Annotated in this window: 107 protein-coding genes, 1 pseudogene and 1 riboswitch (1 of these 109 cut by a window edge); of the genes and pseudogenes, 54 read left to right on the top strand and 54 right to left on the bottom strand. The window is 65.1% G+C overall.

What is annotated here, in order from left to right; genetic code table 11:
• Positions 1–37: 37 nt before the first annotated feature.
• The 3 genes from ACVWW6_RS18275 to ACVWW6_RS18265 all read right to left on the bottom strand — a co-directional run bounded on the left by ACVWW6_RS18275 (position 38) and on the right by ACVWW6_RS18265 (position 5389).
• Positions 38–1837: an ABC transporter ATP-binding protein gene (locus tag ACVWW6_RS18275; protein WP_456681183.1), complete on the bottom strand. Its 1800-nt coding sequence runs from the start codon at positions 1835–1837 to the stop codon at positions 38–40.
• A gap of 447 nt (positions 1838–2284) precedes the next feature.
• Entirely contained in the window at positions 2285–3868 is a 1584-nt protein-coding gene (locus ACVWW6_RS18270) for a DHA2 family efflux MFS transporter permease subunit (protein WP_456681182.1), read from the bottom strand.
• 204 nt (positions 3869–4072) lie between these two features.
• The gene (locus ACVWW6_RS18265) at positions 4073–5389 is read right to left on the bottom strand and encodes an HlyD family efflux transporter periplasmic adaptor subunit (RefSeq protein ID WP_456681181.1); all 1317 of its coding nucleotides are present in this window, start codon (positions 5387–5389) and stop codon (positions 4073–4075) included.
• A gap of 195 nt (positions 5390–5584) precedes the next feature.
• Between ACVWW6_RS18265 and ACVWW6_RS18260 the strand changes: the two genes are divergently transcribed.
• Positions 5585–6220, top strand: a complete 636-nt coding sequence (locus tag ACVWW6_RS18260) for a TetR/AcrR family transcriptional regulator (RefSeq protein WP_304567410.1) — start codon at positions 5585–5587, stop codon at positions 6218–6220.
• Positions 6221–6275: 55 nt separating this feature from the next.
• Positions 6276–6617, top strand: coding sequence for a DUF6665 family protein (locus tag ACVWW6_RS18255; protein ID WP_028176263.1), 342 nt, complete (start codon positions 6276–6278; stop codon positions 6615–6617).
• Positions 6618–6651: 34 nt separating this feature from the next.
• Here ACVWW6_RS18255 and ACVWW6_RS18250 read toward each other — a convergent pair whose 3' ends face one another.
• Complete coding sequence (locus ACVWW6_RS18250) at positions 6652–7866, bottom strand: extensin-like domain-containing protein (RefSeq protein ID WP_060908616.1); 1215 nt, start codon at positions 7864–7866, stop codon at positions 6652–6654.
• Positions 7867–8260: 394 nt separating this feature from the next.
• Positions 8261–9148: a DUF2147 domain-containing protein gene (locus ACVWW6_RS18245; RefSeq protein WP_456681180.1), complete on the bottom strand. Its 888-nt coding sequence runs from the start codon at positions 9146–9148 to the stop codon at positions 8261–8263.
• A gap of 199 nt (positions 9149–9347) precedes the next feature.
• On the opposite strand from ACVWW6_RS18245, the gene ACVWW6_RS18240 reads away from it, so the two are divergent.
• Together ACVWW6_RS18240 and ACVWW6_RS18235 are read left to right on the top strand one after the other, a co-directional pair.
• On the top strand, positions 9348–10142 hold the full coding sequence (locus ACVWW6_RS18240; protein ID WP_456681179.1) for a DUF2147 domain-containing protein: 795 nt from the start codon (positions 9348–9350) through the stop codon (positions 10140–10142).
• Between the two features lie 282 nt (positions 10143–10424).
• On the top strand, positions 10425–11873 hold the full coding sequence (locus ACVWW6_RS18235) for a FecR domain-containing protein (RefSeq protein WP_456683166.1): 1449 nt from the start codon (positions 10425–10427) through the stop codon (positions 11871–11873).
• 266 nt (positions 11874–12139) lie between these two features.
• Here the strand turns inward: ACVWW6_RS18235 and ACVWW6_RS18230 are convergent, their stop codons facing one another.
• Both ACVWW6_RS18230 and asd read right to left on the bottom strand, forming a co-directional pair.
• A complete protein-coding gene (locus ACVWW6_RS18230) occupies positions 12140–12703 on the bottom strand; it encodes an NUDIX hydrolase (protein ID WP_060908619.1) in 564 nt (187 codons plus the stop codon).
• A 67-nt stretch (positions 12704–12770) separates the two neighbouring features.
• Positions 12771–13634 carry an archaetidylserine decarboxylase gene (gene asd, locus ACVWW6_RS18225; RefSeq protein ID WP_110117116.1) on the bottom strand — a complete coding sequence of 288 codons (864 nt, stop codon included), beginning with the start codon at positions 13632–13634 and terminating at the stop codon, positions 12771–12773.
• A gap of 35 nt (positions 13635–13669) precedes the next feature.
• Here asd and ACVWW6_RS18220 point away from each other — a divergent pair, with 35 nt between their 5' ends.
• Positions 13670–15334, top strand: a complete 1665-nt coding sequence (locus tag ACVWW6_RS18220; protein WP_456681178.1) for an aminotransferase class III-fold pyridoxal phosphate-dependent enzyme — start codon at positions 13670–13672, stop codon at positions 15332–15334.
• A 281-nt stretch (positions 15335–15615) separates the two neighbouring features.
• Here ACVWW6_RS18220 and ACVWW6_RS18215 read toward each other — a convergent pair whose 3' ends face one another.
• The 3 genes from ACVWW6_RS18215 to ACVWW6_RS18205 form a co-directional block, all read right to left on the bottom strand.
• Entirely contained in the window at positions 15616–16275 is a 660-nt protein-coding gene (locus ACVWW6_RS18215) for a hypothetical protein (RefSeq protein ID WP_060908622.1), read from the bottom strand.
• A gap of 262 nt (positions 16276–16537) precedes the next feature.
• Positions 16538–17227: a class I SAM-dependent methyltransferase gene (locus ACVWW6_RS18210; RefSeq protein ID WP_011089374.1), complete on the bottom strand. Its 690-nt coding sequence runs from the start codon at positions 17225–17227 to the stop codon at positions 16538–16540.
• Positions 17228–17260: 33 nt separating this feature from the next.
• Entirely contained in the window at positions 17261–18313 is a 1053-nt protein-coding gene (locus ACVWW6_RS18205; RefSeq protein ID WP_456681177.1) for a glycosyltransferase family 4 protein, read from the bottom strand.
• 275 nt (positions 18314–18588) lie between these two features.
• Between ACVWW6_RS18205 and ACVWW6_RS18200 the strand changes: the two genes are divergently transcribed.
• Complete coding sequence (locus ACVWW6_RS18200; protein WP_456681176.1) at positions 18589–19314, top strand: L,D-transpeptidase; 726 nt, start codon at positions 18589–18591, stop codon at positions 19312–19314.
• Positions 19315–19426: 112 nt separating this feature from the next.
• The gene (locus ACVWW6_RS18195) at positions 19427–19849 is read left to right on the top strand and encodes a c-type cytochrome (protein ID WP_246740539.1); all 423 of its coding nucleotides are present in this window, start codon (positions 19427–19429) and stop codon (positions 19847–19849) included.
• Positions 19850–20092: 243 nt separating this feature from the next.
• On the opposite strand, the gene ACVWW6_RS18190 is transcribed toward ACVWW6_RS18195, so the two are convergent.
• Positions 20093–20371 carry a hypothetical protein gene (locus ACVWW6_RS18190; protein ID WP_456681175.1) on the bottom strand — a complete coding sequence of 93 codons (279 nt, stop codon included), beginning with the start codon at positions 20369–20371 and terminating at the stop codon, positions 20093–20095.
• The gene (locus ACVWW6_RS18185) at positions 20364–21158 is read right to left on the bottom strand and encodes a DUF899 domain-containing protein (RefSeq protein WP_456681174.1); all 795 of its coding nucleotides are present in this window, start codon (positions 21156–21158) and stop codon (positions 20364–20366) included. Before ACVWW6_RS18185 ends, ACVWW6_RS18190 begins: the two co-directional genes overlap by 8 nt.
• Positions 21159–21308: 150 nt before the next feature.
• Here ACVWW6_RS18185 and ACVWW6_RS18180 point away from each other — a divergent pair, with 150 nt between their 5' ends.
• From ACVWW6_RS18180 to ACVWW6_RS18145, 8 genes are all read left to right on the top strand, one after another.
• Complete coding sequence (locus ACVWW6_RS18180; protein ID WP_456681173.1) at positions 21309–22529, top strand: helix-turn-helix domain-containing protein; 1221 nt, start codon at positions 21309–21311, stop codon at positions 22527–22529.
• A gap of 28 nt (positions 22530–22557) precedes the next feature.
• Positions 22558–23196: a Vgb family protein gene (locus tag ACVWW6_RS18175; RefSeq protein ID WP_038966417.1), complete on the top strand. Its 639-nt coding sequence runs from the start codon at positions 22558–22560 to the stop codon at positions 23194–23196.
• 140 nt (positions 23197–23336) lie between these two features.
• Positions 23337–24905, top strand: coding sequence for a DUF4403 family protein (locus ACVWW6_RS18170; protein WP_028176281.1), 1569 nt, complete (start codon positions 23337–23339; stop codon positions 24903–24905).
• Between the two features lie 136 nt (positions 24906–25041).
• Complete coding sequence (locus ACVWW6_RS18165) at positions 25042–26151, top strand: ABC transporter ATP-binding protein (protein WP_011089384.1); 1110 nt, start codon at positions 25042–25044, stop codon at positions 26149–26151.
• Between the two features lie 56 nt (positions 26152–26207).
• Positions 26208–27266 (top strand): ABC transporter substrate-binding protein, encoded by a 1059-nt coding sequence (locus ACVWW6_RS18160; RefSeq protein ID WP_456681172.1) that lies wholly within the window; start codon positions 26208–26210, stop codon positions 27264–27266.
• 22 nt (positions 27267–27288) lie between these two features.
• The gene (locus ACVWW6_RS18155; RefSeq protein ID WP_110117125.1) at positions 27289–28551 is read left to right on the top strand and encodes an ABC transporter permease; all 1263 of its coding nucleotides are present in this window, start codon (positions 27289–27291) and stop codon (positions 28549–28551) included.
• Positions 28548–29378, top strand: coding sequence for an ABC transporter permease (locus ACVWW6_RS18150; RefSeq protein ID WP_162603762.1), 831 nt, complete (start codon positions 28548–28550; stop codon positions 29376–29378). The genes ACVWW6_RS18155 and ACVWW6_RS18150 overlap by 4 nt, the downstream gene beginning before the upstream one ends.
• Before the next feature lie 242 nt (positions 29379–29620).
• Positions 29621–30832, top strand: coding sequence for an ABC transporter substrate-binding protein (locus ACVWW6_RS18145; RefSeq protein WP_011089388.1), 1212 nt, complete (start codon positions 29621–29623; stop codon positions 30830–30832).
• A gap of 220 nt (positions 30833–31052) precedes the next feature.
• Here the strand turns inward: ACVWW6_RS18145 and ACVWW6_RS18140 are convergent, their stop codons facing one another.
• Together ACVWW6_RS18140 and ACVWW6_RS18135 are read right to left on the bottom strand one after the other, a co-directional pair.
• Complete coding sequence (locus ACVWW6_RS18140) at positions 31053–31580, bottom strand: PRC-barrel domain-containing protein (protein ID WP_028176286.1); 528 nt, start codon at positions 31578–31580, stop codon at positions 31053–31055.
• A gap of 222 nt (positions 31581–31802) precedes the next feature.
• Positions 31803–32360 (bottom strand): hypothetical protein, encoded by a 558-nt coding sequence (locus ACVWW6_RS18135; protein ID WP_456681171.1) that lies wholly within the window; start codon positions 32358–32360, stop codon positions 31803–31805.
• Between the two features lie 180 nt (positions 32361–32540).
• Between ACVWW6_RS18135 and ACVWW6_RS18130 the strand changes: the two genes are divergently transcribed.
• A complete protein-coding gene (locus tag ACVWW6_RS18130; protein WP_456681170.1) occupies positions 32541–33311 on the top strand; it encodes a response regulator in 771 nt (256 codons plus the stop codon).
• Between the two features lie 13 nt (positions 33312–33324).
• Positions 33325–34650, top strand: coding sequence for an ATP-binding protein (locus tag ACVWW6_RS18125; RefSeq protein WP_456681169.1), 1326 nt, complete (start codon positions 33325–33327; stop codon positions 34648–34650).
• An 8-nt stretch (positions 34651–34658) separates the two neighbouring features.
• Here ACVWW6_RS18125 and ACVWW6_RS18120 read toward each other — a convergent pair whose 3' ends face one another.
• A complete protein-coding gene (locus ACVWW6_RS18120) occupies positions 34659–34919 on the bottom strand; it encodes a pentapeptide repeat-containing protein (protein ID WP_430640715.1) in 261 nt (86 codons plus the stop codon).
• A 296-nt stretch (positions 34920–35215) separates the two neighbouring features.
• On the opposite strand from ACVWW6_RS18120, the gene ACVWW6_RS18115 reads away from it, so the two are divergent.
• From ACVWW6_RS18115 to thiC, 6 genes are all read left to right on the top strand, one after another.
• Positions 35216–35758 carry a transglycosylase SLT domain-containing protein gene (locus tag ACVWW6_RS18115; RefSeq protein WP_390895122.1) on the top strand — a complete coding sequence of 181 codons (543 nt, stop codon included), beginning with the start codon at positions 35216–35218 and terminating at the stop codon, positions 35756–35758.
• A 134-nt stretch (positions 35759–35892) separates the two neighbouring features.
• Positions 35893–36020, top strand: a riboswitch (TPP riboswitch).
• Positions 36009–37019: an FAD-dependent oxidoreductase gene (locus tag ACVWW6_RS18110; RefSeq protein WP_456681168.1), complete on the top strand. Its 1011-nt coding sequence runs from the start codon at positions 36009–36011 to the stop codon at positions 37017–37019. Its footprint overlaps the riboswitch before it by 12 nt.
• A 7-nt stretch (positions 37020–37026) precedes the next feature.
• Positions 37027–37224: a sulfur carrier protein ThiS gene (gene thiS / locus ACVWW6_RS18105; protein WP_011089396.1), complete on the top strand. Its 198-nt coding sequence runs from the start codon at positions 37027–37029 to the stop codon at positions 37222–37224.
• A gap of 172 nt (positions 37225–37396) precedes the next feature.
• Positions 37397–38179, top strand: a complete 783-nt coding sequence (locus ACVWW6_RS18100; RefSeq protein WP_456681167.1) for a thiazole synthase — start codon at positions 37397–37399, stop codon at positions 38177–38179.
• Positions 38166–38792, top strand: coding sequence for a thiamine phosphate synthase (locus ACVWW6_RS18095; RefSeq protein WP_456681166.1), 627 nt, complete (start codon positions 38166–38168; stop codon positions 38790–38792). The genes ACVWW6_RS18100 and ACVWW6_RS18095 overlap by 14 nt, the downstream gene beginning before the upstream one ends.
• A 202-nt stretch (positions 38793–38994) precedes the next feature.
• Positions 38995–40893, top strand: coding sequence for a phosphomethylpyrimidine synthase ThiC (gene thiC / locus ACVWW6_RS18090; protein ID WP_456681165.1), 1899 nt, complete (start codon positions 38995–38997; stop codon positions 40891–40893).
• Positions 40894–41064: 171 nt separating this feature from the next.
• Here the strand turns inward: thiC and ACVWW6_RS18085 are convergent, their stop codons facing one another.
• The gene (locus ACVWW6_RS18085) at positions 41065–41469 is read right to left on the bottom strand and encodes a hypothetical protein (RefSeq protein WP_456681164.1); all 405 of its coding nucleotides are present in this window, start codon (positions 41467–41469) and stop codon (positions 41065–41067) included.
• Positions 41470–41580: 111 nt separating this feature from the next.
• Between ACVWW6_RS18085 and ACVWW6_RS18080 the strand changes: the two genes are divergently transcribed.
• Positions 41581–42132 carry a mismatch-specific DNA-glycosylase gene (locus ACVWW6_RS18080; protein WP_456681163.1) on the top strand — a complete coding sequence of 184 codons (552 nt, stop codon included), beginning with the start codon at positions 41581–41583 and terminating at the stop codon, positions 42130–42132.
• 160 nt (positions 42133–42292) lie between these two features.
• On the opposite strand, the gene ACVWW6_RS18075 is transcribed toward ACVWW6_RS18080, so the two are convergent.
• The gene (locus tag ACVWW6_RS18075; protein WP_028176297.1) at positions 42293–43021 is read right to left on the bottom strand and encodes an SDR family oxidoreductase; all 729 of its coding nucleotides are present in this window, start codon (positions 43019–43021) and stop codon (positions 42293–42295) included.
• 205 nt (positions 43022–43226) lie between these two features.
• Here ACVWW6_RS18075 and ACVWW6_RS18070 point away from each other — a divergent pair, with 205 nt between their 5' ends.
• Positions 43227–43874, top strand: a complete 648-nt coding sequence (locus ACVWW6_RS18070; RefSeq protein ID WP_271551364.1) for a glutathione S-transferase family protein — start codon at positions 43227–43229, stop codon at positions 43872–43874.
• 106 nt (positions 43875–43980) lie between these two features.
• Entirely contained in the window at positions 43981–44676 is a 696-nt protein-coding gene (locus ACVWW6_RS18065; RefSeq protein WP_456681162.1) for a glutathione S-transferase family protein, read from the top strand.
• A gap of 104 nt (positions 44677–44780) precedes the next feature.
• Here the strand turns inward: ACVWW6_RS18065 and ACVWW6_RS18060 are convergent, their stop codons facing one another.
• Positions 44781–45215, bottom strand: a complete 435-nt coding sequence (locus ACVWW6_RS18060) for a hypothetical protein (RefSeq protein WP_060908642.1) — start codon at positions 45213–45215, stop codon at positions 44781–44783.
• Between the two features lie 470 nt (positions 45216–45685).
• Between ACVWW6_RS18060 and ACVWW6_RS18055 the strand changes: the two genes are divergently transcribed.
• The 4 genes from ACVWW6_RS18055 to ACVWW6_RS18040 all read left to right on the top strand — a co-directional run bounded on the left by ACVWW6_RS18055 (position 45686) and on the right by ACVWW6_RS18040 (position 47703).
• The gene (locus ACVWW6_RS18055; protein WP_028176301.1) at positions 45686–46069 is read left to right on the top strand and encodes a RidA family protein; all 384 of its coding nucleotides are present in this window, start codon (positions 45686–45688) and stop codon (positions 46067–46069) included.
• Positions 46070–46212: 143 nt separating this feature from the next.
• Positions 46213–46473: a hypothetical protein gene (locus ACVWW6_RS18050; protein WP_028176302.1), complete on the top strand. Its 261-nt coding sequence runs from the start codon at positions 46213–46215 to the stop codon at positions 46471–46473.
• Between the two features lie 240 nt (positions 46474–46713).
• Entirely contained in the window at positions 46714–46965 is a 252-nt protein-coding gene (locus tag ACVWW6_RS18045; RefSeq protein WP_028176303.1) for a hypothetical protein, read from the top strand.
• Between the two features lie 93 nt (positions 46966–47058).
• Positions 47059–47703 (top strand): hypothetical protein, encoded by a 645-nt coding sequence (locus ACVWW6_RS18040; RefSeq protein ID WP_456681161.1) that lies wholly within the window; start codon positions 47059–47061, stop codon positions 47701–47703.
• Between the two features lie 123 nt (positions 47704–47826).
• On the opposite strand, the gene ACVWW6_RS18035 is transcribed toward ACVWW6_RS18040, so the two are convergent.
• On the bottom strand, positions 47827–48312 hold the full coding sequence (locus ACVWW6_RS18035; protein WP_060908646.1) for a molecular chaperone DnaJ: 486 nt from the start codon (positions 48310–48312) through the stop codon (positions 47827–47829).
• Positions 48313–48423: 111 nt separating this feature from the next.
• On the opposite strand from ACVWW6_RS18035, the gene ACVWW6_RS18030 reads away from it, so the two are divergent.
• Positions 48424–49191: an SDR family NAD(P)-dependent oxidoreductase gene (locus tag ACVWW6_RS18030; RefSeq protein ID WP_161533647.1), complete on the top strand. Its 768-nt coding sequence runs from the start codon at positions 48424–48426 to the stop codon at positions 49189–49191.
• A gap of 361 nt (positions 49192–49552) precedes the next feature.
• Positions 49553–49798, top strand: a complete 246-nt coding sequence (locus ACVWW6_RS18025) for a helix-turn-helix domain-containing protein (RefSeq protein ID WP_011089412.1) — start codon at positions 49553–49555, stop codon at positions 49796–49798.
• Between the two features lie 26 nt (positions 49799–49824).
• Here the strand turns inward: ACVWW6_RS18025 and ACVWW6_RS18020 are convergent, their stop codons facing one another.
• Positions 49825–50091 carry a hypothetical protein gene (locus ACVWW6_RS18020; protein ID WP_375762782.1) on the bottom strand — a complete coding sequence of 89 codons (267 nt, stop codon included), beginning with the start codon at positions 50089–50091 and terminating at the stop codon, positions 49825–49827.
• Between the two features lie 176 nt (positions 50092–50267).
• Between ACVWW6_RS18020 and ACVWW6_RS18015 the strand changes: the two genes are divergently transcribed.
• Complete coding sequence (locus ACVWW6_RS18015) at positions 50268–50786, top strand: collagen-like protein (protein ID WP_456681160.1); 519 nt, start codon at positions 50268–50270, stop codon at positions 50784–50786.
• Between the two features lie 95 nt (positions 50787–50881).
• Here the strand turns inward: ACVWW6_RS18015 and ACVWW6_RS18010 are convergent, their stop codons facing one another.
• Together ACVWW6_RS18010 and ACVWW6_RS18005 are read right to left on the bottom strand one after the other, a co-directional pair.
• Positions 50882–51103 carry a hypothetical protein gene (locus ACVWW6_RS18010; protein ID WP_028176308.1) on the bottom strand — a complete coding sequence of 74 codons (222 nt, stop codon included), beginning with the start codon at positions 51101–51103 and terminating at the stop codon, positions 50882–50884.
• 96 nt (positions 51104–51199) lie between these two features.
• Positions 51200–51466, bottom strand: coding sequence for a DUF2277 domain-containing protein (locus tag ACVWW6_RS18005; protein WP_028176309.1), 267 nt, complete (start codon positions 51464–51466; stop codon positions 51200–51202).
• Between the two features lie 125 nt (positions 51467–51591).
• On the opposite strand from ACVWW6_RS18005, the gene ACVWW6_RS18000 reads away from it, so the two are divergent.
• From ACVWW6_RS18000 to ACVWW6_RS17990, 3 genes are all read left to right on the top strand, one after another.
• A complete protein-coding gene (locus ACVWW6_RS18000; protein WP_375762348.1) occupies positions 51592–52653 on the top strand; it encodes an alpha/beta fold hydrolase in 1062 nt (353 codons plus the stop codon).
• A 174-nt stretch (positions 52654–52827) separates the two neighbouring features.
• Entirely contained in the window at positions 52828–53181 is a 354-nt protein-coding gene (locus ACVWW6_RS17995; RefSeq protein WP_271551368.1) for a hypothetical protein, read from the top strand.
• 76 nt (positions 53182–53257) lie between these two features.
• On the top strand, positions 53258–53860 hold the full coding sequence (locus ACVWW6_RS17990; protein WP_038966396.1) for a pyridoxamine 5'-phosphate oxidase family protein: 603 nt from the start codon (positions 53258–53260) through the stop codon (positions 53858–53860).
• 230 nt (positions 53861–54090) lie between these two features.
• On the opposite strand, the gene bfr is transcribed toward ACVWW6_RS17990, so the two are convergent.
• The 3 genes from bfr to ACVWW6_RS17975 form a co-directional block, all read right to left on the bottom strand.
• Positions 54091–54579 carry a bacterioferritin gene (gene bfr / locus ACVWW6_RS17985; RefSeq protein ID WP_011089420.1) on the bottom strand — a complete coding sequence of 163 codons (489 nt, stop codon included), beginning with the start codon at positions 54577–54579 and terminating at the stop codon, positions 54091–54093.
• Between the two features lie 133 nt (positions 54580–54712).
• Positions 54713–54985, bottom strand: coding sequence for a (2Fe-2S)-binding protein (locus ACVWW6_RS17980; RefSeq protein ID WP_011089421.1), 273 nt, complete (start codon positions 54983–54985; stop codon positions 54713–54715).
• 162 nt (positions 54986–55147) lie between these two features.
• On the bottom strand, positions 55148–55450 hold the full coding sequence (locus ACVWW6_RS17975) for a hypothetical protein (RefSeq protein WP_456683165.1): 303 nt from the start codon (positions 55448–55450) through the stop codon (positions 55148–55150).
• A 134-nt stretch (positions 55451–55584) separates the two neighbouring features.
• On the opposite strand from ACVWW6_RS17975, the gene ACVWW6_RS17970 reads away from it, so the two are divergent.
• Together ACVWW6_RS17970 and ACVWW6_RS17965 are read left to right on the top strand one after the other, a co-directional pair.
• Complete coding sequence (locus ACVWW6_RS17970; protein WP_038966395.1) at positions 55585–55920, top strand: hypothetical protein; 336 nt, start codon at positions 55585–55587, stop codon at positions 55918–55920.
• Positions 55921–56131: 211 nt separating this feature from the next.
• Positions 56132–56413 carry a hypothetical protein gene (locus tag ACVWW6_RS17965; protein WP_011089423.1) on the top strand — a complete coding sequence of 94 codons (282 nt, stop codon included), beginning with the start codon at positions 56132–56134 and terminating at the stop codon, positions 56411–56413.
• An 81-nt stretch (positions 56414–56494) separates the two neighbouring features.
• Here the strand turns inward: ACVWW6_RS17965 and ACVWW6_RS17960 are convergent, their stop codons facing one another.
• Positions 56495–57721, bottom strand: a complete 1227-nt coding sequence (locus tag ACVWW6_RS17960; protein WP_110117147.1) for a lytic murein transglycosylase — start codon at positions 57719–57721, stop codon at positions 56495–56497.
• A 7-nt stretch (positions 57722–57728) separates the two neighbouring features.
• Positions 57729–59378 (bottom strand): energy-dependent translational throttle protein EttA, encoded by a 1650-nt coding sequence (gene ettA, locus ACVWW6_RS17955; protein WP_011089425.1) that lies wholly within the window; start codon positions 59376–59378, stop codon positions 57729–57731.
• Positions 59379–59614: 236 nt separating this feature from the next.
• Between ettA and ACVWW6_RS17950 the strand changes: the two genes are divergently transcribed.
• A complete protein-coding gene (locus tag ACVWW6_RS17950) occupies positions 59615–59830 on the top strand; it encodes a hypothetical protein (protein ID WP_456681159.1) in 216 nt (71 codons plus the stop codon).
• A 131-nt stretch (positions 59831–59961) separates the two neighbouring features.
• The gene (locus ACVWW6_RS17945) at positions 59962–60924 is read left to right on the top strand and encodes a D-2-hydroxyacid dehydrogenase family protein (protein ID WP_110117148.1); all 963 of its coding nucleotides are present in this window, start codon (positions 59962–59964) and stop codon (positions 60922–60924) included.
• Between the two features lie 57 nt (positions 60925–60981).
• Here ACVWW6_RS17945 and ACVWW6_RS17940 read toward each other — a convergent pair whose 3' ends face one another.
• The gene (locus ACVWW6_RS17940) at positions 60982–62184 is read right to left on the bottom strand and encodes a L,D-transpeptidase (protein WP_039185840.1); all 1203 of its coding nucleotides are present in this window, start codon (positions 62182–62184) and stop codon (positions 60982–60984) included.
• A gap of 368 nt (positions 62185–62552) precedes the next feature.
• Between ACVWW6_RS17940 and ACVWW6_RS17935 the strand changes: the two genes are divergently transcribed.
• Entirely contained in the window at positions 62553–63317 is a 765-nt protein-coding gene (locus ACVWW6_RS17935; protein ID WP_456681158.1) for a hypothetical protein, read from the top strand.
• 174 nt (positions 63318–63491) lie between these two features.
• Here the strand turns inward: ACVWW6_RS17935 and sseA are convergent, their stop codons facing one another.
• The 3 genes from sseA to ACVWW6_RS17920 all read right to left on the bottom strand — a co-directional run bounded on the left by sseA (position 63492) and on the right by ACVWW6_RS17920 (position 66189).
• Entirely contained in the window at positions 63492–64343 is an 852-nt protein-coding gene (gene sseA / locus ACVWW6_RS17930) for a 3-mercaptopyruvate sulfurtransferase (protein ID WP_028174595.1), read from the bottom strand.
• Positions 64344–64468: 125 nt separating this feature from the next.
• Entirely contained in the window at positions 64469–64882 is a 414-nt protein-coding gene (locus ACVWW6_RS17925; RefSeq protein ID WP_110117150.1) for a rhodanese-like domain-containing protein, read from the bottom strand.
• A 131-nt stretch (positions 64883–65013) separates the two neighbouring features.
• Positions 65014–66189 (bottom strand): vWA domain-containing protein, encoded by a 1176-nt coding sequence (locus ACVWW6_RS17920; RefSeq protein ID WP_011089432.1) that lies wholly within the window; start codon positions 66187–66189, stop codon positions 65014–65016.
• Positions 66190–66312: 123 nt separating this feature from the next.
• On the opposite strand from ACVWW6_RS17920, the gene ACVWW6_RS17915 reads away from it, so the two are divergent.
• Complete coding sequence (locus ACVWW6_RS17915) at positions 66313–66558, top strand: GlsB/YeaQ/YmgE family stress response membrane protein (RefSeq protein WP_028174594.1); 246 nt, start codon at positions 66313–66315, stop codon at positions 66556–66558.
• A 107-nt stretch (positions 66559–66665) separates the two neighbouring features.
• The gene (locus ACVWW6_RS17910; RefSeq protein WP_028152332.1) at positions 66666–67508 is read left to right on the top strand and encodes an AAA family ATPase; all 843 of its coding nucleotides are present in this window, start codon (positions 66666–66668) and stop codon (positions 67506–67508) included.
• A 941-nt stretch (positions 67509–68449) separates the two neighbouring features.
• Here ACVWW6_RS17910 and ACVWW6_RS17905 read toward each other — a convergent pair.
• From ACVWW6_RS17905 to ACVWW6_RS17880, 6 genes are all read right to left on the bottom strand, one after another.
• Positions 68450–69211 (bottom strand): DUF5958 family protein, encoded by a 762-nt coding sequence (locus tag ACVWW6_RS17905; RefSeq protein ID WP_456681157.1) that lies wholly within the window; start codon positions 69209–69211, stop codon positions 68450–68452.
• A 171-nt stretch (positions 69212–69382) separates the two neighbouring features.
• Positions 69383–69760 carry a hypothetical protein gene (locus ACVWW6_RS17900; protein ID WP_161533639.1) on the bottom strand — a complete coding sequence of 126 codons (378 nt, stop codon included), beginning with the start codon at positions 69758–69760 and terminating at the stop codon, positions 69383–69385.
• Between the two features lie 187 nt (positions 69761–69947).
• Positions 69948–71594, bottom strand: a complete 1647-nt coding sequence (locus tag ACVWW6_RS17895; protein WP_456681156.1) for a GMC family oxidoreductase — start codon at positions 71592–71594, stop codon at positions 69948–69950.
• Between the two features lie 14 nt (positions 71595–71608).
• Positions 71609–72202 (bottom strand): GNAT family N-acetyltransferase, encoded by a 594-nt coding sequence (locus tag ACVWW6_RS17890; RefSeq protein ID WP_028174592.1) that lies wholly within the window; start codon positions 72200–72202, stop codon positions 71609–71611.
• 139 nt (positions 72203–72341) lie between these two features.
• On the bottom strand, positions 72342–73268 hold the full coding sequence (locus ACVWW6_RS17885; protein ID WP_456681155.1) for an SMP-30/gluconolactonase/LRE family protein: 927 nt from the start codon (positions 73266–73268) through the stop codon (positions 72342–72344).
• 167 nt (positions 73269–73435) lie between these two features.
• Positions 73436–74269, bottom strand: a complete 834-nt coding sequence (locus ACVWW6_RS17880) for an AraC family transcriptional regulator (protein ID WP_038967668.1) — start codon at positions 74267–74269, stop codon at positions 73436–73438.
• A gap of 183 nt (positions 74270–74452) precedes the next feature.
• Between ACVWW6_RS17880 and ACVWW6_RS17875 the strand changes: the two genes are divergently transcribed.
• Positions 74453–75556, top strand: coding sequence for a mandelate racemase/muconate lactonizing enzyme family protein (locus tag ACVWW6_RS17875; protein ID WP_060908659.1), 1104 nt, complete (start codon positions 74453–74455; stop codon positions 75554–75556).
• 9 nt (positions 75557–75565) lie between these two features.
• Here ACVWW6_RS17875 and ACVWW6_RS17870 read toward each other — a convergent pair whose 3' ends face one another.
• Entirely contained in the window at positions 75566–75922 is a 357-nt protein-coding gene (locus ACVWW6_RS17870) for a hypothetical protein (protein ID WP_028174588.1), read from the bottom strand.
• 184 nt (positions 75923–76106) lie between these two features.
• Between ACVWW6_RS17870 and ACVWW6_RS17865 the strand changes: the two genes are divergently transcribed.
• Entirely contained in the window at positions 76107–76331 is a 225-nt protein-coding gene (locus ACVWW6_RS17865; RefSeq protein ID WP_011089440.1) for a hypothetical protein, read from the top strand.
• A gap of 280 nt (positions 76332–76611) precedes the next feature.
• Here ACVWW6_RS17865 and ACVWW6_RS17860 read toward each other — a convergent pair whose 3' ends face one another.
• Positions 76612–77268: a glutathione S-transferase family protein gene (locus ACVWW6_RS17860; RefSeq protein WP_456681154.1), complete on the bottom strand. Its 657-nt coding sequence runs from the start codon at positions 77266–77268 to the stop codon at positions 76612–76614.
• Between the two features lie 181 nt (positions 77269–77449).
• Between ACVWW6_RS17860 and ACVWW6_RS17855 the strand changes: the two genes are divergently transcribed.
• Positions 77450–78673, top strand: a complete 1224-nt coding sequence (locus ACVWW6_RS17855) for a polyhydroxyalkanoate depolymerase (RefSeq protein WP_011089442.1) — start codon at positions 77450–77452, stop codon at positions 78671–78673.
• A 31-nt stretch (positions 78674–78704) separates the two neighbouring features.
• Here ACVWW6_RS17855 and ACVWW6_RS17850 read toward each other — a convergent pair whose 3' ends face one another.
• The 11 genes and pseudogenes from ACVWW6_RS17850 to ACVWW6_RS17800 form a co-directional block, all read right to left on the bottom strand.
• Positions 78705–80528 carry a diguanylate cyclase domain-containing protein gene (locus tag ACVWW6_RS17850; protein ID WP_456683164.1) on the bottom strand — a complete coding sequence of 608 codons (1824 nt, stop codon included), beginning with the start codon at positions 80526–80528 and terminating at the stop codon, positions 78705–78707.
• A 252-nt stretch (positions 80529–80780) separates the two neighbouring features.
• Entirely contained in the window at positions 80781–82973 is a 2193-nt protein-coding gene (locus ACVWW6_RS17845; protein WP_456681153.1) for a glycosyltransferase, read from the bottom strand.
• Between the two features lie 12 nt (positions 82974–82985).
• The gene (locus ACVWW6_RS17840) at positions 82986–84266 is read right to left on the bottom strand and encodes an HlyD family efflux transporter periplasmic adaptor subunit (RefSeq protein WP_231166566.1); all 1281 of its coding nucleotides are present in this window, start codon (positions 84264–84266) and stop codon (positions 82986–82988) included.
• Between the two features lie 318 nt (positions 84267–84584).
• Positions 84585–87914, bottom strand: a complete 3330-nt coding sequence (locus ACVWW6_RS17835) for an adenylate/guanylate cyclase domain-containing protein (protein ID WP_456681152.1) — start codon at positions 87912–87914, stop codon at positions 84585–84587.
• Between the two features lie 316 nt (positions 87915–88230).
• Complete coding sequence (locus ACVWW6_RS17830) at positions 88231–88746, bottom strand: hypothetical protein (RefSeq protein WP_011089447.1); 516 nt, start codon at positions 88744–88746, stop codon at positions 88231–88233.
• Positions 88747–89195: 449 nt separating this feature from the next.
• Positions 89196–91065: pseudogene (locus ACVWW6_RS17825) on the bottom strand (ABC transporter ATP-binding protein).
• Between the two features lie 9 nt (positions 91066–91074).
• Entirely contained in the window at positions 91075–92001 is a 927-nt protein-coding gene (locus ACVWW6_RS17820; protein WP_456681151.1) for a 2-hydroxyacid dehydrogenase, read from the bottom strand.
• A 13-nt stretch (positions 92002–92014) separates the two neighbouring features.
• Positions 92015–93343: an NAD(P)/FAD-dependent oxidoreductase gene (locus ACVWW6_RS17815; protein ID WP_456681150.1), complete on the bottom strand. Its 1329-nt coding sequence runs from the start codon at positions 93341–93343 to the stop codon at positions 92015–92017.
• A 42-nt stretch (positions 93344–93385) separates the two neighbouring features.
• Positions 93386–94261 (bottom strand): ABC transporter permease, encoded by an 876-nt coding sequence (locus ACVWW6_RS17810; protein WP_011089451.1) that lies wholly within the window; start codon positions 94259–94261, stop codon positions 93386–93388.
• Positions 94262–94263: 2 nt separating this feature from the next.
• The gene (locus ACVWW6_RS17805; protein WP_011089452.1) at positions 94264–95214 is read right to left on the bottom strand and encodes an ABC transporter permease; all 951 of its coding nucleotides are present in this window, start codon (positions 95212–95214) and stop codon (positions 94264–94266) included.
• Positions 95215–95241: 27 nt separating this feature from the next.
• The gene (locus ACVWW6_RS17800; protein WP_028174576.1) at positions 95242–96933 is read right to left on the bottom strand and encodes a peptide ABC transporter substrate-binding protein; all 1692 of its coding nucleotides are present in this window, start codon (positions 96931–96933) and stop codon (positions 95242–95244) included.
• A gap of 218 nt (positions 96934–97151) precedes the next feature.
• Here ACVWW6_RS17800 and ACVWW6_RS17795 point away from each other — a divergent pair, with 218 nt between their 5' ends.
• Positions 97152–97784: a cupin domain-containing protein gene (locus tag ACVWW6_RS17795; RefSeq protein ID WP_456681149.1), complete on the top strand. Its 633-nt coding sequence runs from the start codon at positions 97152–97154 to the stop codon at positions 97782–97784.
• Positions 97785–97948: 164 nt separating this feature from the next.
• Positions 97949–99826 (top strand): ATP-binding protein, encoded by a 1878-nt coding sequence (locus tag ACVWW6_RS17790; RefSeq protein WP_456681148.1) that lies wholly within the window; start codon positions 97949–97951, stop codon positions 99824–99826.
• A gap of 8 nt (positions 99827–99834) precedes the next feature.
• On the opposite strand, the gene ACVWW6_RS17785 is transcribed toward ACVWW6_RS17790, so the two are convergent.
• Complete coding sequence (locus ACVWW6_RS17785; RefSeq protein ID WP_161533628.1) at positions 99835–100860, bottom strand: AraC family transcriptional regulator; 1026 nt, start codon at positions 100858–100860, stop codon at positions 99835–99837.
• Positions 100861–101047: 187 nt separating this feature from the next.
• Here ACVWW6_RS17785 and ACVWW6_RS17780 point away from each other — a divergent pair, with 187 nt between their 5' ends.
• From ACVWW6_RS17780 to ACVWW6_RS17760, 5 genes are all read left to right on the top strand, one after another.
• A complete protein-coding gene (locus ACVWW6_RS17780; RefSeq protein WP_011089457.1) occupies positions 101048–101497 on the top strand; it encodes a cupin domain-containing protein in 450 nt (149 codons plus the stop codon).
• 102 nt (positions 101498–101599) lie between these two features.
• A complete protein-coding gene (locus ACVWW6_RS17775) occupies positions 101600–103093 on the top strand; it encodes a flavin-containing monooxygenase (RefSeq protein ID WP_456681147.1) in 1494 nt (497 codons plus the stop codon).
• Between the two features lie 102 nt (positions 103094–103195).
• Positions 103196–104269, top strand: coding sequence for a hypothetical protein (locus ACVWW6_RS17770; RefSeq protein WP_456681146.1), 1074 nt, complete (start codon positions 103196–103198; stop codon positions 104267–104269).
• A 66-nt stretch (positions 104270–104335) separates the two neighbouring features.
• A complete protein-coding gene (locus tag ACVWW6_RS17765) occupies positions 104336–105319 on the top strand; it encodes an NAD-dependent epimerase/dehydratase family protein (protein WP_456681145.1) in 984 nt (327 codons plus the stop codon).
• 371 nt (positions 105320–105690) lie between these two features.
• On the top strand, positions 105691–106473 hold the full coding sequence (locus ACVWW6_RS17760; protein WP_039185849.1) for a hypothetical protein: 783 nt from the start codon (positions 105691–105693) through the stop codon (positions 106471–106473).
• A 146-nt stretch (positions 106474–106619) separates the two neighbouring features.
• Here the strand turns inward: ACVWW6_RS17760 and ACVWW6_RS17755 are convergent, their stop codons facing one another.
• The 3 genes from ACVWW6_RS17755 to ACVWW6_RS17745 form a co-directional block, all read right to left on the bottom strand.
• Positions 106620–107963: a cytochrome-c peroxidase gene (locus ACVWW6_RS17755; RefSeq protein ID WP_456681144.1), complete on the bottom strand. Its 1344-nt coding sequence runs from the start codon at positions 107961–107963 to the stop codon at positions 106620–106622.
• 13 nt (positions 107964–107976) lie between these two features.
• Positions 107977–109689: a phospholipase C gene (locus ACVWW6_RS17750; protein WP_456681143.1), complete on the bottom strand. Its 1713-nt coding sequence runs from the start codon at positions 109687–109689 to the stop codon at positions 107977–107979.
• Positions 109690–109874: 185 nt separating this feature from the next.
• The gene (locus tag ACVWW6_RS17745) at positions 109875–110666 is read right to left on the bottom strand and encodes an ABC transporter substrate-binding protein (protein WP_456681142.1); all 792 of its coding nucleotides are present in this window, start codon (positions 110664–110666) and stop codon (positions 109875–109877) included.
• Between the two features lie 243 nt (positions 110667–110909).
• On the opposite strand from ACVWW6_RS17745, the gene ACVWW6_RS17740 reads away from it, so the two are divergent.
• Positions 110910–111964: the 5' portion of an efflux RND transporter periplasmic adaptor subunit gene (locus tag ACVWW6_RS17740; RefSeq protein ID WP_456681141.1), read on the top strand. The gene runs 139 nt beyond the window's last position; only the first 1055 of its 1194 coding nucleotides appear in the window; it begins with the start codon at positions 110910–110912; the stop codon falls past the right edge of the window.

Here is a 111964-nt window from a genome sequence, read left to right as displayed (position 1 = left end):
GTGACGGCGGGACTTTCGTCCCGCCGCCGCGCGCCTCTCATTCCGCTGCTGCGAGATGCCCGAGGTCCACCACCTGGCGCTCGAACAGGCCGCGATAGATGCCGCCGGGCTTGCCTGCGAGCACGGCGTGGGTGCCCTGCTCGACGATCTCGCCGCGGTCGAACACCAGAATCCGATCGAGGCTGCGCACCGTCGACAGCCGGTGCGCGATCACGATCGAGGTGCGCCCCTTCATCAGCCGCTCCATCGCCTGCTGGATCAGCGCTTCGGATTCCGAATCGAGGCTCGACGTCGCCTCGTCCAGGATCAGCACCGGCGCGTCCGCCAGGAAGGCGCGCGCCAGCGCCACGCGCTGCCGCTCGCCGCCCGACAGCTTCACGCCGCGCTCGCCGACGAGCGTGCCGTAGCCCTTGGGCAGACGCAGGATGAAGTCGTGCGCATTGGCCAGCCGCGCCGCCTGCTCGATCGCCTCCAGGCTGGCGCCGGGCCGGCCATAGGCGATGTTCTCGGCGAGCGAGCGGTGAAACAGGATCGGGTCCTGCTGCACGATCGCGATCTGGCTGCGCAGCGATTGCTGCGTAGCGAGCGCGATGTCCTGCCCGTCGATCAGCACACGGCCATCGCTGACGTCGTAGAGCCGCTGCACCAGCTTGACGAAGGTGGTCTTGCCGGAGCCGGAGCGGCCGACCAGGCCGACCCGTTCGCCGGCGCGGATCGTGACCGACAGGCCGTCGTACAGTGGCGCGCGGTGGCCGCCATAGTGGAACGTGACGTGGTCGAACGCGATCTCGCCGCCCTCGATCGCGATCGGCCGCGCGTCCGGCACATCGACAATCCCGATCGGCTCGTCATGGATCGCCACCAGCTCATCCATGTCGTTGACCGAGCGCTGGAGGTTGTTGATGTGCATGCCGACGTCGCGCAGATATGCGTGGATGACGTAGTAGCTCGTCAGCACATAGGTGACGTCGCCGGGCGAGGCATGCCCGCTCATCCACAGCAGCACCGAGCCGCCGATCACGGACGCACGCAAGGCCAGCAGCAGCGAGAGCTGCGCCATGGCCGTGTAGTTGTAGCGAAACCAGGTCCGCCGCACCCGAACGCGCCAGCGGTTGATGACGCGGGCGAGCCGCGTATCCTCGCGCAGCTCGGCGCCGAAGGATTTCACCACGGCGTTGCAGGTCAGCGCGTCCGCCAGCGTGCCGCCGACCTTGGTGTCCCAGGCGTTGGAGATTCGCGCGGCCGGCGCGATGTAGCGCGTCGAGAACAGCACGGTGATGGCGACGTAGAAGAGCGCTCCCACCGCGATCACCGCGCCGAGCGAGGCCCAGTGCAGGCCGATCAGGACCATGGAGCCGATCAACACCAGCAGAGACGGCGCCAACGCCATCAGGATGGTGTCGTTGAGCAGGTCGAGCGCCCACATGCCGCGGGTGATCTTGCGCACCGTGGAGCCGGCAAAGGAGTTGGCGTGCCAGTCGGTCGAGAAGCGCTGCACGCGCGTGAAGGCGCCCTGGGCGACATCCGACATGATCTTGAGCGTGAACGGGACGATCGCCTGGAGACCGATCAACCTCAGCACCACGGAGGCCGCACCGAGCGCCACGATGGCGCCGAACGCTACCAGCGCCCCGTGGCGCGCGTCAGGATCGGACGAACCGCGTGTCAGCGCATCGACCAGATGTCCGGAGAAGACCGGCATGAACAGGTCGGCGACGGTCGCGCCCAGCAGGCCACCGGCCACGATCAGGCCGCGACCGGGCTGGTTCAGCCAGTGCCGGAACACGAAGGGCAACACCACGCGTATCGCCGCGGGCCTTTTTGAGAGAGAGGTCATGACATCATCCAGCCGCTTTTGGCGCGGGCCGGCTCCATCAACGGACGCAAGTCGGCCACGAAGGGCAGACGGCGTCACTCACAGGTGATTTTGACTTGGGGAAGTGGGGCGATCGGGACTCGTGACCCGATCGAATCTGGCGGAAGAGGCCTCTAACAGGCCGCCGACATACCGAACCAGAACAACGAACGCGGGCGAACGATCTGCGAATGCGACGAAATCATGCAAATCCCTCCCGGTTCGATTGAATGAGGTGCGCTTTATAGATGTGCCGTTCGCGGTTTGCAACGGGGCCCGCGCGAGATCACGAACGAGTGTTGCAATTTGGTTCGCAGCTGCCGTCGATCTCATCTTCCACTGTCATGCCCCGCGAAGGCGGGGCATCCAGTACGCCGCAGCCTCTCGGCTCAACCACTACCGTCCCGGGCGACGACAGCGTGCGTGGCGTCAGTGCGCGTCGCCGCCGCCGGTCATCGAGGCCGGCTTGTTCAGCAGCGTGACCAACAGGCTGAGGCCGAGATAGAACAGCGTCAGCATGAAGAAGGCATCGCCGAAGCTCATCACCACGGCCTGGCGGTGCACCAGCTGCGAGAGCTGCCTCATCGCCATCAGCGCGGAATCGCCGAGCCCCTGGAACTTCTGCATGAACATGGTCAGGGTTTCGGTCGCGGTCGCATTGCCCCAGGTCACGCGCTCCTGGAGGCGCGTGATGTGCAGGTCGGTGCGGTCGTTGAGCACGGTGTTGATGACGGCGAGCCCGACCGCGCCGCCGAGATTGCGCATCAGGTTGAACAGGCCGCTTGCGTTCTTCACCCGGTCAGGGGCCAACGTGCCGAGCGCGATGTTGTTGGTCGGCACCATCGCGAACATCATGCCGACGCCGCGCAGGATCTGCGGCACCAGCAACTCGTAGAAATCGTAGTCGCGGGTGATCCAGGTCATCTGGTAGGAGCCGATCGCGAACACGACGAGGCCGAAGGCGATCATGTATCGCATGTCGACCTTCACCATGAGACGACCGACCAGCGGCGCGACCAGGAACATGGTGATGCCCGACACGAACATGGTCTCGCCGATCATCAGCGCGCTGTAGCCGCGCACCTCGGCGAGATAGCGCGGGTAGATGTAGGTCAGGCCGTAGAGGCCGATGCCGATGCAGAATTGGAGCACGCAGCCGACCGCAAAGTTGCGGTTGGAGAAGGTGCGCAGATTGACGATCGGCTCGGCCGCCGTGAAGACGCGCCAAAAGAACGCGATCGCCGAGATGGCGCAGATCCAGGCGCAGATCGCCACTGTCGTGTCCTGCAGCCATTCATATTGCGGGCCTTCCTCCAGCACGTATTCCAGCGTGCCGAGGAAGCCGGCCATGAACAGCAGGCCCCACCAGTCGAAGCGGTCGAGCAATTCGAAATGCGGCTCGTCGAAATCGACCAGCGCCAGCACGCCCAGGGTAATGGCAATGCCGGGCACGACGTTGATGAAGAACAGCCAGTTCCACGACATCAGGTCGGTGATGTAGCCGCCGACGGTCGGCCCGATCGTGGGAGCCAGGGTCGCGACCAGCCCGATGATGGGACCGACGATGTGGAATTTCGAGCGCGGGAACACGGTGTAGGCCGAGGCGAACACGGTCGGGATCATGCCGGCGCCGAGGAAGCCCTGGAGCGCGCGCCAGAGGATCATCTCCTCGATGGTGGTGGCGAAGCCGCAGAGCAGGCTCGAGGCGGTGAAGCCCGCGGCCGAGATCGCGAACAAGAGCCGCGTGCCGAAGGCGCGCGACAGGAAACCCGACAGCGGGATCGCGATGACTTCGGCGATCAGATAGGCGGTCTGGACCCAGGAGACTTCGCTCGAGCTCGCCGACAGGCCGGCCTGGATTTCACTGAGGGACGCCGAGACGATCTGGATGTCCAGGATCGACATGAACATCCCGAATACCATGATGATGAAGGCGAACAGCCGCTTCGGCGCAATGCGCTCCGAAGCGGGGGCCGCCATCATGGCAGGTGAAGCAGTCGTGGCGTTGGCCATGGTTTCAACTCTGACTGGAGCAGGCTGCGAGTTGGGTTACACCTCTCCCGCTTGCGGGAGAGGTCGGCGCGAAGCGCCGGGTGAGGGTTCTCTCCGCTTGGGGATTGTCCCGTTGCGGAGACACCCTCTCCCCAACCCTCTCCCGCAAGCGGGAGAGGGAGCGCACCTGCGTTCGAGGCGGCGGCGCGGCTCACGTCACCGCACCTACTGCGGATGGATCATTGTGGGATCGTCGAGATCGACCTCGCTGTCGGCGTCGGCCGCGCCCTTGTTGGTGTCGACGGTCGCGTAGACCGACATGCCGGCGCGGAGCAGGTTCTGCTTCGCCACCGACTTCGGCACGCGGATGCGGACCGGCACGCGCTGCACGATCTTGGTGAAATTGCCGGTGGCGTTGTCGGGCGGCAGCAGCGTGAACACCGAGCCCGCGCCCGCCGCGATGCTGTCGACGACGCCGGAGAACTTGCGCATGCCATAGGCATCGACCTTGATCGTCACCGGCTGGCCGGGGCGGATGCGCTTGAGCTGCGTTTCCTTGAAGTTGGCCTCGATATAGACGTCGTCGAGCGGCACGACGTTGCCGAGCCGCTGGCCGACCGCGACGAAGTCGCCGGCGCTGACGAGGCGATTCGAGAACGTGCCGTTGACCGGCGCGCGCACCGCGGTGAAGGCGAGATCGCGCTCGGCCTTGGCGAGCGAGGTCTTGAGCTCGGCAAGCTGGGCCTGGGCTTCGGCCTGCTGCGCCTTGGTGACGTCGACGTTGCTGACGGCGACGTCATAGGCGGCCTGCGCGGCCTTGACCGCGGCGGCGCCCTGGTCGCGTCCGGCTTCCGAGCTCTCGAAAGTGGCGCGCGAGGCAAAGCCCTTGCTGCTCAGCGCCTGCTGGCGCTCATAATCGAGGTCGGCGCGCTTGAGGCCCGCTTCAGCCGAGACGAGCTGCGCCTTGGCCTGGGCAACCTGGCTCTCGAGCGCCGCGATCTGGCGATCGATGCGATCGATGGTGGCCTGCTGGGTCGCGATCCTGGTCGCGGCGGCATCGACCGCGATCTTGTAGTCGCCGTCGTCGATGCGGAAGATGACGTCGCCGGCGCGCACCGTCGTGTTGTCGCCAGCAAGGATCGAGGAAATGTGGCCGGCAACGCGCGCGCCGAGCATGGTGTTGTTGGCGCGGACATAGGCGTCGTCGGTGGCGATGTAGAAGCGGCCGACCAGCGTGTAATAGCCGGCATAGCCGGCTGCCGCGAGCGCCAGCACGAGACCGACGCCCATCAGGACGAATTTGCGCTTGCCGGATTTCGGCGTGCCGCTGGCAGCGGGCGCGTCTGACCCGGGTGTGGCCGGCTTGTCGGTCACGGGCTTCCCCGGCGCCTCGCTGCGGCGCTTCGCTTCCTCGGCCACATGGGAGCGCAACTGCTCGGCGAGAACGGCGGACGTCTCGGTCACAGGTTCACCGTTCGCCGAATTCGTCTCCACCGTTTCCTGGCGAAGGACGCGCGCAGCCTGGTCTCTCGATACGGCCATAAAGGCCTCCTCAAAAAAAAGCGCGATGAAGGACGGCCGCCTGCGGCGTGTTCCCCTCGCTTATCCCAAATACCATTGACCGAACCGTTCGGTCAATATACATAATATCCAGCGTCGGACCTTGCTGGCCCGAATCCTTTACTTGCGTTTCATAGTTCGGCACCTCGTCTAGAAACCTTCCGAGACCCTGAACCAATGGTTGTAGCTGCCAGCGAACATCTGCACGTCATCCAGGAGGAGGACAGCTCCAAGCGCCGCCAGATCCTGGACGGGGCCCGCAAGGTGTTCATGGATCTCGGCTTCGACGGCGCCAGCATGGGCGAGATCGCGCGCGCGGCGCAGGTCTCCAAGGGCACGCTCTATGTCTACTTCGCCGACAAATGCGCGCTGTTCGAAGCCATCCTCGAGCAGGAGGCGCTACAGCACGGCCAGGTCGTGTTCAATTTCGATCCCGCCCGCGATGCCGAGACCACGCTGAATGAGTTCGGCCGGGCCTACATCCATCTGCTCTGCCGGCCGGGCGGCGGATCGGCGATCCGCACCGTGATGGCGATCGCCGAGCGCATGCCCGATGTCGGCCGCCGCTACTACGCGCGGGTGCTGGACAAGACCATCAACCGCCTCTCCGATTATCTCAAAGCCCACGCCGCCGCCGGCGATCTCACGATCGACGATTGCGACCTTGCCGCCTCGCAGTTCATGGAACTGTGCAAGGCCTCGCTCTTCCTGCCCTTCGTCTTCCAGGCCGCGCCCGCACCGTCGGAAGAGCGCATGACCGAAGTGGTCAACAGCGCGACGCGGATGTTCCTGGCGGCGTACCGGGCGAAGTAACGGCGAGCACGCCACGCGTTGCGCATGCCGGTCTCGCGGCATTATATTTGCGGCCATGTCCCGTGATCTTCGCCCGCCTGTCGATATCCTCCATTATGAGATCGTCCAGGAACAGGCCTCGGCGCTTGGACGGATGGGCCGCACACTCGAGCAGAGCCTTGCGCGCTTGCGCGAGTTCGACGCCGCCCACGCAGCCTCGGGGACGCCGGCCTCGATGCAGGCGGCGAGGCGCAAGCTGGTGATGGAAGCCGGCCAGGCGCTCTGGATGTTCGTGGTGCAACGTGAGGCGTCCGGCTTGCGCGACAGCCGCCATATCATGCGCACCTACAACGTCCCCGGCGAGGTGCAGCTGTGCATGGGGGTGGTCCCCGCACCGTCGAAGCCGGCCTCGAAATGACATTCTGACTGCGTAGGGCTACTGGCAAACACGCCTAATCGTCGGCGTACTCTTCCTCCTCCTGCTTGCGCGTCGTTGCCTTGCGCGCTCCGAGCGAGCCGGTGACATAGGGATCGCGCCTGCCGGCGTAAGGGTTGCGCTGCTGCGCGCGCCCGGCGACCTCTTCGCCGGAGACGGCGGCCGGCTGGCAGATCAGCCGGCGGCTGGCCCGGCGCATCAGATCGACGTGGATGTGATCGTAGTGATAGACGTTCGAGCCCGGCGCGAGCACCGTGGTGAAATGCGCGCACGCCCCTGACTGCACGTCGCGCAGAAAGCCCTGCTCTTCCGGCATGCCGCGCCAACCGTCCTTCACCGTGACGCGGCGGCCGTCGGCGAGCACGAAGGCGGCGATGTCGAGCGCGTTGCCGAAGGCATGCTCGGAAATGTGGGCGTGCGGATTGCCGTTCATGCCGCGGCAGGAATAGGCCGAGATCTGCTTGAGCTCGACGACGCGGGCGCCGAACCAGCGCATCGCCGACGGCTGCACGGTGTCGGCGAGCCAGCGGTCGAGCTCGGACACGATCGGACAGGCCAGCGTCGCGGTCGGCTTCACCGCGACGGGGCCGACGGCGGTGACGGGATTGCCCTGCGCGGGACCGAGCCGCGGCAGCGGCTGCTGCGCTGGCGCCTGCGAATAAGGTGCGGGACCGGGCTGCCGCGCCGGATAGCTCGGCGCATTCATGTAGCGCGCCGCGCCCGCGGCATCGGTGCCCTCGGGCGGCAGGTCGATCTCGTCTTCCTGCGGCGCCACGCCGGGCGCGTTCAGCGACATCGGCCCGGCCGAGGCGCCATAGCCGGACGGCTGGCGCACCGCGCTCTCGGGATAGTTCGACCGCTGCGGATAGGAGGATGCCGGACTATTCTGGCTCTGCGGATAATTCGATCGCGGCTGCGCCACCGGCCAGCGCGGCTGGCTGCCGACATTGCCCGGCGGGCGCAGCTCCTCGTCGGCAAAGCCGTAGCTGCTCGAGGCTTCGCCGATGGCGGCGACCTTGAGCGGAAACTCCGCGCCACAGCTGCCGGGCCCGGAGATCGGGTCGATGCGGACGATGTCCGCACTCTCTTTCACCGCGCCGGATTTCAGGCATGCGGCTTCCGCCTCGGCCCGCCACGGTTCACGTTCGGCCTGGAAGAAGCCGCGTCCGCAACCCGCTAGCGAAACAAGGACGATGGAGCCGACGAGATACAAACGAACTCCGCGCGTCATGCACGCACGTTCGGTGAATTTACTTAAAGACTCTTCAACGTGTTGATTTCAGCCTTCCTTAACCATGCCGGCCCGGGCCGTGCGCCAGCTCCTGGGGATGAGCGACAGCAAGGCTGACTTTTTCACAACGTGATTTTCTGTTAATCATGTTGGTTGGGCGCGCGAGCGGCGGGAGCCTGCTCCAGCGGAGCATCCTCCAGCGCAGGATTCTTGGGAGCCAGGATTCTTGGGAGCAACGGCATGACGTTCGCCGGGAGACTGAGCGTGATCACCGCGTACCTCGCCATGGCCTTCGTCGGCGCCATCGTGCTCGGCATGATCTAGCGGCCATCGATCAACCACACCGGAGACCGCTTACCTTCCCCGGGAGGGCGAGCGTAAGCCGAGTGCATTGCTACGACCGCGCACCCCACTGCCGCGATGTCGTGGCCAACTGCTCCTGCGGCTCCTCAATGCGCGTCCAGTCGTTGCCGGAGCACCAGAAGCGGCCGAGCGCGCAGGCCTCGACGTAGAGCTTGCCGGCGCTCTTCAGCGTCATTCTCGCATAATAGGTGTTGCCGGTGGAGCGGCTGTAGATGCTGCCGGTCCAGACGTCGTGTGATTTCTGCTTCATGTTGACGAGCACGCTCTCGCCCCTGCTCGACGCCTCGGTCAATGCATAGCCGCATAGCGCAGAGCCGCAGCGTTCGATGCGGACCGTGCCCTTGGCGCCGTCGCTTTCCCACTGCCCAAGCGGCATGCCGGGCGACTCGTCGTCACTGCGCTGTGCGATCGTGGCCGGCTTGACCTCGGGCTTCGGCGCGACGACCGGCGGCTCCATGCGCGGCGGATCGAGCGCGATCGGCTTCGGCGGACCTGTGCGCGAGAGCTCGACCCGTGGCGGATTGGAGCTGAGGGCCTCGATCCTTGGTGCCTCGGATCTTGGCCCCGGCGGCAGCACAACGGGCTGCGACGTCGTCGCGGCGAGCACGGGCGGCGGCGCAGGTAGCGGCGCGACCGCAATCGCCTGCGGCGGCCGGGCCGGGGTTGCCGGATAGACCGGCTGCGGCGCCTGGACGACCCGCGGTGGGACAGGCGGAGCGGGCGTCGTGGCGACGTCCTCCGCCGGCCGAAAGCTGCGATTGGAGGAAATCGAGACGCAGGAAGCGGATCGGCAATTCCTGGGCGCCTCGACATGGAACCGGTGGCCGCCGATCGAGAAGGAGTAGGAACCGGCCTGGGCTGAAGGCGCAACCGCCAGCAGCGCGATCAATATGCCAAGCGAAATCGCAAGCCGCGTCATCGGCGCCTCCCCCTCTCTCTGTCGCGACGAGGTTACGCGGGATGAAATGCGGCTGAATGTGCGCTGGCTCACCCAGGCGCCACGGATCCTTGTGACGTCCATCACGGAAGGCGGGACGGGCCGGGCGTAGGGTCGAACCACGCTTCATCCACCAGCGACTTCAGTCCAGATCGGGACCACGCATTTTCCGGAGGTTGTCATGAACAAGCTCACCATCGCCGCCACCGCACTCTTCCTCGCGTCGACCGCGGCCGCGCATGCCGGCAATTCGATCTCGTTCCAGATCGAGGGCCAGCACATCCGCATCGAGACGCCGCGCAACTGCGCCTCGCTCAACTGCGTGACCATCGTCGCACCGGGCCTGTCGGACAAGCCGATCAAGCTGAACAACATCAACCTCAAGGGCCTTGGCTCCAAGGACGATGACGTCGACACCACGCCGGCTCCGGCCACCACCACCGCGCAGCCCGCACCGGCTCCGGTGCAGCCGCAGCCCGTGCAGCAGGCACCGGTCCAGGCGACCGCGCCGGCCGCGCCTGCGATTGCCGCCCCCGCAGCTCCCGCCACGACGGTTGCCGCCGCTCCGTCCGTCGGCTTCCACAACACGGTGCAGCCCGCACCCGCCGCGGCTCCCATTGCTGCGCCCGCGCCGGTCGCCGTTGCTCCCGCGCCCGCTCAGGCTCCGGTGGTCGCTGCGCCGGCCCCGGTTGCCAACACGCCGATCGGCGTCTGGGCGACCGAAGAGAACAAGGGCAATGTCCGCGTCGAGCAGTGCGGCGCCAATCTGTGCGGCTACGCCGAGAAGACCAATGAGCGCATCCTGATCAACATGAAGCCCGAAGGCGCGAAGTGGAGCGGCCGCATCCACGACCCCGACTCCGGCCGCAACTACGACTCGACCATCGCGATGAAGGGCCCGAACGCGATGCGCGTGCAGGGCTGTGCCTTCGGCGGCATGTTCTGCGGCGGCCAGACCTGGAAGCGCGTGAGCTGACGCGCGGAGCGCGTCATCCCGGGGCGATGCGAAGCATCGAACTATGGTGCGCAATTGCGCACCTGAGGATCTCGCACCACAATTTCGAGATTCCGGGTTCGCGACGTTGTCGCGCCCCGGAATGACGAGCAAGAATAGAGCGCCACGTCCCTAACACGGGGACGTGGCGTTTGAACGTTCACCCCGTCCATGCAATGGACGTTCATCCGCCGTTCAGCCTGCCCCGGCTGAAATCGGCGAATCTCGCCTCGCGTTTCTCACCGGGACTTTTTCGTGGCTTTGATGGTGGCTTGGCGCCGCTTCGTGTTTGCGATTCCGCTGCTGGCCTTGTCGCTGGCCGGCGCGAGCGGAGCTTTTGCATCCGATGCAATCGAGCTCGCGCAGGCGCAGCCGCAGGCACAGCCGGTGCCCGCCCCCTCCCCGACGCCCGCAGCTTCGCCGACACCGGCCGCGGACGCTCAATCCGCCGTCGTCGAGCCGATCGGCAACGTTGCGACCGTCACGGGGATCGCGACCGTGATCCGCGACAAGAATTCCTATCCGCTGCGCGTGCGCGACGACATCTATCTCAACGACGTCGTGCAGACCTCGTCGAACTCCTCGCTCGGCATCACCTTCAACGATGCGACCACGTTCAACCTCTCCGCCAGCGCCAGGATCACCGTCGACAATTACGTCTATGAGGACGGCGGCAAGCAGAATTCGGCGATCTTCGACATCGGCAAGGGCACGGTTGCCTTCGTTGCGGCGGCGGTGGCAAAGACCGGCGACATGAAGATCGCGACGCCGACCGCGACGCTCGGCATCCGCGGCACCACCGGCGTCGTCGACGTGCCCGAGGGTGCGGCCGCGAGCAGCGCCAGCAACGTCAACATCAAGCTCTATCCCGACGCCGACGGCCGGGTCGGACACATCGAGGTCAACGACCGCACCAGCGGCACGCGGCTCGGCGCGCTGACGCAAGCCGCAAGCGGCTTTGCGATCCGGCCGGGCGCCGGCGGCACAAGTGGCATGCGCTTTGCGGCCGTGCCGATCACCATTGCCCCGCAGCAGATCGCGCGCGACCGCAGCTTCGTCAGCCAGGTGCACCTGGCGCAGACCACGGGCCGCCAGATCGTCACCGAGCAGCGCGACTTCCGCCGCGCCAATCCGACCGCTATCAGCCGCATTCCGCGACCGGCGCAGCCGCCGCAGCAGCAACAATTGCGGCCGACGACGGCGCCGGGCCAACAGCCGCAGCGGCCGAACGGTCAGCCTGGCCAGAACAACCGTCCGGGTCAGCAGCAGCCGGGCACGCCAAACCGGCAAGGCGCTCAGCCGCCGCAGCGGCAGGGCCAAGGACAACAAGGACAAGGCGGCGCGGTGCAGCCGGGTACGCCGCGCGCGGGCCAAGGCCAGCAGCAACAGGGTCAGCGGCAAGGTGCGGGCCGGCCCGCCGGCGCACCGCGCACCGGACCGGGCGTCCAACCCGGCGGCACGCCGCAAACCCAGCCGGCGCGCGCCGGCCAGACTCCCGCACAGCCGGGAGGAGCGGTGCCGCCGCAGCCGGGTACGACACCGCAGCCGCAAGCGCCGCGCACCGGATTGCCGCCGGGCCAGCCGCCCGCAGTCCAGCAGCCCGGCGGCATCCAGCGCCAGGGCGGATTCCAGCAGCGCCCGCCCGCCGCACAACGCCCCGCAGCGCCGCGCAAGCCGGCGCCTGCTCCGAAGGAGAGGAAAGAGCGGCGGTAGGCATCGAGTGCGCCACATCGCCGGTGCGCTCCCTCGCCCCGTTCTTACGGGGGCGCGACGAGCTTCGCTCGCGCTGAGAGGGTTGGGGTGAGGGGCTGCTTCCGCGAGCTCGATTTCAATTGTCGGCGGAGCACCCAGCTCGATAATTGTCGTGCGTGTCGGATGGACTTCCATTTTTGCAACGGTGTGCCCTGCCCCTCACCCGGATCGCTTGCGCGATCCGACCTCTCCCCGCTGAAGGGCGGGGAGAGGTAAGAAACGACAACTCACGCCTCGCCGCGCAGCCAGGCCTTCACCTTTTGCAACAGACCGTGGCGCAGCTCGTCGACCGACGCGGCCTCGGCGGGCGTCAGCGTCTGCAAGGCTGCGTCGACGTCGTCGCTCGCCGGCCGCGGCTCGGGTGCGGCCGAAGATGCAAGGCCGGCGGCGGCGATCGCGATCGGGCCGATCTGGATCAGGAAGGCGCGCTCGTATTCGCGCGACAGGCGCACGATCGCATCGTCCAGCGTCAGCCAGTCGACCGCCTTGATGTCGTTCATCAGCTTGCGGACCGGACCGCCCTCGGCCTCCATGCGCCAGAAATGCACGACCTTGGAGCGGCCGCCCGACTGATAGACGAGCGTGCCCAGGAATTCGTGGATGGCGACCTCGTGACCGGTCTCTTCCAGCACCTCGCGGTGCGCGGCCTGTTTCGGCGTCTCGCCGTCGTCGAGCTTGCCCTTCGGCAAGACCCACTCGTTGCGCTTGCGCTGGCGCACGACCGCGATCAGCGGCGGCGCGCCACGCCGCAGCACAATACCCCCCGCCGCCATCACCGGCGCCCGCGCCATCACCCAATCCGTATCGATCTATTCGTCCCCGCCGACCATATAGGCGGCGGGGACGGCGGATTGAAGGCTACTTTCTCCCGAGCAGCGCTTGACCGGCGCGAATGCGAGTGCCCTCGGCGATGCCGTCGCAAAACGCAAAATCGCCGGGCGCGAGGATGATGATGGTCGAGCCGTGCTCGAACCAGCCGAGCTCCTCGCCCTTGCTCACGTTGACGTCGCAGGGGAAGTTGACCGGGCCCTTCGTCTGCGCGTTCAGCACCATGTCGAGGAAGTGCAGGCGGATGCTCGCGACCAGGATCGCTGCGACCGGCACCAGCGTCACCGCCTCGCCGGTGGACAGATGCGTGCGGATCACCGCGCGCTCGTTCTTGCAGAACAGACGCTCGACCCGCTTCAGCGCGATCGGGTTGACGTTCCAGACGTCGCCATGGATCAGCGTGACCCGCTCGATATGCGCGTCATAGGGCGCATGGAAGCGGTGATACATGCTCGAGGTCAGCCGCAGCGTGACGAATGATCCGTTGCGGTGCTGGTCGACCAGCGCGGAATCGCCCAGCAGATCGAGCAGCGAATAGGGCGCGCCCTTGACCTGGAACAGCTCGGTATCCGCGATCCGGCCATGCGCGCCGACGATGCCGTCGGAGGGGCTGGCGACAATGGATGGGTCGGGATCAAACGGACGCAGGCCCGGCTTCAGCTCCCGGGTGAAGCAGTCGTGCAGGCTCTTGAAATGCGTTTTCCGCGCCTCGGACAGGTCGAGATCGGAGAACAGCTTCCACAGCGCGATCGAGAAATCCCGCACCAACGGATTCTCGATCTTGGAGAACCAGCCCATGAAGCGGGTCAACGCGGCGCGGGGGATGCGGTTGGTCAACAGGAAGTTGAGGTCTTCCTGCTGGGTGAAAGAGGCGATGAGGGCTTTGACTGTCATGAATCTGTCAGCTCGCAGTATTAGCGCTTGTTGTCATGGAAACGACACTCCCGATTCTCTCGATGTCCGTGGCCGCCGCAGCGTCCGCTGCCGCCGCCTTCCCGAAGCTCAAGGCGCGGATCGAACTCTCCCGCGCCAAGCACCGCTCGCTCGCCGGGCACTCCAAGATGTCGCGCCGGGTGGCGCGGCTGCTCCCGTTCTACGAGTTCGGAGAGAACGACTATTTCTCCTGCGACGGCGCACCGGCGAACATCGCGGCCCAGCGCAAGGACGGCTTCTTCCGCCTCGCAAGCCTCTACGCCGAGCGCTATCCGAAGGGGCGCGCGATGACGAAGGAAGCCGCGGAAAAGATCTCCGACCTGAACTTCACCGAAAGCTACCGCGTGCCGTTCCAGTTCTCGCGCCTCGTCCGCGAGCACCTGGGCACCTCGACCTTCATGGAGTCTTCGCGCGGCGTCACCGTCACCGATGTCGACGGCAATACCTCCTACGACCTCACGGGGTCCTACGGCGTCAACATCTTCGGCAACGACTTCTACAAGGAGTGCATCGAGGGCTCCGAGAAGCGGGCGCACGCGCTGGGTCCCGTGCTCGGCCCCTACCACCCCGTCATCCTCGAGAACGTGGCGCGGCTGTGCCAGATCTCCGGCCTCGACGAGGTCTCCTTCCATATGTCCGGCACCGAAGCCGTGATGCAGGCGGTGCGGCTGGCGCGCTACCACACCAGGCGCACGCATCTCGTCCGCTTCGCCGGCGCTTATCACGGCTGGTGGGGCGATGTGCAGCCCGGCGTCGGCAATCCGCTTCCCGCGCACGAGACCTATACCCTCGCCGAGATGTCGGAGAAGACGCTGCATGTCCTGCGCACGCGCAAGGACATCGCCTGCGTGCTGGTCAATCCGCTCCAGGGCCTGCATCCGAACGCCAACGCGCCCGGCGATTCCTCGCTGGTCGACAGCTCCCGCGGCGGCAATTTCGATCGCGCGGCCTACACGGAATGGCTGAAGAAGTTGCGCGAAGTCTGCACCGAGCGCGGCATCGTGCTGATCTTCGACGAGGTCTTCGTCGGCTTCCGCCTCGCCGCCGGCGGCGCCCAGGAATACTTTGGCGTGCGCGCCGACATGGTGACCTACGGCAAAAGCCTCGCCGGCGGCCTGCCGGTCGGCGTGGTCTGCGGCAAACGCGAGCTGATGCGCCGCTTCCGCGACGATCGTCCCGCCGACATCTGCTTCGCCCGCGGCACCTTCAACTCGCATCCCTACGTCATGACGGCGATGGACGAGTTTTTGAGCCGGCTCGCCAGCCCGAACTTCCGCGCCATCTACGACGGGCTGGACGCGACCTGGAACGGCCGCGCGGAAAAGCTCAACCAGATGATGGAGAGCGCCGGCCTGCCGGTGCGGTTCGCAAACTTCTCGTCGATCTGGACGGTGAAATACACCACGCCGTCCCGCTACAACTGGATGCTGCAATACTATTTGCGCGCCGAGGGCCTGGCGCTGAGCTGGGTCGGCACCGGACGGCTGATCTTCAGCCTCAACTACACCGACGCCGACTTCACCGAAGTGGCCGAACGCTTCGTCCGTGCGGCCGAGAAGATGAAGGCCGACGGCTTCTGGTGGCACGACGGCGTGCTCACCAACAAGAACATCAAGCGGCAGATTTTGAAAGAGACGCTGGCCAAGCGTTTTGGGCGCTGAGGCTTTTCGCTGCGCCCCGAACACCGCCCTATCCTCCCCCTCTCCCCGCTTGCGGGGAGAGGGTTGGGGTGAGGGGGACTCACCGCGAGCGCGGTGAGAGTTGGCGAGCGATCGGCTAGCCACGCCCCCGCGGAGAGCCCCCCTCACCCGCCGCGCTACGCGCGTCGGCCTCTCCCCGCGCGCGGGGAGAGGCGAAAAGGCCCCCAAGACGTGGATGCCCGGGACGAGCCCGGGCATGACGCAACCATCAGACATCGGAGTGTTGTGTTTACGCAGCGCGCTCAGGCGTGCTGCTCTTCGAGCGTGGGCTCGGAGATCAGGCCCAGCGTGTGCTCGGGGTTGAGGTGCAGGCCGGGGTCCATCAGCTCGCCGCGCATCAGGGCGAGCGGCGCGCTGCGATAGAGCATCAGATCGTGGAAGGGATCGGTCAGGATCTTGGTCATCCAGACGAGGCCGGTCTCGACGTCGCGGATGAAGAACAGGTGCACGGTACGGAACAGAAGACCACCGCCGCCGACCACGAGCCAGATCTTGGCGACCTGCCGCATGAAGTCGGTCGCGCTCGCCCAGGGCGTGAACAGGCCGAACAGCGTCGGATCGGCAAGCAACACCAGCGGCGAGGCCGCCCAGATCGCCATCAGCACCACCTTGCGCTGAAGGTTGTAGCCGACCTTGATCTCTTCCTTGTACTCGTGCGTCGCCTGGTTGATGTGGTCGTAGGTGTGCGGCTCGAAGAAGAAGTGACCGGCCTGGCGCGAGGTCATCGAGACCAGCCAACCGACCAGCGCCGAGATCACGGGATCGACGAACAGCCAGACATAGGCGAAGAGGAAGCTCAGTGCGCTGATGAAGTGCAGGCTCTGATTGATGCGGCTATGGTGATAGTAGCGATGGTCGTCCCAGCGCTGGATCCGCAGCTGCTCGAGATAATTCTTGATCATGCTCTCCCCCAAAATGCTTTCGGGTACGGGATTACAGGGATTCGATGTACGCCGTGTGACATCATCATTTTGTCATGTGACGATGTGCAGCGGCGCGATGACGCACGTGTTACTCTCCCCCCTCATCCTGAGGAGCGCGGAACGCGCGTCTCGAAGGATGAAGGCCGAGGTGCAGCAGCACGGGCCTTCATGGTTCTCCGAGCGATGCGAAGCATCGTCCGGGAGACGGCGCCACGCGCCTCCTCACCATGAGGAGCAGCAGTCACGCGGCCTTGGCGACGTCGACCTTGCGGAAGCGCACCAGCGAGAAATGGCCGAGCGGCGGAATCAGGCGGCGCTCGGCGAGCTCGATGCCGGGGGCGCCGGCCAGCCACTTGGCATAGCGCGACCAGGCGAACTCGGCGGTGCGGAAGCCGAGCGGACGCACCACCGGCTGCAGCTTCTGCTCGATGAAACGGCGCATGCCGGCATCGGCGCTGACGCGGGTCAGGATGATCAGTTCGCCGCCCGGACGCAGCACGCGGGCGAATTCGTCCAGCGCCTTCTCCGGGTTCGGCACGGCGGTGACGACATATTGCGCCATTACGACGTCGAAGGAATTGTCGGGAAATTCGAGCTTCTCGGCATCCATCACCGCGAGGCCTTCGACGTTCTTCAGCTTGCCTTCGGCGACGCGCTGGCGCGCCTTGTCGAGCATCGCTTCCGAAATGTCGGTGCCGAAGATGCGCAGGTTCGGGGCGTAGAGCGGCAGCGAGATGCCGGTGCCGACGCCGACCTCGAGCACACGGCCGCCGATCTTGTTGGTGGCTGCGATCGCGGCCTGCCGGCCCTTGGCGAACACGCCGCCGAACACGAGATCGTAGACGGGCGCCCAGCGATCGTAGGCCTGCTCGACCGTGCCGCGGGTGAGGTCGAGCTGCTGGGTGCCGTCAAGGTTCATGATCTTAGCCATCGGTGAGGTTCTCGCTCGGGTTCAAAGGATGGATCAACCGCGCACCGGCCGCCGCGCCATCACCGGCGAGGCGCGCAAGGCGCGGCTGGGCTGAAGTGAGGTGAGGTTTCCGACGAACTGGCGCGCGCTGTTCTCCCAGGAGCGCTCCAGCGCAAAGTTGCGGCAGGTCTCGCGCGACATGGTGAGTGCGCAGAGGCACGCGGTGCGCAGATCGTGGTCGATCGCACCGATCGGATGATCGGCGATGACGTCCTTGGGCCCCGTCACCGGGAACGCCGCAACCGGCGTGCCGCAGGCCAGCGCCTCGAGCTGCACCACGCCAAAGGTGTCGGTGAGGCTCGGAAACACGAACACGTCAGCTGCGGCAAGATGCGCCGTGAGATCCGCGCCCTTCTTCTCACCGAGGAAGACCGCGTCCGGATATTTCTTTTCGAGCGCCGCCTTCTGCGGGCCGTCGCCGACGACGACCTTGGTGCCGGGCAGATCGAGCGCGAGGAACGCTTCGAGATTCTTCTCCACCGCCACCCGGCCCATGGTCATGAAGATCGGGCGCGGCAGATCGAGCTTGGCCGGAGCGTCCGGGTGGAACAGCTCGGTGTTGACGCCGCGCGTCCAGAAGCCGAGCCGCTTGAAGCCGCGCTCGGAGAGCTCCTGCCGCAGCGACGGCGTCGCCACCATGGTCATGGCGGCGGCATCGTGGAAGTGGCGCAGCACGGCATAGCCGACGCTCGCGGGGATGCCGGTCCGCACCGAGACGTATTCCGGAAAGCGCGTGGTGTAGGAGGTGGTGAAGGCGAGCCGGTTGCGGCGGCAATAGGCCCGCGCGGCCCAGCCGATCGGCCCTTCGGTCGCGATGTGCAACGCTTCCGGTGCGGCCTTCTCGATCCGCCGCGCGATCTCCTTAGCGCTCGGCAGCGCAATACGCAGGCCCGGATAGGTCGGCAGCGGCCACGACGGAAAGCCTTCCGGCGTGAGGAAGTCGATCTCGACGTCGAGCGCCTTGGCGGCGCCCGCCAGCGAGGTGAGCGTCCGGACCACCCCGTTAACCTGCGGATGCCAGGCGTCAGTCGCGATTAATACCCGCATGGGGAAATCCCGAGAGTTTGATGATTCTCGGCTTTGGACCATCAACCACGGATATTTCAGGCGTGTGACGTCACAGAAGTGTCGGCCCGGTGTTTTGTTCGTTAACGGACCCACGCGGCCACGAAACTGTCATGAAACAATCCTTGCCGCGATGAAACCGTTTTCGGTTTTCCGCGCAAACGTCCCGAAACTTCTTTCCGTTAGTGATCCAGGCAACAGAGCACCGCAACGGTGCCGGGGTGACCACGAACACCCGCGCAAACAGGGGCGACCACATGTTCAATCTGGACACGTTCAAGACGTACTCGCGCGCCGTTGCTTTCAGTGCAGTGGCGATCTCCGCAATCGCATTCGCAGGTCCGGCCAAGGCCGCGCCGGTGCAGCTCTTCCCCTTCTTCCAGCCGCTGCCGCCGATGGCCGCGCCGCAGCCCTATCAGCCCTATCAGCCCTACCAGCCCTACCAGGCGCCGACCTATCAGAGCGCGCCCTCCGAGGACCAGGACGCGGTCGAGATGCCGGCCCGCTTCCGCCGCCAGACCGTCTCCTACGCGACGCGCGAAGCGCCGGGCACCATCATCATCGATACGCCCAACACCTATCTCTACTACGTGCTGGGCAACGGCCAGGCCGTTCGTTACGGCATCGGCGTCGGCCGCGACGGCTTCACCTGGTCCGGCGTCCAGTCGGTGACCAAGAAGGCCGAGTGGCCAGATTGGACCCCGCCGCCGGAGATGATCGCCCGCCAGCCCTATCTGCCGCGCCACATGGCCGGCGGCCCCGGCAACCCGTTAGGGGCCCGCGCCATGTATCTCGGCGGCACCATCTACCGCATCCACGGCACCAACGCGCCGGACACGATCGGCAAGCACGTCTCCTCAGGCTGCATCCGCCTGACCAACGACGACGTCACCGACCTCTACTCCCGCGTCAGCGTCGGCACCAAGGTGATCGTGCTGCCGATGACCGAGCGCCGCGCGGAGCTCGGCGCCGCGACCCGCTAAAGCGACAGGACATTGTGACGCAAACGGCCCCGGAACCCACCGGGGCCGTTTTCGTTGGCCCTCGACATCCCGATGCGCGCCTGTTGCGGCGCGATCCCCGATGGAGGCGCAGATGCAATCCCGCCTGCAAACGTCGCCAAGCAGATGGCTGCGCCCGATCGCCCGCGCCGGGGCATTGACGCTTCTCCTGTCCGCGCCGTCTTCGCGCGCCCAGCAGCCGGCGAACGACGAGGCCGCTCAGCAGGCGTTCAACAATTCCTGCCGCACCTGCCACTCGGTGAAGGAGGGCGACAATCGTCTGGGCCCCAATCTCAGCAAGATTGTGGGACGGAAGGCAGGCTCGCTGCCCGACTACAACTACTCTCCGTCGATGAAGGAAGCCGGCTTCGTCTGGGACCAGGACAAGCTCACCCGCTTCATGGTCAAGCCGGATGAAGTTGTCTCCGGTAACAAGATGCAGCCCTATGGCGGCGTCTCCGCGGACGAAGCGGCCAAGGTGGTTGCGTATCTGCAGGCGGCGTCGGGCGCACAATAGCGGCGCCGGTGCCACGTGTTGAGGCCCGCATCGGAAATCGCAGCGCATCCTTCGAGACGCCCACCTTCGGCGGGCCCTCGGGATGTGGACTGAGTGTGTGGCTTCAAATCATTCCCGAGGCGTCCGTTAGCTCGAACAACCACGACTCATCTCTTGCACCAAGCCGCAGATGCCAGTTAGCCTCATCCTGAGGAGACCGCGAAGCGGTCGTCTCGAAGGACGAGGCGTGCACGGGATAGCCTCTCACCCGCCGCCCGCCCCTCGCCGCTCCGCGACCAGCCTCAGCCACGCCGCCGCATGAAACGCGCTCATCAAGAGATACATCGGCACCATGCCGCCGAGCAGAGAGCCCTGCCCGGCGCCGCACAGCATGTCCGCCGGGCCGCCGCCGAGCGCGGCGGTCAGCATGGCCATGACCGCGAAGGTCGGCGTCGCCGCCAAGGCCAGCCATCTGGCGAGGCGGCGCGCGGCCGTCACGCCATCGCAGCTGGCGGGCGCAGTTGCGCTGACGGGACTAGTCACGACCCTCCGCGGCCTCCTCGCGAAACGCCTTCTCGCCGGCGTCCGTGACCTCGACCCATCGCTTGTCGGGCACAGCGCCCTCGACGTAGCTGTCGTGCCAGTTCCACCATTTGTAGGTCGGCGTCTGCGGATAGCCCTTGGGTGAATCCTCCCAGACCTCCTGCCGGCCGAGCGGCGTGATGTCGAGATAGTTCCAGGTGCCGCCCATCTGCTCGTCGCCGCGGCTCTTGACGAAATAGGTGCGGAAGATGCGCGTCCCGTCGCGGTAGAACACGTTGGTGCCGTGCCACTCGTCCACGCCGAAATCGGCATCGAAGCTGTCGGTGATGGTGACCCACGGCATGGTCCAGCCCATCCGCTTCTTCAGCCTGGCGATATCGGCCTGCGGCGCGCGCGAGGCGAACACCAGCGTGGTGTCGCGGGCGTTCAGGTGCGAGACATGGGCGACCTGGTCGGCGACCATCGAGCAGCCGCGGCAGGCATGATCCGGCCAGCCGAACACGCCGGGCTCGAAGAAGGCCCGGTAGACGATCAGCTGCCGCCGGCCCTGGAACAGGTCGGGCAAAGTGACCTTGCCGCCGGGCCCCTCGAACGCATAGGTTTTGTCCACGACCATCCACGGCATGCGCCGGCGCTCGGCGGCCAGCGCGTCGCGGGCGCGGGTATGCGCCTTTTCCTTCACGAGCAGTTGCTGACGGGCTGCCTCCCAGTCCTGCGGCGACACCACCGGCGGTGTTTGCATGGCGGCCTGTCCGTTACTTCCTGCTTTTTCTGCTGATGTCATCATGGCTCTCCAAACCTCTCTCCTGGGCGCTCATTCCGCGTCGCGCTATGACCGACGTGGAACCGCTCGCCCCTCACCGCACATCGTCGGCCGTCAACGATTTTTGACACCAAGCGGTTGCGTGGTGGGAGTAACAAGTGTGGCGGGATTGAAATGGAGTCGCTGATCACGGCCGCGGCGCGCGCGCTCGAAGCCGGCGATCCGCTCGGCGCGCTGAACCGTGTCGCCTTGCGCAACGATGCCCCGTCGCTGGCGCTGCGCGGCATCGCGATGGCGCAGCTCGGCGATCTCGCCAAGGCGAAGACGCTGCTGCGGAGCGCCGCGCGTGCCTTCGGTCCGAGAGAGGCGGTGGCACGCGCAAGATGCGTCGTGGCGGAAGCCGAGATCGCGCTCGTCTCGCGCGACCTGAGCTGGCCCGCGAAGACGCTCGCGGCCGCGCGGGCGACGCTCGAAAAGCATGGCGATCTCGCCAATGCCGCCCATGCCGGCCACATCGGGGCGCGCCGTCTCCTCCTCCTCGGGCGCATCGACGAGGCCGAGCGCACGCTGGCCGAGGTCGGCAGCGCATCGCTCCCGCCTGCGTCCCAGGTGGCGCGCGAGCTGGTGGTCGCGGGCATCGCGATCCGACGGCTCAGGACGGAAACCGCGCGCACGGCACTCAGCCGCGCGGCAGAAGCAGCGCGGCTGGCAGGGATCCCGGCACTGTCGGCCGAGGTCGACAGCGCGAACCGCATCCTCGACACGCCGGCCGCGCGCCTGATCGCGCGCGGCAGCGAACACCCGCTGTTGCTCGGGGAGGTCGAAAGACTGGCGACCTCGACGGCGCTCGTCGTCGACACCTTCCATCATGTGGTGCGCAGGCAAGGCGTTGCCGTGTCGCTCGGAACGCGGCCGGTGCTGTTCGCGCTGGCCCGCCTTCTGGCGCAAGCCTGGCCCGCGGATGTCTCGCGAGAGACGCTGATATCAGGTGCGTTCCGGGCGAAGCACGCCGATGAATCGCATCGCGCGCGATTGCGCGTCGAAATCGGGCGGCTGCGCACCCAGCTCAAGCCGCTGGCCGAAATCAGCGCGACAAAGCAGGGTTTCGTGCTGGCGCCGCGCAAGACGCGCGACGTCCTGGTGCTGGCCCGGCCGGTCGAGGAGAAGCACGCCGCCGTCCTCGCCTTTCTCTCCGATGGCGAGCCGTGGTCGAGCTCGGCGCTCGCGCTGGCGCTCCGAACGAGCGCGCGCACGGTGCAGCGCGCGCTCGAGGAGCTCGCGCGATCGAACAAGGTGCAGTCGTTCGGACACGGACGGGCGCGCCGCTGGATGACCCCGCCCGTCCCGGGCTTCCCGACAGGCTTGTTACTCCCGGGACCGCTGCTGAAGACGTAAGGTGGATCAGTTCACAGGGATCAAGCACATGAAACGTTCAGCCGCCGAGATCGTCAGGGAGTACGGGCCCTTTCCGGGCGTCGAGGCCGTGCACGGCGTGACCTATGACGGCACGCATGTCTGGTTCGCATCCGGCGACAAGCTGAACGCGGTCGATCCGGCCAGCGGCAAGCTCACACGCTCGATCGATGTCGCCGCGCACGCTGGGACGGCGTTCGACGGCCGGCACCTGTTCCAGATCGCCGAGGACCGCATCCAGAAGATCGACGCCGCGACCGGCAAGGTGGTGAACACCATCCCGGCGCCCGGCGGCGGTGGCGATTCCGGACTCGCCTGGGCGGAGGGTTCGCTGTGGGTCGGCCAATATCGGGAGCGCAAGATCCATCAAATCGATCCGGAGACCGGGGCGGTGCTCCGCACCATCGAGAGCAAGCGCTTCGTGACCGGGGTGACGTGGGTCGACGGCGAGCTCTGGCACGGCACCTGGGAGGGCGATGACAGTGACATCAGGCGGATCGACCCGGAGAGCGGCAAGGTGCTGGAGCAGCTCGACCTGCCGGCGGGCACGATGGTCTCGGGCCTGGAGTCCGATGGCGGTGACCGTTTCTACTGCGGTGGCGGAGATCGCGGCAATGTGAGAGCGGTCCGCCGTCCGCGGCGCGGCTAGCCCCGCGATGACGGCCTGAATGTGCGGCAACGGCGCGCACGCGGCCGTTAACACATTCGCCCCAATTCCACCCCATCGATGCGCTCTAGCGCCCTCCTCTCCCGCCCTGTAGAATCCCTCGCGGGCGGCCTGGGGGTGAGATGCGTCTGGCGTTGAATTTCAAGACTATCCTGATCGCCGTCGCGGTGCTCGCGGCGTCTTTCTTCATCAGCCTGAAGGCGATGGACTGGCTGTCGCCGCGCGCGACCAATTCCGCGCCCCCGGTCGCGCAGCTGCCGCCGCTGCCGCCGGCCTCGAAGAGCTCGATCGTGGTCGCGCCGGTCGCCATCGCGATCTCGGCGATCCGCGAGCAGGCCGAGAAGGCCGCGCCGCGCAATTTCGCCGGCAAGGCCGACAATCCGATCTCGCAGATCCTGGAGAACGCCGACATCGGCTGGTCGGCCGTGCGCGGACCGATGGCGGCTGCCGGCGACAAGGACGTGCTGACCATCTCGACGCCGCTCAGCGGCAAGCTGAACGTGACGGGCTCGCTGTCCGCCAAAGCCACGGGCGCACTCGGCGACGCGCTCGGCAGCGTGCTCGGCGGTGACGCGGCGAAACGGATCGGCGCGGTCAACATCAAGAACTTGAACGCCAGCGCCGAGATCAAGGGCAACGTGGTCGTCACCTCGCGTCCGAAGCTCGCGGCCAACTGGCATCTCGAGCCCAATCTCGGGGCGCAGGTCAACCTCGGCGACACCAACCTCAACGTCTCCGGCGCCAAGGTCAACGTGCCGGCGCAGGTCAAGCCGCTGATCGACAAGAACGTCGGCGAGCAGATCAACATCGTCTCCGAACGCATCCGCAACGATCCGTCGCTGCGGGAGAATGCCAAGCTGCAATGGGCCAGGGCCTGCCGTACGATCCCGCTGCAAGGCTCGGGCTCGTCGGCCGCGCTGCCGCCGCTCTGGCTCGAGATGAAACCGACCCGCGCCATCGCCGCGCAGCCGCGCGTCGACGCCCAGAACGTGACGCTGCTGCTTGGCCTCGAGCTGGAGACGCGCGTGACCTCGGCGCCGTCCAAGCCGGACTGCCCGTTCCCCGACAAGATCTCGATCGTGCCGCCGACCGGCACCGGCGTGAGCATCGGCGTGCCGATCGACGTGCCCTTCACCGAGATCAACAAGCTCATTGCGGCGCAGATGGTCGGCCACACCTATCCCGAGGACGGCTCGGGCCCGGTCGACGTCACCGTGAAGAGCGTCAACGTGGTTCCGTCCGGCGACCGGTTGCTGATCTCGCTTCTGGTGCGCGCGAAAGAAAAGAAGAGCTGGCTCGGCCTCGGCGCCGAGGCGACCGTGCATATCTGGGGCCGACCGATGCTCGACCAGGCGCAGCAGACGCTGCGGCTCGCCGACATCCAGCTCGCGGTGGAATCCGAGGCGGCCTTCGGGCTGCTCGGCGCGGCGGCGCGCGCGGTGGTGCCGCAGATGCAGCAGGCGCTGGTGCAGAAGGCGACGCTCGATCTGAAGCCGATCGCCGCCAACGCCCGCGAGAAGATCGCGGCCGCGATCGCCGACTACCAGAAGAGCGAGGACGGCCTCAAGGTCGACGCGAAGATCGACAGCCTGACGCTCGCCGACATCGCCTTCGATTCCAAGACGCTGCGCGTGGTCGCGGAAGCCGGCGGCTCGCTCAACGTGTACGTGACGAAGCTGTCGGGGATGTAGCGCGTCTTCACTCAACCAAGCCAGCGCGTGTCTTCGTCGCTTGCGCCGCTAGCATTCTCATCGGAGGATGCTAAGCTGTTCTTCGCAACCTCGAACGAGGTCCTGACAGCACTGTAGCCGATGACGCGAGGACAACATGGAAGCCGGCATGGTCACGCTTGCGCCGGCACTGGTGCGATTTTCCGGCATACAGAAGACCTATGATGGCGAGCACCTCGTGGTGAAGAACCTCGACCTCGACATCAGGAAGGGCGAGTTCATCACCCTGCTCGGCCCGTCGGGCTCGGGCAAGACGACCACGCTGATGATGCTGGCTGGCTTCGAGGTTCCGACCCATGGCGAGATCTATCTCGCAGACCGGCCGATCAAGAACATGCCGCCGCACAAGCGCGACATCGGCATGGTGTTCCAGAACTATGCCTTGTTTCCGCACCTGACGATCGCGGAGAATATCGCCTTCCCGCTCTCCGTCCGCAAAATCAACAAGGCGGAAGCGCAGGAGCGCGTCAGGGCGGCGCTCCGCATGATCAAGATGGAAACCCTGGCGCACCGGCGGCCCGGGCAGCTGTCCGGCGGTCAGCAGCAGCGCGTGGCGCTGGCCCGCGCGCTGGTTTTCAATCCGCAACTCGTGCTGATGGACGAGCCCCTTGGCGCCCTCGACAAGCGCCTGCGGGAGCAGATGCAGCTGGAGATCAAGCAACTGCACGAGACGATGGGCATCACCGTCGTCTACGTCACCCACGATCAGAGTGAAGCGCTTACCATGTCGGACCGCATTGCCGTGTTCAACGACGGCATCGTGCAGCAAATCGACAGGCCCGACGCGCTGTATGAGCATCCGGTGAACAGCTTCGTCGCTCACTTCATCGGCGAAAACAACGTGCTGGCCGGCACCGTCGAGACGGTCGACAAGGACTATTGCCGGGTCGCGCTGGCGGGTGGCGGCGCCGTCACCGCACGGGCGGTCAATGTATCAGGCGCGGGCGCATCGACCTCCCTGTCGGTGCGGCCGGAGCGCGTCGCCATTGTCCCGGATGGCACCTCCAGCGAAGGACCGAACCGGCTGCCGGCCAGGGTGCAGAACACCATCTATCTCGGCGACCACGCGCTGGCCGTGCTCGATGTCGCCGGCAACGGGGAGTTCATGGTCAAGCTTCAGCCGGGGGCGCATCACAGTCTCATTCCTGGCGAAAGCGTGTTCATCACCTTCCGGCCCGAAGATTGCCTCGCCCTCGATCCCGTTTGATCCGAACCTGCAACGATCAACGTCAACGTAACGCACATGAAGAAGGAACAAGGACCATGCTGAAGCGCAAAACTGGCAGGATTGCTCTGGGTTTCGTCGCGGCATTCAGCGCCAGCGCTGCGCTGGCCACGGTCGCACAGGCGCGTGACCTCACCGTCGTGTCGTGGGGCGGCGCGTATCAGGATGCGCAGAAGAAGGTCTATTTCGAGCCGTTCAAGAAGGCGGCCGGGGCTCCGATGAACGACGAGTCCTGGGACGGCGGTGTCGGCGTGCTGCGCGCCAAGGTGCAGGGTGGTGCCGCCACCTGGGACGTCGTGCAGGTGGAGAGCGACGAACTCGCGGTCGGCTGCGAGGAAGGCCTGTTCGAGAAGCTTGATTATTCCAGGATCGGGGGCGAGGCCGCCTATATCCCGCCATCGGTCAACGCTTGCGGCGTCGGCGCCATCCTCTACGATTTCGTTCTCGGCTACGACAAGGACAAGCTGAAGCAGGCCCCGAGCGGCTGGGCCGACTTCTTCGACACCAAGAAGATTCCGGGCAAGCGCGCCTTGCGTCAGGGCCCGAAGACCACGCTGGAGATCGCCCTCATGGCCGACGGCGTCGCGCCGAAGGACGTCTACAAGGTGCTGGCGACCGACGAAGGCGTCGAGCGCGCGTTCAAGAAGCTGGACACCATCAAGGGCGACATCGTCTGGTGGAAGGCCGGCGCGCAGCCGCCGCAACTGCTCGCCTCCGGCGAGGTGGCCATGACCTCGGTCTACAATGGCCGCATCGACACCGCGAACAAGAACGAGAAGAAGAATTTCGGCATGGTGTGGGACGGCGCGCTCTTCACGCTCGACAGCTGGGTCATCCTGAAGGGTAGCCCGAACAAGGACGCGGCCTACAAGTTCCTGGACTTCGCAGGCAAGGCGGGGAACCAATCAAAACTGTCGGAGAACATTGCCTATGGCACCTCGAACAAGGACGCAGCCGCTCTGCTCGCGCCCGCCGTTCTGAAGGACCTGCCGACAGCGCCTGACAACATCAAGAACGCGGTCGAGATCAACGTTGCCTTCTGGCTCGAGAACATCGACCGTCTGACCGAGCGCTTCAACAAATGGGCCGCGAAATAGCGCGCCCTGCAAGGCTCGACCAATGACGAATGCGCTTTTAACCGGCGCCGATGCGCAGACCGAAGTGCCGCTCAAGCGCCGATTGAGGCGCGCCGAGCGGACACGCCAGGTCAAGGCATTGGCGCTGGTAGCACCGCTTCTCGTCTTCCTGCTCTTCACCTTCGCAGGCCCGATCGCTGGCATGCTGTGGCGCGCCGTCGATGACCGGGAGGTGCGCCAGGTTCTGCCGCAAACCATAGCTGCTCTCGCCGACTGGGACGGCAAGGACCTGCCGGACGAAAAGGCCTTTGCAGCGCTGGCAAGCGACATCCTGGCGGCACGCGCCTCCGGCACCATGGCCATCGCGGCCAAGCGGCTCAACTACGCGCTGAACGGCTTCCGCACGATCCTGACCAGCACGGCACGCAATCTGAAGGCGGCGCCGGAGCCCGGCGCCGCCAAGGAGACACTTGCCAAGATCAATCCGGCCTGGCGCGAACGCGCCACCTGGACAACGATCAAGGACGCCAGCGGCCCAACGACCGGCTTCTACCTTCTGGCGGCGCTCGACCTGACGCGGAACGCGGACGGCGCGATCGTCGCAGCTCCGCCGGATCAGGCCATCTACCGCGACGTGTTCGCCCGCACCTTCCTCATCAGCCTCAGCGTCACGGCACTCTGCCTGATCCTCGGCTTCCCGGTCGCGTACCTGCTGGCGACGCTGCCACCTAGCCGGTCGAACCTGCTGATGATCTTCGTCCTGCTGCCGTTCTGGACATCGCTTCTGGTCCGCACCTGTGCCTGGATCGTGCTGTTGCAGAGCAAGGGCGTCGTGAACGACAGCCTGCAGTGGCTTGGCATCATCGACCAGCCGTTGCGCCTGATCTACAACCGCTTCGGCGTCTGCGTGGCCATGACCCACGTTCTCCTGCCCTTCATGATCCTGCCGCTGTACAGCAGCATGAAGGCGATCTCGCCTGCTTACATGCGCGCCGCCGCCTCGCTCGGTGCGCCACCACTCACCGCCTTCCTGCGGATCTACCTGCCCCAGACGCTGCCCGGCATCGGCGCGGGAAGCCTGCTCGTCTTCATCCTGGCGCTCGGCTACTACATCACACCGGCACTCGTCGGGGGCGCCGCCGACCAGATGATCAGCTACTTCATTGCGCTCTACACGACCGAGACGGCCAATTGGGGCCTTGCTTCGGCGCTGGGTGCGGTGCTGCTGCTCGCCACTGTCCTGCTCGCTCTCGTCTACGGCAAGCTGGTGCAGGGCCAGCAGGTCACGGGAGGAATGAAGAATTGAGCGACAATTCCACCCTCCGCACGCCCAGCCAGCGCATCGCGTGGACCGCGACCATCATCATCTCCACGTTGGTATTCATCTTCCTGATCGCGCCGATCCTGGCGATCATGCCGCTGTCGTTCAGCTCGGGCTCGTACCTCACCTATCCGCTGCCGGGCCTCTCCTTGCGCTGGTACGACGATTTCATCAATTCGCCGCGCTGGATGAATTCGCTGAAGAACAGCATGGTCATCGGCGTTGCCTCGACTCTGCTGTCGATGGTGCTTGGTACGCTGGCCGCGCTGGGGCTGGCGCAGTGGAAGAGCCGGTTCAAGCCGCTCGTGCTCGCTTTCGTGCTGTCGCCGGTCGTCGTGCCCGGCGTCATCACCGCCGTCGGCCTGTATTTCTTCTTCGCGCCGATCGGGCTGACCGGCAGTTACCTCGGCTTGATCCTGGCCCACACCGCGCTGGCAACGCCCTTTGTGGTGATCACGGTCGGCGCGACGCTGCAAAGCTTCGACACCAATCTGGCGCGCGCCGCCGCCTCGCTCGGCGCCTCGCCGCTTGATGCGTTCCGCCGCGTGATCCTGCCGCTGATCCTGCCGGGCCTCGCCTCAGGTGCGCTGTTCGCCTTCGCGACCAGCTTCGATGAGGTGGTGATCGTGCTGTTCATGGCGGGTCCGGAGCAGCGCACCCTGCCGCGCGAGATGTTCAGCGGCATCCGCGAGAACATCAGCCCGACCATCACGGCAGCGGCGGTGATTCTGACCACGGTATCGGTCATCCTCCTCGCCACCCTGGAAGGCTTGCGCCGACGCAACGAGCGGCTCAAGGGCAGCAGCGCCTGAAAGGCCCCCGCTGTCATTCCGGGGCGCGCGCAGCGCGAGCCCGGAATCACATCGGGCCGCAGCGACGGTGGATGAATGAATTCCGGGCGCGCGCCCAAGGGGGCGCGCCCGGAATGACGATAGATCCCCCTCCATATTTCTCATCCCCCTCACGCATCTTTGGCTTAGCTGCCGCGACCGTTTGTCGCTAGAACAGTCCCCGCAACAACGCCCCAAACAACAACACACAGGGAGAAAACAACATGCAAAAACTCATCGCCGCCACAGCAGTCGGTCTCGCGCTCGCCGCTACATGCGGCACCGCGCAGGCGCAGATTTCCGACGATGTCGTCAAGATCGGCGTGCTCACGGACATGTCGAGCCTCTATGCGGACGCGACCGGCAAGGGCTCGCTCGCCGCCGTCGAGATGGCGGTCGCCGATTACGGCGCCAAGGTCGCGGGCAAGCCGGTCCAGGTGGTTGCCGCCGATCACCAGAACAAGCCCGATGTCGGCGTCAACATCGCCCGCAACTGGTACGACAACGACAAGGTCGACGCGATCTTCGACGTGCCGACCTCATCGGTCGCGCTGCCGATCTCGGCGCTGACGCGGGAAAAGAACAAGATCAACATCAATTCCGGCGGCGGCTCCTCCGATATCACCGGCGTCGCCTGCTCGCCCAACACGGTGCACTGGACCTACGACACCTATGCGCTGTCGAACGTCGCCGGCAAGGCGATGGTGAAGCGCGGCGAGGACACCTGGTACTTCGTCACCGCCGACTACGCCTTCGGCATGGCGCTGCAGCGCGATGCCGCCAACGTGGTCAAGGAGAGCGGCGGCAAGGTGCTCGGCGAAGTCCGCCATCCGCTCAACTCGTCGGACTTCTCCTCGTTCCTGCTCCAGGCCCAGGCCTCCAAGGCCAAGGTGGTCGCGCTGGCCAATGCCGGCGGCGACACCACCAATGCGCTGAAGCAGGCCGCCGAGTTCGGCCTCACTCAGGGCGGCCAGAAGATGATCGCGCTCCTGCAGGAGATCACCGACACGCATTCGCTCGGCATCAAGGCGACGCAGGGCCTGATCGTCACCGACGCGTTCTACTGGGACATGAACGAGGAGACGCGCGCCTTCTCGAAACGCTTCAACGAGAAGGTCGGGCACATGCCGACCATGATCCAGGCCGGCCTCTATTCGGCAACCATGCACTATCTGAAGGCGATCGAGGCCATCAAGACCGACGAGGCGCCGAAGGTGATGGAGCAGATGCGCTCAACGCCGGTCAACGACTTCTTTGCAAAGAACGGAAAGATCCGCATCGACGGCCGCATGGTCCACGACATGTATCTGTTCGAGGTCAAGAAGCCCGAGGAGTCCAAGGGCGAGTGGGATCTCTACAAGCTGATCGCCACCGTGCCCGGCGACGAGGCATTCCGTCCGCTCGACAAAGGCGGCTGCCCGCTGGTGACGCACTAAACAGGGCTCTCCCTCTCCCCGCTTGCGGGGAGAGGGTTGGGGTGAGGGGGAGTCTCCACAACGACGGTGACAGTTAGACTCGCGGAGAGTCCCCCTCACCCACTTCGCATCTTCGATGCGAAGTGACCTCTCCCCGCAAGCGGGGAGAGGTGGGGAAGAGCACGACAGCGCGCCCGGCGAAAACCGGGCGCGCGTCGTTCAAATCGTCACGCGAACCGCATTACTCCGAGTACTTGAACTCGGGCATGTTCTTCAGCTCGTCCTTGCTCGCGTTGAACACGGCGTGGTCCGGATACCACTTCGACGAAGCCGTCACGGTCGTCGCGGTCTTGTCGGTGCCGGTCGCGGCACCCGTGGTTGTGGTCGTCGCCGGCTTGGCGTTCGGATTTGTGCCGGCCGCGCCGGTATAGGCGACGGCCTCATTGACGAACTTCAGCTTGTCATAGGGCACGGCAACCAGATGCTCGCCCATGCCGAGGAAGCCGCCGACGCCGATCACGGCGATCTTGATGGCGCCGCTCTTGTCCATCAGCAGATCGTTGATCGAGCCGATGTTCTCGTTGGCGTCGTTGTAGATCTTCAGGCCCGGCATCTTCGACGTGCGCCATTCACCCGAGGCCGACGTGGTCGTCGTGGTGGTGGCCGCGGTCGGCGCCTTGTCGGTGGTGGCGGTCGGCGATTGCGCAAACACAGCAGTCGCAAGCAGCGCGGTGCCGGCAAGGCCGGCGGCGATTGATTTCATCAGCATTGTTGTCCTCTCCTTCAGCAAAAACTCGTATGGAGAGAACAGCGCCGATCACGCGCAGTTCCTAAGCTGCGGCGATTTCGTCGCACAACGGTGGCGCTGCGTTGCAGTGAAAGTTCCTCACGTCACGCAGGAACGTTCCAATGCACAGTTCCCCGCCGACGATCATGCGCCCTGGGTGAAGCACGAGCGCGGCGGGGAACGCGCCGACCTGCGTCGCTCAGGTCAGCTCTTGTAGTCGATCAGGAGTGCGGAGAAATCCGAGTTGCTGGACGAGTTGCCGTTGGCACCATACGACGACGCCGACGATTGCGACTGCTGAAGCGCCTGGAGGAATTGCTGGAGAATCTCCGCCGTCGTCGAATAGCTCGACGTGCTGCTGGTGGAGTCCGTCGACGACGGATCCGAAGAACCGTCGTCCGGCGGCGGTCCGCCTGCGCCACCGGCTCCGCCCGCACCACCGGGACCGCTCGCGAAGGCGGACTGAAACACGCCCTTGAGCTGTTCGGCCTGGTCCGAGGTCAGCGTCCCGTTCGACACCTCGTTGGAGATGAGGTCGTCGATCTTCGACTTCATGTCGTCCCTGGAGGGACGCGCGCCGCTCGACTGGTCGCTCGAGCGGCTCTGCTGGAGCGCCGTGTCGATGTCGGTCAGCGCGGTCGAGAGCGCGGACTGGTCCGACGACGAGATCGTGCCGGCGGAAACTTCCGATTGCAATTCCTGCTGCAGCCGCTGGAGCGGCGACTGATGGGTACCGGCGGAGGCCGCCGAAATCGAGGTCATGATGGCTCCGTGGATCTTGCGGGGTTTCTTGGATAGCCGCGCCACGGTATGGTTAACGGCCTTAACGAGACCTTGCCGCGCCAGTGCCCGGGTGTGTCCCGGCATTGCGACGGGGCCTGCAGAAACAATCCGAAACAAAAATCTTCGCCTTTTGGCCCGAATCTTGGACAAACAAAGCGCATGGCCATTCTCAATCCCAACATCCTGGTCGTCGAGGACGACCGCGAAACGCGGACGTTGATTGCGAAGTACCTGCGCAACAACGCCTGCAACGTCACCGCCGTGAGCGATGGCCGCGAAATGTCGCGCGCCATGGCCGATCATCGCGTTGACCTCATCATCCTCGACGTCATGCTGCCGGGCGAGGACGGCCTGAGCCTGTGCCGCAAGGTGCGCGCGGAGGCGCAGACGCCGATCATCATGCTGACCGCGCGCGGCGAGGACGTCGACCGCATCGTCGGCCTCGAGATGGGCGCGGACGACTATCTGGCAAAGCCCTTCAACCCGCGCGAGCTGCTGGCGCGCATCAACGCGGTGCTGCGCCGCCAGGCCGCAGCTCAAGCGGCAAGCTCGATCGAGGGCGCCTCCACGCTCGCCTTCGAAGGCTGGCGCATCGACCTGCGGCTGCGCGAGCTGCGCAATCCAGAAGGCGCGCGCGTCGCGGTGACCAGCGCCGAGTTCGATCTGCTCAGGACATTCTGCGAGCGGCCCGGCCGCGTGTTGTCGCGCGACAGCCTTCTCGACCTGACCCAGGGCCGCAACACCGGCTCGTTCGAGCGCTCCATCGACGTGCTGGTCAGCCGCATCCGCCGCAAGATCGAGCCCAATCCGGCCGATCCCACCATGATCAAGACGGTGCGCTCCGGCGGCTATCTGTTCACGCCGCGCACTGAAGCAGCGAGAACTGAAGCAGCAAGCACCGGAGTGGTCGCGGTCCCCCTGGGCAACTGAGGGGGCGCCGACGATGAAGCCGTTCGGGTTCTTCCACCTCAAGGGTATCGGCGGGCAGATCGCCGCGCTGGTGCTGGCTTCCACCGTCGCGCTCCATCTCGTCGTCACCGCCGCCTTCCTGATCAGCCGGCCGGACCGCCCGGACACGCCGCCGGACGGCGCCCATCAATTGACCGATGCCGCGCTGCTGCTCGGCTCGGCCGAGGCCAGCGAGCGGCCGCGCCTCGTCGCCGACCTTTCGCGCGCCTTCCCCAAGCTCGGCATCGAGATGCACGCGCCCGGCACGGCGGCCATTGTCGCGACGAGCGACAGCCAGCACCTGCGCGGAATGCGCCGTCATCTCGGGCGCGGCTACAAGGTGGTGCAGCTCGCCGCCGACGACACCGCGCACCGCGTCGGCGTCGAATTGCCCGACGGCAGCGTGATCGCCGGCCGTGTCGATGGCGGCCCGCGGCCGTGGTTCTGGGGCGCACCGTGGCTGACGGCGCTGATGACCACCTTCATCTGCGTCACCGTGCTCGGCCTGTGGGCGGCGCGCGCGCTGGCCGCGCCGCTGTCCTCCTTCGCCGAAGCCGCCGAGAATTTCAGCCTGGACGGCGAAGCCGATCCGCTGCCCGAGCGCGGCCCGGAGGAGATCCGCTCGGTGGCGCGCGCGCTCAACCGCATGCATGAGCGGATCGCGCGGCTGATGTCGGATCGCACCAGAATGCTGGCGGCGATCAGCCACGATCTGCGCACGCCGATCACGCGGCTGCGCCTGCGCGCCGAGTTCATCGAGGACGAGGTCAACCGCAAGCGCATGCTGATCGATCTCGACCAGATGCGCTCGATGCTGGAATCCGTGCTGTCGCTCCTGCGCAACGACCGCAACGTCGAGGCGGTGACGCTGGTCGACATCGCCAGCACGCTCCAGCTCATTGCCGACCAATTCGGCGACATGGGCCATGTCGTGCACTATGACGGCCCCGCTTCGGCCACCGCGGCGGCGCGTCCCGACGACCTGCATCGCGGCGTCACCAACCTCGTCGAGAACGCCGTGCGCTACGGCGCCGAGGTCACGATCCGCCTCGACATATCCGGCACCAGGCTCGTCATCGACGTCGAGGACGACGGCCCCGGCATTTCGGATGCGCGCAAGCAGGAGATGCTGGAGCCGTTCGCGCGCGGCGACGATGCGCGCACGATGGACGAGTCCACCGGCTTCGGCCTCGGCCTGTCGATCGCGCACGCGATCGCGATCGCCCATGGCGGGACGCTGTCGCTGCACGACCGCGAGCCGCACGGGCTGATCGTGCGGATGGAGCTGCCAGTCTGGCAGGAGCCGCGGCTCGCCGCGTAGAGCGTCGCTTAAGCCGCGAGCGGGGTGTGCGTGACGGCGACCTCGTCGAAGATCGCCACCGCCTCGAACTGATAATTGCAGGCGCGGCACGTCCAGAGATAGGAGATGCGCCCCTCGCCCGGCTCGATCCAGTCGGGCTTCGGAATCGGCGCGCCGCATTGAGCACAGGGATTTTGCCGGGGGATGTCGCCGAAATGTGCCTTGGCCAAGTCCGCGCTGACAAAGTCCGCGTTGACAAAGTCCGCGTTGGCCATGTTGGTTTTTGTCATGGCACCTCTCCCGATTTGCAGCGTTTTCATCCTCGCTTTCGCGTCTGCGCGCGAATAGACAGACGTGCTGTCGCGAGCGGGGGTCGTCCGCCCCGAAGCTCAGCTACGCCAGCATTGCGTCGTAACAACGGCTCGGCGCCGCAACATCGTCAGCGGCGGCGTTTGGTCACATCATCGCCGTGTTCCGGAGTCCTAAAGCATGATCCGGAAAAGTGCACCGCGGTTTTCCGAACAGATCATGCTCAAACAATAACGACAGCCGGACGCAGGTCGCTCAGGGACGTCAGGGATATCTGATGAAAATTTTACGTGTCGCCGCGCTCATCGCGGCCGGACTGGTGTCGCCGCAGGCCGCATTCGCGGGTGAAGCCGAGTACGCCGAGATGGTCGCGGCCCATGCCCGCGCCAACGGCGTGCCTGAAGCGCTGGTGCATCGCGTCATCATGCGCGAAAGCCGCTATCAGCCCGGCCTCGTCGGCCATGGCGGCACCATCGGCCTGATGCAGATCAAGCTCGCGACCGCCCGCGGGCTCGGCTACACCGGCGATGCCGCCGGCCTGCGCGATCCCAACACCAATCTCACTTACGCGGTCAAATACCTCGCGGGCGCCTATCGCGCCGCCAATGGCGACCATGCCCGAGCCGTGCGTTATTTCGCTGGCGGCTATTACTACGTTGCAAAGCGGCAGCGCCAGGAAACGGCGCAGCAGATGGTGCGAGAGGCCAGCAACGAGGCCTGGCTGGAGCCGAACGGCAACCCGCAGCCGATGTTCGGCACCACGCCGCACAAAAAGCTCGCCCAGCGCGTCCGCAACGCGCGGGCCCAGGTTCCACACTAACCGCTGTCATTCCGGGGCAGTCCGCAGGACTGAACCCGGAATCTCGAGATTCCGGGCTCGATGCTTCGCATCGCCCCGGAATGACTGCCCTGTGGCTAACGCGTTGACCACCCCGCCCCGCTGGCATACATTGGCACCGTTCCGAGGGGTGCTCCGAGGAGGAGCTGAGATACCGCTAAATGGGCAAATCCGCCCAGGACCGCGGTGACCCTTTGAACCTGATCCGGGTCATGCCGGCGAAGGGACAGGGATGTTACAGACGATCAAGCGAGCGGATTCCGCGGTATCCATCATCGGCGCAGGCATTGCGGGCGCCTGGCAGGCACTGCTGTTCGCGCAGGCCGGCCACGCCGTGACCTTGCACGAGCGCGGCGACGCTGCGATGACGGACTCCACCAGCCACTGGGCCGGCGGCATGCTGGCGCCCTGGTGCGAGGCCGAGGTCGCCGAACCCATCATCAGCCGGCTGGGCCAGCGCTCCCTCGACATCTGGCGGCGCGAGCTGCCCGACACACCCTTCAACGGTTCCCTGGTCGTCGCCCATCCGCGCGAGCGCAACGATTTCGAGCGCTTTGCCCGGATGACCGAAGAGCACCGCCGGCTCGATGCCGCCGGCCTTGCCGAGCTCGAGCCGTCGCTGGAGGGCCGCTTCCGCGACGCCCTGTTCTTCCCGACCGAAGGCCATGTCGAGCCGCGCCGCGTGCTGCCGAAGCTGCACGAGCGCATCCGCGCCGCCGGCGGCACCATCAAGTTCTCCAGCGACGTCAGCGCCGCCGATCTCGACGGCATCGTGATCGACTGCCGCGGCCTGTCCGCACGCGACGAGCAGCCTGACCTGCGCGGCGTCAAGGGCGAGATGATCCTGATCGAGACGAGCGAGGTGCAGCTGGCGCGCCCGGTGCGGCTGATCCATCCGCGCTGGCCGCTCTACGTGATCCCGCGCGAGGACAATTTGTTCATGCTGGGGGCGACCTCGATCGAGGCCGAGGACACCGGCGTCAGCGTCCGCTCGGCGCTGGAGCTCTTGGGTGCGGCCTATACGGTGCACCCGGCGTTCGGCGAGGCGCGCATCGTCGAATTCGGCTCGGGCCTTCGCCCCGCTTTCCCCGACAATCTGCCGCGCATCGGCATTCGCGGCGAAAAGATCGCCGTCAACGGGCTCTACCGCCACGGCTTCCTGATCGCGCCGGCACTCGCCGAGCTGACGCTGCAATACGTCCAGCGCGGCCAGATCGACAACGAGGTGATGCAATGCGGGTGATCGTGCAATGCTTGTGATCATCAACGGTGAGCAGCGCGAGGTGGCTTCAGTCAGCGTGGACGCGCTGCTCTCCGAGCTCGACTACGAAGGCACCCATTTCGCGATCGCGCTGAACTACGACGTCGTGCCGAAAAGCCGCTGGGCCGAGACGAGCTTGAAGGCCGGCGACGAGATCGAGATCATCACGCCGCGGCAGGGAGGGTGAGGGAGATGCAGGCACACTCTCTCCACTTGTCGTCCCCGCGAAGGCGGGGACCCATAACCACAGGGAGCGGTTATGGCGGCCGATCTCTCCCCGCATGCCCCAAGAGAAATCACGCGGTATGGGTCCCCGCCTTCGCGGGGACGACAGTTGAACTTGAGGAGACACCTCGCACATGGTGACCTTCTACGGCAAAACCTTCGCCTCGCGCCTCCTCATCGGCAGCGCGCTCTATCCCTCGCCGGCGATCATGCAGGCGGCGATCCGCGCCGCCGGCTCGAACATCGTCACGGTGTCGCTGCGGCGCGAATCCGCCGGCGGCAAGACGGGCGATGCGTTCTGGAACCTGATCCGCGAGCTCGACGTCGCCGTGCTGCCGAACACCGCCGGCTGCCGCAGCGTGCGCGAGGCGGTGACGACCGCAAAGCTCGCGCGCGAACTGTTCGGCACAAGCTGGATCAAGCTGGAAGTGATCGCCGACAACGACACGCTCCAGCCCGACGTCGTTGGCCTCGTCGAAGCAGCAAGCCTCCTGATCAAGGACGGTTTTGAGGTGTTCCCCTATTGCACCGAGGATCTCTCGGTTGCAAACCGCCTGGTCGATGCCGGCTGCAAGGTGGTGATGCCGTGGGCAGCGCCGATCGGCTCGGCCCGGGGCATCACCAACCGCGATGCGCTGAAGCTCTTGCGCGATCGCCTGCCCGACATCACGCTGGTGGTCGACGCCGGCATCGGCGCGCCGAGCCACGCGGCGCAGGCGCTCGAGCTCGGCTATGACGCCGTGCTGCTCAACACGGCGATCGCCAAAGCCGCCGATCCCGTCGCGATGGCCAACGCCTTCCGCCTGGGTGTCGAGGCCGGCCGCACCGCCTTTGAGGCCGGGTTGATGAACGCCCGCGACTTCGCCTCCCCTTCCACCCCTGTCGTTGGGACCCCGTTCTGGCATGCCGTATCCTGATCGCAACGCGTATCCTGATCGCTTCTATCCCGTCGTCGACAGCCTCAACTGGGTCGAGCGCCTGACAAAACTCGGCGTCGGCACGATTCAACTGCGCGCGAAAGACCTGAACGACGCCGAAGCGCTGCAGATCGTCACCGACGCGCTCGCCATCACCGAGGGCACGCAGGCGAAGCTTGTGGTGAACGATTACTGGCGCGCGGCGATCGTCGCCGGCGCAAAGTATCTGCATCTCGGCCAGGAAGACCTCGCCGACGCCGATCTCAAGGCCATCCGCGAGGCCGGCTTGTCACTGGGTATCTCCACCCATGACGACGCCGAGCTTGCGACCGCGCTGGCCGCAAAACCCGACTATGTCGCGCTGGGCCCGATCTTCTTCACCACCTTGAAGTCGATGCGCTTCGAGCCGCAGGGCATTCCGAAGATCACGGAATGGAAAAAGCGCATCGGCACCATCCCGCTGGTCGCGATCGGCGGCATCAAGTTCGAGCACGCCGCGGAGATTTTTGCCGCGGGCGCCGATTCCATCGCCGTCGTCAGCGACGTCACGCAAAATGCCGACCCCGACGCGCGGGTGCGGCAATGGCTCGGCCAGTCGAAGGAGGCGGCGTGATGCGCCTCGCTCTCTCTACACACTCCGCCGTCATCGCCCGGCTTGACCGGGCGATCCAGTACGCCGCGGCCTCTCCGTATCCCACTACGGCCTCTGGAATACTGGATCCCCGCTCCCGTGCGCAATTGCGCACTAGGCGGGGATGACAGCGGTAATTGTCTCTCGTGCAGCGATGCCAACGAACTGAATTAAGGAGGATCCCATGAACATCCGCTCCAATCCCGACAAGACCGTTCCCGCCGTCACCACCGGCCCGCTGCCGTCCTCGCGCAAAATCTTCGCATCCCCGGACGCCGCGCCCGACCTGCGCGTGCCCTTGCGCGAGATCATCCTGTCCGAAGGCGCCGGCGAGCCGAACCTGCCGGTGTACGACACCTCCGGCCCCTACACCGATCCGACCGTGACCATCGACGTCAACGCCGGCCTTGCCCGCAACCGCAAGGCCTGGGTGCTGGAGCGCGGCGGCGTCGAGGAATATGAGGGCCGCCAGGTCAAGCCGGAGGACAACGGCAACCTCTCGACCGACAAGGCCGCGCGCGCGTTCAGCGCCTATCACAAGCCGCTGCGCGGCCTCGACGGCCACAAGATCACGCAGCTCGAATTCGCCCGCGCCGGCATCATCACCAAGGAGATGATCTACGTCGCCGCGCGCGAAAACCTCGGCCGCAAGGAGCAGCTCGAACGCGCCGAAGCAGCGCTCGCCGACGGCGAGAGCTTTGGCGCGGAGGTCCCGGCCTTCATCACGCCGGAGTTCGTGCGCTCCGAGATCGCGCGCGGCCGCGCCATCATCCCCAGCAACATCAACCACAGTGAACTCGAGCCGATGATCATCGGCCGCAACTTCCTGACCAAGATCAACGCCAATATCGGCAACTCGGCCGTCACGTCGTCGGTCGAGGAAGAGGTCGAGAAGATGGTGTGGGCGATCCGCTGGGGAGCCGACACCGTGATGGACCTCTCCACCGGGCGCAACATCCACACCACCCGCGAATGGATCTTGCGCAACGCGCCGGTGCCGATCGGCACCGTTCCCATTTATCAGGCGCTGGAGAAGTGCAACGGCGATCCGGTCAAGCTGACCTGGGAGCTCTACAAGGACACGCTGATCGAGCAGTGCGAGCAGGGCGTCGACTACTTCACCATCCACGCCGGCGTGCGCCTGTCCTACATCCACCTCACCGCCAACCGCGTCACCGGCATCGTCAGCCGCGGCGGCTCGATCATGGCGAAGTGGTGCCTGGCGCATCACAAGGAGAGCTTCCTCTATACGCATTTCGACGAGATCTGCGACCTGATGCGCAAGTATGACGTCTCGTTCTCGCTCGGCGACGGCCTGCGCCCGGGCTCGATCGCGGACGCCAACGACCGCGCGCAGTTCGCCGAGCTGGAGACGCTCGGCGAGCTGACGAAGATCGCGTGGGACAAGGGCTGCCAGGTCATGATCGAAGGCCCCGGCCACGTGCCGATGCACAAGATCAAGATCAACATGGACAAGCAGCTCAAGGAGTGCGGCGAAGCGCCGTTCTACACCCTCGGACCCCTGACCACCGACATCGCGCCGGGCTACGACCACATCACGTCAGGCATCGGCGCCGCCATGATCGGCTGGTTCGGCTGCGCCATGCTCTGCTACGTCACCCCGAAGGAGCATCTCGGCCTGCCCGATCGCAACGACGTCAAGACCGGCGTCATCACCTACAAGATCGCGGCCCACGCCTCCGATCTCGCCAAGGGCCACCCGGCCGCCCAGCTCCGCGACGACGCGCTGTCCCGCGCCCGTTTCGACTTCCGCTGGAGCGACCAGTTCAACCTCGGCCTCGACCCTGATACCGCGAAAAACTTCCACGACGAGACCCTGCCGAAGGAAGCCCACAAGGTCGCCCATTTCTGCTCGATGTGCGGCCCGAAATTCTGCTCGATGAAGATCACGCAGGACGTACGGGACTATGCGGCGACGCTGAACGACCCGAACTCGATCGGCATGTCGATGAGCGGCACCGCCGAGGACGGCATGGCTAAGATGAGCGCGAAGTTCAAGGAGATGGGCAGCAGCGTTTATCTGGATGCGGAGAAGGTGAAGGAGAGTAATCGGGTGTTGTGAGGCAATCACAACCTAGCTTTGAGGGATCGCGATGTTTGATTTTGTTCCGAAACGACCGATTCCTCAGGAGCAGGACTCTGCCATCCGGCTGACTGTATGGACGCTGATGAACGAAGCTTATCAGATCAGGTGCGTCGATCCTGGTACTCTTGTTCTGTCAGGTCCTCCGGATCATGATCCGCAGATTGAAAATGACCAATTCGTCCTCTGGCGAACCGGAACGTTTTGGCGCCCCCCGAGGAACCACCAGGATCTGAATTCCGGATTATCGTAGATCGACAGCACGTCGCCATTTTCAAACACAAGATCGAGCTGCTCCTTACTCACAATCGTCGTTTCGGCGATTTTCGTTCGGAGGATGCGATCAACACTCAAGGATTTATGATTGCCATAGATCTCGTAAGAGAAATTGACCGTACCATCGGACGATCTGAACGAGAAACGGTCCGCGACGTTCAACAAGGCATTTTCACCCTCAAACCAGAACATGATGTGATACTTGTCGATCGTCACTTGGTAGAGTTCCCATCCTATGATGGGACCGAAATCAAGGCGTTCACTAAAACCAATTGCCATTTCTATGGTCTTCCCGATTCGCCGCCGGCAAGCAAAGCTGGATAAGCGTAGCGAGATCTGGTGTCTTTGTCGTCCCGCATATCGCTCCGCTCATGCGGGCTGGAGCCGCGGATGATTGACGTGTCGAACGCAACCCCCCACCGCCTCCCCGACCAGCTCCGCCCCCACCTCCGCCTCGTCTTCGTCGGCACCGCCGCCTCTACGCGCTCGGCCGAACTCGGGCACTACTACGCCCATCCCGGCAACCGCTTCTGGCGCGCGATCCATGAGGCCGGCATCACGCCGCGGCGTTATCAGCCGGGCGAGTTCGCGTCGCTGCTCGATCTCGGGATCGGCTTCACCGATCTCTCCAAGACCGGCGCCGGGATGGATCACCAGATCGCGACTGACACGATCGACGTGCCCGGCTTCAGGGCCAAGATCGAGAAGTATCGGCCGAGGACGATTGCGTTCACGAGCAAGAAGGCGGCGAGCTTGTTTTACGGCAGGCCGTCGAGCGGGATTTCGCTGGGGCGGCAGCCGCGGGATGGAAGCTGGCCCGAGGTGTTCGTGCTGCCCTCGCCGTCCGGTGCTGCGTCCGGGCATTGGACGCTGGAGCCGTGGCGAGAACTGGCGGCGTGGATTGCTGCGCTGGACGTTCAACACCCACAGACCTCATCCTGAGGAGACCGCCACCGGGTCCGCGCAATGCGCGGCCCGATGACAGGCTCCGCAGTCGTCTCGAAGGATGGCCGCGGGCAAGATGGTGGGGCCTGCATGGTTCGAGACGGCGCTTCGCGCCTCCTCACCATGAGGAATGGACACCGTCACCCGCGCATGCGCCCTAAAGATCGAAATTGGTCGGCAGCATCACCACGTCTCGAATGGTCATGCCGCGCGGCCGCGTCAGCATGAACATCACGACCTCGGCCACGTCGCTGGCTTCCAGCAGGCTTCCCGAGTCCCTGGCTTCCTTCAGCTTCTCGGGCGGCCAGTCCGCGAGCAGCGCGCTGACGACCGGGCCGGGCGAGATCGAGCCCACGCGAATGCCATGCTTGAAGACCTGGCGCCGCACCGTCTGGACGAAGCAGTTGATCGCCCATTTGGACGACGCATAGACCGGCTCCCACGGCGTCGGAAAATGCGCCGCCAGCGAACTCGTGACGATGATGTCGCCGGTCCGGCGTTCGATCATGTGCGGTAGCACGTCGTGCACGTTTTTCATCACGACGTTGACATTCAGGTTCAGCATCCGGTCGATCGCCATGGTGTCGGCATCGACCAGATCGCCGCCGACATACGTGCCTGCGTTTGCATGCAGGATGTCGAGCTGGCCGGCCTTCTCCAAGACGCGCGGCAACAGCGTTGCGCAGTCTTCTGGATCGAGCAGGTCGACGACCAGCGGGATCACGGTGTCGCCGTGCTTGTTGCAGAGCGCCTTCAGCGCAGCCTCGTCGCGATCGACCATCACCACGCGCGCGCCCGCAGCCAGCATCGCCTCGGCACTCGCCAATCCGATGCCGGACGCGGCTCCGGTCACGGCGGCAACCTTGCCTTCCAATTCTCTCGCCATGGGGGCACCATCCTGCTGAGATTGGCAGTATAGCGATCCAAAGCGACCTGGCGAAGTGGATCACGTCGCAAAACGGTCAACGCGCGTAGGCAATGGGTTTCGCTTTGTTCTACCCATCCTACGCGCCAGAAAACGCGATAGGTTGTCGGAACCCACCCGGCCCGTTCGTCCTCTGGACAATACGCCACCACCCCGGAGACTCCCAATGCCCACCATCACCGCCTTCGAAAGCTCGCCCGACCGCGGCAGGGGACAGGCGCGCGACATGCGGGTTCGCTGGGCGCTGGAGGAAGTCGGCCAGCCCTACGACGTCCGCCTCGTCTCGTTCGCGGCGATGAAGCAACCGGCGCATCTTGCGCTGCATCCGTTCGGGCAGATCCCGACCTTCGAGGACGGCGATCTCGCGCTGTTTGAATCGGGCGCGATCGTGCTCCATCTCGCCGAGCGTTATGCCGGCCTGCTGCCGCTCGAGGTAAATGCGAGGGGCCGCGCGATTGCGTGGATGTTTGCCGCGCTGAGCACGCTGGAGCCGCCGATCGTCGAGCTCGGAATGGCGCTGCTGTTCGAACGCGACAAGAGCTGGTACGAGGCGCGCCTGCCCATGTTGCAGGATCGCGTCCGTACCAGGCTCGGCGAGTTGTCCCGTCGCCTCGGCGATGCCGACTGGCTCGACGGAGCGTTCAGCGCCGGCGATCTCATGATGGTGACGGTGCTGCGCCGGCTCAACACCTCCGGCCTGCTGGACGAATACCCTGACATCGCCGCGTACGTCGCCCGCGGCGAAGCCCGGCCGGCGTTCAGGCGTGCGTTCGAGGCGCAGTCGGCGGTGTTCACCGCCGCGTCGCGTTCGTAGGAGCGGCGCCCCACGCTCAACCGTCGTCCTGACGAATTCCGCCGGCCCATTGCGTCCGTCTCCCGGCCCCTGCATGCTGCCTCCGCCAACACGGAGGAGCCCGCTCATGCTGACGCTCTACTCCTACCCAAAACTGTTCGGCGTCGCGGACAACAACGGCTACGGCCTCAAGGTCTACGCCTTCCTGAAGCTCGCCGGCGTGCCGTTCGTGCACGAGCATGTCTTCGATGCCTCCGCCGCGCCGCGCGGGCAGCTGCCCTACATCGTCGACGACGGCGAGACCATCGGCGACAGCGAGACGATCATCGCGCATGCAATCGCGAAATATCGGCTGAGCATCGATGCCGGGCTTTCGCAGGACGCACGGAGGACCAATCACTTCGTCACCCGCATGCTGGACGATCTCTACTGGGTGATGTCGTACTCGCGCTGGAAGGACGAGCGCTACTATCCGGCGTTCCGCGACGCCTTCATCGCGCAGCATCCGCAGATCAATGCGGAAGGATTCGAGAAGGCGAAGGCGTACAATGCGCAGCGCTATCATTACCAGGGCATCGGCCGCTACACGCCGGAGCAGGCCTATGCGCGAGGCCTTGCGGACCTCGAGGTGCTGGCCGAGATCGTACCCGCCACGGGTTTCGTCCACGGCACAGCGCCGACCAGCGTCGATGCGGGCATCTACGGTTTCATCGCCAACATCCATTACTTCCCGATCCCGACGCCGCTGAAGGTGTTCGTCGATGCGCACGCCAATCTCGTCGCGCATTGCGAGCGGATTCATGAGGCGGTGACGGGAGCGTAGGGAGCCGTAGGGTGGGCAAAGCGAAGCGTGCCCACCAACTCTTTCGTCCGAGCTGACACCGATGGTGGGCACGGCGCTTACGCGCCTTTGCCCACCCTACGCACCTACCGCATCGTGATCGCGAGCCCGCTGAGATCCGCGTTCGCCATCAGGCCGGTCTGGTAGCCCGACAGCTCCAGCACCGCGCCCTTCTGGTTGGTGAGCACGATGGCGCGGGCGCCGCGGCCGACGGCAAGGCCGGCGCCGGCGGCACCGTAGACGCCGGCGACGTCGGAGGGACGGTTGATGTTGGAGACGCGGCCGCGCAGCACGGTCTTGGAGCCGCCGAACACGAGGCCGTAGTCGAGCCCGCCGGTGGAGAGCGCATAGGAGCGGCCGCGGAAGTTCAGGACGCCCGAGCCGCCGGAGCCGCCGATGATCCAGCCCGCCTTGTAGATCGTCAGCACCACGGTGCCGCCGTCGGCCAGCGCCGAGGTCGAGAGCCCGGCAAGCGCCGCGATGGCGACCAGCGCGGCGCGAAGGGTGGATGCGATCTTCATGGGGCGTCTCCGGGGGCTATTTTTCAAGGGAGGGATCGAATCAGACGCAGCGAATCTATCCGATCGATCGCGGCGGCAACATGATGGGGGGCGTGAGGTGCAGCAGCGCATTCAGCTGTCATCGCCCGCGCAGGCGGGCGATCCAGTATTCCAGAGACGGCGGGGGCTGAACCGGGAAGCCGCGGCGTACTGGATGCCCCGGTCAAGCCATGGCATGACGGCGGAGTTTGGTGCCGCAGGACGGGCAACTTCATGATGCCATTCTGCCCCTGTTTTGCCCGACGGAGCAAGCGATTGCTTCGGCGTTACCGAATTCAAAAAAGCCCAATGATTTCGGCGTGATCCTACTGTGCATGGGGTTGTTTTCGCGGTTTTCGTTTTTGCCCCCCTGCGCCGCCCCCTCATGGCGATTGCAAGTCCCCCGCATGTCGCTACGCTGACGGGCCCTGCACGACCCCCGAGGTGATCCCATGCCGATCCAGCATTTCGCGCCCCCGCCGCATGTGAAGGCACCGCCGCTGTCCTTTGCGACGCGCGTCGGCGATCTCCTGTTCGTCTCCGGCATTCCCGGCTTCGACGGCAATGGCGCGCTGCCCGACGGCTTCGAGGCGCAGTTCGCCAACGTCGCCATCAACATCAAGCGCGTGCTGGCCGAGGCCGGCGCAACCGTCCGCGATCTCGTCAAGGTCAGCGTGCTTCTGACGCGTGCCTCCGACGTTGCCGCCATGAACGCGCTCTATGCCGGTGCCTTCGGTCCGCCGCCCTATCCCGCGCGCACCACCTGCGTGGTGCACGCGCTGCCCGATCCGCGGATGCTGATCGAGATCGAGGCGGTGGCGTCGCTTTCGAAGTGAGCAGTGTGACTTGCCGGGCACGCGGCCAAACCAAGTGCCCTGGATCGCCTGACATGTCCGTGAACGGCGGCTCCCCGGCTTGCAAAGGGCCGGCTTTTACCGCACGAATTTTCGGGTCACACTTCCCCACAAGGAGATATTTCATGCGTCGCGTTCTCGCCCTCTGTGCCGTTGCCGGCATCGCCACCTCCGTGTTCGCCGTGCCCGCATCCGCGGCGCCCGGGTATTACGTGATCCGCTGGGACAACACCGGCATCTGCCAGGTCTGGAACGAGGACCTGAAGTACAAGCCGTTCCAGTGGGGCGCCTCGACCTACAAGGTCGTCAGCAAGCCGCTCCCGACCTTCACGGCCGCCTCCGACCTCCAGATCAAGCTGCGCGGGGAGCGCCGCTGCACGCTCTGAGCCTGACGCGACAGACGGGATTTGAAAGGGCGGGTCGCGCGAGCGATCCGCCCTCTTCTTTTGGCGCGCGGCCCTCGTTGTCCGGCCAGAATCCCGCATTTCCGGCGCACGCGCTTTGAACCTGATCAGCAGGCGGAACTACTCACATTCTGTCCGGGGCGCGCTCCCCCAAAGCGCCCCGCACCACCCCTCCCGTCATTGTCGGGAGGCGCATCACATCTTTCATTTGAGGAGCTGATCATGCGTCGTATTTCCGTGCTGTGCGCTGCCGCCGGTCTTGCCGTCACTGCCTTCGTCGCCGCGAGCCCTGCGGAGGCCAGCTATCACCTGATCCGCTGGCAGGACACCGGCTTCTGCCAGATCTGGGACGAAAGCATCCCGACCACGCCGTGGCCCTCCGACTACGCCCGCGTCAGCGCCACCGTGCCGACCTTCGTCGACGCACTCGCGCTGAAGGACCACGCGTTGAGAAACGGCCACTGCACCTGGTAAGATTCGATCGGCGGACGACAAGGGTCGGGCAAGGATGCGCTGCTAGCATCCTTGCCCGTTCGCGTTTCTACTCAGCTCCCGCGGGATCAATCGATGCGCACGCTCATCACGACGGCAGCGATCCTCGCTGCATCGCTCGCACTCGTCTCCACATCGCCGGCGCAGGCGCCGCAATCCTTCCGCGTGATCTCGCCGATCTTCGGCCAGCTCGTCAGCTTCGCGATGCCGTCGAACTTCGTCGCGGTGTTCGAGAACACCAAGGGCGGCCACTACATCCGCGAAGCCGTGCTGAAGGGCGAGACGCCGGAACGCTGGACGCAGATGATCACGGTCATCGGCGAGAAGGGCATGACGCTGACTCAAGGCGCCTCGCCCGAGGCACTCGCAGGCTCCATCGCCGGCGGCTTCAAATCGGCCTGCCCCGACAGCTTTGCGGCACAGCCGCTCGGCGCCACGAATTTCGGCCGCTTCGAGGGTTTTGTCGCGGTGATCGGCTGCGGCCGCGTCGACAGCGGCCCGACCCGCCACAGCGAGACCGCGCTGCTGGTCACGCTGAAGGGCACGACCGACTACTACACCATCCAATGGGCCGAGCGCGGCCCCGAGAGCGACGAGCCGCCGGTCAATGACGAACGCTGGCAAACGCGCCTGCGCGAGCTCGGCCCGATCGAGCTCTGCCCGATCGTACCAGGTGAAGCCGCGCCCTATCCGAGCTGCGTGAGCAAGAGCGGAGATTAGAAACAGCGCAGACGCCGTAGGGTGGGCAAAGCGAAGCGTGCCCACCATTCCATCCATCGCGAAGATGGTGGGCACGGCGCAAATGCGTCTTTGCCCACCCTACGAGATCTCGTCTGAGCGCTCTCACGCGTCCTTGTGCGCGCCGGGATGGATCAGGAGGTCGCGCGCGGCGGCGAGGTCGATGAAGGCTTCCGCGCTGCCGCCGCGGTCGGGATGCATGCCCTTGGCGGCGCGACGGTAGGCCTGGTTGATGTCCTCGCAGGTGAGCTGCACCGCGAGCGGCAGGCCGAGCACCTTGCGGGCGCGATCCTCGCTCGAGAGTTTCTTCGGCGTCGCGTTGCGGCGGCCGAAGCGCGGCGCGGTCAGACCATGAACGACATCGAGGACCACGCCGAGGCGGCGCTGGGCTGCCAGCATGACGCTGCGATCGTCATTGTCCACAGCCTGGCGCAGCACCGGAAGCGCCTGCTCGGCGGCCTGTCGCAGCGTGACATCGGTGCTCATCCGCGCGATCTCGGCTATGAGCCGGCCCGCCTCGGCCCAATCGACCGGCTCCGCCGACCGCAGGCGCTCGAGCGCCAATTTCCAGGATTCAAGCCGTTCCATCATGCGCGCAACGTTTAGCAATGAGAATCAGTATGCCAAGGCCGCCGTTTCCGACCCCTTAATTTCGAGTTAGCCTTTCATGAAATTTCGAAACGAATCCGGGAGGAAAATGTCATGGCATTGCTTGCAAATCACATCGCCGTCGTCACCGGCGCCGGTTCCGGCATCGGCCGGGCGATCGCGGCCGGCTACGCGCGCGAGGGCGCACAAGTGGTGCTGCTCGACGTCAACGCCGGCACCGTCGCGGAAGGGGCGCAGGAGATCCGCAAGGCCGGCGGCAGGGCCGAGAGCTTCGCGCTCGACGTGACCCGGCGCGACGACTGCTTTGCGCTGGCCAAGCAGGTCGCCGACAAGGTCGGGCAGGTCTCGATCCTCGTCAACAATGCCGGCATCACCCGCCGCAACGCCTTCACCGCGGAGACGGAGACGGTGGCGAAGGACTGGAACGACATCATCTCGCTCAACCTCAACGGCGTCTTCAACATGACGCAGGCCTTCCTCGCTCCCTTGCGCGCAGCCAAGGGCCGCATCGTCAATATCGGCTCGATCCAGTCCTTCGTGCATCTGCGCACGCCGAGCTCGGCGGCCTACACCACCTCCAAGCACGGCGTGCTCGGCTTCACCAAGGCGCTCGCGGCCGAGCTCGGCAAGGAAGGCGTGCGCGTCAACGCGATCGGGCCGGGCTTCATCGAGACCAACATCAACGCCAATGTGCGCGCCACCAATCCGGCGCTGGTGCAGGCCTTCGTCGATCACACCCCGCTGGCGCGCACCGGCAAGCCCGAGGACATCGTGGGTCCCGCGATCTTCCTTGCGTCGGATATGTCGGCCTACGTCACGGGAACGATCGTGATGGTGGACGGCGGATATCGGACGGTGTGAGGGGGACGCGACGATCTATCGACACACACGGTGTCATGCCCCGCGCAGGCGGGGCATCCAGTATTCCAGAGACGCCAGAGGTCCCACGAGGTGCCGCGGCGTACTGGATTGTCCACCCCCAGTGCGCCATTGCGCACAAGACGGACGATGACGCCGAGTGCGGCGCAAGATACGTCCGCATCACCATGCATCTCGCGCCAATCGCGGCGGCTTCGCGGCAATCCCAAGGTCAATTGGTGCGATCGCCCGCGGTTAACCTTTCATTAACCAAACCCGCCCACCGTGGATTTACGGCTTGGGGGTCGTTTGTTCTCGATCCGCTTCCAACGATGGAAGCGGGCGTTGGTCGGGAGGTATATTGATGACCACTGTTCATGTCGCCGCGCCGCAGGGCGCAGAATTCCTTGCTCCAAACCAGATCGTTCCGCTGCTGATCGGTGCGACCGTCGACGAGGTCGAGCGCGAGCTCGTGCTCCAGACGCTCGCCCGCTGTGACGGCAATCGCACACGCGCCGCGCGCGTGCTCGGCCTGTCGGTACGCACGCTGCGCAACAAGATCAGGCTCTATGCCGCCTCCGGCATCGTCGTGCCGGCCTATCAGGACTAACCAGCGCGTGGCCGCGCGGAGGTCGATCAGTCCGCCGGCGGCGGCGCGCGGCGCGACGATGTGCTGCGAAACAGCCGGCGCAGCTCCTGCTGCAGGTACGCGCCGGCGAGAACCGCGAGCGCGATGATCGCGACCGCGGCCGCGATCAGCTCGATCGCGCGGAGAACGAAGGCCGTCATGACAGCCCATGACCCCTGCGGCTCTTCGGCGAAAGCAACCGGCACGATATCGGGCACCAACAGCTGGGCAAGGCCGAGCGCAGCGGCAAAAGTGACTGCAGACAAGCAGAACATTTTCCACGCTTCGCGCATCGGTCGCTCCTCGTGAGGTTGTGGCCGCGCGCCCTTCAGTGACACGCCATCGCGTGCCGCCGGTTGATGTTGATCAAGCGTGGTGCGATGCGCGGACAGAATTGCTGCTGTCGTCAAACGACGCTAAGTAGCTTGCTTCCGGTCAAGGGAGCAGTGGCGTGGCAGACGAACAGAAACGGCAGGGACCCCAGGGTCCGCGCGGGCGGCAAGGCGAGCCGGGACGGCCGGGACCGCAGGGTCATCCGGGCCGGCGCGGCCCGGACGGCGCGCGCGGCAAGCCGGGACCGCAAGGCAAGCCGGGACCGATCGGAAAGGCTGGCCCCGCAGGCAAGCCCGGCCCGCAAGGCAAGCAGGGCGAGGCCGGTCCGCGTGGCGCTGCCGGGGCGCAGGGACCTGTCGGACCGCAAGGCCCAGTGGGTCCGCAGGGCCCGCGCGGCGAGGCCGGCCCGCCCGGCCAGTTGCCGTCGATCGAGCAGGTATTGCCCTGGCTCGAACAGCTCTTCGACGCCTGGGGCGAGCGCCGCCGCCAGCGCGAGCGTGAAGCCGCCGAGCGCGAGGCGCTGGAGGCCGCCGTGCAGGAAACCGACGAGCCGATCGCCGGTGACGAGAGCGACGACGGCGAAGACGACGACCACAAGAAAAAGAAGAAAAAGAAGAAGCACGGCAACAGGGATTAGCAGCCCCGGCTCAGCAAGAGATCCGCTCACGATTCCGGGTCCCGGCTCTGCGGCGCACCGCTGAAGAAGCGCCGCGTCCGGGACACGAGCCCGGATCAGGAAGCCCTTGAGGAATCATCCTTACGTGGCAGCATGCCCATGCGCTCGAACTGCCAGCGCATGGCGCGATACCAGAGATAGCCGACCGCCGCGCCGCACAGCGCCAGGATGACGACGCTCGCGCTCGAGAACGAACCGCCCCACCACATCATCCACGCGGTCCACAGCAGCGTGAAGATGATGGCACCTGCTTTGAGCGGAAGAAGGGGGCGGGTCATGGTCGTGCTCCGGGTTGGCAAAACCCCGGCAGACATCATCGCAAGTCGAGGCGCCCCATACCGTGAGCCAGATCACGGAACGGGACAGTGGATCCGCTAGCCAAAGCGCAGCCGCGAGCGCTCCTTGGCCCTTTCCGCCTCGACCTCGCGGTCGCGCGCCGGCGCATGGGTGTGCAGCGAGGTGAGGAGCTTTCGCGCCGCCTCCGAGACCTCGGCCACGGCGCGGTCGAACGCCGCCTCGTTGGCCTGCGACGGCCTGTTGAAGCCCGACAATTTGCGCACGAACTGCAAGGCCGAGGCATGGATCTCGTCCTCCGTCGCCGGCGGTTCGAAGTTGAACAGCGTCTTGATGTTGCGGCACATGCAGTCACTCCCGATGTTTACCTCGAGGACGATCGGCGGAGCCAAAATCCTACATCCTTCTGGAGAGTTTTGCTAAGATCCGCCGCAACGCGGCCGCCGGATACGAGCCGCATGGGGAGAGAAACATGAAGACTTCTTGCGCGGCGCTGTCGGCCATCCTGCTGTCCATCTCGGCGTCGGCGATGGCTGCCGATTATCCTGCACCGAAACAGGGCGACTGGACCGCCAGGGATTTCAAGTTCCACACCGGCGAGGTCATGCCGGAGTTGCGGCTGCATTACACCACCGTCGGCGAGCCGAGCGGGCAACCGGTGCTGGTGCTGCATGGCACCGGCGGCTCGGGCGCAAGCATGCTGACGCCAAGCTTTGCCGACGAGCTGTTCGGCGCGGGCCAGCCGCTCGACGCCGCCAAATACTACATCATCATTCCCGACGGCATCGGCCATGGCAAATCGTCAAAACCGTCCGACGGCATGAAGACCGGCTTTCCGAAATACGACTACGACGACATGGTCGAGGCGCAGTACCGCCTCGTGACGGAAGGACTCGGCGTCAAGCATCTGCGGCTCGTCATCGGCAATTCGATGGGCGGCATGCACACCTGGCTGTGGGGCGAGAAATATCCGAAGGCGATGGACGCGCTGATCCCGATGGCCTCGCAACCGACCGAGATGGCATCGCGCAACTGGATGCTGCGGCGGATCATGCTCGACACCATCCGCAACGACCCCGACTACAATGGCGGCAACTACTCCAGCCAGCCGCGCATGATGAAATACGCCGTCACCGCCTACGGCATCGCGAGCATCGGCGGAACGCTGGCCTATCAATCGCAGGCGCCGACGGCGGCCAAGGCCGACAAGATCGTCGACGAGCGGCTCGCGACGCCGATCACGGCCGATGCCAACGACTTCGTCTACCAGTGGGAGTCCTCGCACGACTACAATGCCGGGGAGAAGCTGGAGCAGATCGAAGCCTCGTTGCTGCTGATCAACTCCGCCGACGACGAGCGTAACCCGCCGGAGACCGGCCTCACGGACGCGGCGATGAAGCAGGTCAAGAACGGCCGCCTGTATCTGATCCCCGCCAGCACCGAAACGCGCGGTCACGGCACCACCGGCAATGCAAAGTTCTACAGCGAACAGGTCAGGCAATTGCTGCAAACCGCGCCGCAACGGACGATGTAGAATCGGCGGGCTGCACGTCCTCATATCGCAATGCATCATGTGCGGCGCCTCTCGCGCCGCATATTATTTGAGCATGCAATGCGCTGACAGCTCGGGCTTAATCGCGTCAGCGACACGAATCGAGGCGCGGAGCGATCGCGCGCCATTGGCACGACACGCGATGAGGAGGATCGCATGCGCAGGCTCGCACTGTGCGTTTGGCTGGCTGCGATGACGGCACTGACGAGCGCGGCGCTTGCGTTCGACAACGGGCAATATGATCACGTCCCGCCCGACATCCGCGCTTGGTTCAAGAGCGTGATCGCGCCGAACGGCGTGCCCTGCTGCGACATCTCCGACGGTCATCGCACGGACTATGACGTGCGCAACGGCGCCTATTGGGTACCGATCGAGGGACAGTGGATGGCAGTGCCCGAACGCGCCATCATCCGCGACCGCGGCAACCCGGTCGGCCAGGCCGTGGTGTGGTACGTCCACCATCGCGGCACCATCATCATCAGCTGCTTCGTGCCCGCCGATGCAGTGTAGCGCGTCGTGATGGATTTCATTGGCTGGGGCGGCCCGATCGGGTAGCTTGCCCCCAAGCTGATGCGGAGACACGCCGTTGACCGATCTTTGCGCCGAAGACCTCGCCACCATCTATGCCAAGCCGAGCCCGCGCGTGATAGCAAAGGCACGTCCCGCGATCGATGCGCATGCAAAGAAGTTCATCGAGATGTCGCCGTTCTGCGTGCTCGCGACGTCAGGCGCGGACGGCAGCGTCGACGCCTCGCCGCGCGGCGGCGGCATCGGCTTCGTCCACGTCGCCGGCCCCAACCAGCTGCTGATGCCCGACCGCTCCGGCAACAACCGGATCGACAGTTTTCGCAACGTCGTCGAAGGCTCGGGCTTCGTGCATCTGCTGTTCTTCGTCCCCGGCATCGACGAGACGCTGCGCGTCGGCGGGCGCGGCACGCTGTCCGCCGATCCGGATCTGCTTGCCTCGATGGTGGAATTCGGCAAGCCACCGCGCGCGGTGCTGAACGTCGCGGTCAGCGAAGTCTATTTCCACTGCGGCAAGGCGCTGATGCGCTCGAAGCTGTGGTCGCCGGAGAAGGTGCAGCGCTCGGTGATGCCGAGCATCGTGGAAGTCATTCACGACCAGACGGGCCTGGGCGAACCGGAGAGCCAGGAGATCGTGGAAGAGCGCTACAAGCAGCAGCTGTAGCTCTGGCGCCAACCACAGTGTCGTCCCGGACAAGCGCAGATTCCGACAACGCGCAGCGTTGTCGGAAGCGGAGCGCAGATCCGGGACCCATAACCACAGGGCGTGGTTACTTGGCGCGCTGATAGCCACGAGTCTTCGCCAAACTGCTCCCTGGGGTTATGGGTCCCGGCTTTCGCCGGGACGACACCGGAGTATGCAGCTAAGGCGGAGTATACGGCCAACGCCGGAGCTTAATGCCCCTCGCCCTCGAGCCCGCCGACGTGCTTCTGGGTGTAGAGCTCGAGGCCGATGCGGCCGATCAGGTCGAGCTGGGTTTCGAGGAAGTCGATGTGGTGCTCCTCGTCGCTCATCAGCTTCTCGAACAGGTCGCGCGTGACGTAGTCCTTGACGCCGTGGCAGTAAGTCGCCGCTTCCTGGTAGAGCGCCCGCGCGCTCATCTCGGCGGCGAGATCGCACTCGATGATCTCCTTGACGTTCTGGCCGATGCGCAGGGGATCGAGCACCTGCATGTTCGGGAAGCCGTCGAAGAACAGGATGCGCGCGGTGAGCTTGTCGGCGTGCTCCATCTCCTCGATGGATTCCTTGCGCCAGACCTTGGCCATGTCCAGCAGGCCCCAATTGTCGAGGAAGCGGTAGTGCAGCCAGTACTGGTTGATCGCAGTCAGCTCGTGACGCAGTGCCTTGTTGAGGTAGTCGATGACTTTTGCGTCGCCCTGCATGGTTCACTCCAGCTCTTGCAGTCCAACTCGATCCTAAACCGAATTTAGAACGCTTCTAAATGAGTTTACGGAAGGGGGCAACCGGCTACGGGGACGCAGCGGGGGAAAAGCTCAGCCGACAGCGCGGAAGATTTCAGCAGGCCGCGAGCGCGAACTGGGCGGACTCGGCCGTCTCGTCATTGGCGGCCACGGTGTGGCTGTGCGGGCAGCCGGAGCAGCAGGACTTGGCGCACGGGCCAAGCGCTTCATCGATGATGGTCTTGATCGTCCGCGCGCAGCGGCCGCATTCGGCGCTACAGCCGAGGCAGCCATAGACCTGCTTGGCATGGCGCACGGCGTCGTCGGACTCGGCCACAGCGGCGCGGATGTCGTCATCGCTCAGCACGTTACAGGAACAAACGATCATGGAAGCGGCAGGCCCTTCGGTGATGCGCCATCATCGATATTTAACGGGCCAGCCGGATGCAAAGGGAAAAACCGGTATTTGAAGCTATTCCAAACTGACCCGGAAACAGCCTAGAACGGCTCTAAAACAGGGTGTTGCGCTGGATCAAGATGGCGGCCGGATCTAGTCGCCGCCACCGCCTCCCCCACCGTCGCCGCCGCCTCCGCAATCCCCGCCGCTGCTGCCGCTATCGCTGCTGGAACAGCTGCCGGTGTCGGTCGAGTTCCCCGAGCTGTCGCTGGAAAACCAGCTTCCCAGCGAGAAGCCGTCGCTGGTCCCCGAATAGCTGTCGCCGCCGCCATCGCTGCCGGCCCCTGCGCGGGAGCGGCGCCGGCCGCGATTCTGGAGGTGGGTGATCCAGCCGTAGCCGATGGCGAAGACGATCCCGGCAGCAATCAATGCATTGATCATCGCGTTGCCCATCATCGCCTCCCTGGCGGAGCTGCGGTCCACACCAATTCGTCGCACCCGGCCAAGGTGCCGTTCATTGATCATTCAAACGAAGTATGGAACTTTACCCCCCAAAGAGTTCCCGCGTGTCTGTGCGAAAGGTCAAGCCAATGAAGAAGTCGCTCCTGGCAGTCGCTGCCCTCACCGCTGTGGCCCTGACGGCCGGGACGCCGGCCCATGCGCAGCGCGGCGTCGCTGCCGGCGTGGCGGCTGGGATCATCGGCGGCGCCATTGTCGGCGGCGCGCTCGCTTCCCCGTATTATTACGGACCCGGGCCGGGCTACGCGTATGGTCCGGGTTATGGCCCTGGTTACTACCCGCCCCGCTACTACGCGCCGGGCCCCGGTTATGCCGCCGACGACTATTACGGCGGCTGCGTCTGGCAGAGGCAGCGCTTCTGGGACGGCTATGGCTGGCGCGTCCGCCGCGTCAGGGTCTGTGGCTGAGGCGCCAAAAGCCGGTTCACGACGGATGCGCCGTTCATCTCGGAGCCCGAAAAAGACCGCTTTTTCTCGTCACAGCTCTGTGTGCGTTTACCGTGGATTGACCATTTGCGCGCTTCCTAGCTGCAAGGCTAATTCCATCAGAGTGTGCGTGAACCTTTGAACCCCGGGCGCCTCTAACAAGGGGAACCCATCTCCCAGGAGAGCCAAGAGCATGAAGAAGACTTTAGTTGCCGCCCTCACGGTTGCGACGGTCGCCGGTTCGCTGGTGACCGCTGCTCCGTCCGCAAAGGCCCATGACGGCGTCGGCGCGGGCATCGCGGCCGGCCTGATCGGCGGCGCCATCGTCGGCGGCGCGATCGCCTCGAGCCGTCCGGCCTATGGCGGCCCCGTCTACGTCGCCGAGCCCCCGCCGCCCGCGCCCTGCTACTGGCAGCGTCAGCGTTACTGGGACGGTTACGGCTGGGTCATCCGCCCGGTCCGCGTCTGCTACTGATCTGATCGCCACGGCGCTCGTGAGCGCCACGATCGAAGCCCGGCCGAGACCATCGGCCGGGCTTTTTCTTTTGGTCCCGAGCTATCGCGCCGCCTCGATCGAGCGCAGCACCTCTTCGCTCGGCCAGCAATCGACCTTCAGGCCCGCCGACTTTTGATAAGCACCGAGCGCTGCGCGCGTCTGCATGCCGGCCTTGCCGTCGATCTTGTCCTTGTAGAGCCCGACGCGCGTGAGCCCGCGCTGCATGGTCTCGACGTCCCTGGTGCGCAATTGCTTCGAGGCCGACCACGGCGTTGCGAAGGGCAACGGGCTCGTCATGCGGTCGCTGAGATGACCGACGAACAGCACGTAGAGGTCGGAGAAATTGTATTCCTTGATGACGAAGTAGTTCTTCGTGGTCAGGAACGACGGGCCGTAGATTCCTTCCGGCTGCAGCAACGAGGCCGGCTGCGCCTGCTCCGCGGCGCTGAGCTTTTGTCCACGCACCGGCACGAAGCCTTCGCGCAGCCATTGGCTGATCGGCTTCGTCACCTCTGGCACCCCGGTGGTGCAATCGACCTTCGCCGGCGCCTGCACCTCGTAGGCCCAGCGCACGCCGCTCTGCCACCCCTTGTTGACGAGTTGCTGGGCGGCGGAGGCGAGCGCATCCGGCACCGAGTGCCAGATGTCGATGCGGCCGTCGCGGTCGAAGTCGACGCCGTGCTTGTAATATTCGGACGGCAGGAATTGCGTGAGCCCGGTGGCGCCGGCCCAGGACGAGCGCATGTCCTTGCGTGTCACCACGCCCTCGCCCAGGATCTTCAGCGAGAGGATGAACTCGTTGCGATAGGTGTCCTTGCGGCGCCCGACATAGGCCTGCGTCGCCAGCACGCGGACCAAATCATACGGCAGCGTGTAGCGGCCGTAGTCGGTCTCGCGGCCCCAGATCGCGAGCATGACGGTCGCCGGCACGCCGGAGCTCTTCTCGATCTCGGTCAGCGCGGGACGATATTTTTGCAAGAGCCGCTGCCCCTCGCCCGCAAGGCGCGCGATCGAGGCGTCCCTGACGTAGTCGGCCGGCACCTGCACGAACTCGGCCTGCGACGGCGCGCCGGTCGCCGGCCGGCCCGGCAGGATCAGATCCGGCAGCTTGTAGTCCGGCTCGAGCCCGCGCGTCTCTTGCTCGAACGTCGCGCGCGACACGCCGGCCGCCTGCGCCTCCGGCCAGAGCGAGGCGATGAACTGCGTGAAGGCGGCGTCGGCGGCGCGGGCGGACGACCAGCCGCAGGTGACAACGATCACCGCAGCGATGAGCGCCCGCCGCATCATGCCGCCATCACCGCGTCAGCTTCTTGTACTTCACGCGGTGCGGGATGATGCTGTCCTGGCCGAGCCGGCGCATCTTGTCCTTCTCGTAGTCCTGGAAGTTGCCTTCGAACCATTCGACATGGCTGTCGCCCTCGAAGGCCAGGATGTGGGTCGCGATGCGGTCGAGGAACCAGCGATCATGGCTGATGATGACGGCGCAGCCGGCGAAATCCTCCAGCGCCTCTTCGAGCGCGCGCAGCGTGTCGACGTCGAGGTCGTTGGTCGGTTCGTCGAGCAGCAGGACGTTGGCACCGGACTTGAGCATCTTGGCGAGATGCACGCGGTTGCGCTCACCGCCGGAGAGCGCGCCGACCTTCTTCTGCTGGTCGGCGCCCTTGAAGTTGAACGACGAGCAATAGCCGCGCGAATTGACTTCCTTCTTGCCGAGCAGGATCAGCTCGTTGCCGCCGGAGATCTCCTCCCACACGTTCTTGTTGCCGTCGAGCGCGTCGCGCGACTGGTCGACATAGCCGAGATGCACGGTCTCGCCGACCGTGATGGTGCCCTTGTCCGGCGTTTCCTGCTTGGTGATCATCTTGAACAGCGTGGTCTTGCCGGCGCCGTTGGCGCCGATCACGCCGACGATGCCACCAGGCGGCAGCTTGAAGGTAAGATCGTCGATCAGCAGACGATCGCCGTAGCCTTTGCTGAGGCCTTCGAAATCGACCACGTTGGCGCCGAGCCGCTCGGCCACGGGGATGATGATCTGCGCGGTCTGGGTCTGCTTCTCGCTCGCCTGCTTCAGCAGTTCCTCGTAGCGCTGGTAGCGCGCCTTGGACTTGGCCTGGCGTGCCTTCGGCGAGGACGCGACCCATTCCTGCTCGCGCGCAATCGTCTTCTGGTGCGCGGCGTCCTCGCGGCCTTCCTGCTCCAGCCGCTTCTGCTTCTGCACCAACCAGGACGAGTAGTTGCCCTCGTAGGGAATGCCCTTGCCGCGATCGAGCTCGAGGATCCAGCTGGTGACGTTGTCGAGAAAGTAGCGATCATGGGTGACGATCAGGATCGCGCCGGGATAGTTGCGCAGATGGCCTTCCAGCCACGACACCGACTCGGCGTCGAGATGGTTGGTCGGCTCGTCCAGCAGCAGAAGCTCGGGCTGGTCGAGCAGCAGCCGGCACAGCGCGACGCGGCGGCGCTCACCGCCGGAGAGTTTTGTGACGTCGGCATCGTCGGGCGGGCAGCGCAGCGCGTCCATGGCCTGGTCGACCTTGCTGTCGAGATCCCAGAGGCCCTGGGCCTCGATCTCGTCCTGCAGCTTGGTCATCTCGTCGGCGGTCTCCTCGGAGTAGTTCATCGCCAGCTCATTGTAGCGATCGAGGATGGCCTTCTGCTTGGCGACGCCCAGCATGACGTTCTCGCGCACGGAAAGCTTGGCATCGAGCTGCGGTTCCTGCTCGAGATAGCCAACGCGGGCGCCCTGGGCGACCCAAGCCTCGCCATTATACTCCTTGTCGAGGCCGGCCATGATCTTGAGCAGCGTCGACTTGCCCGAGCCGTTGACGCCGAGCACGCCGATCTTGGCGTCCGGGTAGAAGCTCAGATGGATGTTATCGAGCACCTTCCGGGTCGGGTAGCTCTTGGTCAGGCCCTGCATGAAATAGATGAACTGGCGCGCCATCGGTCCCGTGAAACCTTCGATTTGAGGAAATTTGCTTGCCGCCGATGTAGCGATCCCGCCCCCAAAGGGCAACGTTTTCCCTCCGTTCACCACGGATGAATACGGGATGGACACCATGCTGACGCCAATCCGGACAATTGAAACCATTTTTTAATAAAGCAGGCCAAAGCTCGTCACGGCGCCGAAAAAGACGCCACCCGCGGCAGAAGCGGCGGGGAGAACAGCGAGGCCGCACCATGGCTCTGATCGAGACCCATTCTCTTCCCGTTCCGGCAGAAGCCGGCAGCACCTCCGCGCTCGTCGCGGAGATCAAGGGCTTCTGGAAGGGCTTCTTCGCCACCGCCTTCAACCCCTACCGGCCCGAGCTGCACTACATGCGCGGCCCCGGCCCCGCCTGGCGCGCCAAGCACGGCATGGATGCGCCGGTCCGGCTGAAGCCCCGCGACCTCTGAGCCCTTTCCCGCTATCGGATTTTTGAAGACGCGAGCTGCTTGCGCGCAGGTGTGATTGCGCGCAACCATGGCCCGGTTCCGACGATGGCGCCCCGCCTGGCGCCGTCACCTCTCGCCATGGATGAACGCTGATGACGCGGCTGCGCTGTGCAATTCTCGACGACTATTTCAACATCGCCCTCGACGTCGCCGACTGGCCGAAACTGTCGGACCGCATCGACGTCACCGTGTTCAGCCATCCCTTCACTTCGGAGCAGGCCGCGGCCAGCGCGCTCGCCGATTTCGAGATCGTCTGCGCGATGCGCGAGCGCACCGCGTTCCCCAAGAGCCTGTTCGATAGCTTGCCGAAGCTGAAGCTGCTGCTGACGTCAGGCATGCGCAACGCCTCGATCGACATGGAGGCCGCGAAGGCGAAGGGCGTTGCGATCGGCGGCACGCAATATTCCCGCGATCCCACGGCACCGCTGACCATGGGCCTCATCCTGGAGCTGACCCGCGGTATCGGCCGGGAGAATGCGCGCATGCATGCCGGCGAGCCCTGGCAGACCTTTGCCGGCGTCGAGATCGAGGGGCTGACGCTCGGCATCGTCGGGCTCGGCAAGCTCGGCAGCAAGATGGCGGGCATTGCGAAAGCATTCGGCATGAACGTGATCGCCTGGAGCCCGAACCTCACGCCGGAGAAGTGCAAGGCGGCCGGCGTCGGCTACGCCACCAAGGAGGAGCTGTTCGCCAAGGCCGACATCGTCACCATCCATGTGGTGCTGAGCGAGCGTTCGCGGGGACTGGTCGGCGCTGCGGACCTCGCGCGGATGAAGCCGACGGCCTTCCTCGTCAACACCGCGCGCGGGCCGATCGTGGACGAGCAGGCCCTGCTGGAGGCCTTGCAGCAGCGGAAGATCGCGGGCGCCGGCTTGGATGTGTTCTCGGTCGAGCCGCTGCCGGTCGACCATCCCTTCCGCAAGCTCGACAATCTCGTGCTGACGCCGCATCTCGGCTACGCCACCGAGGACGGCTTGCGCATCCATTACGGCCAGATGGTCGAGGCGATCGACGCCTGGACCCGCGGCGGCGAGATGCCGCGCAAGCTGGCCTGAAACGAAAAGGGCGTGCCGACGGCACGCCCTTCGCAATCTGAATTGTCTCGAAGCGCCTTAGCGCACGGTGACCGGTGCGGGCAGCGGCGGCACCACGGTCGGCTGCGTACCCGGGACGGGGCCGGCCTGGGCCGCCATCGGGGCCGGCGCACCGGGGGTGGGTGCGGCGGACGCAGTCGCCGTTCCCGGCGCCGGACCACCCGGCATCACCACCACGCGCGTGCCGACCTTGACCCGGTCGAACAGGTCGGAGACGTCCTCGTTCAGCATGCCGATGCAGCCGGAGGAGACGAACTTGCCGATCGTCGAGGGCTGGTTGGTGCCGTGGATGCGGTAGACGGTCGAGCCGAGATACATCGCGCGGGCGCCGAGCGGATTGCCGGGGCCGCCGGCCATGAAGCGCGGCAAATAGGGCTGGCGCTCGATCATCTCCGTCGGCGGATGCCAATCCGGCCACTCGGCCTTGCGGGTGATCTTCTGCACCCCGGTCCAGGTGAAGCCGTCGCGGCCGACGCGGACGCCGTAACGGACCGCGCGGCCATTACCGAGGACGTAGTACAGATAGGTGTTCGGGGTATCGACGATGATCGTTCCGGCCGGCTCCTTGGTCGCGAGCGAGACCTCCTGGCGGCGCAGATTCGGCGGCAACTGTGCCGGCGCGGCGTCGGGCTGCTCCTCGGGCGGAAGCGAGGCGATTGCCATCGGCCGGCCATCGGCGCCAACCGGCGGCTGCCCGGCCTGAACCGCTCCGGTCGCGGCGGGACCACCGACGGCTTCCGGCGGACGCAGGCCGTCGCTGCCGGGGGCCTGCTGAGCGGGACGGTCGGCATAGATCACCGCGGGCGGGCCGGCGGGGCGGCCGTAGCGGGGATCGTCGGGCGACATCACCGGCCCCTGCGGCGGCGCAGCCGAGTAGACGGGAGCGCCGGCGGGACGGCCATAACGGGGATCATCCGGCGACATCACCGGCCCCTGCGGCGGCGCAGCCGAATAGACCGGAGGACCAGCGGGGCGGCCGTAGCGGGGATCGTTGGGCGAGATCGGACCGCCCGGGCCGGGCGGCGGCAGCGATGCCTGCGGCAGCGCGTCGTCGTCATCTTCCAGCGCGTCGAAACTCGGCGTGCGGTCGCCGGGGCGGTATTCAGCCGGAGCGCCGTAGCTCGGCGCCTGCTGGACCGGATAGCTCTGGGCCTGTGCGAGCGAGGTTCCCGCCGCAGCGACTGTTGCAGCAGCGCATATCGTCAGAAAATGTTTGATCATCATCGCTCTTGTATAGTCCCCAGGCCCTATCGGACCGCTAACGGCCAGATGACCGAAGATAGCGGCACATTCAAGACATTACAGGCCGATTTGCGCCGGATTTGCCGATTTGTGATCCGCAAGACTACCGTTGCTCCGTTGCATCACGGGGGCGGAAATCGCATTCCGCCGTGGATTGCCGGAGTCATCGACCCCGATTTTAAGGGAACGGCGCGGAGGGGTTGCGATATGTTCGAATCAGCCTGATTCGCCGCCGCTTTGAGCTCCGATTCCGCGTGGCGAACGCGGCAACCAGTACTGTCACCGCGTTCAGATGGCTCATTGGCCCTGGCCACCTCGCCGCCGGGGCGGAAATTCGCAATCCCTCGATGCTTCCCGGCTTTCGCTTCCTGCTTGCCGCGATCCTGCTGTCAACCTCCATCCTGGTGTTCGGCTTGGGCGCCGCCGCGCTGCTGCGGGCGAGCCACGAGCAGTATGTCAGCAACCCCTCCTGGCGGAACGGCCCGCAGGAGCAGATGTTTGCCCAGGCATCCGAGCCGGCCCAGCCGGTGCTCGCGGCCTTGCGGGCGGAGCCGGAGCCGGCCGAGCCCACCGCGCCGTCGCTGCGCGACCAGGTGCCGACCATCGCTCTGCCGGTGAGCGAGCCCGAGCAGGTCGCGGCGGTGACGAGTGAGGCTGACGCTGAGCCCCAGGTCGCTACACCGTCGGCTGAGGCGCCAGCCGCCGAACCGGCCAAGACCGAGACGACGACGGAAGCCACGGCACCAGCTCCCACCGACACGCTCACCCCTGCCGACACCACGGCATCGATCCCCGAGGCCACCCCTGTCCCGACCGCCGGCGCGCCGGCCCCGGCTGACCCTAGCCTCGCCCTGGAATCCTCGGCGCTCGATGCCGCCTCGGCCAGGATGGCTGCACTGAATGATCCCGCGACCACGGCCTGGAAGGATCCGCCGGCCAAGGCCAAGGCGGACAGCAGCGCACCGGACAGCAAGGCGACGAAGCCGCGGGCGAAGGCGAAGAAGCGGCACCGCGTGGTGCGGCGCCCGCCGCCTCAACAGCTGCAGCAGTCGCTTGACCCGTTTGGACAGCCGCAGCAGACCTTCGCTACGACGACCACGCGCGCGCGCTGATCCCTCTTCACCTCTCCCCGCTTGCGGGGAGAGGTCGGATCGCTCTTGCGATCCGGGTGAGGGGTACAGGTCCCTCGATAATCTCATCGTGTGGAGAGAGGCCCCTCACCCCAACCCTCTCCCCGCAAGAGCGGGGCGAGGGAGCGCACCTTCAGCGCGGCCATAGTAAGCGACTCACGCCGGCCCGGTCGCGACCGGCGGGCCGCCGGCCTGGCCCCATTCCGACCATGAGCCGTCATAGAGCGCGGTATCGGTGATGCCGAGGCGATAGAGCGCGAGCGTCAGCACGCCGGCCGACACACCCGAGCCGCAGCTCGTCACGATCGGCGCATCGAGCTTGACGCCGGCACCGGTGAAAGCGGCACGCAGATCGTCGAGCGGCTTCATCGTTCCGGTCGCGGCATCGAACAGGAGATTGTAGGGCACGTTGCGGGCGCCGGGGATGTGGCCGGAGCGGATGCCCGCGCGCGGCTCGGGCGCGCGGCCCTCGAAACGGTCGGCGGCGCGTGCGTCGATCACCTGCTCTTTGTTGCTTTCGACGTTGGCGATGAGCTGCTGCATGCTGCGCACGCGTTTTGAATCATAGCTCGCCTTGAACGTCGCAGGCTTCGGCTTCACCTCGCCGCTCTCGACGGGACGCCCCTCGGCGCGCCACTTCTTCAGGCCGCCATTGAGGATGCGTACATTGCCGTGGCCGAAAGCCAGGAACATCCACCACGCGCGCGGCGCGGCGACCCAGCCGCCGGCATCGTAGATCACGACCGTGTCGGCATTACCGATGCCGAGATTGCCGACGTCGCGGCCGAACTGCTCGGCGCTCGGATACATATGCGGCAGCGGGTTGGAATGATCCGACACCGCGTCGACGTCGAAGAACACCGCGCCGGGCAGATGCGCGGCGAGATAGTCGTCCTTCGGCAGCGGCAGCACGCCCGGCAGCTTGAAGCTGGCGTCGAGCACTTTAAGGTTGGCGTCGTTGATATGGGCGGCGAGCCATTCGGTGGACACGAGGGGGTCGGGGGTCATCGGTCTTTCCTTGTCATTCCGGGGCGCGCGTAGCGCGAGCCCGGAATCTATCGCGCGGCAGAGATGGTGGATGAATGGATTCCGGGTTCGCGCTACGCGCGCCCCGGAATGACGAAGGGAGAGATCTAGCCCTTCTTCTTCGGCTCCCACTGCTCCACCGGGCCGCCGGCGTCGCGCCAGGCGGCGTAGCCGCCGGCGATGTGGGCGACGGGCTTGAGGCCCATGTCCTGCGCGGTCTTGGCAGCGAGCGCGGAGCGCAGGCCGCCGGCGCAGTGGAAGACGAACTTCTTGTCTTCCTGGAAGATCGGCTTGGCGTACGGGCTCTGCGGATCGATCCAGAATTCCAACATGCCGCGGGTGCAGGCGAACGCGCCGGGGATGCGGCCGTCGCGCTCGATCTCGCGGGGATCGCGGATGTCGACGATGACGACGTCGCCGTTCTTGGAGATCTCGATGGCGTCCTTGGCGGTGAGCGTCTCGATCTCGGCATTGGCCTCGTCGATCAGCGCCTTGATGCCGCGGGTGATGGTCTGGGGCATGGGTCTTCCCTTCTGTTATTTCGTCATTCCGGGGCGATGCGCAGCATCGAACCCGGAATCCATTTATCGACGAACATTGCGGCCCGATGGATTCCGGGTTCGCGCTGCGCGCGCCCTGGAATGACGGGAAGCTAGTGCGTCAATTCCTTCATCGCACCCTCCAGCCCCTCGATCGTGATCGGGAACATGCGATTGGTGAAGATGCGCTTGATGATGGTGGTCGATTCCGAATAGTCCCAGTGCTTCTGCGCGACCGGATTGAGCCACACCGTATGCGGATAGGTGCGGATGATGCGGTCGAGCCAGACCGAACCCGGCTCCTCGTTGACATGCTCGACCGAGCCGCCCGGCACCATGATCTCGTAAGGCGACATCGAGGCGTCGCCGACGAACACGACCTTGTAGTCGTGCGGGTATTTGTGCAGCACGTCCCAGGTCGGCGTGCGGTCGGTGAAACGGCGCTTATTCTGCTTCCACACGCCTTCATAGAGGCAGTTGTGGAAGTAGAAGTACTCCATGTGCTTGAACTCGCTCTTCGCCGCCGAGAACAGCTCCTCGACCTGCTCGATATGCGAATCCATCGAGCCGCCGATGTCGAAGAACACCAAGAGCTTCACCGCGTTGCGCCGCTCGGGCCGCATGTGCACGTCGAGATAACCGTGATTGGCGGTCTCGCGGATGGTGGTGTCGAGATCGAGCTCATCAGGCGCGCCGGTGCGCGCGAACTTGCGCAGGCGCCGCAGCGCCACCTTGATGTTGCGGATGCCGAGCTCGACATTGCCGTCGAGATCCTTGAACTCGCGCTTGTCCCACACCTTCACGGCGCGGTTGTTGCGGTTCTTCTCCTGACCGATGCGGACGCCCTCGGGATTATAGCCGTGGGCCCCGAACGGCGAGGTGCCGGCGGTGCCGATCCACTTCGAGCCGCCCTGATGCCGCCCCTTCTGCTCCTCGAGGCGCTTCTTCAGGGTCTCCATGAGCTTGTCCCAGCCCATGGCCTCGATCTGCTTCTTCTCTTCCTCGGTGAGATACTTCTCCGCGAGCTTCTTCAGCCACTCCTCGGGGATCTCGGCCTTGTCCATGGCCTCGAGCAGGCTCTCCAGCCCCTTGAACACGGTGCCGAAGACGCGGTCGAACTTGTCGAGATTGCGCTCGTCCTTCACCAGCGAGGCGCGCGACAGATAGTAGAAATTCTCGACGGTGTAGTCCGCGAGGTCAGCGTCGAGCGCCTCCATCAGCGTGAGGTATTCGCGCAGCGTCACGGGGACCTGCGCATCGCGCAGAGAAGTGAAGAATTGCAGGAACATGGGTGACAGATTGCCCGTCGGGGGGCGGACGTCAAGGGGCGGAGCCCGTCGTCGGACGCTGGACCGGGAGGCTTTTTGCTCTAGAATTGACCACCTCACGGGGTTGTTTTGGGGACGTATGCAATGGGAATTCTCGCTGCACTCATCATCGGCGCGATCGCCGGCTGGCTCGCCGGCAAGATTGTCCACGGGGCGGGATTTGGGCTGATCGGCAACATCGTCGTCGGCATCATCGGCGCGCTGGTTGCAGGCTGGGTGCTGCCTCAGCTGCACATCCAGCTCGCCAGCGGCACGGTCGGCGCCATCGTGGACGCCACCATCGGCGCGGTGATTGTGCTCGTCATCCTTTCGCTGATAAAACGGGTCTGAAAGCCTGACCGAACCAGGAACGGCCGCCATGAGCGGCCGTTCCGTTTGTTGGACCAGGGCGAAGCCTGCAGGGCAAGATCTGGGACGACGACCAACAAGGACGCGCGATGAAATTTACCGGCACCAAGGACTATGTTGCGACCGACGATCTCAAGGTCGCCGTCAATGCCTCGATCGTGCTGGAGCGCCCGCTCCTCATCAAGGGCGAGCCCGGCACCGGCAAGACCGTGCTGGCGGAGGAAGTGGCCAAGGCGCTGAACGCGCCGCTTCTGACCTGGCACATCAAGTCCACCACCAAGGCGCAGCAGGGCCTCTACGAATACGACGCGGTGTCGCGCCTGCGCGACAGCCAGCTCGGTGATGCCCGCGTGTCCGACATCAGGAACTACATCAAGCGCGGCAAGCTGTGGGAGGCGTTCACCGCCGAACAGCGCCCGGTGCTGCTGATCGACGAGATCGACAAGGCCGACATCGAGTTCCCGAACGATTTGCTGCTCGAGCTCGACCGCATGGAATTCCATGTCTACGAGACCGGCGAGACGATCAAGGCGAAGCAGCGCCCGATCATGATGATCACCTCCAACAACGAGAAGGAGCTGCCGGACGCTTTCCTCCGCCGCTGCTTCTTCCACTACATCAAGTTCCCCGACGCCGACACCATGGGCCGCATCGTCGACGTCCACTTCCCCGGCATCAAGAAGCGCCTGGTGGAAGAGGCGCTGCGCATCTTCTTCGAAGTGCGCGAGGTGCCCGGCCTGAAGAAGAAGCCGTCCACCTCGGAGCTTTTGGACTGGCTCAAGCTGCTGCTCAACGAGGACATGAGCGTTGAGCAACTGCGCGAGCGCGATCCGCGCAAGCTGATCCCGCCGCTGCACGGTGCGCTGCTGAAGAACGAGCAGGACGTGCATCTGTTCGAGCGGCTGGCGTTCTTGAGCCGAAGGGAAGTGTAGGTCGGCGCGCCGCCAACCACACGCCCGGTGTCGTCCCGGCCTAGTGCGCAATTGCGCACGGGGGCCGGGACCCATACCGCGTGATTTATCGATAAGACTCCAGGGCCAGTACCGCCCACCAAACCACTCTCTGGGGTAATGGGTCCTGGCTTTCGCCAGGACGACGTTGGGGAGGCATTTGCGCGCTGCCTCAACCTCGTCATTGCGAGCGCAGCGAAGCAATCCAGAAGCCCTCCGCGGAAACAGTCTGGATTACCTCGCTGCGCTCGCAATGACGGAGCAAGGGGCAAGGGCATCGTTCTCCACCTCGCAGCTTAATCGCAGACACGACTTCGCATCCTCGCGGCGCATTTCGCCCGAGCTTTGCTCTCTCCATCACACCCTCCAGGAAAGAGGGCGCAGGGAAGGCCGGGTGCCGGCTGGCACCCACGGTCCGCCGTGCGAAGGCGCACGCAGAAAAACTGCACAGCGGCATACAGGTGAAGCCCAACACACGGCCTTCCCTGCGCGATGGTCGGACGGCTTATGCCGTGCTCTCCCGGGAGCCGAGTTCGTTCTGGCCTCCCTCGTCCTCGCGGAATTCACCGACACCGCGCCGGTTGACGCGACTGCCGCATCCGCAAGAGCTTGACCGTAGCAACGACGGCCAGGACCACACGGTTTTGCCGTACGCACGCAGCGCCGCTCGTCCGCACGAAGTTTTGGGCTCACGGAGAGCAATCCGCCCTGCCCTCAGCCTCTCGCACACGACGCTGCCGCGTCCACCGCAACCCGGCCCGCGTTTCGAACGACTCGCGAACCGCCCCTCTTCGTGGGCCGGGCTGCGTCAATCTATACCGCAATTCCGAATTTCGGTAAAGTGGAATATTTTCGCGAAGAAGGGTTGACGGGGTGCGGGGTGTTTTGCCCGACGGGCAACGAAAGATGGATTGTTCGGGGCCTCAAGCCCCGGAATTGCGAGACCAGCGCCGCTGCTTGGCCGCTCCGAAAAGAAGCTCCACTGTCATCGGCGCCTTGGTTCTCCGTCCAAGGAGCGTCTTCACTAGGCCGCTCAGCTCAAACCCTTCGCCGCCAAAATACATGTCAAAATCGAACTCCGACATGTCGACATTGAACTGCTCCGCAAATCGACGAACCAACTCCCGCGCGTCGTCTCCGTCGACGCCCAAATCCCGGGCGATGTCGGTGCCAAGCGTGATTTGCTTGCGCGTCAACGTCTCTGTCCGGACAAAAGAAAGCAAGCTTTCCAGAAGCCCTGCGTCCCGCATTCGCTTGATGTCATTGACGACGTCCGGATCGCCCAAGTCCCTGTGCCACCAATGGTTTATACGATCCAGCGGCCGCTCCTTTCGTCGCCTGCCGTCTGCAACGGCGAGCAACTCGATGAGGAGCCGAAACACGCGAGGCAGCTCAAACTCTGGAAGCATCACGAGCTTCGCCAATTGAACCCGCAGATTGGGCATCGCGATCAAGACGCACGGAGTAAGCGTCGGCTTCAGCCGTGACTCCGCGATTGCGACAACCACATCTTCGGGCTTGGGCCTTGCCTGCAATATGAAGTTACTCAAGCCACGGAGCAGCCTGCGCTTGTCGTCCTCGCTCTGCGCGCCGAACCAAGCGTCGCCCTCTGGATTGCTTGCGATCCCCTGCGCCAGTTGATTCAACAGGATTTCTTCGTCCACATTTAACATCGCGCCACCCATGGCAGCGCTGCACCCCAGCCCACGACAAAGTCATGGTGATTGCTGCAAAGGAGATAGCTCGCCTTCTCGTCACAGACATAAAACTCGAGTGCCGGACAGTCCTCCAGAACCCGAAGCAGGTCCGCACCACACGAAAATTTCATTCTGCGATACTCATTGCCGATTTCGCCTTCACGTGCGCAGCGGGTTGCCAGGCTCGAAGGGAGACAGGTTTTCGGGTCGCGGTAACACAGACGGGGCATCGCCTGCCAAGCCATACACATCGATGCCCTTCAGCAAGCCACCACTCGAATAGATGAATATTCCACTTGGGTGATCACCATCGTTCAGCAGGAATTCACCGAGAATCTCAGCGCCGGGCGGTGCTTCAGCATGCCCCTTGATTTGGAAGTTGATGCTGGCACATCCACATCGACATCTCCAGGGCGTGACTTCGGCCAACTCGAGCTGATCCAGATATCGCTTGGCTTCTTCCGCGCCATGCTCCAACATCCAGCGCGCAAGATCGCGCTCGGCATCCGTGAGTGGACGATTTTGGTCTGTGCTCAAAATGACTTCGTTCGGCTGACGGCGGCCCGCTACCTTAGCTTGCAGAGCGGGATAAGGCCAGCGGGCGGTAGGGTGGGTTAGCGTCAGCGTAACCCACCTCTTTGGTCTCCGCGTCGAAAGAAGTGGTGGGTTACGCCGCGCGGACTGCGCTTCGCGCAGCCGCTAGCTAACCCACCCTACGAAGATCTCACGCCACCGCTGCATCCGGAATGCGCGCGGCTTCCATCGGCACCTTGCCGCGGATCAGGTCCGAGGCACGGTCGGCGATCATCATCGTGGATGCGTTCAAATTCGCCGAGATCATGCGCGGCATCACGGAGGCATCGATCACGCGGAGGCCCTCCAACCCGTGGACGCGAAGTTGGTCGTCGACCACTGCCCACGTGCTGTCCGCCGGGCCCATGCGGCAGGTGCAGCCGGGGTGGAAGGTGGTGGTGCCGCGCTCGGTGGCGGCGGCGAGGAATTCGTCGTCGGTGTTGATGTTGGGGCCGGGGAAATCCTCGTAGGCGTAATAGGGCGACAGCGGCGCACTCTTCAGAAGGCGCCGCGCGAGCTTCATGCCGCCGACGATGACGCGGCGGTCGAGCTCGGCGTCGAGATAATTGGTCTGGATGATCGGCGGCGCGAACGGATCCGCCGAGCGGATGCGGACATAGCCGCGGCTCTCGGGGCGCTGCTGCCAGGAGGCCACCGTCATGCCAGGCTCGTCCTCGAGCTGGCCCTGCACGCCTTCCTTGTAGCTTGCCGGTGTGAAGGTGAGCTGCAGGTCGGAAGACTCGGCGCTCTCGCCGGAGTGCCAGAAGCAATAGACCATGGTCGGCGACAGCGAGAGCAGGCCGCGGCGCGCGGTTGCCCATTTCAGCGCTTCGATCCACAGCGAGAAGCCGCGGCGGAGCTCGTTGATGGTCTTGATGTCTTTGACGCGCGCCACCGTGCGCGGGGCGTAATGATCCTGGAGACCTTCGCCGACCGGCAACGCGTGACGAACCGCGATGCCGTGCGCAGCCAGCAGGTCGGGCGAGCCGATTCCGGAGAGCTGGAGCAGTTGCGGCGAATTATAGGTGCCGCCGGACAGGATCACTTCCTTGTTGGCGCGCACCTCCACCGGCGTGCCGCCACGGCCGCCCTTGGTGTAGCGCACGCCGACGGCGCGCTTGCCCTCGAAGATGATCCCGGTTGCGTGCGCGTGGGTGTGCACATGCACGTTGGGCCGTTTCATCGCGGGCTTCAGGAACGCGGTCGAGCCGGAGACGCGCAGGCCGTTGTTGATGGTGCGCTGGCAGTAGGAGACGCCTTCCTGCTTCGCGCCGTTGTAGTCGGGGTTACGCGGGATGCCGAGCGAGACCGCGCCCTCCATGAAGGCCTCGCAGAGCGGATCGCGCCAGTCCATGGTGGTGACGATGAGGTTGCCGTCGCGTCCGCGATAGGTGTCCTCGCCCTCGCCGACCCGCTTCTCCAGCCGCTTGAAGTAGGGCAGCACGTCGGCATAGCCCCAGCCGCGATTGCCCATCTGCGCCCAGGTGTCGAAATCCATGCGCTGGCCGCGATTGTAGATGTGGCCGTTGATCGAGGACGAGCCGCCGAGCGTCTTGCCGCGCGGCGCGTAGATGCTGCGCCCGCCGGTGTAGGGCCCCGGCTCCTGCTGGTAGGCCCAGTTGATGCTCTTCATGTGGAAGGTCTTGATGAAGCCCGCCGGCAGATGGATGTACGGGTGCCAGTCGCTCGGGCCCGCCTCCAGCACGCAGACGCTAACGTTCGGATCTTCGCTGAGCCGGTTGGCAAGCACGCAGCCGGCGGAGCCCGCGCCGACGATCACATAATCAAATCTGTCCATGGTGCCTCGGCCGCTCAGCGCGGCTTGTCGTTGAGTTGAAATTCGAGATGCGCCTGCACTGTCGGCCATTCGGCGGCGGTGATGCTGTAGACCACGGTGTCGCGCAGCGTGCCGTTCGGCGCGACCTGGTGGCTGCGCAGAATGCCGTCCTGCTTGGCGCCCAGGCGCTCGATGGCGCGGCGGCTCTGGTGGTTGAAGAAGTGCGTGCGGAATTCGACCGCGATGCAGTTCAGCGTCTCGAAGGCGTGCCGGAGCAGCAGCAGCTTGCACTGCGTGTTGAGCGGGCCGCGCTGCGCGCTCTTGCCATACCAGGTCGAGCCGATCTCGACGCGGCGGTTGGTGGCATCGATATTCATGTAGGTCGTCATGCCGACGATGTTGCCGCCGGCGTCGAACACGGTGAACGGCAGCATCGAGCCTGCGGCCTGCAAGGCCAGACGGCGGTCGATCTCCTTGCCCATGTTCTCAGGCAGGGGAATCGCGGTGTACCAGAGCTTCGAGAGCTCGCCGTCCTTCACGGCCTCGGTCAGCCCCTCGATATGCTGGTGCGACAGCGGCTCGAGACGGGCGTGCTGTCCACGCAGGGTGATGGGATCGGGCCAGGGCATGTATCGTTCCTCATGAATGTCATTCCGGGATGGTCCGAAGGACCAGACTATGGTGCGCAATTGCGCACCTGAGAATCTCGAGATCCCGGGTTCTATGCTCCGCATAGCCCCGGGATGACAATCGCGTTTTACGCGATTGTCACTTGTTCAAGAAGTTCAACGGCAAACCGCCGCGCGGCCAGTCCATGGCGATCAGCTCGCCCTTGCCTGACAGCGTGATGTAGGCGGTCTTCAGCCCGGGGCCGCCGAAAGCGATGTTGGTGGTGACGCGGTCGCCGGTCGGGACCTGCTCGATCAGGGTGCCGTCAGGCGCGATCACCGAGATGCAGCCGGAGACGAGGGTGGCGACGCAGACATTGCCGCCAGCCTCCACCGCGAGCGAGTCGAACATCTGGTAGCCGCCGAGGCCGCAGATCGGCTTGCCCCGCTCGCCGCGATAGATCATCTCGCGCGGCCTCAGCGTGCCGGGCGCGGAGAGCTCATAGGCCCAGAGCCGCGCCGTCGGCGTCTCCGCGATGTAGACGGTGTTCTCGTCCGGCGAGAGCCCGATGCCGTTGGCCGGCAACACGCCGTGCACGACCTCAACGATCTCTTTCATGCCGGGCTTGAGATAGTACATGCCGCCGACGTCCATCTCGCGCGCGCGGCGCTTGCCGAGATCGGAGAACCAGAGGCCGCCGTGCCTGTCGAACACCAGATCGTTCGGCCCGCGCAGCTCGTGCTCGCCGCATTTGGTCACGACGGTCTCGACCTTGCCGGATTGCAGGTCGACGCGCTGGATCGAACCGCCGAGATAGTTGTCCGGCTGCGGGCCCGGCATGATCATCTGGCCGGTCGGAATCCAGGAGAAGCCGCCATTGTTGCAGATGTAGATCTTGCCGTCGGGGCCGAGGGCGGCGCCATTCGGTCCGCCCGGCACCTTCGCCACGATCTCCTTGCGGCCGTCGGGATAGACGCGGGTCAGGCGCTGGCCGCGGATTTCCACCAGCACCACCGAACCGTCCGGCATCACGACCGGCCCTTCGGGAAATTCGAGGTCGGTGGCGAGAACGCGGACGTCAGACATTGAGACCCTCCCGGCTGCTTGTTATGGCTTGCACGGGATGTCCGGCACGGGCCCCACACGCAAGATTTGCCTGCGGTTATGACAAAGTCACCGGGGCTTGCCAAGCAAGCGGGACGGTATGCCAGCGTTGCGCCGCAAGGCGCGATTAAGGGTCATCGCGGATCGTGCTACCCGCGCACCGGCACCCAGATCTCGAAGCCGCCATTGCCGGTCGCGGGATCGAATTTTTCGTCGTAGCGCTCGAAGCTCGGCGCGTCCGCGGCCTTCAGGCCGGAGGCGGGCAGCCACTGATTCCAGATCGTGTTGACGGTGCGCCTGATCGAGGCGACGTGGTCGGTGTGGGCGAACACCGCATAGCGCTGCTCGGGGATGCGGATGCGGCCGAAGCGGCGCGGCAGGTCGGAATAATCGCTGACCTCGACACCGGCGATGTAGTCGAAATTGCCGGCATCGTCGCCGTTGCAGCAAACGCCATAGGCGACGTTGCCGACACGCGCCGGGATGTCGGCGACCTCCTGGTGGAAGCGCTGCCACATCCCCGGGATGATCGCGCCGTTGTCGCAGGAGATGCGCTCACTGATGCCGGCGACGAGGAAGGCGGTTGCGGTCTCGAAACGCGGCGGGGCGAGAGTGTCTGAGATGGTGGAGTCCATGAGGATCGGCTCCTGAAGCTTGAGATGGCCGGTGCACGTCGCGGCCCGCACCGCTTCGGGTGTGGTGCCAAACTGGTCGCGGAACGCGCGGGTGAATGCTTCGTGCGAGCCGTAATCCGCCTCCAGCGCCAGCGACAGAATGTCCGGCGCGCCGTTCGCAAGGCTGCGCGCCGCCTCGGTCAGCCGCCGCGCGCGCACGTAGCGCATCACCGGCAGGCCGGTGGCTGCGGCAAACGCGCGCACGATGTGGAACCGCGACACGCCTGAGATCGCAGCGATCTCGTCGAGCGTCATCGGCTCGGCAAGATGGCTCTCGATATACCAGAGCGCGCGCTGGGCTGGATTCATGGTGGTTCGGGCCCTCGTTCGAAGCGCGACCATGATGCACGGAGCGCCGCGGGCTTCGCTTGATCGGCGTTGCGGTCCCGCAAGAGAATAACGCCGGCACAGCCACTGGCAACGTCCCGGCGTTCATGGCTACACTCGGGACGTCCTTGAAACCGCTCACAAGAAGGCAGGAGGAACCGCGTCATGAAGATCACCGATGTGCGGGCGCACCAGATCCGCATCCCCTATGACGCCGGTGTCGCGAGCTTCCGCCAGGGCGCCTCCGCCATCACCGCGCTCGACATGGTGATCGTCGAGGTCACGACCGATGCCGGGTTGACCGGCTGGGGCGATGCCTTCGCCTATGTCTGCCCCCGCACCACGCGCAGCGCCGTCGAGGAGATGATCGCACCGCAGGCACTTGGGCTTGAGGTTCCCGATGCCGCCGGCATTCCCGCGGTGATGGAGCAGATCCAGCGCAATCTGCATCTGTTCGGCCGCTACGGCATCACCATGTTCGCGATCTCCGGGCTCGACATCGCGCTGTGGGACCTCGCCGCGAAGATCAAGGGCGTGCCGGTGCACCGCCTGCTCGGCGAGACCAGGCGCCCGGCCATTCCGGCCTATGCGAGCCTGTTGCGGATCGGCTCGCCCGACAACATCGCGGCCGAATGCAAGAAGGCGCTCGCGCTCGGCTATGGCGCCATCAAGCTGCACGAGACCACGGCGCCGGCGGTCTATGCCGCGCGCGAGGCGATCGGGCCGGGCGTACCGCTGATGGTGGACATGAACTGCCCGCTGTCGGGCGAGCAGGCGATCGCGTTCGCCGGGACATGCCGGGACGCGCAGCCGATGTTCCTGGAGGAGCCGGTCTGGCCACCGGAGGATTTTGCCGCGCTCGCCGAGGTCCGCAGCAAGGGCGGGCTCGGCGTCGCCGCCGGCGAGAACGCCTGCACGGAATATCAATTCCGCCAGATGATGAATGCGGGCGCGGTGAGCCACGCCCAGCCGTCGGTGATCAAGGTCGGCGGCATCACGGAGTTCCTGAAGGTCGCGGCGCTCGCCGATCGGCTCGGCGTCAAGATCGTCCCGCATTCCCCGTATTTCGGCCCCGGCCTGCTTGCGACCTTGCATCTGCTGGCGGGGCGCGACGACGGGTTCGTCGAGATGTTTTACCTGAAGCGCGAAGCCTGCCTCTGGGGCGGCCGCGCCGACGTCGATGCCACCGGCCATGTCGCGGTGCCGACTGGGCTTGGGCTCGGCTATGAGCCCGACCGCGGCGTGATGGAGCGATATCGCGTCGCGTGAGCGCGGCGCCTATTTCGCCGCGTCCTTGGCCGGCGGCGCGTCCTGCTTCTTCTTCACGTCCTCCGCGATCTTCGTTTGCGCGGCCTGGAGATCGCCGAGCGTCTTCTGCAAGCCGGCAAGGCTCGTCTTCAACGCGTCGATCTGGCGATTGGCGGCATCCAGCCTCTGCTGGTGATCGAGGTTGAGCTTGGTGATCGTCTTCTGGAGGAAATCGACGTTGCTCTGGAGGCAGCTCGTGCGCCGCTCCATGGTCTTCTCGACGGTGCAGATCTCGATGCCGGGCACGTCCTGCGCGCGGAGCGGCGCGATCGCCAGCGTGGCGAGCAGCAACATCACGACACAGACGCCGGCGCTTCGAAACGGCATGCAGGTTCCTCGTCAAATTGATCACGGCAATGTGCGCTGTTTGCGCACAGCCGCCGGACGCTACCACACTCGTACCGCATTCTCGCGTTGAGCTTGGCTTGTTCCCTTGGGACAGGGAGCAGTGAACCGCGCGCGGAAGAAATGGGCGCTCTTTCCGCGGCTTTGATTAGGGGAGATTTTTGGAATGGCAACGCGCGATAGACGTCTGGCGGAATTCGACGGAGCCGGTGAACCGCCTCCTGGCTTGCCGGTCGAAGTGCTGTGCGAGGATCACAGCGGAACGTATCAACTGCCGTTCGCCTGCCGCTATGTCGAGGGACGCTGGCAGAACCACGAGGCCGGCATCGCGGTCGAAGCGACCGTGATCGGCTGGCGCTTGCCGCGTGTGAAGCACTCCGGCGTCGCCTGACAGCGGCTTCTGTTCCAAAATGCAACGGGGCCGCGCTCCGCCTTAACCTTCGGAACGCGGTTCGAACGAATCGCGTCCGAATCAGCCGAATCGCCTCGTCCACGCCTGTTCACGGCTAGATGTCGATGCGGGTCTGTTTTCACGCACAATATCTGCGCGACGGCCGGGGGGGCTCGAGCCTGGAGCCGGCGCCAAAGGTTAACGGTGGACAAGGCATGGCTCGCACCGCCGCCCCAGCCGGTCCCCGCCCCCGAAACAGGCAGGCCGGCGCAACGCCTGCCTAATATTCGACCTCGAGCTCCTCGATCTCGGCCGGCTCTTCCTTGGCCGCCGCGATCCATTCCTGCATCTCGGGCATGGCCATGATGGTATCGGCGTAGGCCTTCAGACGCGGCTCGAGCTTGACGTCATAGGTCACGAAGCGCGTCACCACGGGCGCGTACATCGCATCCGCCATGGTGCGCCTCTCACCGAACAGGAACGGGCCGCCCGATTTCTCCAGGCAGTCGCGCCAGATGGACCAGACGCGGTCGATGTCGGCCTGCGCGCGCGACCAGATCTTGAAGCCGGGGAAGTGTCCCTTCAGATTGACCGGCAGCGAGGCGCGCAGCGTGGTGAAGCCGGAATGGATTTCGCCGCAGATCGAGCGGCAATGAGCGCGCTGGACGCGGTCATCCGGCAACAGGCCGGCGTCCGGCATCACCTCGTTGAGGTATTCGGCGATCGCCAGCGTATCCCAGACAGTCGCGCCGTCGTGGCGCAGACATGGCACCAGGATCGACGACGACAGCAACAGGATTTCGGCGCGCGCGGAGGCATCGTCGGGCGCGGTCACGATCTCCTCGAAATCGAGCCCGGAAAACTTCGTCAGCAGCCAGCCACGCAGCGACCAGGACGAGTAGTTCTTGCTGCTGATGGTCAGTGTCGCCTTCGCCATATGGCCTCTTCCCTCACGCCTGAGATGGGCACCCCGCCCGGCCCGCGGGCATGCCCACTACCTGTGCTTCCAATGTGTACACCCCGCTTGAAGAGCAAGCGATGTGCCAGTTTTACGGGCGATTTGACTCAGTTTTGGCTTCGATATTGCATGGCACCATGGGACAGGTGGGCGCTTCAGTATGATGTCGATGTATTATCAAGCCTTTCAGAACCAGATGGACCTGACGGCGCCTTGGCGCGCGGGCGCCTCGTCTGCGCTCAAATTCCTCAACCTGGTGCCGCAGGGCGTGTCGCACCAGGTCGTCGGCCGGCTCTCGGCGGCGCTGGAGCTGATCTCGCGCTCCACCCTCACCTACCATCGCCCGGCCTACGGCATCGACAGCGTCATGGTAGGCAACCGTGAGGTCGCCGTCACCGAGGAGATCGCCTACGCGACCCCGTTCGGCTCGCTGCTGCACTTCAAGAAGCAGGGCGTGCCCGAGCAGCCGCGCATGCTGCTGGTGGCGCCGATGTCCGGCCATTTCGCGACGCTGCTGCGCGGCACCGTGAAGACGCTGCTCCAGGACCACGACGTCTACATCACCGACTGGCACAATCCGCGCGACATTCCGCGCAGCGAGGGCCGCTTCGGGCTCGACGACTACACTGATCATCTCATCGACTTCCTCGGCCAGCTCGGCCCGCGCCCGCATATGGTGGCGATCTGCCAGCCGTCGGTCTCGGCGCTCGCGGCCGCCGCCGTCATGTGCGAAGGCAACCATCCCTCGCGGCCGGCCACGCTGACGCTGATGGCAGGGCCGATCGACACGCGGATCCAGCCGACCAGGGTGAACGAGTTCGCCAAGAGCAGGCCGATCGACTGGTTCGAGCAGAACCTGATCAACTACGTGCCGGTGCAGTGCCGCGGCGCGCTGCGCAAGGTGTATCCGGGCTTCGTGCAGCTCACCGCCTTCGTCTCGATGAATCTCGAGCGGCACATCAAGCAGCACATGGACCTCGCCAACCACATCGCCAAGGGCGAGAAGGAAAAGGCGGCAACCATCAAGACCTTCTACGACGAATATTTCGCGGTGATGGATCTGCCCGCGGAATTCTACATCGAGACCGTGCGCGACGTATTCCAGGAGCATCTGCTGCCGCAGGGCAAGCTGATGCATCGGGGACGGCCGGTGAACACCAAGGCCGTCAGCCGCATGGGGCTGATGACGGTCGAGGGCGAAAAGGACGACATCTGCTCGATCGGCCAGACGCTCGCCGCGCAAGACCTCTGCACCGGCGTGCGCGCCTATCGCCGCGTGCACCACATGCAGGCCGGCGTCGGCCATTACGGCGTGTTCTCCGGCAAGCGCTGGAACAACGAGATCTATCCGCTGCTGCGGGATTTCGTGCACGTGAATTCGTGAGGCGCACGCCGCGCCGCGCTAGGGCTGCTCTTCAAGCCCGTATCGAGCCGGGCCACGCGACGACTTGCCCTGACATCACAAGGCGGTTGCGTCCGCTCTCCTTGGCGGCGTAGAGCGCTTTATCCGCAGCCACAATCAACGACGTGCAATCCGCCTTGTCGCCGAACGACATATGTGTGGCGCCACCAATACTGAGGGTGACCTGCTTGGATGGCGGGTTGAGCGCGTGGAGGATGCCGAGGTCCTGAATCGCTTGCCGGATTCGCTCGCCGACCTGCTCGCACCCTCCCATGTCGGTGTTTGGCAGCAGCAAGGCGAATTCCTCACCACCATACCGAGCGGCTACGTCTGCAGGCCGTCTGGCCTGCTCCGCCAGGACCCCGGCAACCGAGCGAAGACATGCATCGCCCGCCTGATGCCCGTACTGATCGTTGAAACGCTTGAAATGATCGACGTCCATCAGCAACAGCGACAGAGGCGTTCCTTCGCGCCTCGCCCGGTCCCATTCCGCCTCCAGCCGCTCGTCGAAGTGTCTGCGGTTTGCCAGGGCCGTCAGGCCATCCGAACTGGCGAGAGCCGACAGCTTATCCTCCAGGTCCTTACGTTCGGTCATGTCGCGCGAGATCGCCACCACGCCGTTGATGTCTCCACTCTGCGCGCTCCTTGCGACGCGCAGCGCGGTTTCGATCCAGACCTCGCCTTTCTCGCGATGCCGAGTGCGATAAGTGATTCTAGCCTCCTCGGCTTCGCCGTTCATCAGCGCGGAGATCGTTTGCTCAACCCGGGCCAGGTCCGCGGGATTTATGCCGGCAAGGGCCGACGTATCCACCAATTCGTTCGGAGCCCAGCCGAGAACCCGCGCGCTGGACGGCGACGTATAGAGGATGCGTCCATCGAGCGCGATGCGCATGACCATGTCTCCCGACTGCTCCGCAAGGAGGCGAAAATCCGCCTCCTTGGCGATCAGGGCAGCGGCCATCTTTTGCCGCAGGTGCAACTGGCGCACCAGCAAAAGCCCCGCAACAGCGAGCCCTCCTATCAGTCCCAGCACCGCAGCCATGCGCATCAGCGCGGCCCTGCGCCATGGAGCCAAGACGTCGTCTTCCGATTCCGTCGCAACCACGAGAACGGGGTAGCGACTGCTCAGTTGATAAAAGCTCAGTCGCCGAACGCCGTCGAGAGGCGACGTGAAGTAGTAGACGCCCGCAGCCGGCCGCTCGCGGAAATTCCTAAAGAGCGGTGCATTCGACAGATCGCGGCCCGTGTATCCGTTGTCCGGGCTACGCGCGAGGACAATGCCTTTCGCTGTCGCCAGTGAAATTGAGCCGTTCTGGCCAACGTCGAACCCGCGATAAAATTGCAGAAAGTAGTCAACATCGATCGTGGTAAGAGCCACTCCGGCAAAACTGCCGTCAGGATGATTGAAGCGCCTTGACGCGGTGATGATCCATTGCCCGCCCGACCTGCTCCTCACTGGTGGCCCGATGAAGGTTCCCCGGTCAGCCACGGCGCGATGATGCTGGAAATACTCTCGGTCGCTGTTGTTGAGACTGGCGAAATCCACAGGCTCGCTGGTCGCGAGCCAGCGGCCGGTCTCGTCATAGACGAACACGGCGCGGATCCGGTTCGCGGCTTTGCGCCGGGAAAGAAAGGTCTGAATCTTGGCGATTGCCGCCGGGCTGGTTCCCTCGAGTTCGAGTTGGCCAACCAACACATTGAGAACGGTGTCCGCGAGTTCGAACGTATCGTCCGCGTGTTGCGTCACCGACCGGGCCAGATTGGCCATGTCCGTTTCGGAGCCCTTCAGCAGCGTCTGTCGCGAGGACCACTCCCGCCAGCCGCTGAGCGCGACCATCGCCAAGCAAGCGACCGCCACAAATGCGGAGGCCCAGAGCGTCAGACGCCCCTGGCGAACATCACTACGGTGATCGATCAAGAGACGCTCCCTCCACCCTCAACCCCGTAAACGCCTTGGGCTAAGGAATGGTTGCTCGTTCCGGTTGAGGTTTTTGGCAGAGCACCGGAAGGAGACTGACGGCATCGATGAGCGGCCTGACCGTCGATCGATAGCCCATGGACTGGTCGGACGAGAAGGATAACACAGCAATCAGCTCAGCTTGACGGCCTCGAGCACTGTGCCGGCCACTCGACCAAAGTGAGGTTCAGTAAAACTCGCCGGATGACGGCTTCGAACTCCGGCAAGATGTGCCAAGTCGTCGATCCGCGGTTGAGGCCGAATGACCAGGCTCTCTGCCGGCAGACGTTCGGTCGGCGAAAGCGGCGCGGGCTTGGCGCCGCCTGCAACAATGTGGGGCGACGGCGCGGCCATTGACCAGATGTTCTTGAGCATCGCCCTGTTCACCGAGCACGCGATGACGCCGTTGCCCCTCAGGCGGGCGACGGTAAAGAGCTTGCGGATCAGCAGGTCTCGTTCAAGCGACTGCGGCAAATGGAACTGCAGCCCGACGAGATGGCCTCTTTGTTGCACGACCATCGCGTCGATCCACCCCACCTGCGCGATGTGCACGCGCAGCGGTTCTCCAGCACGAGGACAGTCAATGCCGGCGCCGAGCAGAACGCCGGCGCCAGAGAGGGAGACGTTGCTCACGCGCCCAGAAAGCACCTCGCCGGTCCCAGTCAGGATCAAGACTGATTCATCGACATCGAAACGCTCCTCGGCACGTCCCATCCGCGCCTGCAGCGAGGTCATGCAGACGAAGAAGAGCACGACGATGTTCACGACCGACCAGAAGGCGACCATCGGTAAAGCGCTCGGATGATCGATGATCCGCCATTCCGGGATGGTGTTGAGAACCACGCCGACGACCGTCAACGCCATCAGACCCGCCGATGGCCAGAATATCTCCGCGGCGTAGCTTGCGCGTCGCGCGGCTGCGCCCTTGGGCGTTACCCTGAACGCATGCCCCGTCGGCTTGACGAGAGTCCCGAGCACCGTTGGCAAGATCTTGAAGCTCTGGATAGTCGCCGATACCTGAGCGGCGAGCGGAAAGTGCTCGTGCGGCGCGAACCAGGAGATGCCGCCGTTAAGCGCCAGGATCGCGGGGAACAAGTAATAGAAGACGGACTCAGGAGTGACGTCGACGACAGGCGCTAGCCCAGTCCACATGAACACGATCGGAACCAACACGACCGCGAGCGCCCGCAGGCCCATTGAGAGCCAATGCGTCGGAAAGAAGAGGAGCCGATGCATCAAGCCCAGTCCGGGGCCGAGCGGGCCGTCGGCGAGATACAGCGTCTGGATCGCGCCACGCGCCCAGCGTTGCCGCTGCACGAAAAAGGCGTCAAGGCTTTCCGGCGCCAGTCCAATCGCCAGCGGCTCGCGTAGATAGCGAGTGACGTACCCCTTGCGCAGCAGGACCAGCGTCAACAACATGTCTTCCGTAATGGACTGGGTCGGCAAGGCATCGCCCACCGCGCGGAGTGCTGCGCGACGCGTGACGGAGTTGGAACCACAACAAAAGGCACCATCCCAGCCGTCGCGCGCCGGCATGATGGAATCGAAGAAGAACCGTTGCTCGTCCGGCAGTCCCCTGTGCAGGCCGAGATTCGCCTGCATCGGGTCCTCATTGTAGAAGGTGTGCGGGATCTGAACGATTCCGATCTTTGGATCGGCGAAGAAGCCCATCGTGCGCATCAGGAAATTGCGCTGCGGCACGAAGTCCGCATCAAAGATCGCGAAGAATTCGCCGCTCGTCTTCGTCAGGGCATGATTGATATTGCCGGCCTTGGCATTCAAGTTGTCGGCGCGCGTGAGATAGCCCGCGCCCTTTTGCTTGCAGAGTTCCCTGAGCCAAGGCCTGCGACCATCATCCAAGACCCAGACCTGGAAATTTGGATAGCCCAGGCACAGCGCGCCAGTGATCGTCTTTTCCAGCACCTCGAATGGCTCGTCATAGGTCGGAATAAAGACGTCGACCGAGGGCAGCTCGTCATCCGGCAGGCTGCGAAGCCGACGCTCGTGCTGATCTGCTTCGCTGCGGCGATCGGTCCTGCGAAGGAAAGTCAGATAGAGAATGAACTGATCTGTGAAGGTCAGAAGCTCGACGAACAGACAGAACCAGATCCAGCCGACCTGATACCAGCTCCCGCTTGCCGGCAGCACGGTGGTGCAAATACGCCATTCGAGATAGCGGGCGACCACGAGCCAAACCACGACAAAGACCGCGACTCGCGCCCAAGGGCGCGCGACTGGAAAGGTCGGCGCCAACAGGTACATCGCCGCAAAGATGCCCATCATCGGCGCGAACAGCTGAGAGAGAGGCAGAGTCATGGCCTGCATGGAACATCTCGCTTACAGGGACGACTGGTCGAGCTCCAGGCGAGCGGTCAGCCATTTCAACTTCGAGCTGACCAATCGTAGCAGGCCGTCGGCGCTGCGCTCGAAGCGCACCTCAGCCAACCGTCCGATATCGCAGGAGCCGTTGCGGTCGGCCGACGTCTCATTGGGCGGAAGCGATATCTCTACGGTGATGTTGCCCGGATCAGGCCGCGGCACCCGAGCCGCAAGCAGCCGATCATCGCCGTAGGCTGCCGATCCGCGGACTTGCCGGATCTGGCCGGTCTTCCATTCGCGGCTCCCAATCAGGCGGACGGTAGCCGCATCTCCGGCCTTGATCTTCTCGAAATCACGCTCGGGGAGTTCAACAACGATGAACCGACGCTCGCAATCTGCAAAATCGAAGACCGATTGCCCTTCCGTGACCATCGAGCCCGGGCTGGCCGCGACCGACCAGACCACATGGGCTGCGGGCAAGGACAGATCGTAGTGATCGAGACGATCAAGTCGAGTGCGCTCCTCTGCGATTTCCGCGGCCAGCTGCGCGGCGCGTGAGCTGTTCTGCAACAGGTCCGTCTCGAGCTCCTGGCGGCGGAGGACAAGCCGCTCGCGCTGCTGCTGAGAATAGGGCACGTCATTGGCATCGCCACGAAGATAGATGCCCTTCTCGACCGCCCCCATCTCGGTCTTGAGGCGCTGCAGGCGTTCATCGGCCATCTGGCACCGCGTTGCGGTTGCCTCCTGCGAGGCCTGGGCCTCACCGGAGCGGATCTGCGAACTGATGCCGAGCTTCACGAGCCTCTCCATCCGGCCCGCGACATCGTTCCGCTGCCGCGCCTCGGCGAGACAGCCGCCTTTTTCAGCTTCCGTTTCGCCGATCTCGTGGCTCAGGCGCTCCACCATCCCCAAACGATAGTCCTCGCTGCGCTCGCCGAGCTTGCGATCGAGCTCGGCGATTTCCTCCAGTTGCCGACGTGCGAGCTCGGCGCGTTTGGTGGACATGGCGAGCTGCTGATCAAGGTCCATGAGGTGCCGGCGATCCGGCGAACGCGCCTCGACCAGCGGCACCACCCGGGTGCGCTGGAAATATTCACCCTTGCGTGGAAGATCTGACGAGAGCTGACCCGCCATCGGTGCAGTCACCCGCATGAGCTCGGCATTGACATAGGCGGAGGGAGCGATTCGGTAGGTCACATACGGCAACAGGGTCCATCCGCTCAGAGCGATGATCCCGAGCGCCAAGGATCGGCGAACAATCCGGCTGCGAATGAAACGTTCGACATGCAAGCGAACCACGACTGGATCTCCAATGGGCTTTGGTCGCTGCGCCTGCCCCGGCGAAGGCAAGCCAATCGCCGCATGGCCCGGCCCTGGGATGGAGTCTGCGCCTTGAGGCACTGAGCAATCCGACAACATTGGTGCTAGCCGAGATCGGGATTCGCCGCCGCAGCAGACTCGCGTTCACAACCAAGAGAAGCGTATTTAGCTTTCACCACATTAGGTTAAGCTGTGTCAAAACCGGAAGACTACGGCTCCCCGAATCGAAGACCAGGATGCCGACCTATTCCGGCTTGAAGTCGGCGCGCCGGTTGCGCCGATCGAATGGCGGCGCGGCTAACGCCCATTCCTAAGCAGCTCTTTCGCTTCTTCGACTTCGGGAAGATTTCGTTCCGCCTCGAATTCGGCGAGGACGGGAGCGAGCAGTTCGAAAACCGCGCCGGCTCGGCCATTTGTCTTGTGCAGGCGCGCAAGTCCAATGGCGCTGCGCAGCTCGAAAGTCTTCGCCTGTTGGTGGCGTGCGATTTCCAGCGCCCGGTTGAAGGCATTTTCGGCCCCGGAATCGTCCGGAGGGTCATGTCGCGACAAAAGCTCGCCCTGGACGCGATGCAGCTCGGCATCAAGCCAATGCTGACCGGATTGTCCCGCCCATGCGATCAATTCGCTCAAGATCTCCAGCCCGGTTTCGAGTTGGCCCACCTCTGCATCCGCCATCGCGACCTGCATCCCCCAAAACGGTTCACAGAGGTAGCAGTCATTCTCGCGCAGCATGGTCCATCCGCGACGCATTTCCGTCAGTCCGGCCATCCGGTCGCCGGCACGCCACTTGGCGAGGCCATTCAGATAGGTACCGGCGGCCACGTACAGCGGCATCGTGTGGTCGCGCGCGAGACCAAGCGCCAGGATGGTATCCGTCTGCTGCAACATGCCCCCGCACAGTCCGTCGAACACGGCCCGATGAACAAGCGCATTGGCCCGGGACAGCGCCCGTTGTTCTCCCGAAGCGCTCACCGCTTCGGCTGCGAGCCGGCGCGCGCGAGCGATGCTGCCAAGCGGCCAAAGCACCAGAGCAAGAAACCTCATGATCACGAACGGCAGATCCAGCGCCGAGGGCCTGAACGTCGCGGGATCCGGCTCGGCACCATAGATCGCCAGTGCCCGCTCGAGATGCGTTCTCGCGTTCAAATAGTCGCCCCCGAACCAGCAGGTGACGCCGCCTGTCCAATGCGCAACGACGGCGGCCACCGGCGCGTCCGGTCGTCGCTCCGCGGCACTCATGATGGCGTCGGCCAGTTCCCGCATTGGAGCAAGTTCGCCGTGTGTCAGACAGGCATTGAAGAGGCCCGAATGTATCGGCGCAAGTTCCACCGGATCATTGATGTCGGCAGCGAACTGCCGGGCGCGCGTCCATGCGGCTACCGTTTCGGGGGCGCTGTGCCCGAGGCCGCCCCTTAACGCGCGGCCATATGCGATTTGAAGATGCAGCCTGCTCATCATCCGGCGAGGCTCGTCAGGCAACTCATCGGCGATGGCAATCGCCTTGCCGAGATGCGCAATTGCCTCGGAATAGGCCGAGCGTTTCAGCGCCTGCTGGCCCGCCTTGCGCCACCACTCGAGGGCGACCTCGTTCAGCCCAGCCTCGGTGAAGTGGTGTGCCAGAACTTCCGGCTCGGTCTCGGCGACGACTGGAAACTTTTCGCGCAGGACATCGCCGATGCGCGTGTGAAGCACCTGCCGTTTGCTCTTGAGCAGGCTCTCGTAGGCCGCCTCCTGAACGAGAGCGTGCTTGAAACTGTAGTTTGCCTCGGGCGGAGCCCCGCGACACACCAGCAGTTCGGCCTCCTCGAGTTGCCCCAGCGCAGCGCTCAGCGTCAGATCATCGCGTCCCGCCACATATCTCAGCAGCGCGTACGAGAAGTCGCGGCCGATGGCGGCGCCTATCTGCGCCACCTCCTTGACCGGAGCCAGCCGGTCGAGCCGCGCCATCAGCGAATCCTGCAGCGTCGCGGGAATAGCCAGCGGCGGGAGCGGACTTTCGAGGCGATAGCGCCCGGCACCTTCGACGAGCCATCCGGACTCCAGCACCATCTTGGTCAATTCCTCGACGAATAGCGGGACGCCATCCGTCCTGTCGATGATCTGCTTCATCATCTCGCGTGGCAGCTGGCGACCGACAGTCACCTGCTCGACCAGCGCCCGCGTGTCCTGCCGATCGAGCCGGTCGAGCCGCAACAGAGTGACGTTGGCAAGGCCCGACCAGGAGGGCTCGAACTCCGGCCGCGACGTCATGAGCACGAGTATCGGCAGTCGCCTGATCCGGTCGACCGTGAGATCGAACAGTTCAAGTGTCGTGGCATCGGCCCAATGCATATCCTCGCAGATGATCAGCAGGGGCTGCTCTCGCGCCAATCCCTCAAGCTGATCGAGAAGGGTGGCAAAGGTCTGTCGTCGCAGCTGCGCCGGGCTCAGACCGAGCGGCGGATAACGGTCGCCGGTTGGGATCGAAAGCAGTGCCGCAATGAGCGCTGTCGCCCGGGCAACCTGCTGCGTTCCAAGCGCCAGCATCGCCTCGAGCTTGTCGAGCTTTTGCCCGGGCGTGTCGTGCGAGCAAATGCCGGCAGCGCGCTCGAGTTGCGCGACAAAGGGATGAAGCGCACTGTTGGTGTGGTACGGCGAGCACTGATATCGCACGCGGCGGTGCGCCCCCAACACGGGGCTTTCGGACAGCATTGCGACCATGCGCGACTTGCCAATGCCGGCTTCGCCGGAGATCAGCACCATCTGCCCTTGCCCCTGCCATGCCAACCGCTGGCGCGAGAGCGTGAGTTCGATCTCCTCCTTGCGGCCGACAAAGCCGATCGAGCGCGCCGCGTGGACCGCCTCGAAGCGACTTTCCGATGCGGGCGCTCCCTCGACCGCCCAGACCGCGATGGGTTCGGATATCCCCTTGACCTCGCGGCGGCCGAGGTTGCGAAAAGTGAAGAGATCACCGAGCAGCCGGCGCGTCGACGAGGCAACGACGACCGCTCCCGGCTCCGCCAGGCTCTGGAGCCGGGCAGCGAGGTTTGGTGTATCGCCGACCGTTGCGCTCTCCTCTGACGCATCTCCGCTGATGAGGTCGCCGACCACCACAAGCCCGGTCGCGATTGCGATCCGCAACTCAACCCGTTCGTCGCCGCTCGTCTTGAGCTGTCGCATCGCAGAGATGGCGTCGAGGCCCGCGCGCACTGCGCGCTCCGCGTCATCCTCGTGGGCGCGCGGATAGCCGAAATAGACGAGTATTCCGTCGCCAACGAACCTGGCTATGCTGCCGTCATAGGCGGAAATGACCCTCGCGCAGGCAGCGCGATAGGCCCGGATCACTTCCCACATATCCTCGGGATCGAGACGCGCCGAGAGTGCGGTCGAGCCGACCAGATCGCAAAACATGACGGTGAGGTGGCGCCGCTCGGCGTCGTGAGGAGGAGTCGGCGATGCGATCAACGCGGCGGGATCGAGGTCGGCAATAGCACGCAGCATTTTACGGCGATGGCCGAGCAGGACTCCGAGCTTATCGAAGTCCTCGTCCATCAGCTCGGGAAGGACGCCCATGTCGACGCCATTTTGGACAAAACGCTCTGCGTACTGCCCAAGTCCCAGCTTCTCGAGCCACTCCGCAATCTGCATTGGCTCCACCGATCCTGTGGTTGGCGGTTAGCAGAATTTTGGACCACGGCGCGGGGACGATATCCCAACATCATCATGATGGCACGTCTTGTTTGTTGCGCGATAAACTCAGGTTGCTCAGTACCGATACGGCTTCCAAACAGCGGCATTGCCCGATGCGAACGGCAGCGCCACCAAAAATCGTCAGCACGCAGCGTTGAACGACGGAGGTTGCGATGATTCGTGGCTACTCACCCCGTACCTGAGGCCCGCTCCAACACTGCGGCTCGTGTCCGCGTCACCACGCCTGGCAGACGCTCTCCGTGAGCGCAGTCCTTCATTCCTTGTCCATCGACGCTTCGTAGCTGCGAGCCATCGTGCCCGCCGCAACTTGAAGCGAAGAGCCAACCACCCAACAGCCGGCAACAAAGCCTATCAGGCCGTTGGGGAGATTTTGATCAAGGACAAGGATGCTGACTGACAGGGTTGCGGCAATGGCGGCGACGAACGTTCCGGCCGCGCTCATGATCTCAACCGCCTCGGAACCGGTGTATTCTTCCGAGAGGCTCGAGATCGACTTCCGAGCGACACTGCGAGACAAATCAATTCCGACATAATAGCTGAGAGCTCCGTAGAGCGTGGTCATCAGCACAATCCAGCCGCTTTCAAACAGTCCGTCTCTCTGACGCAACAGGGTCGCGCCCACATAGAGGCCGCAAGAGGCCCCAACGGCTGCGAGCCCAATTCTTTCAAGAAGATGGGCCGATTTGATTAGGCTGGAACGAGCGATCCGAAGATTGCCGACTTGCCTCGTTTCGGACACTGCACTGGAAACTGCATCGCCTAGCTTCATTGGTGAGCTCCTTCTTGGGTAAGTAGCAGCCTACCGGCCGACCCCGAATAGAGGCAGCCTCGTGGACGCGTCTTGCGATTCCCCTGATTCCAATTTCTGAAAAATCTGTGCTGAGTGATGGGGCTGGCTTGCTCGCAAGCAAGACGAGAGCCAATCCAAAGCTGCGAGCACGCGGCTTCGCAGGCATTGCATCTCACCCGTGTCTGTCAGTTAGCTTCGGGTGCGGCAATTTCTTGCGGAATTGGTAGCTCGAGAAGAGTGTGATGGAATATGAGATCGTTCACATTCCGCAGCTCCCTGTCGTTCGATCTGGTCACGATTTCCGGAGGACGAGTCTGCATCTGCCCGGCGCTTTCGCCGACATCAAACCTATCTACACTTGCCTGCTTCGTACACGTCAACTCATGCGTTCGGTCACGTCATCGGAAACGTACCGCATCCTGCGCGCCTCAGGCCGACCACTCCTCGCCCCACACCTGGACGACGTGACCAGGCGAGACCTCGCGATATTGCCGCACCGGCGGCTGGTAGTCCGGCGCGCGCACCGGGCTCCTGATCTCGTCGTTGGAGGCCTCGCGCCTGGTGCCGCGGCGCGCGGGATCGGGGACCGGCACGGCGGCCATCAGCTTCTTCGTATAGGGATGCTGCGGATTGCCGAACAGGGCTGCGCGCGGGCCGATCTCGACGATCTCGCCGAGATACATCACCGCGACCCGGTGGCTCATGCGCTCGACCACCGCGATGTCGTGGGAAATGAAGAGGTAGGCAAGGCCCATGCTGGCCTGAAGGTCGAGCATCAGGTTGACGACCTGCGCCTTCACCGAGACGTCGAGCGCCGAGACCGCCTCGTCCGCGACGATCAGCTTCGGCCCGAGCGCGAGCGCGCGCGCAATGCAGATGCGCTGGCGCTGGCCGCCGGAGAATTCGTGCGGGAAGCGCGCGGGCCATGTCGGCGGTCAGGCCGACGCGCACGAGCAGGTCGGCGACCTTGTCGCGCCCCTGCGCAGCGGTGGCGAGGCCGTTGGCCAGCAGCGGCGCTGCGATCGCCGTGCCCACCGACATGCGCGGATTGAGGCTCGCGAACGGATCCTGAAACACGATCTGCATCTGCTTGCGGAAGTCGCGCAAGGTGCGGCCGTTCATCGCCAGCACATCCCGGCCGTCGAGCAGGACCGTCCCGCTGTCCGGCTCGAGCAGCTTGAGGATCGAGCGGCCGGTCGTCGACTTGCCGCAGCCGGATTCACCTACCAGCGCCAGCGTCTCGCCGGCGTGCAAGGTGAAGGAGACGTTCTCGACCGCGTGGACGCGGCCGGAGACCTTGCCGAACAATCCCGAGCGGATCGGAAAGCGCGTGGTGAGGTTCGAGACCTCGAGCAGCGGGCGCTCGGCAGTCGAGACCGTATCCGGTGTCTCGGTCGGCTCATCTGAGGTGCCGGTGACCTTGTCGACAATCGGAAAGCGCATCGGCCGCGGACGCCCGTCCATCGAGCCGAGGCGAGGCACCGCCGCGAGCAGCGCGCGGGTGTAGGGATGCGAGGGCGCGGCGAAGATGCGCGACGTCGCATCGGTCTCCACCGCCTGCCCGCCATACATCACGACCGTGCGGTCCGCGATCTCCGCGACCACGCCCATGTCGTGGGTGATGAAGAGGATCGACATCCCCTCTTCCTGCTGGAGCTCCTTCAGGAGCTCCAGGATCTGGGCCTGGATCGTGACGTCGAGCGCGGTGGTCGGCTCGTCGGCAATCAGGAGTTTCGGCTTGCAGGCCAGCGCCATCGCGATCATCACGCGCTGGCGCATGCCGCCGGAGAAGCGGTGCGGATGCTCGTGGAAGCGAGATTTCGCGGCGGGGATGCGGACGCGGTCGAGCAGCCGGACGGTCTCGGCCTCGGCCGCCGCCCGCGACATGCCGCGATGCTGGATCAGCGCTTCCGCAATCTGGAAGCCGATGGTGAGCACCGGATTGAGGCTCGTCATCGGCTCCTGGAAGATCATGGCAACGTCGTTGCCGCGGATGTCCTTCATGCTCGCTTCGGGCAGCGCGAGGAGATCGCGGCCGGCGAGCGTGACGCGCCCTTCGATCCGCCCGCTCTCCTTCGGAATGAGCCGCATGATCGACAGCGCAGTGACACTCTTGCCCGAACCGGACTCGCCGACGATCGCCACGGTCTCGCGCGGCGCGACGTCGAACGACACGTTGCGGACGACGGGGATCCATTGCCGCTCGCGCATGAAGGACGTGGTCAAGGCCGCGACCGACAGCACCGGCCCCTGCGCTTCGGCAATGACTTGGTCAGATCTGCTGGCGCCGATGTTCATGCGAGTGTCCTAGTAGCCGCGCGTACGATCGACACGCCCCGGCAACTCCTCGCCGCGACGGTGACGTGCGATGACGTCGAGCACATAGTCGACGGCCGTATCCGGCGTGGTCATGCTGGCGTTGTGCGGCGTCAGCAGGATGCGCGGATGGCTCCAGAATGGATGGCCCGCCGGCAGCGGCTCGGGATCGGTGACGTCGAGGACAGCCCCCGAGAGTGCGCCGCTGTCGAGAGCCGCGAGGACATCGGCCTCGACGAGATGCGGGCCGCGCCCGACATTGACCAGGGAGGCGCCGCGCGGCAGGCGCGCGAACAGGTCCGCGTTCAGGATCCCGCTCGTCTCATCGGTCAGAGGCAGCAGGCAGACGAGAATGTCGGTCTGCGCAAGGAAGTCGGGCAAGGCGTCCATGCCCGCATGGCAGATAACGCCCTCGATCTCGCGCGGCGAGCGATTCCAGCCGAGACGCGGGAAGCCGAACGCCTTGAGGCGTTCGAGCACGGCCTGGCCAAGCTGGCCGAGCCCCATCACGCCGACACGCCGCCGCTTCGCCGGCGTGATCCGGATCTCGCGCCAGACCTGTTCCTTCTGCTGGGCGATGAAGTGCAGGAGATCGCGATGCAGGGCGAGCACGGCCATGGTGACGTATTCCACCATGGTCTCGGCAATGCCGGGCTCCAGCATGCGCACCAGCGGGATGTGCGGTGGAAGTTTGCTGGCGTCGAACTGGTCGACGCCGGCGCCGACCGAGAAGACCAGCTCGAGGTTTGGAAAGGTCGCCGCGATGTTATCAGGCGGCACCCACGCCACGAGATAGCGCACCTCGGCGGGATCGCCGATGTCGGGCCAGAGCCGGAACGGCAGATGCGGCGCGCGCTCCGCGAAGAAGCGCGCCCACTCCGCGCCGCGCACCATGTTGGCCTTGTAGAGAACCGTCATGCGGCCAAGGCCCTCAGAACGGGCTGACCGGCGCGAGCCGGCGGCCGTCGATCATGCGCTTGTGGCTGTAGGGCTCAGGATCGACCAGCGGCGTCGAGCCGGTCACGATGTCGGCGGCGAGCTTGCCGGCCGCAGGGCCGATGCCGAAGCCGTGGCCGGAGAAGCCGGTGGCGAGGAAGAAGCCCGGCAGCGCATCGACCGGCGAGATCACCGGGATCGTATCGGGCGTGCAGTCGATCGTGCCGCCCCAGGCTTCCGCGATCTCGATGTCCTTCAACTCGGGATTGGACTTGATCAGCGATGCGAGCGCCGCATTGACCAGCGACATGTCGGGCGCGGGGTCGCGCACCCGCTCGGTCTCGAACGGCGACGGCTTGTCGAGGCTCCAGCTGGTGCCGCGCACGAGCTGGTCGAAGAACGACTTGCCGAACGACATCTTCAGTCCGTTGCGGCGATGCAGATAGGTCGGCCAGAAGGTGCGCGCGTAGCGGAACAGATCGGGCGACAGCTCGACCGTGCCGCGGTTGCGCAGCGCCAGCGTGAAGCCGCCGTCGAGGCGGCGGCGGATGCAGTAAAAATCGGTACCGAGCGCACCCGACGTGATCTCCGGCCCGGGCGTGGTCCGGCACGCGGTGGCGTTGACGAGACCGATCGGCAGCTCGATGCCGTGACGGCGGCAGAACAGCGACGACCATGCCCCGCCCGACAGCAGCACGGATTGCGCGCGGATGGTGCCCTTCTCGGTGACGACGGCGCTGACCCGCCCGCCGGTCGTCTCCAGCCCGCGCGCGGCGCAGCCCTGGTGGATCGTAACGCCGTGCTTTCGCGCGGCAGTCGCAAGCGCGGGCACGGCCATCGACGGCTCGGCGCGGCCGTCGCTCGGCGTGTGCAGGCCACCGACCCATTTGTCGGCATTGCCGGGCATGCGCTCGGCGACCTCCGCCGGCGTCAGGACGGTGGAGTGTACCTGCTGCTCGCGCGCGATCGCGGCCCAGCGTTCCCAGCCGGCGAGCTCGTCCTTGCTCTTGGTCAGGAACAAGACGCCGGTGCGGCGGAAGCCGGCATCGACGCCGGCGTCGTTCTGCATGTCCTCCCACAGCCGCAGCGCCTCGCGCGCCAGCGGAATCTCCTCACGCGCGCGGCCCTGCTGGCGGCACCAGCCCCAATTGCGGCTCGACTGTTCGCCGCCGACATGCCCCTTCTCGACGAGCGCGACGGAAAGTCCCTTCTTCGCCAGATGATAGGCAGCCGAGACGCCGATGACGCCGCCGCCGATGACGACGACGTCGGCCTGCGCCGGCAGGCGTTCGTCGCTATTTATACGGTTGAGCGGCGGGGACATGGGGCACTCTGGACCTCAGTTCGATCGAAGCAAATCTGCTCGTCATGGGATATTCATCCTGGGATCGAGCGCGTCGCGCAGGCCGTCGCCGAGGAAGTTGAAGCTCGTGACCGCGAGCGTGATGGCGAGGCCCGGCGCAATGGCGAGCCACGGCGCGCTGGTGAGATAGATCTGCGCGTTGTTGAGCATGTTGCCCCAGCTCGCGGCCGGCGGCTGGATGCCGTAGCCGAGATAGCTGACATAGGATTCGAGCAGGATCGCCTTGGCGACGTTCAGCGTCGCCGCGACCACGATCGGCGCGATCGCGTTGGGCACGAGCTCGTGGAACATGATGCGCAGGTTCGACGAGCCGAACGCGACGGCGGCGACCGCGAACTCGCGCTCCCTGAGCGAACGAACCTGGGCCTCGACGACGCGGGCAACGCTCATCCAGGCGGTCGCCGCGATCAGCACGGTGGTGGTGACGAGGCCGGGCTCGGTCAGCGCGGCGAGCGCAAGCAGCAGGAAGATGGTCGGAAAGCACAGCACGGCGTCGACGAGCCGCATCAGGACCGCACCGACCACACCGCCATAGAAGCCGGCGAAGGCGCCGACGGCGATGCCGACCGCCATCGCGATCACCATCGCGACGATGCCGATCGAGAGCGACACCCGTCCGCCCATCATCAGCCGCGCCAGCACGTCGCGGCCGAGCTCGTCGGTGCCGAGGATGTGTGCGCCCGAGAGCGGCGGCGCGAACCGCTTCATGATGTCGATATAGGTGTCGTCGAACGGCAGCAGGTAAGGACCCAACGCCGAGCCGAGGACGAGAACGAGGATGATCACAGCGCCCGCAAGCGCGAGCCGGTGCCGGCGGAAGCGCCGCCATGCGGCCTGGCCGGGCGCGAGCTGGTCGGTGGAGAGAACCGCGCTCGTCATCGCTAACCCACCCGGATGCGCGGATCGACGACGGCATAGAAGATGTCGGCGAGCAGCGAGCCGATCAGCACCATGGTCGCCGAAAACATCAGGATGCCCATCACCACGGGATAGTCGCGGTAGCCGATGGAATCGAGGAACAGACGCCCCATGCCGGGCCAGGTGAACACGGTCTCGGCGACCAGCGCGCCGCCGAGCAGCGTCGGAAACTGGAGGCCGGCCACCGTGATCATCGGCAGCAGCGCATTGCGAAGCGCGTGCACGGTGAGGATCCGCCATTCCGGCATGCCCTTGGCGCGTGCGGTACGGATGTAATCCTGGTTGATGACCTCGAGCATCGAGGAGCGCATGAAACGGCCCCACATCGCGGTCTCGACCAGCGCCAGCACCAGGGCGGGCGCGATCAGATGATGCAGCAGGTCGAGGAAGGAGCCGTCGCCGACGGTCTCGCGGTTGCCGGCCGGCAGCCAGCCGAGCTTCACCGAGAACACGTAGATGGTGACGAGGCCGAACCAGAAGGTCGGGATCGACAGCGCGATCATGGCGCCGACGGTCGCGAGCGTGTCGAACAGCGAGTAGCGGCGCAGCGCGCCAAGGATACCGATCCAGCAGCCGAGCAGCACCGCAATGATCGTCGCTGTCGCCATCAGCTCCAGCGTTGCGCCGAGATGCGAGGAGATCACCGACAGCACCGCCTCGCCGTCGCGGTAGGACTTGCCCCAATCGCCCTTCAGCATGCGGCCGAACCAGTCGAGATACTGGATCGGCAGCGGCCGATCGAGGCCGAGCTGCCTGGTGACGCGGTCGAGATCCTCCTGCGTCATCTGCGCGGAGGCAGCAAATTGCGAGAGCGGACCGCCCGGCGCCAGATGCAGCAGGGCGAATCCGATCGCCGAGACGATCACAAGCAGCATGATCGCCTGCGCCAGGCGATTGACGACATAACGGGCCATCTCAGCCGATCCAGCGAGCCGGAGCCATCAGGCCCAGTACCATTCGCGGATGTTCCAGCAATTGATGGAGGTGTTGATGTTGGGACGGAAACCCTGCAGCCCTTCCTTCACGCCTTCGGCGATGAAGCCCTGGAACATGGGCAGGATCGCGAGGTCGTTGCGGATCAGCTTTTGCAGATCGCCATAGGTGGTCTTGCGCTGCGACAGATCGAACTGCTTGGCGCCTTCGGCGAGAAGACGATCGGCCTCCGGGCTCTGGTACTGATAGGTGTTGTAGCCGCGGCCGCCCTTGGCGGGAATGGCGCCGGAGCCGAAGCGCGGCGTCACGTCGGGGTCGCTGCCCAGCATGAAGTTCACCGACACCAGCACCGAGTTGAACTTCGACTGCTGCCAGAAGTCGCCCCAGATCACCGCCGCCGGCATGTTGTTGACGCGCATCGCAGCACCAATCGCGCGCCAGTCCTGGACCAGGAGCTGCTGGGTCTGCTCGCGCACCGCATTGCCTGACGTCGTCGAGTTGGTGAATTCGAGCTTGACGCCGCCCTTCTCGCGAACGCCGCTGGAGCTGCGAACCCATCCCGCCGCATCGAGCAGCGCATTGGCCTTGGCGGGATCGTATTTGTGCTGCGGCAGGCCCTTCTGGAACGACCACGCCTGCTGCGGCACGAAGCTCTCGGTCTGCGTCGGCAGGCCGTAATAGAGCGCGTCGATGATCGCCTGCTTGTTGATAGCGAGATAGAGCGCCTCGCGCACCGCGCGGTCGGCGAAGGGACCGAAATCCAGGTTGGGCGCGATATGCTCCACCGAGGACGTCGCCGAGACGAAGATCTTGCGGCCCTTCAGCGTCTTCGCCTCCTGCACGAAGTTCGGCAGGATGCCTTGCAGCCCGGTGTAGTCGACCTGGCCGGTGCGGAACTGGGTGTAGAGCACGGTGAGGTCGGGGATGTACTTGAACACCACGCGTTCGACGTACGGCCCCTTGCCGTGATAGCCGGTGTGGGCATTCAGGAGGATGTGGTCGCCGGGCACGCGCTCGCCCCAGCGGAACGGTCCGGTGCCGACAGGCGCATTGTGGAACGGCGAGGCGTTCGGATCGGACACCTTCTCCAGGATGTGCTTGGGCACGATGAAGGTCAGCGATCCCAGGATCGACATATAGGGCGAATAGGGAGCTTCCATTCGCCAGTGGATCTCGTCCGCCGCGACGACCTTGATGTCCTTCACGAGGCTGTGGCCGACGCGGCTGCGCGCGCGGAAATCGGGATTGTTGATCAGCTCGAGCGAGAACTTCACGTCGTCGGCCGTGAACGGCGTGCCGTCATGCCACTTCACGTCGCTGCGCAGCTTGATCTTCCAGGTCAGGCCGTCGGCCGACAGGCCGCCATTCTCGATGGTCGGGACCTCGCGCGCCAGATCGGGAACGAAATTGCCCTCGGGATCGATGTACCAGAGCAGCGAGAACACCTGCCACCAGACGCCCTGATCGACCTCGATGCCGGGCATCAGCGGATGGAAGACGGTCGGCTCCTGCGACAGCGCCGCAATCACCTGCCCGCGCGGCTTGTCCGGCGGATTGGTCGGGCGCTCGGTCTGGGCGAAAGCATTGCCTGCGAGGCTCCATCCCGCCGCGGCGCCGGCCCCGAGCTGGAAGAATTGACGGCGATTCGGACTACCGAGATGCACTGCCCCAACGCCGAACCTGCCGGTGTCGTTTGCCATGACCCACTCTCCGTTGTCGCACACGGCACCGTCTCCCGCGCCCCGAGACCCCGGCAGGGGACAGGAGTGGGCTTTAGTGCTTCTAAATTTTTCGATCAAAAGTTCATCATGACTAAATACAGCTGTCAATCGCATTGCTAGTATGCGCGACCTTTTCACTCCGACTGAAGCCTCGGACCGATGCGGTCCAAGGCTGAGATGATGCATGGGAGAGCGACATGGATGGTCGCGGCGATACCAACGGTCCGAAGGACGCTCCGACGATCGAGACCGACGATGCGGTCGACCAGCGCCTCGGCGAAACCGTGCGGCTGCTGCGTCAGCGCGCCGGCCTCTCGATCCAGGACGTCGCCAACAAGACCGGCCTCTCGAACGGCATGATCAGCCAGCTCGAACGCGCGCGCGCCATGCCGTCGATCCGCACGCTGCGCCTGCTCAGCATCGCGCTCGACGTGCCGATCTCCTATTTCTTCGAGACCACCGATCCCGGCGACGTGCAGCGCTACATCGTGCGCAAGAACAGCCGTCGGCTGCTGCGCCTCACCGCGAGCGGCGTCGTCAAGGAAGCGCTCACCCCGGATGGCAAGGGCCAGCTCGAACTCTACGAGCTCACGCTCAATCCCGGCGCCTCGTCCGGCACCGACTTCCTGCAGCACACCGGCGAGAAGGCCGGCTACATCCTGTCCGGCAGCCTGCGGCTGTGGCTCGACAACCAGGCCCACGTGCTCGAGGCCGGCGACAGTTTTCGTTTCCCGAGCATCGTGCCGCACATGTTCGACAACCCGACCCAGCAGACGGCGCGCGTGATCTGGGTGACGACATTGCGCCAGACCGATTCGCCGGCGGGTTGAAGCCCGAGGCAGGCCGGGCCTCGTTTCCGGGACGGCCGGCCGTCCCGCGCCACCTGAAATTGCCCCTCGACGGAAACGCACGGAATCTGTAGCTCACATAATGCCGGACTCCTCGACAGGACGGGGCCGGTACGGTCCGCGGCTGGCGTCTTGGATGTGAGGCCATGAAACTCAGGGGGGTTGTGACATTTGCGATGGCCACCCAGGTCGTCGTGACCGCCGCACTCCTTCTCGCTTCCTATGCCATGACCGGCACCGCCGGCCCGCGCGGGTTCGGCATGGCCCAGCTCATCGCCCTGATGGCGAGCGGTGTCGTTGCGGTGCTGCTCGCGCGTCTCTGCACGCGCGCGATCGAGACGTCGCAAGCCGAGCGGGCTGCCGCGCAACTGGCCGATCGGGCGAAGGCCGTCGCCGAGAGCGCACAGATGACGCAAGCCGTCATCAAGACCGCGCTCGACGCCTTCATTCAGACCGACGAACGCGGCATCGTCGTGGAATGGAGCTTTCAGGCCGAAGCCCTGACCGGATGGTCGCGGCAGGAGGCCATCGGCGCCGACGTCGTCGACCTCCTCGTCGCCGAGCCGCTCCGCGCCGGCTTCAGGCAGCGCATGATGCGGCTGCTGCCGGAACTGTCGGATACGCCAATCGGCATTCGCTTCGAGGTGAGCCTGCTGCACAGGAACGGCGATGCGATCCTGGTCGAGGCGTCGGGCACGGCCCTCCGGCTTGGCGGGCGCACCATCATCAACAGTTTCGTCAAGGACATCACCCAGAAGCGCGCCGCCGAGGAGCAGCTGATACAGGCCCAGAAGATGGAGGCGGTCGGGCAGCTCACCGGCGGCATCGCGCACGAATTCAACAACATGCTCACCGTGATCACCGGCACGATCGAGATCCTTGCCGACGCCGTAAAGGACAATCCGCCGCTTGCGACCATCACCAAGCTGATCAGCGAGGCCGCCGATCGCGGCGCCGCGCTGACCTCGAGCCTGCTGTCCTTTGCAAGGAAGCAGGCGCTGCAGCCGACGGAGATCGACGTCAACGAACTGCTCGAGGAGCTCGCCAAACTGCTGCTGGCGACCTTCGACAAGAAGATCGAGATCGTGACAAAGCTCGACAGCAAGGTCTGGCTCGCCTTCGTCGACCGCGGCCAGCTGAGCTCGGCGCTGCTCAACCTCGCGATCAACGCCCGCGATGCCATGCTGGACGGCGGCAGGCTGACCCTGACCACACGCAACGTCGTGTTCGGCGTGCGCGAGGCCGTGGCGGTCGGCGCCGGCTATGCCGGCGACTATGTCGAGATCGAGATCGCCGACACCGGCACGGGCATCCGGCGGGCGATCCTGGAGCGGATCTTCGATCCGTTCTTCTCGACCAAGGAGGTCGGCAAGGGCACGGGGCTCGGGCTCAGCATGGTGTTCGGCTTCGTCAAGCAATCCGGCGGCGGCATCAAGGTCGCGTCCGAGGAAGGCCGCGGCACGACATTCACGATCTACCTGCCGAAGGCCGAGACCAGCACTCTGCGCCCCGCCGGCTATGACGATCGCAAGGTCGTGGGCGGACAGGAGACTATCCTCTGCGTCGAGGACGATCGCGACGTCCGCCAATACGTCACGGTCCAGCTCGAGAGCCTCGGCTACAAGGTCATCCCCGCCGCCAACGCGACCGAAGCGCTCGCCATCGCCGCTGAGGGCAAGGCGTTCGACCTGCTGTTCACCGACATCGTGATGGCCGGCGGCATCAACGGACGCGAGCTCGCCGAGCAGATGGTGGCCGCGCGGCCGTCCCTGCGGGTAATGTTCACCTCCGGATACGCCTACGACTCGATGCACGCGCAGGGCCGCGCCACGAAGGGCGCCCCGCTTCTGACAAAACCCTATCGCAAGGCCGAGCTCGCGCGCATGCTGCGCCGCTCTCTCGACACCGCCGTCGATTCCGCGGGCGACCCGATCCCGACGCCCTACTCGGTGCAGGCCGATGTCGAGGGCTTTTTGCGCAGGCAAGCAGCTGAAGACAGCGGCACGACGCGGTCACGAAAGTAGCTCTCGCGCTAGCTCATCCTTCGCCGCAGCGTTGCCGACGGCGTCTCGCCAAATTTTTCACGATAGGCGCCGGCCATGCGGCCGAGATGAGTGAAGCCGAGATCGAAGGCGATCTCGGTGATGGAGGCATCGGGCGGGGCTTGCGCGAGCCGGGCGTGCAGACCAGCGAGGCGCATGTCGAGCAGCATCTCCGAGATCGAAACCCCGAAATGACGGCGGAAGCCGAGCTGGAGCGCGCGGATGCCGATCCCGGCGGCGCAGGCGAGCTGCGCAAGGTCGAGCGGCTCGCCGGCACTGTCCGCAAGACGGTCCCGCGCGACGCGAAGCGCACGCGGCAGACGCTCGGCTTGCCCCGAGAACGTCCTGATCGCATCCGACAGGCCGTGACGCTGGCCATTGAGCAGGTGATCGAGCAGCGCCTCCCGCCAATCGGCGGTCGCGACCGGTGAAAGCCTGCCGGAGGGGCCAAGACGTTCGGCGAGCGTCATCAGCCCGCCAAGGCTGGTCCGCAAGGCCCGCCCCGACGGCGCATCCAGGTCGATCACAGGATCGAACTCGACCGTGCCCGCGACCCTCCCCGACAAGGCCGCGGCGCGCTGCTCGACCATGCGGCGGTCAAGCAACAGGATCACTTGGGCACAGTCGCTCCACATCATCCGGGTCGGGATCGTCGGCGACAGCAGCGACGCCGTCCGGTCCGGTACGGCATCGAATTCGCCGGCGCCGGCACGAATGCGGGCGGTGCCCGTGAGCGGAACCTGCAGCAGGAAGAAGCGCTCGAGGCAGCCGGGATCGATGCTGACCGATCCGCCATAGGTAACGTAGTTGATGGAAAAGCCGTCGAACGCCGCGCAATTGTGCCGGGCGGAGAAGCCGGCCGCCCGCGCCTGCGCCGGCTTGAGATCGTGCGGACAGAAGATGCGTCCAATCTGCTCGGCTGCCTCATCGACATCATCGGTGGCGACGCGGGCAAAGTCCGCAAGCCGTTCTGCTGCGGACGCACTTGCGCTCATTTCCAGCACGGCTGCGGACATCGTCGACCACGCTTCGCGTCACGGAATTGCTTTAAGCCTATAATAGTTCCCTGGACGCGGAAAGGGCCGCGTCGCAAAATCGTCGTGCTGCATGGCAAAAGCTCCATCCGGATTCGTTTAGCGGATAGACAGGCAGCCGGTCGCTGGCCGAAGCTCCATCCTCGCCGGAATCCATGAGGAGCGAGCCATGACTGCACTCGAAAAGGGCATAACCGCTGTTGGCACGGGCTATGGCGGCAAGAGCTGGAACATCCTTGGTCAGGTCTATTTCCCCAAGGCCGTCACCGACTCCACCTTCGCGTTCGAGACCAACAGCGATCCCGGCCAGTTCGTGCCGGTGCACATCCATCCGACCCAAGACGAGTTCATCCTGGTGCAGGAGGGCACGCTCGACCTCAAGCTCGACGGCGTCTGGGTCAAAGCCCATGCCGGCGACCTCGTGCGCATGCCGCGCGGCATCCCGCACGGCTATTTCAACAAATCTGACAAGCCCTGCCGCGCGCTGTTCTGGGTCTCGCCGATGCAGAAGCTCGAGGCGCTGTTCAACCAGCTCCACAATCTGACCGACCCTGCCGAAGTCGTGCGCATCTCGGCACTGCACGAGGTCGACTTCCTGCCGCCCGAGGCCAACGACTAGACGCAGCCCCGTCGCCTTTCATCTGCTTGCAGCCCCGCCGGCCGCACCTTGCGGCCGAACGTGGCCGCTTGCGCGCGAAACACCCTGATTGCGAGCAATCCCATGGTCAGTCCCAAGCATGTTTGCGTGATCGGTGCCGGAGTCTCCGGTCTCGCCGCCGCAAAGGCATTCTCCACCCGCGGCCACCGCGTCACCATTCTCGAGCGCAGCGGCGATCTCGGCGGTGTCTGGGAGCCTGCGCGCTCCTATCCTGACGTGCAGACCCAGAGCCCGAAGGATCTCTACCGCTACACCGATCGCGCCATGCCGGACGCTTATCCGGAATGGCCGACCGGGCCGCAGGTCCACGCCTATCTCGCCGACTACGCCAAAAGCTTCGGCCTCGACCGCATGCTGCGCCTCAACACCGAGGTCGCCGGCATGGCGCGCCGCGCCGACGGGAAGCCGGGCTGGACGCTCGCGCTGACCAACAAGGACGACACGGCGACGAACGAGGATTTCGATTTCGTCGCGGTCTGCATCGGGCAGTTCAACGAGCCGCGCGAGCTGCATTGCCCGGGCGAGGACGGATTCCTGGCGCAGGGCGGCCAGATCCTGCATTCGTCGAAATACAGCGATCCCGCGCTGGCGAAAGGACGCCGCGTCGTCGTGCTCGGCGGCTCGAAATCGGCGACCGACATCGCGGTGAACGCGGTGAAATCAGGCGCACGCGAAGTCACCATCGTGATGCGCGAGCCGGTCTGGCGGATCCCCTATTTCATCGGCGGCCTCGTGAACTTCAAGCGCATCCTCTACATCCGTGCGCAGGAGGAGATGTTTCCGGGCTGGGGCGCCAGCGCGATGGCGCGGCTCGCACACCGCATCGCAGCGCCCCTGATCTGGGCGAACTGGCGCGGGCTGGAGAGCCTGTTGAAGGCGCAGCTCAAGCTTGGCCCGTGCAAGATGGTGCCGAAAGAGCGGATCGAGGACGGCGTCAACTGCTCGGTGCCGATCGCAACGCCCGGCTTCTATCCGATGGTCGCGGACGGTCGCATCAAGGCGGTGTTCGGCACGTTCGATCATTACGAGGGCGACAGCATCGTGATGAGCGGCGGCGAGCGCGTCGGCGCCGACGTCGCGGTGCTCGCGATCGGCTACAAGCTCGGCGTGCCGTTCCTGCCCGCGGCCTATCAGCAGAAACTGGTCGACGCGGACGGTCAGTACCGGCTCTACCGGCTGATCGCCAACCCCGATCTGCCGGAGCTTGGCTTCGTCGGCTTCAACTCCTCTTTCTGCACCGTGCTCTGCGCCGATCTCGCCGCCAACTGGCTGGTGCGCTACGCCGACGGCCAGCTCGCCAACCAGCCGACGGCGCAGGCGATGCGCGACAACATCGAGATGATGCTGCACTTCAAGCGCGTCGAGCGGCCGGCCGCCGGCGTCTATGGCGGCTTGTGCGTCGCGCCCTATCACTATCGCCATTTCGACGAGCTGATGGCCGATATCGGCGCCAGGAACCAGAAGCGCGGCGGGCTCGCCGGACACTTCCAGCCGCCGGATGCGGATGCCTATGCGAAGTTCCTGGCGACGGCGCCGGACTACCGGGCCACAGCGTAAGGTCGGAGAACCCGGGCTGAGCGGGATTTGCAACTCGCCAGTCCGCGCGTTTGATGTTTACGATCCCATGATCGACGAATCTCCGGCACACGGGAACCCGCCATGGGACGACGATGTCACGCCGCCGCAGCCCTGGCGGTGCTTGGGCTGATCCTCACGACGTTCACGGCGAGCCAGGCACAAACGCTCACGGCGAGGCAATCGGAGGCGCTCGCCACCTACGATCGCGCGCTCGGCGATTTCAAATCCATCCTTGCCGAGCGGCGCCGACAGATCGCGGCGAAGGAGCCGCTGCCGAACCTGCCGGGACAGGCGCTCTATCTGGCACGCGTCGCGGTCATCAGTGCTTACAAGGATCTCACCGACGCCATGCCGTCGCGGATCGGCAAGCCCAACAAGTTCGAGATTCCGCCGGCCTATTTCGACGCCGACATCGAGCCGCTGGTCGACGAATATGCTGGACTCTTCGAGATCATGGAGGCGCCGCCCGCCGGCGCGCAGAACTCGCCGACGCCGTTCAAGGACGTCGTCGATCTCGCAGTCGCTATCGCGCGCGCCAAGGGACTTGCGTCTGGCCACGCCGAAGCTGCGGGACGTATCAGCCTCGGGCTGTTCTTTGCCGAGACCAACGGCAAGCAGAACGTCCGCAATGCGCGCTCGAACACCTATATGGGCAGCTTCCAGACCGGCCCGTCCGAGGACCGCAACGGCCGCAGGAAATGGGAGTCTATCAAGAGCGAGATCGCGGCGGCCGATCCCGCGCTGGCCGCGCGTGACGACAGGGAAGAGGCACGCGCCCGCGGCACCGATCATCGTTTCAATCACTGGACCAATGTCCGCAACGGTCTGATGAACGCGCATGCGGATCTGTTCCGGGAGATCCCGGGAATCGTGAAGACGCTGCCCGACCCGATCGACCAGATGAAGCTGTTCGAGCTGATCCAGATCGTTCCCACCCCGACGCGGTCCGCGCTCAAATCGGGCGATCTCCTGAACTACCGGGTGTCGAGCCCCACGATCATGAGGCACTTGCGCAACAACAGCATCTTCGCGTTCGGCCAGGCCGACAGATCGCGCAGCTCGGCAAGCTTCCGCGAGATTCTCGCTGCGATGTGGTTGTTCAACCGGAAGTTCGAGAAGGCGATGGCGAAATACGCGGAGATCAGGGCGCACTGAGGCATCGGTTGTAACCGCTACCGGACGTAGTAGGCTCGTGATCTCATCAGCAGCACGGGCAGTTTCATGCGCATCCTCATCCTTGGCGGCAGCCAGTTTCTCGGACGCGCGATTGCGGCCCATGCCTGCGCCAGCGGTCACCACGTGACCTGCGCCGCCCGCGGTCTCGCCGGGCCGATCGCGGCAGGCAGCCGGCTGGTCCGGATCGATCGCGACGTCGCGGACGGTCTCGCGCCGCTCGCGGGTGAGACATTCGATGCCGTCGTCGACGTCTCGCGTCATCCCGGCCAGGTTCGCCGCGCCGTCGCGGCGCTGAAGCGGCCGGGCATGCACTGGACCTTCGTCTCCACGATCAGCGTCTACGCAGACAACCGCATACCGGGACAACGCGCCGACACGGCGCCGCTCCGCGAGCCCATGACCGAAGACGTCGAGCACAGCACCGACGCCATTTATGGCGCCGCCAAGGTCGCGTGCGAGCAGGCCGTCGGCACTGATGCCTTCATCTGCCGGGCCGGCCTCATCGCCGGGCCGGAGGATCCGACGGGACGGTTCGCGTACTGGCCGGCCCGGCTTGCGCGCGGCGGCGAGGTGCTGGCGCCGGGAGCGCCTGACGATGCCGTCCAGTTCATCGACGTGCGCGATCTCGCACAATGGATCGTGCATGCGGCCGAGGTTGGCCTGACCGGCATCTATGACGGGATTGGACCGGTGCGCACGCGCGGCGAATTCCTGACCGAATGTGCATCCGCGCTGAACTCCGCCTGCACCTTCACCTGGGTCGATCGCGCCTTCCTGGAAGCGCATGACGTACGGCGCTGGGCAGGTCCGCGATCACTGCCGATGTGGCTGCCCCTGCCCGACTTCGCCGGCTTCCTGACACGCGACACCTCGCCGGCACGCGAGGCCGGATTGACCTCGCGCCCGGTGGCCGCCACCGTGCGCGATACGTTCGACTGGCTCCGCGCCGGCAACGGGCCGGTCATCGGTCTCACCAGCGACGAAGAGAAGGACGTGCTCGCCGCGTGGCACGCGGGCATGACGAGCTAGGGCAGACTCATAATCTTGATATCGTCTTGTGACCGACAGCGGTCGTTCCTTGGTAACGACGACATGCAGAAGGGCGAGATCACCCGCCACAATTCTAGATAGAGTGTGAGCTGGTTCATATCGGCGGCCCCATGCCGCGCGTAGCTTGGCGAGAAGATGTCTCGCTTCCCGGCGCCAAGGCGTCATGGGTTTCCGGACGTCAAGTCGAGCGAACATCTGTCAACCCATAGGAGGACAGGTCATGAAGTTCGCAGCACTGCTTTTGATCTTTGCTCTCGCCGCATTCGCGACGGCTATTCCGGCAGATTCGGCCAACGCATGCGCGCGCCCCTGCGGAAACTATTGTTGCGGATAATCGGCGGAGAATTCCAATGCGCCCATTGATCAAGTGGGGGGCATTAGTGACGATCGTGAGCATCGCACCACTGGCATCCGTGGCTGCGATACGTCACCACACGCCCCCAAATAAACTCAACGAGGCAATCACCGCTATCGGCTTTCACCCGATAACGCCGCCGGTGCTCCTGCGCGCTCCAGGCTCCATCTATCATGTCTCTCCGAACGGCCAGGATTACGACATGCTGTGCGAAGTCTCGCCTGAGCGACTGGTTGGCGTCACCCGCACGTCATCTTCTGCAACCCAAGTCACCTCCGAACTACGAAAGACGCAATATTCGCTCGACTCAAAAGTCGTGCGTTCGATTCAGTCACATACCGATGCAAAATTGGCGGAAGCTGTAAAGCTGGAGCTCGATGACGTTCAAGTGCTGGAGATCTCACTTGAAGACCTATCAATCATCGCTGAGGAGCTATTCCGTCGCGAGTCCTGTGATCGGGAAGTGAAACGGTATCTGGAAAACGGCGAGTACGTTTGCCAGGGACAGCGGGTCCTCAAGGCGTCGACGAAATACGTGGCGGCCTACGACAATTCAGCGGCGGGCTCCGTGGAACAAACGACAGACCTGATAAAGAATAATTTCGATCCGACTGTCAGCATACAGGGCGGTCAGAGCGTCTCCGGAGCGAACCTTTATTACGGGATGAGACTGGCACCGCGGTGTCTATCCCTCAGGGATGCCAAAAGGCAGCCACGGCCACCGTTCTCGCTCTGGGACAGACTGGTCAATCACTTTCCTTCGCTCGAGTTCTTTTGAATATAGCCGCGACACGCCGTGGCAACGGCCAGCGTGTTCATGCAGGCGACAACCGACTCTTTTGGCTCAACCGCGGCGACCACGGCCGAGGCCTTGGTGGCGCCGGCGCCCCCCGCACGCCCAGACCGCTTTTATACACACACGCCCTAATTTTCCGGTCTGTAGCCGTCCGTCAGCGTCTTCAGGAACGCGATGATGTCGGCCTCGTCCTGCTCGGTCATCGCCGGCCTGTCGCCGGGGCGACGATCGAACGGCGGATCGGTGACGTCGACATTGGCGTGATATTTTTGCGGCAGGTCGTCGTATTTCCGCACCGCGCCGTCGGCGCCGCGCGGAAAGACCTTCTCCGGATTGGTGTCGCGGAAATTGTAGAAGTCGAGCACCTGCTCGAGGCTGCGGAAGACGCCGTTGTGGAAGAAGGCGTGGCGCACTGCGGTGTTGCGCAGCGTCGGCGTCAGGAACATGCCGCAATATTGGGTCTGCTCGGGCATGTCGGTGCGATGCGGGCCGCAGACGCCGAGGTCGAAATAATTGGGGTCGCGATTCTTGGCGAGCGCGGCATTGCGCGGCGCGCCGAGCGCCTCGTATTGGTGATCGGTGAACAGCGGCGGCAGGCCGTCGCGGGTCGGTGCCGAGGTATGGCAGCCGGCGCAATTGGCCTTGTCGGGATCGTTGAACGCTTGCAGCCCGCGCAGCTCGCCCTCGGACAGCCGCGCCTTGCCCTCGAGCCAATAGTCGTACTTGCTGGTGTAGGGATGAAAGCTCGGCTCCTCGACCTGATAGCGCGCCACCGCGAACATCGCTTCCGCGATCAGCAGCCGCTGATTGTCGAGCACGCGGGCGCCGAACAGCTCGACGAAGCGGCTGGCGTAAGAGGCGCGGCGCAGCTTGCCTGCGACGATCTCGGCGCTGCCGCCGTCCATCTCGTTGGGATCGAGCAGCGGAAACAGCGCCTGGTCCTGCAACGTATCGGCGCGGCCGTCCCAGAACAGGCCGCCTTGCGGCACGATGTTCGCCGACGCGCCGCTACCGCCCGCGGTCTTGGTGGTGCGCGCAGCCTGCTGGCCGAGCGCGGCCATCTGCGCGAGGTCGATGACGTTGTCGTCGTCGCCCCTGTCGGGGCCGATGCTGAAATTCGGATGGCGATCGAGATATGTCAGCGACGGCACCGCGCGTGCGCCCGGGCGCGACAAGGTCGCGCCGCCGAGCATGACCGGCCCGTCATTGGGCGGACCGTAGGCGTGATCCGGGCTGTGACAGGACGCGCATGACAGCGCGCCCGAGGACGACAGCGAGGCGTCGTAAAAAATCTCCCTGCCGAGCTGCGCCATCGCCGAGAGCGGAGCGGCCGGCGGACGCATGAGACGAACCGGGTTCGGATTCGCACCCGCGGGATTTGCTTCCGCAAATCCCTGCGTCGCGACGGCAAGGACGGCGCCGGCCAGACAAAGCAGGCCGGCGCCGAAAAGCCACATGGTGCGGCTGTTCATATGACCTTGCGTCTTAGTGATGGTGATGCTCGTCCGGCGGGCTGGTCATGACAGTGCCGGAGGTCGGGTCAAGGAACAGCGCGTCCACCCGGAGATCGTGGCGATGATCATGATCGAAGTCGAACAGGTCCATGATCGACCCGGCGCTGGCGTCGAACGAGCCGCCGCCGAGACGCTGGCCGCGCAGCCAATTGTCCTCGATGAACCGCACCACCGAGGCCTGCGAGATGTAGGTGTGGCTGACGAAGTTCGTCCTCGCATAGGGCGAAACCACGATGAAGGGAACGCGGGTGCCCGGACCGCAGCGGCCGTTCACCGGCTTGCCGCTAAGCCCCTTCGGCGCCGGCTGCTTCTGCGGGCCGAGACCGCACAGGCCCGGACCGTTGACCTGGTCGGCGGTCGGATCGTAGGAGGCGCTCTTCGGCGCGACATATTGGTGATCGTACCAGCCGTCGGAGTCGTCATAGGTGATGATGACCGCGGTCTCGCGCCACTCCGGCTGCTTCTGGAGGAAGTTGATCAGCTCGACATTGCCCACCTGCTCGTCGAGCGGATCGGAATTGCCGGCGTGACCGTCCTGGAAGGCCGGCATCTTGATGTAGGAGACGGCCGGGAAGTTGCCGGCCTTCACCGCGGCGTAGAAGTCCTCGAGATCGTAGTTGTGGTTGGCCGGATCGACCTTGCCGTTGAAGTCGTGGGTATGGCCAATCGCCTTGACCGAGCTCGGCCGCGCATGGGTCGGGTTGGCGGTCGACTTGTAGTACTGGAAGAAGGCGTGGTGCGGACTGTAGTCCACGATGGTGCCGTTGACGTTGCTCGAGAAGGTGCTGCGGCCGCAACCGGTGGTGCCGTTGGCGTTCTTGAGCGTCAGGTCGAAGCCGCCCATGAAGCTGCCCCAGCTGATGCGCTCGTCGTTGAGCAGATCGCCGATGTTCTTGCTGGTCATCAGCACGGTGCTGGTCGTGCTCGAGCAGGAATCGTAGGCAGGATCGGTGTCGCCGATCAGCGTCAGGCCGCCCTGGCCGTCGGCGATCGAGGACGAGGTGCCGACGACGTTCTGCGCGCCGTTGGTCTGGCCGGAGACCACTTCCAGCATGCCGGGCGTGGACGGACCGAACGTGTCGGTCCAGTGATTGTCGCTCATGGCGAAGTGCTGGGCGTAGTTCCAGAAGGCCGTGATAGTGTTGCCGTCGAAATAGCCCATCACCTGGCCGTTGGTGCCGAACGCGCCGGCGCCGCCGGCCGTGCCGCGGCCGGTGAATTTCGGGAACAGGTCTTCCTTGCCGTTGTCCACCGCCTGCTGCTCGGGCGTGTAGGCATGGTTCTGCGAGCGCGTGTTGGCCTGGGTGCGGTCGAGACGGAACGGATCCGTCGCGCCGGTGCCGTTGGCCGGGCTGTTGTTCGGGTTGTTGACCAGCAGGTTCGCCGTGACGAGGTTGTTGACCTTCGGCGTGTGCGGCTTCGGCACGAAGGGTATGGAGCCCGACGGATTGGCCGCGTTCGGATATGTCGCGAAATAATGGTCGAACGAGCGGTTCTCGTTGAAGATGATCACGAGATGCTTGATCGGCGTCTCGGTGTGGAGGTCATGCGGATGACGGTGATGATCGCGATCGTGGTCATGATCGCGGTCCCGACCGAAATCGTCCGCGAGAACAGGCATGGCGCACGCGAGTGCCGTCGCGGCCGCGAAAATCGCGGCCGTCGTCAGAAATCTGGATTTCATTGTTGTGTTGCCCCGAAGGATTGACGCCGACCCCGGGAACGTTAATGGCGCGCGATGACAGAGCTGTGTCAGTTTGACGCAAGAGACACTTTGCGCAGTTGTTCAGACAAGATTTTCTACACGGGCGATTTGCCCGAAGCTGCCTTCCTTGACCCTCATGGTGAGGAGCCCGCCACAGCGGGCGTTTACTCGGTGCGGATCGGAGAATCCTTCAGGCCATTGTTGTCATAGGCCTTGCGCAAGGTGCCGTTGATCGTCGCCTCGTTCATGAATTTGGTGACGAAGGTCAGCGCCAGGCTGTGGCCGAGCGGCACCGCGACGGCTGTCACCGTCTTCTTGAACGTCTCGTCCAGCACCTTTGTACCGGGAATCTTCTGCGCCATCTTGTTGAGCTGGTCGCGCGACAGCGCGAAGGCGTCGATCTCGCCGCTCTTCAGGAGGCCGAAGATCTCGTCATAGGTCTGATAGCCGGTGACCTCAGCGTTCCTGAGATGCGCGACAGCGCCACGCATGGTGGTGGTGGCGTTGACGGCCGCGACCTTGATGCCGGGCTGGTCGAGCGAGGCAAAATTGGTCACGTTCGAACCAGCCTTGACGATGTAGGTGGCGTCCGCGACCTCGTAGATCGGCCCGAACATCATCTTGCTCTCGCGCTCGGGGTCCTTTGGCAGCCAGGTGACATCCCAGGTGCCTCTGCTGGCCGCGTCGGTGATCTGTCCGGAATTTTGGTGCACGACATATTCGACACCAACGCCGAGCTGGGCCGCCATCTCCTTGCCGAGGTCCACCGGCACGCCGGCATAGCCGGTTTCCGTCCTGGTCGACCAGAATGCGCCGCCTGCGGGGCTGATTGCGATCGCGACCCGCAGCTTGCCGGTCGGCGCGATCTCGTCCTTCAGCCCATCGGCTAGCGCGGGCATGGCAACCGCCGCCGCGAGAACGAGACCGGAGAGGGCCGATTGGACGGACGCGGACATGTGATGTTCTCCTCGCGTTTTCTTGTTCTCGTCGTCCCGACCGCTTCGCTTCCGCCACACGACCTTTGACACAATTCTGGTCGATCGTGCGCGCGGTGAAAAGCGGTTTGTCATGACAAACCTGTCAAAGGCCACACCGCCGTTCGCCGTGCAAGGCCGACGACCGCCATGGCTATGGTGTTCCACGGCCGGACATTTGTTGGTAGCCTGCCGCACCGACAGACAGCAATCGGGGGCCACCGAATGACGCGCGCGAATCCCGCATCTCCCGCACATCGCAATGGAGCGTGGAGACATGTTGGACGGGCGCTAGCCGCCACGGCCGCCGTGATCGCGCTCGCCGGCTGCGAGGACAAGAACGCCTACGTGGCTCCGCCCCCGCCCAAGGTGGACGTGGCGACGCCCGTGCAGCGGCCGGTGACGCGCTATGTCGAGGCCACCGGCAACACCGCGCCGATCAAGAATGTCGACTTGGTGGCGCGCGTGCAGGGTTTCCTGCAGTCGATCGACTACCAGGACGGCACCTTCGTCAAGCAGGGCACCCAGCTCTTTACCATCGAGCCCGAGACCTACAAGCTGAAGCTCGAGCAGGCGCAGGCGGCCGAGGCCGGCGCCCAGGCCTCGCTCCGGCAGGCCGAGGCCGACTTCAAGCGGCAGACCGAGCTGGTGCAGCGCCAGGCGGTCTCGCAGTCGACCCTCGACACCTCGACCTCGACCCGCGAAAACGCGCAGGCCAATCTCCTGCAGGCACAGGCCAACACCAGGATCGCCGAGGTCAATTACGGCTACACCAAGGTCACCGCGCCGTTCGACGGCGTCGTCAGCGCCCACATGGTCTCGATCGGCGAGCTCGTCGGCGTCTCCTCCCCGACCCAGCTCGCGACCATCGTCGCGATGGACCCGATCTGGGTGAACTTCACCGTCAACGAGCAGGACGTGCTACGCATCCGCGCCGAAGCGGCCCGCCGGGGACTGACGCCCACCGACCTCAAGCAATTTCCGATTCAAGTCGGGCTCCAGAACGAGACCGGCTATCCGCATGAAGGCAAGCTCGACTACGTCTCGCCGACCCTCAACCAGTCGACCGGTACGCTTGCCGTGCGCGGCCTCGTCCCCAACGACAAGCGGGTGCTGCTGCCCGGCTATTTCGTCCGCGTCCGCGTGCCCTTCGACCAGGAGAAGGGCGCGCTCCTCGTTCCCGATACCGCGCTCGGCAGCGACCAGGGCGGCCGCTATCTGCTGGTGGTCAATGGCGACAACGTCGTCGAGCAGCGCAAGGTGCAGATCGGCCCCACCGA

Source organism: Bradyrhizobium sp. USDA 3311 (assembly GCF_054062495.1).
This window is presented reverse-complemented; position numbering and strand designations above follow the sequence as displayed.

Bases quoted from the DNA above. Each gene is read 5' to 3' on its own strand.
- ACVWW6_RS17820 (WP_456681151.1), bottom strand. From the start codon at position 92,001: ATGACGGTTCTCTACAAGGCCAACATGGTGCGCGGCGCGGAGTGGGCG.
- ACVWW6_RS18220 (WP_456681178.1), top strand. From the start codon at position 13,670: ATGGAAACGACACTCCCGATTCTCTCGATGTCCGTGGCCGCCGCAGCG.
- ACVWW6_RS18185 (WP_456681174.1), bottom strand. From the start codon at position 21,158: ATGATGACATCAGCAGAAAAAGCAGGAAGTAACGGACAGGCCGCCATG.
- ACVWW6_RS17880 (WP_038967668.1), bottom strand. From the start codon at position 74,269: ATGAATCCAGCCCAGCGCGCGCTCTGGTATATCGAGAGCCATCTTGCC.
- ACVWW6_RS17780 (WP_011089457.1), top strand. From the start codon at position 101,048: ATGACTGCACTCGAAAAGGGCATAACCGCTGTTGGCACGGGCTATGGC.
- ACVWW6_RS18240 (WP_456681179.1), top strand. From the start codon at position 9,348: ATGAACAAGCTCACCATCGCCGCCACCGCACTCTTCCTCGCGTCGACC.
- ACVWW6_RS18230 (WP_060908619.1), bottom strand. From the start codon at position 12,703: ATGGCGCGGGCGCCGGTGATGGCGGCGGGGGGTATTGTGCTGCGGCGT.
- ACVWW6_RS17810 (WP_011089451.1), bottom strand. From the start codon at position 94,261: ATGACGAGCGCGGTTCTCTCCACCGACCAGCTCGCGCCCGGCCAGGCC.
- ACVWW6_RS17995 (WP_271551368.1), top strand. From the start codon at position 52,828: ATGCGCAGGCTCGCACTGTGCGTTTGGCTGGCTGCGATGACGGCACTG.
- ACVWW6_RS18120 (WP_430640715.1), bottom strand. From the start codon at position 34,919: ATGACAAAAACCAACATGGCCAACGCGGACTTTGTCAACGCGGACTTT.
- ACVWW6_RS17785 (WP_161533628.1), bottom strand. From the start codon at position 100,860: ATGTCCGCAGCCGTGCTGGAAATGAGCGCAAGTGCGTCCGCAGCAGAA.
- ACVWW6_RS17895 (WP_456681156.1), bottom strand. From the start codon at position 71,594: ATGGACAGATTTGATTATGTGATCGTCGGCGCGGGCTCCGCCGGCTGC.
- ACVWW6_RS18075 (WP_028176297.1), bottom strand. From the start codon at position 43,021: ATGGCGAGAGAATTGGAAGGCAAGGTTGCCGCCGTGACCGGAGCCGCG.
- ACVWW6_RS17745 (WP_456681142.1), bottom strand. From the start codon at position 110,666: ATGTCCGCGTCCGTCCAATCGGCCCTCTCCGGTCTCGTTCTCGCGGCG.
- ACVWW6_RS18140 (WP_028176286.1), bottom strand. From the start codon at position 31,580: ATGCTGATGAAATCAATCGCCGCCGGCCTTGCCGGCACCGCGCTGCTT.
- ettA (WP_011089425.1), bottom strand. From the start codon at position 59,378: ATGGCGCGCCAGTTCATCTATTTCATGCAGGGCCTGACCAAGAGCTAC.
- ACVWW6_RS18235 (WP_456683166.1), top strand. From the start codon at position 10,425: ATGGTGGCTTGGCGCCGCTTCGTGTTTGCGATTCCGCTGCTGGCCTTG.
- ACVWW6_RS18005 (WP_028176309.1), bottom strand. From the start codon at position 51,466: ATGTGCCGCAACATCAAGACGCTGTTCAACTTCGAACCGCCGGCGACG.
- ACVWW6_RS18020 (WP_375762782.1), bottom strand. From the start codon at position 50,091: ATGTTCTGCTTGTCTGCAGTCACTTTTGCCGCTGCGCTCGGCCTTGCC.
- ACVWW6_RS17890 (WP_028174592.1), bottom strand. From the start codon at position 72,202: ATGCCCTGGCCCGATCCCATCACCCTGCGTGGACAGCACGCCCGTCTC.
- ACVWW6_RS17765 (WP_456681145.1), top strand. From the start codon at position 104,336: ATGCGCATCCTCATCCTTGGCGGCAGCCAGTTTCTCGGACGCGCGATT.
- ACVWW6_RS17945 (WP_110117148.1), top strand. From the start codon at position 59,962: ATGACGCGGCTGCGCTGTGCAATTCTCGACGACTATTTCAACATCGCC.
- ACVWW6_RS17800 (WP_028174576.1), bottom strand. From the start codon at position 96,933: ATGGCAAACGACACCGGCAGGTTCGGCGTTGGGGCAGTGCATCTCGGT.
- ACVWW6_RS17865 (WP_011089440.1), top strand. From the start codon at position 76,107: ATGGCAACGCGCGATAGACGTCTGGCGGAATTCGACGGAGCCGGTGAA.
- ACVWW6_RS17920 (WP_011089432.1), bottom strand. From the start codon at position 66,189: ATGTTCCTGCAATTCTTCACTTCTCTGCGCGATGCGCAGGTCCCCGTG.
- ACVWW6_RS17970 (WP_038966395.1), top strand. From the start codon at position 55,585: ATGAAGAAGTCGCTCCTGGCAGTCGCTGCCCTCACCGCTGTGGCCCTG.
- ACVWW6_RS17750 (WP_456681143.1), bottom strand. From the start codon at position 109,689: ATGAAATCCAGATTTCTGACGACGGCCGCGATTTTCGCGGCCGCGACG.
- ACVWW6_RS17925 (WP_110117150.1), bottom strand. From the start codon at position 64,882: ATGCCCCAGACCATCACCCGCGGCATCAAGGCGCTGATCGACGAGGCC.
- ACVWW6_RS18135 (WP_456681171.1), bottom strand. From the start codon at position 32,360: ATGACCTCGATTTCGGCGGCCTCCGCCGGTACCCATCAGTCGCCGCTC.
- ACVWW6_RS17965 (WP_011089423.1), top strand. From the start codon at position 56,132: ATGAAGAAGACTTTAGTTGCCGCCCTCACGGTTGCGACGGTCGCCGGT.
- ACVWW6_RS18125 (WP_456681169.1), top strand. From the start codon at position 33,325: ATGAAGCCGTTCGGGTTCTTCCACCTCAAGGGTATCGGCGGGCAGATC.
- ACVWW6_RS17850 (WP_456683164.1), bottom strand. From the start codon at position 80,528: ATGGTCGCGCTCAGCGGCTGGCGGGAGTGGTCCTCGCGACAGACGCTG.
- ACVWW6_RS18215 (WP_060908622.1), bottom strand. From the start codon at position 16,275: ATGATCAAGAATTATCTCGAGCAGCTGCGGATCCAGCGCTGGGACGAC.
- ACVWW6_RS18070 (WP_271551364.1), top strand. From the start codon at position 43,227: ATGCCCACCATCACCGCCTTCGAAAGCTCGCCCGACCGCGGCAGGGGA.
- ACVWW6_RS18050 (WP_028176302.1), top strand. From the start codon at position 46,213: ATGCGTCGCGTTCTCGCCCTCTGTGCCGTTGCCGGCATCGCCACCTCC.
- ACVWW6_RS17905 (WP_456681157.1), bottom strand. From the start codon at position 69,211: ATGGGTGGCGCGATGTTAAATGTGGACGAAGAAATCCTGTTGAATCAA.
- ACVWW6_RS18100 (WP_456681167.1), top strand. From the start codon at position 37,397: ATGGTGACCTTCTACGGCAAAACCTTCGCCTCGCGCCTCCTCATCGGC.
- ACVWW6_RS18275 (WP_456681183.1), bottom strand. From the start codon at position 1,837: ATGACCTCTCTCTCAAAAAGGCCCGCGGCGATACGCGTGGTGTTGCCC.
- ACVWW6_RS17835 (WP_456681152.1), bottom strand. From the start codon at position 87,914: ATGCAGATTGCGGAGTGGCTCGAGAAGCTGGGACTTGGGCAGTACGCA.
- ACVWW6_RS17860 (WP_456681154.1), bottom strand. From the start codon at position 77,268: ATGGCGAAGGCGACACTGACCATCAGCAGCAAGAACTACTCGTCCTGG.
- ACVWW6_RS17875 (WP_060908659.1), top strand. From the start codon at position 74,453: ATGAAGATCACCGATGTGCGGGCGCACCAGATCCGCATCCCCTATGAC.
- ACVWW6_RS18145 (WP_011089388.1), top strand. From the start codon at position 29,621: ATGCAAAAACTCATCGCCGCCACAGCAGTCGGTCTCGCGCTCGCCGCT.
- bfr (WP_011089420.1), bottom strand. From the start codon at position 54,579: ATGCAGGGCGACGCAAAAGTCATCGACTACCTCAACAAGGCACTGCGT.
- ACVWW6_RS18210 (WP_011089374.1), bottom strand. From the start codon at position 17,227: ATGGCTAAGATCATGAACCTTGACGGCACCCAGCAGCTCGACCTCACC.
- ACVWW6_RS18035 (WP_060908646.1), bottom strand. From the start codon at position 48,312: ATGATGGAACGGCTTGAATCCTGGAAATTGGCGCTCGAGCGCCTGCGG.
- ACVWW6_RS18055 (WP_028176301.1), top strand. From the start codon at position 45,686: ATGCCGATCCAGCATTTCGCGCCCCCGCCGCATGTGAAGGCACCGCCG.
- ACVWW6_RS17775 (WP_456681147.1), top strand. From the start codon at position 101,600: ATGGTCAGTCCCAAGCATGTTTGCGTGATCGGTGCCGGAGTCTCCGGT.
- ACVWW6_RS18175 (WP_038966417.1), top strand. From the start codon at position 22,558: ATGAAACGTTCAGCCGCCGAGATCGTCAGGGAGTACGGGCCCTTTCCG.
- ACVWW6_RS18195 (WP_246740539.1), top strand. From the start codon at position 19,427: ATGCAATCCCGCCTGCAAACGTCGCCAAGCAGATGGCTGCGCCCGATC.
- ACVWW6_RS17815 (WP_456681150.1), bottom strand. From the start codon at position 93,343: ATGTCCCCGCCGCTCAACCGTATAAATAGCGACGAACGCCTGCCGGCG.
- ACVWW6_RS18065 (WP_456681162.1), top strand. From the start codon at position 43,981: ATGCTGACGCTCTACTCCTACCCAAAACTGTTCGGCGTCGCGGACAAC.
- ACVWW6_RS17845 (WP_456681153.1), bottom strand. From the start codon at position 82,973: ATGCAGGCCATGACTCTGCCTCTCTCTCAGCTGTTCGCGCCGATGATG.
- ACVWW6_RS17855 (WP_011089442.1), top strand. From the start codon at position 77,450: ATGATGTCGATGTATTATCAAGCCTTTCAGAACCAGATGGACCTGACG.
- ACVWW6_RS18255 (WP_028176263.1), top strand. From the start codon at position 6,276: ATGTCCCGTGATCTTCGCCCGCCTGTCGATATCCTCCATTATGAGATC.
- ACVWW6_RS17770 (WP_456681146.1), top strand. From the start codon at position 103,196: ATGGGACGACGATGTCACGCCGCCGCAGCCCTGGCGGTGCTTGGGCTG.
- ACVWW6_RS17755 (WP_456681144.1), bottom strand. From the start codon at position 107,963: ATGAACAGCCGCACCATGTGGCTTTTCGGCGCCGGCCTGCTTTGTCTG.
- ACVWW6_RS17830 (WP_011089447.1), bottom strand. From the start codon at position 88,746: ATGAAGCTAGGCGATGCAGTTTCCAGTGCAGTGTCCGAAACGAGGCAA.
- thiC (WP_456681165.1), top strand. From the start codon at position 38,995: ATGAACATCCGCTCCAATCCCGACAAGACCGTTCCCGCCGTCACCACC.
- ACVWW6_RS18045 (WP_028176303.1), top strand. From the start codon at position 46,714: ATGCGTCGTATTTCCGTGCTGTGCGCTGCCGCCGGTCTTGCCGTCACT.
- ACVWW6_RS17975 (WP_456683165.1), bottom strand. From the start codon at position 55,450: ATGATGGGCAACGCGATGATCAATGCATTGATTGCTGCCGGGATCGTC.
- ACVWW6_RS17950 (WP_456681159.1), top strand. From the start codon at position 59,615: ATGGCTCTGATCGAGACCCATTCTCTTCCCGTTCCGGCAGAAGCCGGC.
- thiS (WP_011089396.1), top strand. From the start codon at position 37,027: ATGCTTGTGATCATCAACGGTGAGCAGCGCGAGGTGGCTTCAGTCAGC.
- ACVWW6_RS17795 (WP_456681149.1), top strand. From the start codon at position 97,152: ATGGATGGTCGCGGCGATACCAACGGTCCGAAGGACGCTCCGACGATC.
- ACVWW6_RS18245 (WP_456681180.1), bottom strand. From the start codon at position 9,148: ATGACGCGGCTTGCGATTTCGCTTGGCATATTGATCGCGCTGCTGGCG.
- ACVWW6_RS18030 (WP_161533647.1), top strand. From the start codon at position 48,424: ATGGCATTGCTTGCAAATCACATCGCCGTCGTCACCGGCGCCGGTTCC.
- ACVWW6_RS17910 (WP_028152332.1), top strand. From the start codon at position 66,666: ATGAAATTTACCGGCACCAAGGACTATGTTGCGACCGACGATCTCAAG.
- ACVWW6_RS17960 (WP_110117147.1), bottom strand. From the start codon at position 57,721: ATGATGCGGCGGGCGCTCATCGCTGCGGTGATCGTTGTCACCTGCGGC.
- ACVWW6_RS18270 (WP_456681182.1), bottom strand. From the start codon at position 3,868: ATGGCCAACGCCACGACTGCTTCACCTGCCATGATGGCGGCCCCCGCT.
- ACVWW6_RS18155 (WP_110117125.1), top strand. From the start codon at position 27,289: ATGACGAATGCGCTTTTAACCGGCGCCGATGCGCAGACCGAAGTGCCG.
- ACVWW6_RS18085 (WP_456681164.1), bottom strand. From the start codon at position 41,469: ATGGCAATTGGTTTTAGTGAACGCCTTGATTTCGGTCCCATCATAGGA.
- ACVWW6_RS18130 (WP_456681170.1), top strand. From the start codon at position 32,541: ATGGCCATTCTCAATCCCAACATCCTGGTCGTCGAGGACGACCGCGAA.
- ACVWW6_RS18170 (WP_028176281.1), top strand. From the start codon at position 23,337: ATGCGTCTGGCGTTGAATTTCAAGACTATCCTGATCGCCGTCGCGGTG.
- ACVWW6_RS18265 (WP_456681181.1), bottom strand. From the start codon at position 5,389: ATGGCCGTATCGAGAGACCAGGCTGCGCGCGTCCTTCGCCAGGAAACG.
- ACVWW6_RS18115 (WP_390895122.1), top strand. From the start codon at position 35,216: ATGAAAATTTTACGTGTCGCCGCGCTCATCGCGGCCGGACTGGTGTCG.
- ACVWW6_RS17790 (WP_456681148.1), top strand. From the start codon at position 97,949: ATGAAACTCAGGGGGGTTGTGACATTTGCGATGGCCACCCAGGTCGTC.
- ACVWW6_RS18260 (WP_304567410.1), top strand. From the start codon at position 5,585: ATGGTTGTAGCTGCCAGCGAACATCTGCACGTCATCCAGGAGGAGGAC.
- ACVWW6_RS18180 (WP_456681173.1), top strand. From the start codon at position 21,309: ATGGAGTCGCTGATCACGGCCGCGGCGCGCGCGCTCGAAGCCGGCGAT.
- ACVWW6_RS18200 (WP_456681176.1), top strand. From the start codon at position 18,589: ATGTTCAATCTGGACACGTTCAAGACGTACTCGCGCGCCGTTGCTTTC.
- ACVWW6_RS18040 (WP_456681161.1), top strand. From the start codon at position 47,059: ATGCGCACGCTCATCACGACGGCAGCGATCCTCGCTGCATCGCTCGCA.
- ACVWW6_RS18165 (WP_011089384.1), top strand. From the start codon at position 25,042: ATGGAAGCCGGCATGGTCACGCTTGCGCCGGCACTGGTGCGATTTTCC.
- ACVWW6_RS17805 (WP_011089452.1), bottom strand. From the start codon at position 95,214: ATGGCCCGTTATGTCGTCAATCGCCTGGCGCAGGCGATCATGCTGCTT.
- ACVWW6_RS18025 (WP_011089412.1), top strand. From the start codon at position 49,553: ATGACCACTGTTCATGTCGCCGCGCCGCAGGGCGCAGAATTCCTTGCT.
- ACVWW6_RS18060 (WP_060908642.1), bottom strand. From the start codon at position 45,215: ATGAAGATCGCATCCACCCTTCGCGCCGCGCTGGTCGCCATCGCGGCG.
- ACVWW6_RS17940 (WP_039185840.1), bottom strand. From the start codon at position 62,184: ATGATCAAACATTTTCTGACGATATGCGCTGCTGCAACAGTCGCTGCG.
- ACVWW6_RS18095 (WP_456681166.1), top strand. From the start codon at position 38,166: ATGCCGTATCCTGATCGCAACGCGTATCCTGATCGCTTCTATCCCGTC.
- ACVWW6_RS17935 (WP_456681158.1), top strand. From the start codon at position 62,553: ATGCTTCCCGGCTTTCGCTTCCTGCTTGCCGCGATCCTGCTGTCAACC.
- ACVWW6_RS17760 (WP_039185849.1), top strand. From the start codon at position 105,691: ATGCGCCCATTGATCAAGTGGGGGGCATTAGTGACGATCGTGAGCATC.
- ACVWW6_RS18250 (WP_060908616.1), bottom strand. From the start codon at position 7,866: ATGACGCGCGGAGTTCGTTTGTATCTCGTCGGCTCCATCGTCCTTGTT.
- ACVWW6_RS18000 (WP_375762348.1), top strand. From the start codon at position 51,592: ATGAAGACTTCTTGCGCGGCGCTGTCGGCCATCCTGCTGTCCATCTCG.
- ACVWW6_RS18110 (WP_456681168.1), top strand. From the start codon at position 36,009: ATGTTACAGACGATCAAGCGAGCGGATTCCGCGGTATCCATCATCGGC.
- ACVWW6_RS18205 (WP_456681177.1), bottom strand. From the start codon at position 18,313: ATGCGGGTATTAATCGCGACTGACGCCTGGCATCCGCAGGTTAACGGG.
- ACVWW6_RS17980 (WP_011089421.1), bottom strand. From the start codon at position 54,985: ATGATCGTTTGTTCCTGTAACGTGCTGAGCGATGACGACATCCGCGCC.
- ACVWW6_RS18080 (WP_456681163.1), top strand. From the start codon at position 41,581: ATGATTGACGTGTCGAACGCAACCCCCCACCGCCTCCCCGACCAGCTC.
- ACVWW6_RS18160 (WP_456681172.1), top strand. From the start codon at position 26,208: ATGCTGAAGCGCAAAACTGGCAGGATTGCTCTGGGTTTCGTCGCGGCA.
- ACVWW6_RS17870 (WP_028174588.1), bottom strand. From the start codon at position 75,922: ATGCCGTTTCGAAGCGCCGGCGTCTGTGTCGTGATGTTGCTGCTCGCC.
- sseA (WP_028174595.1), bottom strand. From the start codon at position 64,343: ATGACCCCCGACCCCCTCGTGTCCACCGAATGGCTCGCCGCCCATATC.
- ACVWW6_RS17885 (WP_456681155.1), bottom strand. From the start codon at position 73,268: ATGTCTGACGTCCGCGTTCTCGCCACCGACCTCGAATTTCCCGAAGGG.
- ACVWW6_RS17915 (WP_028174594.1), top strand. From the start codon at position 66,313: ATGGGAATTCTCGCTGCACTCATCATCGGCGCGATCGCCGGCTGGCTC.
- ACVWW6_RS18010 (WP_028176308.1), bottom strand. From the start codon at position 51,103: ATGACCCGCCCCCTTCTTCCGCTCAAAGCAGGTGCCATCATCTTCACG.
- asd (WP_110117116.1), bottom strand. From the start codon at position 13,634: ATGACAGTCAAAGCCCTCATCGCCTCTTTCACCCAGCAGGAAGACCTC.